This window comes from Pseudomonas sp. efr-133-TYG-103a (genome assembly GCF_030209235.1).
Classification (GTDB): domain Bacteria; phylum Pseudomonadota; class Gammaproteobacteria; order Pseudomonadales; family Pseudomonadaceae; genus Aquipseudomonas.
Map to the genome: position 1 here is coordinate 1 of NZ_JARVSK010000032.1, position 102,618 is coordinate 102,618.

The 102,618-nt window shown below is 59.9% G+C and carries 95 protein-coding genes and 5 tRNA genes; 50 read left to right on the plus strand and 50 right to left on the minus strand.

The features are described 5' to 3' along the window. Positions 1-298 precede the first annotated feature (298 nt). Together QRN36_RS23195 and QRN36_RS23200 are read right to left on the minus strand one after the other, a co-directional pair. Positions 299-1,066 (minus strand): response regulator transcription factor, encoded by a 768-nt coding sequence (locus tag QRN36_RS23195; protein ID WP_285426200.1) that lies wholly within the window; start codon positions 1,064-1,066, stop codon positions 299-301. A 150-nt stretch (positions 1,067-1,216) separates the two neighbouring features. Then, on the minus strand, positions 1,217-1,687 hold the full coding sequence (locus QRN36_RS23200) for a prepilin peptidase (protein ID WP_285426201.1): 471 nt from the start codon (positions 1,685-1,687) through the stop codon (positions 1,217-1,219). Between the two features lie 75 nt (positions 1,688-1,762). On the opposite strand from QRN36_RS23200, the gene QRN36_RS23205 reads away from it, so the two are divergent. Together QRN36_RS23205 and QRN36_RS23210 are read left to right on the plus strand one after the other, a co-directional pair. Next, positions 1,763-2,221 carry a TadE family protein gene (locus tag QRN36_RS23205; protein WP_285426202.1) on the plus strand — a complete coding sequence of 153 codons (459 nt, stop codon included), beginning with the start codon at positions 1,763-1,765 and terminating at the stop codon, positions 2,219-2,221. Next, a complete protein-coding gene (locus tag QRN36_RS23210; RefSeq protein ID WP_285426203.1) occupies positions 2,211-4,964 on the plus strand; it encodes a PAS domain-containing sensor histidine kinase in 2,754 nt (917 codons plus the stop codon). Before QRN36_RS23205 ends, QRN36_RS23210 begins: the two co-directional genes overlap by 11 nt. 33 nt (positions 4,965-4,997) lie before the next feature. Here the strand turns inward: QRN36_RS23210 and QRN36_RS23215 are convergent, their stop codons facing one another. The 7 genes from QRN36_RS23215 to QRN36_RS23245 all read right to left on the minus strand — a co-directional run bounded on the left by QRN36_RS23215 (position 4,998) and on the right by QRN36_RS23245 (position 11,844). Then, positions 4,998-6,860 (minus strand): pilus assembly protein TadG-related protein, encoded by a 1,863-nt coding sequence (locus QRN36_RS23215; protein WP_285426204.1) that lies wholly within the window; start codon positions 6,858-6,860, stop codon positions 4,998-5,000. A 158-nt stretch (positions 6,861-7,018) separates the two neighbouring features. Then, entirely contained in the window at positions 7,019-7,585 is a 567-nt protein-coding gene (locus QRN36_RS23220) for a DUF4136 domain-containing protein (RefSeq protein ID WP_285426205.1), read from the minus strand. Between the two features lie 43 nt (positions 7,586-7,628). Beyond that, positions 7,629-8,252, minus strand: coding sequence for a DUF4136 domain-containing protein (locus QRN36_RS23225; protein ID WP_093464794.1), 624 nt, complete (start codon positions 8,250-8,252; stop codon positions 7,629-7,631). 20 nt (positions 8,253-8,272) lie between these two features. After that, complete coding sequence (locus QRN36_RS23230) at positions 8,273-9,022, minus strand: methyltransferase (RefSeq protein WP_285426206.1); 750 nt, start codon at positions 9,020-9,022, stop codon at positions 8,273-8,275. Continuing rightward, a complete protein-coding gene (locus QRN36_RS23235; protein WP_285426207.1) occupies positions 9,019-9,324 on the minus strand; it encodes a nucleotide pyrophosphohydrolase in 306 nt (101 codons plus the stop codon). The genes QRN36_RS23230 and QRN36_RS23235 overlap by 4 nt, the downstream gene beginning before the upstream one ends. Positions 9,325-9,567: 243 nt before the next feature. Then, positions 9,568-10,425, minus strand: a complete 858-nt coding sequence (locus QRN36_RS23240; protein ID WP_285426208.1) for a MaoC/PaaZ C-terminal domain-containing protein — start codon at positions 10,423-10,425, stop codon at positions 9,568-9,570. 63 nt (positions 10,426-10,488) lie between these two features. Further along, positions 10,489-11,844: a 3-oxoacyl-ACP reductase gene (locus QRN36_RS23245; RefSeq protein ID WP_285426209.1), complete on the minus strand. Its 1,356-nt coding sequence runs from the start codon at positions 11,842-11,844 to the stop codon at positions 10,489-10,491. A 469-nt stretch (positions 11,845-12,313) separates the two neighbouring features. Here QRN36_RS23245 and QRN36_RS23250 point away from each other — a divergent pair, with 469 nt between their 5' ends. After that, the gene (locus QRN36_RS23250; RefSeq protein ID WP_285426210.1) at positions 12,314-13,591 is read left to right on the plus strand and encodes an acetyl-CoA C-acetyltransferase; all 1,278 of its coding nucleotides are present in this window, start codon (positions 12,314-12,316) and stop codon (positions 13,589-13,591) included. 529 nt (positions 13,592-14,120) lie between these two features. Here QRN36_RS23250 and QRN36_RS23255 read toward each other — a convergent pair. Continuing rightward, complete coding sequence (locus QRN36_RS23255; RefSeq protein ID WP_285426211.1) at positions 14,121-14,738, minus strand: hypothetical protein; 618 nt, start codon at positions 14,736-14,738, stop codon at positions 14,121-14,123. A gap of 368 nt (positions 14,739-15,106) precedes the next feature. On the opposite strand from QRN36_RS23255, the gene QRN36_RS23260 reads away from it, so the two are divergent. Then, the gene (locus QRN36_RS23260; RefSeq protein ID WP_285426212.1) at positions 15,107-15,913 is read left to right on the plus strand and encodes a helix-turn-helix domain-containing protein; all 807 of its coding nucleotides are present in this window, start codon (positions 15,107-15,109) and stop codon (positions 15,911-15,913) included. Between the two features lie 238 nt (positions 15,914-16,151). Beyond that, complete coding sequence (locus tag QRN36_RS23265; protein WP_285426213.1) at positions 16,152-17,045, plus strand: PA4780 family RIO1-like protein kinase; 894 nt, start codon at positions 16,152-16,154, stop codon at positions 17,043-17,045. 218 nt (positions 17,046-17,263) lie between these two features. Here QRN36_RS23265 and cueR read toward each other — a convergent pair whose 3' ends face one another. From cueR to QRN36_RS23280, 3 genes are all read right to left on the minus strand, one after another. Next, the gene (gene cueR / locus QRN36_RS23270; protein WP_285426214.1) at positions 17,264-17,671 is read right to left on the minus strand and encodes a Cu(I)-responsive transcriptional regulator; all 408 of its coding nucleotides are present in this window, start codon (positions 17,669-17,671) and stop codon (positions 17,264-17,266) included. After that, complete coding sequence (locus tag QRN36_RS23275) at positions 17,668-19,878, minus strand: cation-translocating P-type ATPase (RefSeq protein WP_285426215.1); 2,211 nt, start codon at positions 19,876-19,878, stop codon at positions 17,668-17,670. The genes cueR and QRN36_RS23275 overlap by 4 nt, the downstream gene beginning before the upstream one ends. Positions 19,879-19,988: 110 nt before the next feature. After that, positions 19,989-20,369, minus strand: a complete 381-nt coding sequence (locus tag QRN36_RS23280; RefSeq protein WP_093464765.1) for a hypothetical protein — start codon at positions 20,367-20,369, stop codon at positions 19,989-19,991. A gap of 153 nt (positions 20,370-20,522) precedes the next feature. Here QRN36_RS23280 and QRN36_RS23285 point away from each other — a divergent pair, with 153 nt between their 5' ends. After that, positions 20,523-20,732, plus strand: coding sequence for a heavy-metal-associated domain-containing protein (locus tag QRN36_RS23285; protein WP_285426216.1), 210 nt, complete (start codon positions 20,523-20,525; stop codon positions 20,730-20,732). A 375-nt stretch (positions 20,733-21,107) separates the two neighbouring features. On the opposite strand, the gene QRN36_RS23290 is transcribed toward QRN36_RS23285, so the two are convergent. Both QRN36_RS23290 and QRN36_RS23295 read right to left on the minus strand, forming a co-directional pair. Beyond that, entirely contained in the window at positions 21,108-22,967 is a 1,860-nt protein-coding gene (locus tag QRN36_RS23290) for a DUF4105 domain-containing protein (protein WP_285426217.1), read from the minus strand. Positions 22,968-23,041: 74 nt separating this feature from the next. Continuing rightward, a complete protein-coding gene (locus tag QRN36_RS23295) occupies positions 23,042-23,530 on the minus strand; it encodes a DUF3015 domain-containing protein (RefSeq protein WP_093464757.1) in 489 nt (162 codons plus the stop codon). Positions 23,531-23,804: 274 nt separating this feature from the next. On the opposite strand from QRN36_RS23295, the gene QRN36_RS23300 reads away from it, so the two are divergent. The 4 genes from QRN36_RS23300 to QRN36_RS23315 all read left to right on the plus strand — a co-directional run bounded on the left by QRN36_RS23300 (position 23,805) and on the right by QRN36_RS23315 (position 28,163). Beyond that, positions 23,805-26,237 carry a Lon protease family protein gene (locus QRN36_RS23300; RefSeq protein WP_285426218.1) on the plus strand — a complete coding sequence of 811 codons (2,433 nt, stop codon included), beginning with the start codon at positions 23,805-23,807 and terminating at the stop codon, positions 26,235-26,237. Between the two features lie 184 nt (positions 26,238-26,421). Then, positions 26,422-26,754, plus strand: a complete 333-nt coding sequence (locus QRN36_RS23305) for a hypothetical protein (protein WP_093464750.1) — start codon at positions 26,422-26,424, stop codon at positions 26,752-26,754. A 170-nt stretch (positions 26,755-26,924) separates the two neighbouring features. Further along, a complete protein-coding gene (locus QRN36_RS23310) occupies positions 26,925-27,413 on the plus strand; it encodes a TIGR00645 family protein (RefSeq protein ID WP_093464747.1) in 489 nt (162 codons plus the stop codon). A 132-nt stretch (positions 27,414-27,545) separates the two neighbouring features. Then, positions 27,546-28,163, plus strand: a complete 618-nt coding sequence (locus QRN36_RS23315) for an FKBP-type peptidyl-prolyl cis-trans isomerase (RefSeq protein ID WP_093464743.1) — start codon at positions 27,546-27,548, stop codon at positions 28,161-28,163. Between the two features lie 96 nt (positions 28,164-28,259). On the opposite strand, the gene QRN36_RS23320 is transcribed toward QRN36_RS23315, so the two are convergent. Both QRN36_RS23320 and QRN36_RS23325 read right to left on the minus strand, forming a co-directional pair. Further along, entirely contained in the window at positions 28,260-28,502 is a 243-nt protein-coding gene (locus tag QRN36_RS23320) for a hypothetical protein (protein WP_093464740.1), read from the minus strand. A 198-nt stretch (positions 28,503-28,700) separates the two neighbouring features. Then, positions 28,701-29,669, minus strand: a complete 969-nt coding sequence (locus tag QRN36_RS23325; protein WP_093464737.1) for a polyprenyl synthetase family protein — start codon at positions 29,667-29,669, stop codon at positions 28,701-28,703. Positions 29,670-29,910: 241 nt separating this feature from the next. Between QRN36_RS23325 and rplU the strand changes: the two genes are divergently transcribed. From rplU to QRN36_RS23350, 5 genes are all read left to right on the plus strand, one after another. After that, entirely contained in the window at positions 29,911-30,225 is a 315-nt protein-coding gene (gene rplU, locus QRN36_RS23330) for a 50S ribosomal protein L21 (RefSeq protein WP_093464734.1), read from the plus strand. 37 nt (positions 30,226-30,262) lie between these two features. Further along, entirely contained in the window at positions 30,263-30,535 is a 273-nt protein-coding gene (gene rpmA / locus QRN36_RS23335) for a 50S ribosomal protein L27 (RefSeq protein ID WP_093464730.1), read from the plus strand. 213 nt (positions 30,536-30,748) lie between these two features. Next, positions 30,749-31,972, plus strand: a complete 1,224-nt coding sequence (gene cgtA, locus QRN36_RS23340) for an Obg family GTPase CgtA (RefSeq protein ID WP_285426219.1) — start codon at positions 30,749-30,751, stop codon at positions 31,970-31,972. Between the two features lie 85 nt (positions 31,973-32,057). After that, positions 32,058-33,176, plus strand: coding sequence for a glutamate 5-kinase (proB, locus tag QRN36_RS23345; protein ID WP_285426220.1), 1,119 nt, complete (start codon positions 32,058-32,060; stop codon positions 33,174-33,176). A gap of 28 nt (positions 33,177-33,204) precedes the next feature. Then, a complete protein-coding gene (locus tag QRN36_RS23350) occupies positions 33,205-33,675 on the plus strand; it encodes a CreA family protein (RefSeq protein WP_285426221.1) in 471 nt (156 codons plus the stop codon). Between the two features lie 175 nt (positions 33,676-33,850). Here the strand turns inward: QRN36_RS23350 and rpsT are convergent, their stop codons facing one another. Further along, positions 33,851-34,129, minus strand: a complete 279-nt coding sequence (gene rpsT / locus QRN36_RS23355; protein WP_007924739.1) for a 30S ribosomal protein S20 — start codon at positions 34,127-34,129, stop codon at positions 33,851-33,853. A gap of 250 nt (positions 34,130-34,379) precedes the next feature. On the opposite strand from rpsT, the gene murJ reads away from it, so the two are divergent. The 6 genes from murJ (at position 34,380) to ispH (ending at position 41,818) form a co-directional block, all read left to right on the plus strand. Next, positions 34,380-35,924 carry a murein biosynthesis integral membrane protein MurJ gene (gene murJ, locus QRN36_RS23360; RefSeq protein ID WP_285426222.1) on the plus strand — a complete coding sequence of 515 codons (1,545 nt, stop codon included), beginning with the start codon at positions 34,380-34,382 and terminating at the stop codon, positions 35,922-35,924. Positions 35,925-36,042: 118 nt separating this feature from the next. Next, the gene (ribF, locus tag QRN36_RS23365; protein WP_093464716.1) at positions 36,043-36,978 is read left to right on the plus strand and encodes a bifunctional riboflavin kinase/FAD synthetase; all 936 of its coding nucleotides are present in this window, start codon (positions 36,043-36,045) and stop codon (positions 36,976-36,978) included. Between the two features lie 13 nt (positions 36,979-36,991). Beyond that, the gene (gene ileS, locus QRN36_RS23370) at positions 36,992-39,823 is read left to right on the plus strand and encodes an isoleucine--tRNA ligase (RefSeq protein ID WP_285426223.1); all 2,832 of its coding nucleotides are present in this window, start codon (positions 36,992-36,994) and stop codon (positions 39,821-39,823) included. Next, the gene (gene lspA / locus QRN36_RS23375; protein ID WP_285426224.1) at positions 39,816-40,328 is read left to right on the plus strand and encodes a signal peptidase II; all 513 of its coding nucleotides are present in this window, start codon (positions 39,816-39,818) and stop codon (positions 40,326-40,328) included. Before ileS ends, lspA begins: the two co-directional genes overlap by 8 nt. Next, positions 40,321-40,788 (plus strand): FKBP-type peptidyl-prolyl cis-trans isomerase, encoded by a 468-nt coding sequence (gene fkpB, locus QRN36_RS23380; protein WP_285426225.1) that lies wholly within the window; start codon positions 40,321-40,323, stop codon positions 40,786-40,788. Before lspA ends, fkpB begins: the two co-directional genes overlap by 8 nt. An 82-nt stretch (positions 40,789-40,870) precedes the next feature. Then, positions 40,871-41,818, plus strand: coding sequence for a 4-hydroxy-3-methylbut-2-enyl diphosphate reductase (gene ispH / locus QRN36_RS23385; protein WP_093464704.1), 948 nt, complete (start codon positions 40,871-40,873; stop codon positions 41,816-41,818). 6 nt (positions 41,819-41,824) lie between these two features. Here ispH and QRN36_RS23390 read toward each other — a convergent pair whose 3' ends face one another. Then, on the minus strand, positions 41,825-42,328 hold the full coding sequence (locus tag QRN36_RS23390; protein WP_285426226.1) for a GspH/FimT family pseudopilin: 504 nt from the start codon (positions 42,326-42,328) through the stop codon (positions 41,825-41,827). A 168-nt stretch (positions 42,329-42,496) separates the two neighbouring features. Between QRN36_RS23390 and pilV (QRN36_RS23395) the strand changes: the two genes are divergently transcribed. The 4 genes from pilV (QRN36_RS23395) to QRN36_RS23410 are packed head-to-tail and all read left to right on the plus strand — an operon-like array spanning position 42,497 to position 44,584. Further along, positions 42,497-42,952 (plus strand): type IV pilus modification protein PilV, encoded by a 456-nt coding sequence (gene pilV, locus QRN36_RS23395; RefSeq protein WP_285426227.1) that lies wholly within the window; start codon positions 42,497-42,499, stop codon positions 42,950-42,952. Further along, complete coding sequence (locus QRN36_RS23400; RefSeq protein ID WP_285426228.1) at positions 42,949-43,650, plus strand: PilW family protein; 702 nt, start codon at positions 42,949-42,951, stop codon at positions 43,648-43,650. The genes pilV (QRN36_RS23395) and QRN36_RS23400 overlap by 4 nt, the downstream gene beginning before the upstream one ends. A gap of 11 nt (positions 43,651-43,661) precedes the next feature. After that, entirely contained in the window at positions 43,662-44,150 is a 489-nt protein-coding gene (locus QRN36_RS23405) for a PilX N-terminal domain-containing pilus assembly protein (protein WP_285426229.1), read from the plus strand. Positions 44,151-44,161: 11 nt separating this feature from the next. Further along, positions 44,162-44,584 carry a type IV pilin protein gene (locus QRN36_RS23410; protein WP_093464692.1) on the plus strand — a complete coding sequence of 141 codons (423 nt, stop codon included), beginning with the start codon at positions 44,162-44,164 and terminating at the stop codon, positions 44,582-44,584. Between the two features lie 8 nt (positions 44,585-44,592). Here QRN36_RS23410 and QRN36_RS23415 read toward each other — a convergent pair whose 3' ends face one another. Genes QRN36_RS23415 through QRN36_RS23440 form a run of 6 tightly spaced genes read right to left on the minus strand, consistent with a single transcriptional unit; the run spans position 44,593 to position 51,842 of the window. Then, positions 44,593-45,021: a type IV pilin protein gene (locus QRN36_RS23415; RefSeq protein ID WP_306470555.1), complete on the minus strand. Its 429-nt coding sequence runs from the start codon at positions 45,019-45,021 to the stop codon at positions 44,593-44,595. After that, on the minus strand, positions 45,018-49,349 hold the full coding sequence (locus QRN36_RS23420) for a pilus assembly protein (RefSeq protein WP_285426231.1): 4,332 nt from the start codon (positions 49,347-49,349) through the stop codon (positions 45,018-45,020). Before QRN36_RS23420 ends, QRN36_RS23415 begins: the two co-directional genes overlap by 4 nt. A gap of 24 nt (positions 49,350-49,373) precedes the next feature. After that, positions 49,374-49,949 (minus strand): PilX N-terminal domain-containing pilus assembly protein, encoded by a 576-nt coding sequence (locus QRN36_RS23425; protein ID WP_285426232.1) that lies wholly within the window; start codon positions 49,947-49,949, stop codon positions 49,374-49,376. Next, positions 49,946-50,755 (minus strand): PilW family protein, encoded by an 810-nt coding sequence (locus tag QRN36_RS23430; RefSeq protein WP_285426233.1) that lies wholly within the window; start codon positions 50,753-50,755, stop codon positions 49,946-49,948. The genes QRN36_RS23425 and QRN36_RS23430 overlap by 4 nt, the downstream gene beginning before the upstream one ends. Next, complete coding sequence (pilV, locus tag QRN36_RS23435) at positions 50,752-51,309, minus strand: type IV pilus modification protein PilV (RefSeq protein WP_373568789.1); 558 nt, start codon at positions 51,307-51,309, stop codon at positions 50,752-50,754. The genes QRN36_RS23430 and pilV (QRN36_RS23435) overlap by 4 nt, the downstream gene beginning before the upstream one ends. Next, the gene (locus tag QRN36_RS23440) at positions 51,309-51,842 is read right to left on the minus strand and encodes a GspH/FimT family pseudopilin (RefSeq protein ID WP_285426235.1); all 534 of its coding nucleotides are present in this window, start codon (positions 51,840-51,842) and stop codon (positions 51,309-51,311) included. Before QRN36_RS23440 ends, pilV (QRN36_RS23435) begins: the two co-directional genes overlap by 1 nt. A 189-nt stretch (positions 51,843-52,031) precedes the next feature. On the opposite strand from QRN36_RS23440, the gene thiO reads away from it, so the two are divergent. After that, positions 52,032-53,135 carry a glycine oxidase ThiO gene (gene thiO, locus QRN36_RS23445; RefSeq protein WP_285426236.1) on the plus strand — a complete coding sequence of 368 codons (1,104 nt, stop codon included), beginning with the start codon at positions 52,032-52,034 and terminating at the stop codon, positions 53,133-53,135. On the opposite strand, the gene QRN36_RS23450 is transcribed toward thiO, so the two are convergent. The 6 genes from QRN36_RS23450 to QRN36_RS23475 form a co-directional block, all read right to left on the minus strand. Beyond that, positions 53,132-53,554, minus strand: coding sequence for a hypothetical protein (locus QRN36_RS23450; RefSeq protein WP_285426237.1), 423 nt, complete (start codon positions 53,552-53,554; stop codon positions 53,132-53,134). The two genes, thiO and QRN36_RS23450, sit on opposite strands and share 4 nt — an antisense overlap. Before the next feature lie 14 nt (positions 53,555-53,568). Continuing rightward, the gene (locus tag QRN36_RS23455; protein WP_285426238.1) at positions 53,569-54,138 is read right to left on the minus strand and encodes a nucleotidyltransferase domain-containing protein; all 570 of its coding nucleotides are present in this window, start codon (positions 54,136-54,138) and stop codon (positions 53,569-53,571) included. An 83-nt stretch (positions 54,139-54,221) separates the two neighbouring features. Then, positions 54,222-55,562 carry a sigma-54 dependent transcriptional regulator gene (locus QRN36_RS23460; RefSeq protein WP_285426239.1) on the minus strand — a complete coding sequence of 447 codons (1,341 nt, stop codon included), beginning with the start codon at positions 55,560-55,562 and terminating at the stop codon, positions 54,222-54,224. Positions 55,563-55,564: 2 nt separating this feature from the next. Then, positions 55,565-57,157, minus strand: a complete 1,593-nt coding sequence (locus QRN36_RS23465) for an ATP-binding protein (protein WP_285426240.1) — start codon at positions 57,155-57,157, stop codon at positions 55,565-55,567. Further along, a complete protein-coding gene (locus QRN36_RS23470; protein ID WP_285426241.1) occupies positions 57,147-57,386 on the minus strand; it encodes a PP0621 family protein in 240 nt (79 codons plus the stop codon). Before QRN36_RS23470 ends, QRN36_RS23465 begins: the two co-directional genes overlap by 11 nt. Positions 57,387-57,529: 143 nt before the next feature. Then, positions 57,530-58,552, minus strand: a complete 1,023-nt coding sequence (locus QRN36_RS23475; RefSeq protein WP_093464669.1) for an outer membrane protein assembly factor BamD — start codon at positions 58,550-58,552, stop codon at positions 57,530-57,532. A 151-nt stretch (positions 58,553-58,703) separates the two neighbouring features. Between QRN36_RS23475 and rluD the strand changes: the two genes are divergently transcribed. The 7 genes from rluD to QRN36_RS23510 all read left to right on the plus strand — a co-directional run bounded on the left by rluD (position 58,704) and on the right by QRN36_RS23510 (position 64,052). Then, positions 58,704-59,666: a 23S rRNA pseudouridine(1911/1915/1917) synthase RluD gene (rluD, locus tag QRN36_RS23480; protein ID WP_093464666.1), complete on the plus strand. Its 963-nt coding sequence runs from the start codon at positions 58,704-58,706 to the stop codon at positions 59,664-59,666. Between the two features lie 8 nt (positions 59,667-59,674). Next, the gene (gene pgeF / locus QRN36_RS23485; protein WP_285426269.1) at positions 59,675-60,400 is read left to right on the plus strand and encodes a peptidoglycan editing factor PgeF; all 726 of its coding nucleotides are present in this window, start codon (positions 59,675-59,677) and stop codon (positions 60,398-60,400) included. A 319-nt stretch (positions 60,401-60,719) separates the two neighbouring features. Further along, positions 60,720-63,284: an ATP-dependent chaperone ClpB gene (gene clpB, locus QRN36_RS23490; protein WP_093464663.1), complete on the plus strand. Its 2,565-nt coding sequence runs from the start codon at positions 60,720-60,722 to the stop codon at positions 63,282-63,284. A gap of 341 nt (positions 63,285-63,625) precedes the next feature. Further along, a tRNA-Asn gene (locus QRN36_RS23495) sits at positions 63,626-63,701 on the plus strand. Positions 63,702-63,721: 20 nt separating this feature from the next. Further along, positions 63,722-63,798: transfer RNA gene (locus QRN36_RS23500), tRNA-Pro, on the plus strand. 6 nt (positions 63,799-63,804) lie between these two features. Next, positions 63,805-63,880 (plus strand) — tRNA-Lys (locus QRN36_RS23505). 95 nt (positions 63,881-63,975) lie between these two features. After that, positions 63,976-64,052, plus strand: a tRNA-Pro gene (locus QRN36_RS23510). A gap of 225 nt (positions 64,053-64,277) precedes the next feature. Here QRN36_RS23510 and pstS read toward each other — a convergent pair. The 4 genes from pstS to QRN36_RS23530 form a co-directional block, all read right to left on the minus strand. Beyond that, the gene (gene pstS / locus QRN36_RS23515; protein WP_285426242.1) at positions 64,278-65,312 is read right to left on the minus strand and encodes a phosphate ABC transporter substrate-binding protein PstS; all 1,035 of its coding nucleotides are present in this window, start codon (positions 65,310-65,312) and stop codon (positions 64,278-64,280) included. A 257-nt stretch (positions 65,313-65,569) separates the two neighbouring features. After that, complete coding sequence (locus QRN36_RS23520; RefSeq protein ID WP_285426243.1) at positions 65,570-66,370, minus strand: HpcH/HpaI aldolase/citrate lyase family protein; 801 nt, start codon at positions 66,368-66,370, stop codon at positions 65,570-65,572. A gap of 12 nt (positions 66,371-66,382) precedes the next feature. Continuing rightward, positions 66,383-67,567 (minus strand): L-rhamnonate dehydratase, encoded by a 1,185-nt coding sequence (gene rhmD, locus QRN36_RS23525; RefSeq protein ID WP_285426244.1) that lies wholly within the window; start codon positions 67,565-67,567, stop codon positions 66,383-66,385. 31 nt (positions 67,568-67,598) lie between these two features. Further along, positions 67,599-68,897 carry an MFS transporter gene (locus QRN36_RS23530; protein WP_285426245.1) on the minus strand — a complete coding sequence of 433 codons (1,299 nt, stop codon included), beginning with the start codon at positions 68,895-68,897 and terminating at the stop codon, positions 67,599-67,601. Positions 68,898-69,059: 162 nt separating this feature from the next. On the opposite strand from QRN36_RS23530, the gene QRN36_RS23535 reads away from it, so the two are divergent. Continuing rightward, positions 69,060-70,016 (plus strand): LysR family transcriptional regulator, encoded by a 957-nt coding sequence (locus QRN36_RS23535; protein ID WP_285426246.1) that lies wholly within the window; start codon positions 69,060-69,062, stop codon positions 70,014-70,016. Between the two features lie 79 nt (positions 70,017-70,095). After that, positions 70,096-71,496: a diguanylate cyclase domain-containing protein gene (locus QRN36_RS23540; protein ID WP_285426247.1), complete on the plus strand. Its 1,401-nt coding sequence runs from the start codon at positions 70,096-70,098 to the stop codon at positions 71,494-71,496. A gap of 307 nt (positions 71,497-71,803) precedes the next feature. Here QRN36_RS23540 and QRN36_RS23545 read toward each other — a convergent pair whose 3' ends face one another. From QRN36_RS23545 to QRN36_RS23565, 5 genes are all read right to left on the minus strand, one after another. Continuing rightward, positions 71,804-73,102, minus strand: a complete 1,299-nt coding sequence (locus tag QRN36_RS23545; RefSeq protein ID WP_285426248.1) for an NAD(P)/FAD-dependent oxidoreductase — start codon at positions 73,100-73,102, stop codon at positions 71,804-71,806. Positions 73,103-73,165: 63 nt separating this feature from the next. Beyond that, on the minus strand, positions 73,166-73,339 hold the full coding sequence (locus tag QRN36_RS23550; protein ID WP_093465580.1) for a DUF3094 family protein: 174 nt from the start codon (positions 73,337-73,339) through the stop codon (positions 73,166-73,168). Positions 73,340-73,371: 32 nt separating this feature from the next. Further along, on the minus strand, positions 73,372-73,905 hold the full coding sequence (locus tag QRN36_RS23555) for an MOSC domain-containing protein (RefSeq protein ID WP_285426249.1): 534 nt from the start codon (positions 73,903-73,905) through the stop codon (positions 73,372-73,374). Further along, positions 73,902-74,531 carry a DUF1780 domain-containing protein gene (locus tag QRN36_RS23560; protein ID WP_120127636.1) on the minus strand — a complete coding sequence of 210 codons (630 nt, stop codon included), beginning with the start codon at positions 74,529-74,531 and terminating at the stop codon, positions 73,902-73,904. Before QRN36_RS23560 ends, QRN36_RS23555 begins: the two co-directional genes overlap by 4 nt. A gap of 90 nt (positions 74,532-74,621) precedes the next feature. Next, entirely contained in the window at positions 74,622-75,524 is a 903-nt protein-coding gene (locus QRN36_RS23565) for an AraC family transcriptional regulator (RefSeq protein WP_093464638.1), read from the minus strand. A 375-nt stretch (positions 75,525-75,899) separates the two neighbouring features. Here QRN36_RS23565 and QRN36_RS23570 point away from each other — a divergent pair, with 375 nt between their 5' ends. The 4 genes from QRN36_RS23570 (at position 75,900) to QRN36_RS23585 (ending at position 79,919) form a co-directional block, all read left to right on the plus strand. Then, positions 75,900-77,192, plus strand: a complete 1,293-nt coding sequence (locus tag QRN36_RS23570) for an MFS transporter (protein WP_373568790.1) — start codon at positions 75,900-75,902, stop codon at positions 77,190-77,192. 218 nt (positions 77,193-77,410) lie between these two features. Beyond that, positions 77,411-78,112, plus strand: coding sequence for a fumarylacetoacetate hydrolase family protein (locus QRN36_RS23575; protein ID WP_285426270.1), 702 nt, complete (start codon positions 77,411-77,413; stop codon positions 78,110-78,112). Positions 78,113-78,169: 57 nt separating this feature from the next. Beyond that, positions 78,170-78,934: an SDR family oxidoreductase gene (locus QRN36_RS23580; RefSeq protein ID WP_285426251.1), complete on the plus strand. Its 765-nt coding sequence runs from the start codon at positions 78,170-78,172 to the stop codon at positions 78,932-78,934. Between the two features lie 31 nt (positions 78,935-78,965). Then, positions 78,966-79,919, plus strand: a complete 954-nt coding sequence (locus QRN36_RS23585; protein WP_285426252.1) for a 2-hydroxyacid dehydrogenase — start codon at positions 78,966-78,968, stop codon at positions 79,917-79,919. A 175-nt stretch (positions 79,920-80,094) separates the two neighbouring features. On the opposite strand, the gene QRN36_RS23590 is transcribed toward QRN36_RS23585, so the two are convergent. Beyond that, on the minus strand, positions 80,095-80,994 hold the full coding sequence (locus QRN36_RS23590) for a LysR family transcriptional regulator (RefSeq protein WP_285426253.1): 900 nt from the start codon (positions 80,992-80,994) through the stop codon (positions 80,095-80,097). A gap of 158 nt (positions 80,995-81,152) precedes the next feature. On the opposite strand from QRN36_RS23590, the gene QRN36_RS23595 reads away from it, so the two are divergent. Both QRN36_RS23595 and QRN36_RS23600 read left to right on the plus strand, forming a co-directional pair. Next, entirely contained in the window at positions 81,153-81,797 is a 645-nt protein-coding gene (locus QRN36_RS23595) for a hydrolase (protein ID WP_285426254.1), read from the plus strand. A gap of 161 nt (positions 81,798-81,958) precedes the next feature. Continuing rightward, on the plus strand, positions 81,959-82,645 hold the full coding sequence (locus tag QRN36_RS23600) for an energy-coupling factor ABC transporter permease (protein WP_285426255.1): 687 nt from the start codon (positions 81,959-81,961) through the stop codon (positions 82,643-82,645). Between the two features lie 70 nt (positions 82,646-82,715). Here the strand turns inward: QRN36_RS23600 and yacG are convergent, their stop codons facing one another. Genes yacG through pilB form a run of 5 tightly spaced genes read right to left on the minus strand, consistent with a single transcriptional unit; the run spans position 82,716 to position 87,336 of the window. Beyond that, entirely contained in the window at positions 82,716-82,919 is a 204-nt protein-coding gene (yacG, locus tag QRN36_RS23605; RefSeq protein ID WP_062378727.1) for a DNA gyrase inhibitor YacG, read from the minus strand. Beyond that, the gene (coaE, locus tag QRN36_RS23610) at positions 82,919-83,548 is read right to left on the minus strand and encodes a dephospho-CoA kinase (RefSeq protein WP_285426256.1); all 630 of its coding nucleotides are present in this window, start codon (positions 83,546-83,548) and stop codon (positions 82,919-82,921) included. Before coaE ends, yacG begins: the two co-directional genes overlap by 1 nt. After that, entirely contained in the window at positions 83,548-84,420 is an 873-nt protein-coding gene (locus QRN36_RS23615) for an A24 family peptidase (RefSeq protein WP_285426257.1), read from the minus strand. The genes coaE and QRN36_RS23615 overlap by 1 nt, the downstream gene beginning before the upstream one ends. Position 84,421: 1 nt before the next feature. Further along, positions 84,422-85,639 (minus strand): type II secretion system F family protein, encoded by a 1,218-nt coding sequence (locus tag QRN36_RS23620; RefSeq protein WP_285426258.1) that lies wholly within the window; start codon positions 85,637-85,639, stop codon positions 84,422-84,424. 2 nt (positions 85,640-85,641) lie between these two features. Beyond that, on the minus strand, positions 85,642-87,336 hold the full coding sequence (gene pilB / locus QRN36_RS23625; protein ID WP_285426259.1) for a type IV-A pilus assembly ATPase PilB: 1,695 nt from the start codon (positions 87,334-87,336) through the stop codon (positions 85,642-85,644). A gap of 226 nt (positions 87,337-87,562) precedes the next feature. On the opposite strand from pilB, the gene QRN36_RS23630 reads away from it, so the two are divergent. From QRN36_RS23630 to QRN36_RS23640, 3 genes are all read left to right on the plus strand, one after another. Further along, a complete protein-coding gene (locus QRN36_RS23630) occupies positions 87,563-87,949 on the plus strand; it encodes a pilin (RefSeq protein WP_285426260.1) in 387 nt (128 codons plus the stop codon). 64 nt (positions 87,950-88,013) lie between these two features. After that, positions 88,014-89,474, plus strand: a complete 1,461-nt coding sequence (locus QRN36_RS23635; RefSeq protein WP_285426261.1) for an O-antigen ligase — start codon at positions 88,014-88,016, stop codon at positions 89,472-89,474. After that, positions 89,465-89,540 (plus strand) — tRNA-Thr (locus tag QRN36_RS23640). Before QRN36_RS23635 ends, QRN36_RS23640 begins: the two co-directional genes overlap by 10 nt. Before the next feature lie 67 nt (positions 89,541-89,607). On the opposite strand, the gene QRN36_RS23645 is transcribed toward QRN36_RS23640, so the two are convergent. The 4 genes from QRN36_RS23645 to nadC form a co-directional block, all read right to left on the minus strand. Further along, positions 89,608-90,261, minus strand: coding sequence for a polysaccharide lyase family 7 protein (locus QRN36_RS23645; protein WP_093464600.1), 654 nt, complete (start codon positions 90,259-90,261; stop codon positions 89,608-89,610). A 345-nt stretch (positions 90,262-90,606) separates the two neighbouring features. Next, positions 90,607-90,795 (minus strand): hypothetical protein, encoded by a 189-nt coding sequence (locus QRN36_RS23650; RefSeq protein ID WP_285426262.1) that lies wholly within the window; start codon positions 90,793-90,795, stop codon positions 90,607-90,609. 120 nt (positions 90,796-90,915) lie between these two features. Further along, entirely contained in the window at positions 90,916-92,064 is a 1,149-nt protein-coding gene (locus tag QRN36_RS23655; RefSeq protein WP_285426263.1) for a hypothetical protein, read from the minus strand. A gap of 714 nt (positions 92,065-92,778) precedes the next feature. Continuing rightward, a complete protein-coding gene (nadC, locus tag QRN36_RS23660; protein WP_093464594.1) occupies positions 92,779-93,627 on the minus strand; it encodes a carboxylating nicotinate-nucleotide diphosphorylase in 849 nt (282 codons plus the stop codon). A gap of 384 nt (positions 93,628-94,011) precedes the next feature. Between nadC and QRN36_RS23665 the strand changes: the two genes are divergently transcribed. The 6 genes from QRN36_RS23665 to QRN36_RS23690 all read left to right on the plus strand — a co-directional run bounded on the left by QRN36_RS23665 (position 94,012) and on the right by QRN36_RS23690 (position 102,525). Beyond that, positions 94,012-96,255: a DUF1631 domain-containing protein gene (locus QRN36_RS23665; RefSeq protein WP_285426264.1), complete on the plus strand. Its 2,244-nt coding sequence runs from the start codon at positions 94,012-94,014 to the stop codon at positions 96,253-96,255. Between the two features lie 88 nt (positions 96,256-96,343). Beyond that, positions 96,344-96,892, plus strand: coding sequence for a 1,6-anhydro-N-acetylmuramyl-L-alanine amidase AmpD (ampD, locus tag QRN36_RS23670; RefSeq protein ID WP_285426265.1), 549 nt, complete (start codon positions 96,344-96,346; stop codon positions 96,890-96,892). 15 nt (positions 96,893-96,907) lie between these two features. Next, on the plus strand, positions 96,908-97,744 hold the full coding sequence (ampE, locus tag QRN36_RS23675) for a regulatory signaling modulator protein AmpE (RefSeq protein ID WP_285426266.1): 837 nt from the start codon (positions 96,908-96,910) through the stop codon (positions 97,742-97,744). A gap of 68 nt (positions 97,745-97,812) precedes the next feature. Continuing rightward, positions 97,813-98,586: a 5'/3'-nucleotidase SurE gene (surE, locus tag QRN36_RS23680; RefSeq protein WP_093464582.1), complete on the plus strand. Its 774-nt coding sequence runs from the start codon at positions 97,813-97,815 to the stop codon at positions 98,584-98,586. Between the two features lie 232 nt (positions 98,587-98,818). Next, positions 98,819-100,243 carry a putrescine-ornithine antiporter gene (gene potE / locus QRN36_RS23685; protein ID WP_285426267.1) on the plus strand — a complete coding sequence of 475 codons (1,425 nt, stop codon included), beginning with the start codon at positions 98,819-98,821 and terminating at the stop codon, positions 100,241-100,243. After that, entirely contained in the window at positions 100,240-102,525 is a 2,286-nt protein-coding gene (locus QRN36_RS23690) for an Orn/Lys/Arg decarboxylase N-terminal domain-containing protein (protein WP_285426268.1), read from the plus strand. The genes potE and QRN36_RS23690 overlap by 4 nt, the downstream gene beginning before the upstream one ends. Positions 102,526-102,618 lie beyond the last annotated feature (93 nt).

A 102,618-nucleotide genomic window follows, 5' to 3' on the forward strand; every position in this document is an offset into this window, starting at 1 on the left:
AGCCAACAGTCTTTAACGCCCCTTCGATCTACGGCGTACCACCCGACGCTTTCCCAGCTGAAGCCGGTCCTACAGACGCTGCGGGCTTTCGTAGGACCGCCTTCAGCCGGGAAGAGGCCGGTATAGGCTGTGGAGATGCAGCAGGCGTGAATCTTCGCGAGCAAGCTCACTCCTACAGGGTTGTGCGTCACGTCAGACACCCTCAACTTACCCGTTGCACTCGCCCGAAAGCTGCTCCTTTTGTCAGCGGCAGAACGTGCCGTTCAGTAGCAGCTTGGCGGGAGGCCGTCAGAGGTGTTCAGTGCGCCGTCACGCGCCCGCGGGCCAAGGCGTTGTTGGGCGACATGGCCAGCGCCAGTTGCGTGCGGTTGTGCATGTGAGTCAGCCGCAAGACCTGCGACACATACAATTTGACGGTGTTTTCGGTGATGCCCAGCTCACAGGCAATCTGGTAGTTGGTCTGGCCTTTGCCGACCAGTTTGGCGACGTCCAGCTGACGCGGTGACAGCTGCTCGAAGATGGCGGGCATTTCGAATTCGCTGTCGCTTTCGGTCAGCACGGGTTGGGCGAATCGCCGGGTTCTGTCCAGGTCCTGGCAGAGGTCGTCGATCGACGCGGCCAGAAATTGCAGCTTGTCGTTGAGGTGACCCAGGTGCTGGACGTTTTTGCCCCTTTCCGCCAGCGACTCTTCCTGCCGCTGCACGCCCACCAGCAGCTCATTGAGGTCGACCGGCTTCTGGTAGTAATCAGCGATGCCCGCCCGCAACGCCTTGATCACGTCCTGCTTCTCGGCCTGGCCGGTGAGCATGATCGACTCGAAGATCCGCGTCTTGCCCGCCAGCAGCTTCATCGCTTCGACCAGTTCGATGCCGTTGAGGCCTGGCATGTCCAGGTCGCACAGCACGATGGCGATCTCGGCGTCGTCGCGGAACCGCTCAAGCGCTTCGCGACTTGAATAGCAGGAGACACAGCGATAGCCGCTGCCTTCCAGAAACTCACTGATTTCGTCGACGATGAGTGGCTGGTCGTCGACCACCAGCACTTTTACAGCCGAAAACTTGTTCACTCGCTACTCCCTGCTGCGGCTACAACTGACCGAAACCCGGTGCCATGTTGTCCATCATCACGGCCATCCAGAAGGACTTCACTGTCCGGGCGTACGGATAAACCTAGCCGCACTTACCGACGATGTACATAGAGTGAACCGGCCACACGACTAGTGGATAAAGGCCACGGTCATGGCGAAACCCAGGAACAGGAACGGCACGAATGGGTGCTTGTTTGACGTTGTCAACAAAAGACCGGGATAACGCCGTGTAAGTCGTTGACCCATAACGGGCGCGATTTTTTGACGCGTCAGCAGCCAGATCACATTCGTCACGCCAGCGCCGATAAACGTCCCGAGAATGTGCAGGCTGTCGCTGGCCAGGGCGACGGCCATCAGAACCTTTACATCGCCTGCGCCCAATCGGCTCAGGGCATAACCGGGCAAGGTCATGGCCAGTGTCAGTAACAACGCCCAACCCGCCTGATCCATCGGCGCGCCGAGCCAGCCGTGGCCGTTTATCAGCAGGTAGACCAGCGCGATCAGCCCTCCCGCAAAGCTCAGTCCATTGGAAACCCGTCTGGCGCGGGCGTCCTGGTCCGCGCACAGGGCGAACCAGAGCAGTAGGAAAAGTAAATTCATTGAGTAAAAAACGTCCTGTTTTCTGGAAAGAATCTATGCTCTTTGCAAGGTAGCACTGTCAGGGCAGACGTCGGCATGCGCAGGATTTCCCGCAACTTTTCTCCATCCAGGCAAAACGGTGCCGCTGCCATCGAGTTTGCGCTGGTCTTCGTGATTTTCTTCGCTGTTTTCTATGGGCTGGTCGCGTACAGCCTGCCGCTGCTGATGATGCAATCGTTCAACAATGCCGCCGCCGAAGCGGTGCGCCAGAGCGTTGCCATCAGCCCCAGCGTCGCTGGATACAAGGGACTGGTGACCAGCCAGGCCAACGATGCGCTGAACAAGCAGTTGGCCTGGATTCCCTCCGCCTTCGGGTTCAGCGTCGGCACGAATACCGCTGTCACGTTCGACGGCAAACTGCTGAAGGTCAGGATTGAATACCCCAAGAGCAAGCTGACTCAAGTCATGCCGGTGCTGACGCTTCCGTTGATCGGCGACGTGCCCAATCTGCCCCCTTCTCTCACTGCTGAAGCGAGCCTGCAACTTGCCCCTTAAAAACGACATCAACCGCTGGCTCGGTCGCGCCGACGCGCCACCGCAGCCTTTGCCCGCGCAAGTGGAGCCTGCTTCGGTCAGTGCAGACTGGCACATGCAGCTGGACGAGGAAGGGCGCGTCACGGGTATCAGCAAACCGATGCGTGCCGCGTTGGGGATTGCCGCAGCGCCGGTGCCTGCGCAGCGTCTGCTGGGCTACCTGATGCCCAGCAGCGCATTGGTGGTCGAAGGCGTTCCGCAGGACTGGCTGGGCCACATGCTCGATCTGGATTTCAAGCGGCCCAACGGTCAGATTCTGCACACGCGGGGCTGGGTTCAGGCTCAGGGACAGCACTGGCTGCTGCAGTTGCTCGACATCGGCGATTTGATGGAAGAGGCGAACATTGCTCAGAGCCGTCAGCAGTGTCTGCGTCTGGCGGGGCAGTTGGCGGAGAAGGTTCGCGGCTGTCATCTGGACCGGTTGCAAACGGTCGCCGCCGAGCAGCTCGAAGAGCTGGCGCAAAGTTACCGCGTGCCTTGCCTGGCGCTCGCGTTGCCCGAGCCCGGCGCCACCGGGTGGCGCATCTACGCGCATTACAACGCGCACACCGCGCCGCAGTTATGGCAGGACGGGCAGCGGCTGGGAACCGATCTGGACTCGCTCGCCGGCACGGTGGTTCATCAGATCGATTTCGAGCGTGAGAGCCCTCTGGCGCATCTGCAAAATGACTTCGGCAATACCGAAGGTTTTCTGGTCCCGCACCACAAGGAAGGCATTGCCAAGGCCTGGCTGTTGTTTGGTTTCTACAACGCCGCTGGGCAGGCGCCCGACCTGGGCGATCGTGAATGGATGAACCTGTGTTCGGCGCTTGCCGGCCCCATTCTGTATCGCCAGGCCGATCAGGCGCACCGGCATCAACTGGAGCGTCTGGCGGTCTTGCAGGACTTGCTGGGAACGGGCTGGTGGGAATTACTGCCGGACAGCGGCGAGGTGCAGTTGGCGCCACAGCTGGCGCGAACCCTGGCCCTGCCTGAGCAAAGCGATGTCCTGTCCCTCGAACAATGGCTGCAGCTCATCCATCCCGCCGATCGACATGAATTCGAGAGCCGCCTGACCCTGCTCAGCGACCACGGCACGCCGATGCTGGCGTGCGTCAGGCTGCAACAGCAGGACGGCGACGCACCGGTCTGGTTGCGCATTCAGGGGCAAGCGCTGGGCAGCGGGCAAACGCGTCGGGTGTTGGGCTTCATGCTTGACGTCAGTGACATCAAGAATCAGGAAACCGAAGCGGCCGCCGCCCATGCGCGACTGGATAACCTGATCGCCAGCTCACCTGCGGTGATTTACGTGCTGGAGTACGACCAGGGCAGCCTCGAGCCCACCTTTTTCAGCGCCAGCCTGACGCCATTGCTGGGTTGGACTCAGGCCGAATGCGGCGACGGCCTGCTCACGCAATACATTCACCCCGAAGACCGGGACATCTGGTTCCAGCGCACGCGCCAGTTGCTGCGCGAAGGCGTTGTCAGTTGTCGATACCGGTTGCGCGACAAGAAGGGCGAATATCACTGGCTGCTCGACGAGGCGCGTTTGCTGCGCGACGATCTGGGCATGCCGGTCGAAGCCGTGGGTTTGTGGCTGGACGTTACCGAGGCCACGCAGGCGACTGAGCGGGTGCGCGAGAGCGAGGAGCGTTATCGGATTCTGGTCGAGGACTCTCCCGCGATGATCTGCCGCTACACGCCGGATCTGGTGCTCAGCTTCGGCAACCGCCCGCTGGCGGACTATCTGGAGTGCACCCCGCAGCAATTGCCCGGGGTGAATCTGGGAGAGTGGTTTTCCGCCGAGCAAAAGGCCGCTTTCCTCAAACGCATCGCCGAGCTGACCCCCGAGTCGCCGATGGGCAACGCCGAAGTCTGCCTTGAGCTGCCTGGCCGCGAGCATGCCTGGTGGGTGTGGGCTGATCGCGGCGTCTTTGATGAAAGCGGCAAGCTGATCGAGATTCAGGCGGTGGCGCGGGACAACACTGAAATTCGCCGTACCCGCATGCAGCTCAACCAGAGCGCCAAGATGGCGACGCTGGGCGAGATGGCAACCGGTCTTGCGCACGAGATCAACCAGCCACTCAACGTTATGCGCATGGCGGTCGTGAACGTGCTCAAACGGCTGAGCAATGGTGAGGTGGAAATCGACTATCTGACCGACAAACTCAACCGCATCGACACCCAGGTCCAGCGCGCGGCGCGGGTGGTCAATCACATGCGCGTGTTCGGTCGGCGGTCGGAGATCGAGCAGCAGCTTTTTGACCCGATCGACGCGGTGGAAGGCACGCTGAACATGCTCGCCGAGGGCATGAAGGGCAAAGGCGTGGAACTGCGGGTCGGTGATGCGGGACCTCGCGTGCAGGTGCGTGGGCATGTCGATCAACTGGAGCAGGTGTTGATCAACCTGATGGTCAACGCTCGTGACGCGCTGCTGTCCAGACAGGAGAAAGACCGCAGCTTCGAGCCGTGGATCGCCCTGACCGTGGAGCAGGATGCGCAGACGCTCTGGCTGGTCGTGGAGGACAACGGCGGCGGCATCGACCCGCGCCTGCTGGAACGTATCTTCGAGCCGTTTTTCACCACCAAACCTGTCGGCGTCGGCACCGGGCTGGGATTGTCGGTGAGCTACGGCATCGTCGAGCAAATGGGCGGACGGCTGAGCGTCAGTAACTCCAGCGAGGGTGCGTGCTTCCGGATCGCCTTGCCGATCGTGCGCGAGTGAGCGCCATTCACCTGCGCCGCCGTACCTCGTCTTTCAGATCACCAGCACTGCCTGTGCGGGGTGGCAACTGAGGTTCGCGCCCACGTTGACGTTGGCGATGTTCACGCCGAGATTCTTCAGGACGATGTTCAGCAGCGGATCGAGCAGCGGGCCGATCAGTGTGCCAAGCAATCCGGTCACGGTGCTGACGAGCACATTGATTGCCCCAGTCACCAGATTGAGCACGGCCCCGAGCAGGCCGCTGTTGCTCGCTGTGTGCAACACCAGTGGATTGTTCAGGCCGGTCCCCAGTTTAGTCACGATATTGGGGTCGCCGTTCAGCGCCAGTACGGGCGAGGGCGGTGCTCCGATTTGTGCCGGCGCGGTGAAGTTCAGCGTGGTCCGGTTTGCCGCAACGGGGAGATTGACCAACAGCCCGGCGCCTCCGCCGCCGAAATCCACTCGCGGCGTTCCGGTGCGCACGTTCAACAACACCAGTTCCTGAGGTGACGGCAGGTCCTTGAGCGACGAACTCCAGACGCTGCCATCGATCTTGCCGATCTTGAGTTTGATCAGCGCCGTGTTGGTGTCCGCAGCCAGGGTCTTGGTCGCATCGGAAGCACAGGTAAAACCCGTCACGTGGCTGTTCGAGCTGGCGGCTTCCAGGCTGATGTCGAGCGTCAACGGGGCGGGCGCGATCTGAACATCGGCGTTCAGCAGCGCCAGCAAAAGGCTGATCGTGCTGTTCGCCAGATTGAGCGCCGGGCCCAGCGAACTCAGGTCCACAGTGGTCAGCGTCCGCACTTGCGCGGTGCGCACGTAGATCTGGTTCGGGTCGTTGCTGTTGGCGGTCGCCAGTCGCGGATCCCCGGCGGCAGAGAGCTGTGACGCTTCGACGATCTTCACTTTGGTGCTCACTCCCACCAGCCCCAGTACGTTGGCAGGCACTGTGGCATAAAGCGCGCTGTTGCTGTTGGCGACCTGCACGAAGCCCTGAACCAGACCGAAGACGTTCAGGTTGGTGTTGAGGCCCGCGGAGGGCAGGCCGGTTTGCAGGTTCAGCAGGTTCTGAAGCTTGATGGTGGTGCCGCTGGCGATGGTATTCACCGCGCCCAGGCCATTGAGCGCGACCTGCACGGCGGAGTCGTTCTGCGGCAGAACCGTCGCTGCCGTGCTGAGCAGCTGTTTGATGGAGATGTTGGTCGCCAGCAGCGAGGTGTAATCGCCCGCTTTGGCATTGATATCGAGGGCCAGACGGTCCAGGTAGTTGAGCAGGTTGATGTTGGCGTTCGCCAGGCCATTCCAACCCGCTGCGCTGATATTGAGCGTGCCGCCGAGCAGTCCACCCCACAGCGTGTTGAGCAGGCCGGCCTGGGTGCTGTCGACGGTGGCCAGGGTGCTATTGATCGTCAGTTGCGCCAGCGGTGGCAAAGGCGGCGTTGCCACTGCGACGGCGCTGAGCTGGATGTCCGCCGGGGTCGGCTCGCTGTCGAACAGGGCACCGATACCGGCGGCGATGCTGCGCGCCACCGTGTGGCTGACGATCACCTGAATCGCGTCCGCTTTGCTCGCATCGGCGGTGAAAACCCGTCGGCTGTTGGCATCGCTGGTCAGCGTTCCGCAGCGGGTGGTCATGCTGCGCGTGTTGTCGCTGACGGTGAAGCCATTGCGCGTTGCGCTTTGCGTGGCGTAGCCGGTGGCTGTATTGCCGCCGCTGCAAGCGCCGAACAGGCTCGCCGCTTCGAGCGCGGCCATATCGGCGACGCGCTGCAGATTGCGCTTCTCCAGAAACAGACGGCCGCTGTCGATCACCACCAGCATGAACATCAGTGCGAGCGCCATGGTCAGCGCCGCGAGCAGTCCGATCGCGCCCCGCTGCCGATCCCGCCGGGGGCCACAGTACATCAGGGGAGACATCCAGCACTCCTTCGGCAAAGCCGTCGCTACTCACCCGAGTTTGAAGGGAGTGTAGTTGGCGTGCAGGCAGTTACAAGCGGCACGCTACAGGCTTCAAGCAGGTTCGGTGCTTGAGTCTGCAGCGTGCGGTGCAGGGAATGCGGCGACTATTTGGGCGACTATCGGGGCGGGTATTGCTGGAGGATTTTCTGCACGGTCTGGCGCAACGCCAGCTCACGCGCTGCCGGGTTGGCGGTGCCGTCATTGACGACCTGTTCGGTGCTGCCGCGCCAGACCAGCTTGCCGTCCTTGCCATCGAGCATGTCGATCTGCAGCGTCGACACCTTGTAATCGACGTTACGCGTCTCGGAACCGATTGGCCCACCCCAGTAACCGCCCCACGGATTGCCCCAATAGCCGCCACCGCCATAGTTGGTGGTGACCATTTGCTGGCGATTCTCGACGATCAGCCACGCCTGCACCTGCACATCGGCACGGGCGCCGGGTGCCGCCATGCGCAGCCCGCGCTGGTCGAGCTGTTCGCCGACCGACTGGCGAATGCGCTGTTCGGTCAGGTCGCTTTTGATGCGGGGATCGTCAGGTTGATATTGCAGGCCGGGTTCTTTCCAGGCCCAGGTTCGATAGCCACCGAAATCCCGCTGCGCGTCGAAGTCACGGTTGACCCGATCGGTCTGGCAGGCGCTGAGCAGCAGGGCGACACACACGACAGCGATACAGCGGAACATGATGATTCTCCAGAAGCACTGACTGATGAGAAAACAGCGTGGATCAGGACGGCGGGTAGGCGGTCAAGGCGCGTTGCACCGCTTGGCGCAGCGCCTTGGCGCGGTCTGACTGATCGCCGCCGCTGCTGGTCTCGGCGCTGGCGCTCCAGACCGGCTGGCCGCTGCGCGCGTCGAACATGCTGATGCTCACGACAACGACCTGCTCCTGATACGTGCGCACGATCGGCACGCTGGCGTAGCCGCCGTAACCACGCCGATAGCCATCGTAATAGCCCACCCCGGCGCCGCCGTAGTAAGGATCGTAATAATCGTCGCGTACCTGACGCAGCCGGGTTTCCATCCGCGTATTGGCCGTCACGCGCAGGTCTGCGCCTTGCGGGTTCTGCGAAGGGCGCAGGCCGCGCTGATCAAGGCCATTGCTGATGGCCTCGGCCACCTGAGAGGAATCGGCCCACATCGTGCCGGGCGGCAATTGCCCGTTCAGCCAGGTCCAGTTGCGATAGCGCCCGAAATCCCGGGGCGCTGCGGGGTACGCCGTCATGTCGATGGCATTGGCAGCTTGCGGCGGCGCCGGTGGAATGGCGGCAGAAACGGCGGTGTAAGGATTCTGGCTCTGACAGGCAGCCAGGCCAAGACAGGCAGTGAGCAAAGCGAGGCAGCGTTTCATGATGGTCTCCGCAGATAGCCTCAAACAGGTCGGCACATCCAGTGCAGATAACGTCCCAGTCCGGCAAAACTTGGGTGACGCCGATGCGCGAGCTCCATTTCCAGCAAATCTGCGAGTTCGGCCCTGGCCTGAAACTCAACTGGCATGTAATCGTGAAAAACCCGAACGCCACTCTGGGTTTCGACTCGCCACATGCCTCCAAGTTGCGCCGCTAATTCGCGCGGATCAAGAGGTTGTTGCGGGGTCAGGCTCTGTTTTTCACCGGCCAGGGTATTGCGGCGCATTTTCTTGAAATGGCCCTTGAGCAGATTGCGGTAAACCAGCGCGTCGCGGTTGTAGAACGCCAGCGACAACCAGCCATCGTTTCGGGTCAGTTGACGCAGCACCGGCAGGATCGTGAACGGCTCGGCCAGCCATTCCAGCACGGCGTGGCAGATCACCAGGTCGTAAGGCTCGCTCAGTTGCGACGGCAGATCCTGCCAGGGCGCCTGGATGAATGTGGCCTTCTGGCCCGCGTCGGCGAAACGCTGACGGGCGCCCTCGAGCATGGGTTCTGCGGGTTCGGCGAGGGTGACCTCATGCCCGCGCTCTGCCAGCCACAACGACATATGGCCCAGCCCGGCGCCGATATCCAGTACGCGAAGCGGGCGGTCCGGCAGGCTTTCCGTCAGGTCCGCCTGCAACACGGCCAACCGGATCGCGCCTTTGGCGCCGCCGTAGATTTTTTCGGCGAAGCGCGTCGCCAACTGATCGAAGTGCCGGTCACTCATTTGCTGAACCGCTGTTCGCTGTGGGCCAGCTTGGCGCGAACGACTTCGTTCATGTCCAATCCCAGCTCGCTGCACATCAGCAGCAGGTACAACACGATATCGCCCACCTCCTGACCTGCATGCGCCAGTTCATCGGCTGGCAACTGACGCGACTGGTCTTCGGTTTTCCACTGAAAGATCTCGACCAGCTCGGCCATTTCCACGCTGGCCGCCATCGCCAGGTTCTTCGGGCTGTGAAATTGTCGCCAGTCGTTGGTATCGCGGATGCGATGCAGGCGTTGAGTGAGTTCGTCGAGGTTCATGGGCAGGTCTCCTGAAGGTGCGTAGCTTCAGGGGGATGAGGGATAGACGCAAGAGGCCCGTGAGCGCAGTCGCCCGGTGTGCGGCGGGATTCGAGGTGTAGGAGCGTGGCTTGTCCCGCGATCGGCTGCACAGCAGCCGCAAAACTGGCGAATAGATTTTGCCTGATGCCACGCGACCGACAGATCTGCTGCCGCTTCGCGCCAGATCGCGGGACAAGCCACGCTCCTACGCAAGCATGACTCTTACTCCGACGCTGGCTGCCAACTCCCCGTCATGTGCACGATCCCTTCCTTGCCTTCAACCTTCAACTGACCATGAGATCCGGCCGCGCTGGCCGACAGGGTCACTTCGCTGGGCAGACGCACGGGCTTCTGGAATTCGACCGAAATGTCCACATTCGAAGCGGGCAGGTGATCATCCAATGCGGCCAGTGCCCGGCTTTTTATCCACAGGCCGTGAGCGATGGCCTTGGGGAAACCGAACAGTTTCGCGCTGGCATCGCTCAGGTGGATCGGGTTGTAGTCGCCGCTCACCTTGGCGTACTGGCGCCCGATGTCGGAAGGCGCGAACCACGTCGCCAACTCCGTCATCGGCAGTGGCTCGGGCTCACGCACCGCTTCGGGTTCACCCTCGACATGCACGCCGCGACACAACATCGTGCTCTCTTCCTCCCAAAGCAGGCCCAGCGCGTCTTCGATCTGCGTGATCAGGCTGAACGTCGCCCCCTTGGCATGGGGTTTGAGATGGGCCACCCGCACGCTGACCTGCGCCTTGATCACGCTCCCCAGCGGGCGGCGGATACTGATGCGGTTATGCAGGTGCACAAGCCCCAGCAAAGGAAACGGGAATTCCTTGTCCGTCAGCAGTTTCATCTGTAACGGGAACGCCAGCACATGGGGATACGTCGGCGGCAGGAGGCTGCCGGGCACGTAATCGCAGACCTTGGAAAAGGCCCGGACCTTCTCCGGATCCACCGACACCCAGCATCTGAGGCCCTGATCGGGCAGTTGCGTGCCGCTGACCTTGCGGCGCAGCGCGGCCTGCATGAACAGCCCGGGCAATGCCGGTGGGGCGTCCAGATAGCGCCAATGTGCACTCATCGAGTTTCTCCCGTTCTACAGACTCGTTATCAGCGGCTGCGCTGCAGTTGCAGCATAGAAGGTTCAGGCGCCGATGACGCTCTGGCCGCAGACGCGGAGCACTTGCCCGCTGACTGAGGCTGAACCCGGCTGGCTCAACCACGCCACAGCCTCGGCGACGTCCTGCGGCAAGCCGCCTTGACCCAACGAACTCATGCGCCGCCCGGCCTCGCGCAGGGCAAATGGCATGTGCGCCGTCATGCTGGTCTCGATAAAGCCCGGCGCCACCGCGTTGATGCTGATGCCGCGGGCCTTGAGCGATGGCGCCAATGCACGTGCAAGCCCGATCAGTCCGGCTTTGCTGGTGGTGTAGTTGGTCTGCCCGCGATTGCCCGCCAGCCCGCTGATCGACGCCATGAGAATTACGCTGCCGTTGTCATGCAATGCACCCGCATCAATCAGCGCCTGAGTCAGCACCTGTGGGGCGTTCAGATTGACATTGAGGACCGAATCCCAGAGGTCGCTCGTCATGTTCGCCAGCGTCTTGTCCCGCGTGATGCCGGCGTTGTGCACGACGATGTCAATGCCGCCGGGAATGTGTTCGATCAACTGGGTGGCGGCGTCCGGCGCACAGATATCCAGCACCAACGCCTGACCGCCAAGACGTGCGGCGAGGGCTTCCAGGTCCGACTTGGCCTGTGGAACATCCAGCAACACAATATCGGCGCCATCTCGGGCAAGGGTCTCGGCAATCGCGGCGCCGATGCCTCGTGCGGCGCCGGTCACCAGCGCCTTGCGCCCGGCCAGCGGGCGACTCCAGTCCTGCACCTGATGAGAACAGGTGCTCAGGCGGATCACCTGCCCGGATATGAACGCGCTTTTAGGCGAAAGGAAAAAGCGCAGTGCCCCTTCGAGCTGATCTTCGGCGCCGTCTTCCACTTGCAACAGCTGAACCGTGCTGCCGTTGCGCATCTCCTTGGCCAGCGAGCGACTGAAGCCTTCGATGGCTTGCTGAGTGCTGGCTGCCAAGGGATCGCTCTGCGTATCAGGCGCGCGGGCGAGAATCACGATGTGCGCGCTGCTCTCCAGCTTGCGCAGGATCGGTTGAAAGAACTCCCGCAGCTGTGACAGTTGTGAGGCGTGGCGCAGTTCACTCGCGTCGAAGACCACGGCCTTGACCTTGGATCCTTGCTCCGCAGACCAAGGATGAGCGCCCGTCACCGCGCCGCCAAAGCTGAGCAGTACGTCGGTCATGCGCGGCGCAAAGCTGCTCACGCGCTCGGCCAGCGGGCCACCACTCAACAGCAAGGCGCCTTCCACCGGCCGCAGACGCCCGGCCTGCCAGCGTTCCAGACGTGCAGGGGCGGGCAGCCCGACAGCTCCGACCAGCTTGCGACCGATGTCCGAGTTGACGAAGTCAATGTAGCGATCGGATGCCATGGAACACTCTCCTTGAGTCTGGGTTCAAACCAGTGGACCACATTGATATGTAATAGGTCCTACGCTGTTAGCTGCTAAAGCTTGTAGGGTGAGCCAGCTGTCTTTAACGCCCCCTAAGAGCTACGGCGTAACAGCCGGCCGGTCCTATGGGAAGCTTGCAGCGTCTGTAGGACCGGCTTTAGCCGGGAAGGCTGCGCAGCAGTCGCAAAATCAACCACCGCGTTATGCCTGACACACCGCGTTCTTCGGTTTTGCTGCCGGTCCCCGGCAGATCGCGGGCAAGCGCGCTCCTACGGTAAGTGCAACAACTCGGGGTTCTGGGAAAAATTGGACCTTCAACCAACTGATATCCGGTGGGCGTGAGCTTGCTCGCGATCGCTCTTGGACAGGCTGCACAGCGTCTGGCCCGATACGGCCGTGTTTGCGTCACCGATGCCTGCAATATCCAGAAAAGAAAAAGGAGATTTCAATGAGTCAGACACGTCGCGTGGCCATCGTCGGGGGCAATCGCATCCCGTTCGCCCGTTCCAATGGCGCGTACGCCACCGCCAGTAATCAGGACATGCTGACCGCCGCGCTGGAGGGCCTGATCGAACGCTTCAACCTGCACGGCTCGCGCATCGGGGAGGTGGTGGCGGGCGCAGTGCTCAAGCATTCCCGCGATTTCAACCTGACCCGCGAATGCGTGCTCGGCTCACGCCTGTCCCCGCAAACGCCGGCCTATGACCTTCAGCAGGCCTGCGGCACGGGCCTGGAAGCAGCGCTGTTGGTGGCCAACAAGATTGCCCTCGGCCAGATCGAGTGCGGCATCGCCGGTGGCGTTGATACGACCTCAGATGCGCCGATTGGCGTGAATGAAGACCTTCGGCAAATACTGCTGCAGGTCAACCGCAGCAAGACCACGGCAGACAAGCTCAAGGCGCTGAGCCAGTTGCGCCTGCATAACCTCAAGCCCGAACTCCCACGCAACGGCGAACCGCGCACCGGTTTGTCCATGGGCCAGCACTGCGAGCTGATGGCTCAGACCTGGCACATTCCGCGGGATGCACAGGATCAACTGGCGCTGGAGAGCCATCAGAAAATGGCCGCCGCTTACGCGGAAGGCTGGCAGGACGATCTGCTCACGCCCTTTCGCGGCCTGACACGGGATAACAACCTGCGCACCGACGCCTCGCTGGACAAGCTTGCCTCCCTCAAGCCTGCCTACGAGCGCAGCGCGAAAGGCACGTTGACGGCCGGCAACTCGACGCCTCTGACCGATGGCGCCTCGCTCGTCCTGTTGGCAAGCGAAGACTGGGCGCGCGAACGCGGCTTGCCTGTTCTGGCTTATTGGCGGGACGGCGAAGCGGCGGCAGTGGATTTCGTGCGCGGCGAAGAGGGCTTGCTGATGGCGCCGGTCTACGCCGTTCCGCGCTTGCTGGCGCGCAACGGCCTGACGCTGCAGGATTTCGATTATTACGAAATCCACGAGGCCTTCGCCGCTCAAGTACTGTGCACCTTGAAGGCCTGGGAAGACCCGGAGTACTGCAAGACCCGGCTAGGCCTCGACGCGCCGTTGGGGTCGATTGATCGCAGCAAACTGAACGTGAAAGGCAGCTCGCTTGCCGCCGGCCACCCCTTCGCCGCCACCGGCGGCCGCATCGTCGCCAACCTCGCCAAGTTACTGAGCGTGGCAGGGCAGGGACGCGGGCTGATTTCGATCTGTGCGGCGGGCGGGCAGGGGGTGACGGCGATACTTGAGCGTTGAATTCAGAACGTTAGGTGTTTCTGAGATCAGGGTGCGAATTCATACAGAGGGGGCGGTTCGCTCGCAAAAGGATCGGTGGCTGATCTCATGGTCGCGAGCGCACCGTTTGATTGTCCACCGATATGAATTTTGCTGCTTCTCTCTGACGGATCGGTGCGCCCTCCCGGGCTTTGTAGCTGGCAGGGTGTGGGCACAGAACATTTAGGAAGTCCAAACGCTGGGAAATCTAGATAAATTCGAAATTGTCGGTGTATTCATAAGCACGTAAATACGTGCTGCCCTTCATTACGTGCCGAAGTTTGGTGGGAGCAGTAACCGTCGTCCGCGACCTTTACACAGCTGATGACTTTGCCATTGTTCAGAATCTCTAGAATCGGCCGCTGGCTCACTCAATAATCCATCGACGTCAAGCCGCGGAATCATCAAGTCTGCATCATCAACATGGACTTCTAGCGGCGACATGAGATGTTCCTCACGACACAACGCCCGCTAGCGCTTTATATACAAGCGTCACAATTGCTACCCGCCTTTAGATGGAGTCAACCGTCATCAAGCATTTGTGGATGTGCATCGCCAGACCAGTTCTAGGGATTAGGGTAGCCGATACGATATTTGGATGGGTGAACGTAATGGTTGTCCAGCCGCGACTGCCTTGAATAATTTGTTCATCAACTGCTTCAATTCCCTCTTCAGTTTTATAGCGACATTGCCAAGTGTGTCCGAGAGTCCCTTCATCACTATAGGCTATCGTTATGGACTGGGTAGTATTCTTCATCGTCAATACCGAATCTAGCGTGACACTTAGGCTCCGCGGAGGGGTCTCACCCGCTGGATACTTAGGCACAAGTTCGAGGAACTGATTGTCACTTATTCCTGTAAATATAATGTATTTTGTATCCAGGCCCGATGGGTAGGGCCCATTAGCGTAAATCTCAAAATCTTGTACCACATCCTTATGGACAGTGCGCGAGATCGTCCAAGGTGTCGAATGCTCGGTGCCAGTACTCGCCAAAATTTTGTGGCTTCCACTGTCGGCGAGAATGAGTTTAAAAGTGAAATTTCCTTCGGAATCAGTGTTTGTGTATCCCGCTTCCTTTTCGTTATCGATAATCTGTACGGGCACGCTGCTTCGGCTGCTATGAGTCATTTTTAAGTCCTTTTGTTGTCAGGTTGCCGTTGTCTGATAAGTGTAGGCCAGCGGGTGCATCGCGACAGTTGCTGCTGATATTGTTTGGCGATAACCGGTCCGGTCCGCTATCGCGATTCCGTTGCACCCATTTAGATTTTTTGAATGCTTGACGATAGAGTCGGCCAGCCGCGTTGAACCTGTTATCACCCTACGCGCCCTCTGCCGTTACTGAAGTCGCTACTCATCTTCAAACGCCTTGATTGAGTTGCCGGTCTGAGTAGCGTCAATCATCGATCCGCTCCTCTTGGCCGATGCACTTAACCGCACGGCTGGCAAACGTTTCAAGCAGCGACATAAACTGTCACCTCACGACACAAGGCCCGCTCATGTCGCATAACCCACACCGCCCATTACGCCACGCAGACACCCAGCGTTTGATTCCTGAGCTGGCTGATCTGCCGCGCCCGCTTTACGCCAGGGCCGAAAGCCTGAGCGCTGGTTCGTGGACGCCGACTCATCGTCATGAATGGGTGCAGTTTTCCTACGCCATCAGTGGCGTCTTGGGTGTACATACCGAACAAGGCAGCTTTTTCGCGCCGCCGCAATGGGGAGTGTGGATTCCGGCCGGACTGGATCATGAGGTGGTGACGTCGACGCGTGCCGAGATGCGTAGCCTGTACGTGCGCAAGCAGGACTGCCTTTGGGCGAAGTCGCGCTGTCGAGTGTTGGAAGTCACGCCCCTTGCACGGGAATTGATCAAGGCGTTCTGCCAATTGCCGGCTGATTATCCTGAGGCTGGCAGCAGTGAGTCTCGGCTTGTTCGAGTATTGCTCGACCAGCTTGCTGTTCTACCCGAGGTAGGGTTTTCGCTGCCGTTGCCTCGTCACTCGCATTTGTTGAAGCTGTGTGACGAATTGATCAAGACACCCGATCTATCGTCCTCGCTCTCCAGCTGGGCGGTACGGTTAAACATGTCGGAAAAAACCGTGACGCGATTGTTTCAACGTGAAACCGGACTTAGCTTTCGCAGTTGGCGCCAGAGAGCTCGGCTTTTGTCGTCGCTCAATCCGTTGCAGGCGGGTGAGAGTGTGACAAACACGGCGCTGATGTGCGGATATGATTCAACCTCTGCTTTCATTGCCGCTTTCAAGGGCTTTTTTGGTACGACACCAGGGGAGCTCTTCAGCATCTGAACCATACAGTGCCCGTGTGGCCGAAAAACTACCGCTGTCTGTCGATCGTCGAAATTTGGCGTTTCAATTCGGCCGATATCGATCTGCGGGCATGAAAGCTGCTTGCCAAGGAGTAGGTCATGTCTTGGGACCAACCGAACGGATTCAATCGGCCTGACCCCCTACTCGCTGGCAAAGGATTGCCGTATAACGAGCAGCAATCGCGTGTTTGGCAACGAAGGACCCAGAATAAAAGCTGATGAAGACTCCAAAACGCATTGAACCCCTGATCGAGGACGGTCTGGTAGACGAGGTGCTGCGCCCACTGATGAGTGGCAAAGAGGCAGCTGTTTATGTGGTGCGCTGTGGCAAAGAGCTGCGCTGCGCGAAGGTTTACAAGGAGGCGAACAAACGTAGTTTCCGTCAGGCTGCGGAGTATCAGGAGGGCCGTAAGGTCCGCAACAGCCGTGATGCTCGAGCCATGGCCAAAGGGTCGAAATTCGGCCGCAAGGAGGCCGAGGACGCGTGGCAAAATGCCGAAGTGGCCGCGCTGTTCAGGCTCGCCAACGCCGGTGTGAGAGTCCCCAAACCGTACGACTTCCTTGAGGGCGTGCTGCTCATGGAAATGGTCAGTGACGAGTATGGCGATGCGGCGCCGCGTCTGAACGACGTGACCCTCGAGCCCGATCAAGCGCGCGAGTATCACGCCTTTCTGATTCAGCAGATCGTCCTCATGCTGTGTACCGGACTGGTGCACGGTGACCTTTCCGAGTTCAACGTGCTGCTTTCTCCGGACGGCCCGGTGATCATAGATCTGCCTCAGGCGGTCGACGCCGCAGGCAACAACCACGCCTTCAGCATGCTGGAGCGCGACGTCGGCAACATGGCTTCGTACTTCGGTCGCTTTGCGCCTGAATTGAAGCAAACCCGTTTCGCTCGGGAAATGTGGTCCTATTACGAGGCAGGCACGCTGTCCCCGGCCACGGTGTTGACCGGTGTGTTCGCAGATCCCGATGACGTCGCCGACGTCAACAGCGTGCTGCGCGAGATCGAAGCGGCACAACGTGACGAAGCGCGCCGCCAGGCCGCCCGCAATGCCGATGACGCCCCGGCCGATAAAGCCGAAGAACCGCCTCCGCCGTGGATGCAGTAAACCGAAAACGCCAAGTCATCACTGCTTGGCGTTTTTTCATATCAAGACCTTAATCCAGTTTGGAACGACGGTTATATAGCCCTCACCGCCTGGAGTCGATGTCAGTTTTGCTCCCTGAGTTAAAGGGATAGACCAGCATGAGCGTTATTGCGCCCGCGCTTCATATTGATTGGCGATAGTGGTTATCGCGAAGTGTTTTAACGCTCGGTATATTCCGCTCACTTTGGAGCGCAACACCCACCCGACTCCAGATCCTTCAATATTGGGCAGTCCGGTCGGTCATTGCCCTGACAATGCTCCACAAGGTCCTGCAGCGTGTCCCGCAGTCCCGCGAGCTCTTCGATCTTCTGGTTCAACTCGACGATATGTTTGTGCGCCAATGCTTTAACGTCGGCGCTCGCTCGGCCACGGTCTTGCCACAGGGTGAGCAGCTTGCCGACCTCTTCCAGAGAAAACCCGAGATCGCGCGAGCGTTTGAAGAAGGCCAGGGTGTGCAGGTCGTTGGCGCCATACAGGCGATAGCCGCTGTCGGTGCGGGTGGCGGCCTGCAAAAGGCCGATGGATTCGTAGTAGCGAATCATCTTGGTGCTCAGGCCGCTGTGCTTTGCTGCTTGGCCGATGTTCATGGCGCGTCTCCCTGATCGGACGTGTGCCCGGTCATTTTCCAGGTTTTGAGCAGCAAGGCATTGCTGACGACGCTGACGCTGGACAGGGCCATTGCGGCGCCCGCCAGCACCGGGTTGAGCAGACCGAACGCCGCGAGCGGGATGCCGATGAGGTTGTAGACGAATGCCCAGAACAGGTTCTGACGGATCTTCGCGTAGGTCCTGCGGCTGATGTCCAGCGCCGCCGGAATCAGCCTTGGATCGCCGCGCATCAAGGTGATACCCGATGCGTGCATGGCAACGTCGGTGCCGCCGCCCATGGCGATGCCGATGTCCGCCGCAGCCAGGGCCGGTGCGTCATTGATGCCGTCGCCGACCATGGCCACCACGCCGGTTTTTCTCAGTGCGACGACGGCCGCAGCTTTATCGGCGGGCAGGACTTCTGCGTGGACGTCGGTGATCCCCAGTGCTTGTGCAACGACGTTCGCGCTGCCGCGATTATCACCCGTCAGCAGATGACTGCTGATGTTGCGACTGGTCAGTTGTTCGATGGCCTGAGCGGCGCCAGGCTTCAGGGTATCCCCGAACGCGAACAGGCCCAGCACCCGGCGCGCGGGTTTCAGTTCGATCAGCCACGATAACGTGCGGCCTTCGGCTTCCCACTGTTGTGCGGCGTCTGCAAGCGCGCCCATGCCGAGGTCGCTTTCTTCCAGCAGGCGCCTGTTACCCAGTGCTAGATCGCGGCCATCCAGCGTGCCTGCGATGCCTCGTCCGGCCAGCGAGCGGCTGTTCTCGACTTGCTCAGGCTTGAGCCCACGCGCACTGCACGCATCCAGCACAGCGTTGGCGAGTGGGTGCTCGCTGCCGCGCTGCAATGCGCCCGCCTGTTGCAACAGCATGTCGTCGTTCCCGTCGACAGCCGTCATGTGGGCGATGCGCGGCGTGCCGGAAGTGAGTGTGCCGGTCTTGTCGAAGACCACCGCGGTGACGCTGTGAGCGCGCTCCAGGGCCTCGGCGTCCTTGATCAGAATCCCGTAGCGTGCCGCGACGCCGGTGCCAGCCATGATGGCGGTCGGCGTGGCCAGGCCCAGTGCGCAAGGGCAGGCGATGACCAACACCGCGACGGCGTTGATCAGCGCAGCTTCCAGCGAAGCGCCTGCCAGCAACCAGCCGATCAATGTGATTGCGGCGATCAGCAACACGACCGGTACGAACACCTGACTGACTTTGTCCACAAGCTTCTGGATGGGCGCTTTGGCGGACTGTGCGTCTTCGACCAACCGAATGATGCGCGCCAGCGCTGTTTCTGCGCCCAGAGCGCGAGTTTGCACCAGCAGCCGACCTTCGCCATTGATCGCGCCGCCGGTGACTTTGTCGCCGGGCTGCTTGGCAATGGGCAGGCTTTCGCCGCTGATCAGCGCTTCGTCAGCGTGGCTTTGACCTTCGATGACCTCGCCGTCCACCGGAAATCGCTCGCCGGGTTTGACCAGCACCTGATCGCCGACCTTCAACGCGCTGATCGCCACTTCACGCTCCTGGCCGTCGATGACTTGAATCGCCCGCTCAGGCCGCAGAGCCTCCAGCGCTCGAATTGCACTGGCGGTCTGGCGTTTGGCGCTGCTTTCCAGGTATTTGCCGAGCAGTACCAGCGCGATGACCACCGCCGACGCTTCGAAGTACAGATGCGGCATGCTGCCGGGCGTCGCGGCCCACCATTGATAAAGGCTCAAGCCGTAACCGGCGCTGGTGCCCAGTGCAACGAGCAGGTCCATGTTGCCGGCGGCCGCCCGAACGGCCTTGTAAGCCGCGACGTAGAAACGCGCGCCGAGAAAAAACTGCACGGGTGTTGCCAGTAGAAACTGAATCCACGGCGGCAGCATCCAGTGCACGCCAAGAGATTGCACCAGCATCGGCAGCACCAGCGGGAGCGCCAGCGCAATGGCCAGCAAAAGATGCCAGCGCTCATTGTCGTGACGTATTTGCTGTTCAACAGCCTGAGTTGCAGGATCCTGCGCCAGGCTGGCGCCGTAGCCCGCCTTGTCGACGGCGGCAATGAGGCTGGCAGGGTCGACCTGCTCGAGCACTTCGACGTGAGCGCGTTCGTTGGCCAGGTTGACGGTGGCGCTCTGCACGCCGGGGACTTTGCGCAACGCGCGTTCGACACGACCCGCGCAACTGGCGCAGGTCATGCCGGTGATCGGCAGATCGAAGGTGACGGGACTGGACATGGAGATCACTCCTTGAGGCTGTTGCCACAAGGATCAACCTTGCCACGTTGGTAAGGTCAAGTCCCGATTTTTCACAGAGCTGGCGGCAGGGCGGCGTGTGCCCCAAGCCCTCAATAATTCAGATCGGCCTTCTTGAGATACATGCCCTGTGGCCCGGACGCGATGCGGTATTTGAGGACGTCGCCGGCATTGATATGCAGGCGCGTATTGTTCTGCGCCTCGATGCCTGGCGAACAGCCGGGCATCTGGCCGGGCAGTACGCGCAGGCGAACGGACAGGTCGCCCGCCGGCAGGTTGAATGAGCGGGATTCTTCCTGGAACAGGCGACCGACCAGTTGGTCTTGCATGTAGATGCCGATCTCGCAGGACGTTGCGACTTCCAGCCGCTCACGGGAAATGATGAGCACGCCGTAGTCCTGATCGGCCTGAGCCCAGGAAGCGGAAGCCAGCAGGCCGATGAAACCTGCGATGCGGAAGGCTGACCAGCGCATGGCCGATTCTCCTGATATTCGTGGATGAAACACTTTGGCTCAGGGCATCGCGGAATACCAGCCCGGCAGATTGACCAGAAACTTGACCTTCCTATGATGGGAAGGTCGAAGATGCCGTCATTCACTGTTTTTCACTGGAATGAGGAGTCACCCATGCAGGTATTCAACGTTCAAGGCATGACCTGCGCGCATTGCGTGCGTGCCGTTACCGATGCCATTCAGGGTCAAGACCCGTCGGCGCAGGTGCAGATCGATCTGGCGAAGGGAGAAGTGAAGGTGCAAAGCCAGCTGGCGGCGGAGCAGGTGGTCGGACTGATCGAGGAGGAAGGCTATAGCGCGATGCATACTCAGCAGGAGCTTTGACTTGGCACGCACTCAGGGTGGCCGGGTTTGGCCTCTTCCCGGCTGAAGCCGGTCCTACTAAGGGTCGGCTACAACCTCGCGTACACCTGCGAAACCGGCTTGGGCTTTCCCGGCTAAAGCCGGTCCTACTGGGGGCGGCTAAAACACCGCGTACACTGCGTGGCCAGTTTGGCCTCTTCCCGGCTGAAGCCGGTCCTACCAAGGGTCGGCTACAACCTCGCGTACACCTGCGAAACCGGCTTGGGCTCTTCCCGGCTAAAGCCGGTCCTACTAGGATCGGCTGAAACCGACCCTACTGAACGCCGCTTACATTCGTAGGACCGGCTTCAGCCGGGAAGGCGTCGGTCGTTGCGCTGAAAATCAGAAACCTGCCACTCAATAGTGATACCACTTCAATTCCAGCATGACCTCGTTCACCGGCGAGCTCAATTGACTGAATTCGCGTTGCGCACTCAGGCGCAGCCCAAGGTTACGGGACAGTTCCCACTGCTGATTCAGACTGATCGTGCGTCGCACTTCGCCGTTGGTGAAATAGTCGCCCTTGGTCTCCAGGCTCAGGTTGCCCAGCCCGTTGCGCCACAGAACGCCGGTGTCGAAACCGGCGGCGGGTGAGACCAGCGCGTCGAAGTCATTGTTGTGCTCGATCCGCACGGTGCCCAGCGCGAAGCCCAGCACGTCGTCACCCAGTTTCCAGGTTCCGCCAGCACCGCCGTTGACATGGCTTACCAGATTCTCGTCGCCGTGCTTGCCCAGCACGCGCTCCAGGCCGCCCGCGACCTGCCATGACCACGGCTGCAACAAGTCATTGCGCGGTGTGAGCGAGCGAATCGTCGCCAGGTCCAGTTGCTGCACCTGCCAGCGGCTGTCCTCGTACTGACGCAACTTCAGTTGGAGGATCTCGATCTGAGCGCCCAACGGAAATCCGTAAGCGTTGTCGTTCAAGTCGTGATAGGCCATGCGCAGGCCGTACTCGGCGAAAGCCTCGTTGTCACGCGTGCCTGCGCCCAGTTGCCAGGTTCGCGATTCGTGACCGTCCTCAGGCAATCCGGGGCGCTCGATTTCCAGCGCCGGGGGCGGGTTGGTGCTGATGGCCCGCAACAAGTCATAACTGCGCTGCGCTCGCGCCGAATCCCGCTCCTGGCCGTTGGCGCGGTAGCGCTCCAGTCGATACGCCGCGTCCTGAATCAACGCGCGTCGGTCCTTGGGCAGGGCCAGATAATCAGCGCTCTGCATTTGTTGCTGGTCGGCGCTGACCTTGAGCACCCACTGTTGCTCGTCATGGTTCAAGGGCTCGGCACGGCTGAGCAGCTCGCGCTCCTTGGAGGGCCGATAGTCGATTTTTTCTACCAGCCCTGCGTCCTTGACGGCGCGAACGGTGTCGGTCGGAATCGCGGTCAGACGAAATTGCGGCGTCAGGTTCAGGCTCGGACGGGCCACCTGCAGCAACTCCAGCAGGCGATACGAACAGTTTTCGTCGAAGAAGAAATAGCCGAAGCGAATCTGTTTGAGTTCCCACACATGCTCGACCATGCGCCGGGTTTCTTCTGGCGTCAGGTTAAGGCGGTATTCCCACAGGTCGCGGTTTTCCAGACTGCGATACTCGGAGAGTTTTTCCTGATACGGGACCAGCGCGAACAGCCCGGGATAGCCGCCCATCAGGCCTTTCCAGGCGTACAGGATGCTGTTGTCCGAACCTTCGATGTAGGCGCCGAAGTTGATCGCATAACTGAGCAGCGCGGTTTTGTTGGCCTGCACGTCAGCCTGATCGATGCGCAACAGCGTATGGCCGAACATCGAAGACGGGCTGTTGAGATACGCAGCCGGAAAGATCAATACCGTGCTGTCCGGGGCCACGTCGGAGAACCATTTGTTGAACTCCTTGCAATCGACGGCGGGCAGATCGGCAAGCTTCAATTCGTCGCGCAGAAAACGCGTGCGCGAGGGGTAAACACATTGCGGATGCAGGTCTTCCTTGCCTGGCACCACGGGGCGATAAATCGCCTCCAGGGTCGCGGCCAGCTCGGCCTTCGGGTCGTGAGCACCGTTGGCAGCGAGGAAAAATTTCGGGTCATCAACGTAGCTTCGCCAGCCACCGAGCTTGCCGGCTTCGTAATGGCCGATGGAAATCCAGAATCTGGATTGGGCCAGTTGCTGCAAACGATCATTGTCGACATGAGGCGCGGCATACAGCGGGGCGCAGACACAGAGCGCCAGCCAGGCAAGGCGTTTGAGCATAGATTGGCAACTAATCAGAAGTGGGCAATGACAGTGAAATCCTGCCTTCCGGGAGGAAGGCAGGTGGCACGACTTTAGGCCTGGCTTGCGTATTTAGCCAGAGTCGGATCGTTCTTCAGTACGTCGAGGGTGTTGCTGTGGACATCTTCAGCGGTGGCGTCTGCCTTGTTGAAGATTTGCTGATAGTGCTCGTGGGTGACTGCGGCGAAATGCGCACGGTCTTCCGGTGCAACGCCCAGTACGACCGCGTAGGTCGTCAGTGCTTCGCCCTGGCCCATCGCCATGTCTTTGGAAAGCTCGTCCATCATGCCGTTCATGGCAAACCAGGATTTACCGCCATAAGTCAGCGCGCTGTTGGTGGAGCAGCCGTTGGTGCCCGAGGTCATGCCGAATGTGGCGTTACCCGAGGTGCCGTTGGTGGTGGAAGCGAGGAAGTGAGCCGGAGTGCCGCGTTGCCCTTCAAACAGCATGTTGCCCCAACCGCAGTCCGGACCGCCAGGCGCTTGAGCCATGGCGTTGATGGACACAGCGGCGAAGAGAGTACCAAGAAGAATCCGTTTCATAGCTTTAGTCTCTGTTGTTTCAACCAAGGGTCGGATCCTGGCAAGCGCCAGGGCGGGTCGGTTATTCGATTTGTACCGACCGCGCAGGTTGGAGTTTAGGCACGTTCTGAACGTTCCGTGGTTTATTGCAGATTGTTGCATGTAGTCCAGCGCCGTTGGGGAGAGTAGGCGGGTTCGTCAGGTAGAAAAACATTCCGCCGTCTCTTGCCTTGCCAGTCTGGTGCGGCGAGCGCCAGAATGCCCCCATCTGCCCCGCCTGATGTAAGGATGTCCGATGCCCGATCCTGTTGCTGCCAGCCTGCGACTCGCGCCCGAAGCGCTTACCCGTCCCTTTTCCGCTGAACAGTTCAGCTTCACGACAACCAACGATCTGGAACCCTTTCGCGGCGTGCTCGGCCAGGAACGAGCGGTCGAGGCGCTTCAGTTCGGGGTCGCCATGCCGCGCCCTGGCTACAACGTATTCGTCATGGGCGAGCCCGGCACGGGCCGCTTCTCCTTCGTCAAGCGCTACCTCAAAGCTGAAGGCAAGCGCATGCAGACCCCGTCGGACTGGGTCTACGTCAACAATTTCGATGAGCCGCGCGAGCCCCGCGCACTGGAACTCCCGCCGGGCAGCGCCAGTTCGTTCATCGCCGACATCAATGGTTTGATCGACAACTTGCTGTCGACTTTTCCTGCCGTGTTCGAGCATCCGTCCTACCAGCAAAAGAAAAGCTCGATCGATCGCGCCTTCAATCAGCGTTACGACCGCGCACTGGACGTCATCGAGCGTCTGGCGCTGGAAAAAGACATCGCCCTGTACCGCGACAGCAGCAACATCGCCTTCACCCCGATGCTGGATGGCAAAGCGCTGGATGAAGCCGAGTTTTCACAGCTCCCGGAAGCCGAGCGCGAGCGTTTCCACAGCGACATCTCGGCACTCGAAGAACGCCTGAATGAAGAGCTCGCCAGCCTTCCACAATGGAAGCGCGAGTCCAACAATCAGATGCGCCAGTTGAATGAAGAGACCATCATTCTGGCCTTGCAGCCGCTGCTGGCGCCGTTGTCCGAGCAGTACGCCGAGAACGCCGCGGTCTGCGCTTACCTGCAGGCCGTGCAGGTCAATCTGCTGAAAACCGTGGTCGAGCAACTGGTCGACGACAGCAAAGCCGACGCTCAGGCGCGCAAGCTGCTCGAAGAGCAATACTGCCCAAGCCTTGTCGTCGGTCATTCGGCGAGTGGTGGTGCGCCGGTGGTCTTCGAGCCGCACCCGACCTACGACAACCTGTTCGGCCGCATCGAATACAGCACCGATCAAGGCGCGCTCTACACCACTTACCGGCAGCTGCGCCCGGGCGCGTTCCATCGCGCGAATGGCGGTTTCCTCGTGCTCGAAGCCGAGAAGATGCTCAGCGAGCCCTTCGTCTGGGACGCTCTGAAACGCGCCCTGCAATCGCGCAAGCTGAAGATGGAGTCGCCGCTGGGCGAGCTGGGTCGCCTCGCCACCGTGACCCTGACCCCGCAGATGATTCCGCTGCAGGTCAAAGTCATCATCATCGGCGCGCGGTCGCTGTATTACACGCTGCAAGACCTGGATCCTGACTTCCAGGAGATGTTCCGCGTGCTGGTGGACTTCGATGAAGACATCCCGATGGTCGATGAGAGCCTGGAGCAGTTCGCCCAGTTGCTGAAAACCCGGACTTCGGAGGAGGGCATGGCGCCGCTGACTGCCGACGCTGTCGCTCGTCTGGCCACTTACAGTGCCCGGCTTGCCGAGCATCAGGGTCGATTGTCGGCGCGTATCGGTGACCTCTTTCAGCTTGTCAGCGAGGCGGATTTCATTCGCAGCCTGGCCAACGATGAGCGCACCGATGCAGGCCATATCGAGCGCGCGCTCAAAGCCAAGGCCACGCGTACCGGGCGGGTGTCGGCACGGATTCTCGACGACATGCTCGCCGGCATCATTCTGATCGACACCGATGGCGCTGCCGTCGGCAAGTGCAACGGCCTGACGGTGCTTGAGGTCGGCGACTCGGCGTTCGGTGTGCCGGCGCGGATTTCCGCGACGGTTTACCCGGGCGGCAGCGGGATTGTCGACATCGAGCGTGAGGTCAACCTCGGCCAGCCGATCCACTCCAAAGGCGTGATGATCCTCACCGGTTATCTGGGCAGCCGTTACGCGCAGGAATTCCCGCTGGCGATTTCCGCCAGCATCGCGCTGGAGCAATCCTATGGCTATGTTGACGGCGACAGCGCTTCTCTGGGCGAGGTCTGCACGCTGATTTCGGCATTGTCCAAGACCCCGCTGAAACAGTGTTTCGCGATCACCGGCTCGATCAACCAGTTTGGCGAAGTGCAGGCGGTGGGCGGGGTCAACGAAAAAATCGAAGGCTTCTTCCGACTCTGTGAGGCGCGGGGTCTGACCGGCGATCAGGGCGCGATCATCCCGCAGGCGAACGTCGCCACGTTGATGCTCGATGAGCGTGTGCTGCAGGCGGTTCGTGCCGGGCAGTTCCACGTCTACGCGGTGCGCCAGGTGGACGAGGCCTTGAGCCTGCTGGTGGGCGAGCCTGTGGGCGAAGCGGACGAAGACGGCCAGTTCCCGGAAAACTCGGTCAACGGCCGCGTGGTGGATCGACTGCGCGATATCGCCGAAATGCTCAGCGAAGAGGACCTCAAGGAGCTCGAAAAAGAGGCGCCACAGTTACAGCCAGAGCTGAAAAGTTGACTGTTTGACGTCAACTAACAGGGGCGCCTAGTGGCAAAATGACCATTCGGCGCCCTTTTTATTTTCACGCTTTTCTTACGGGGCATTTCTTCGATATTGTCGTGTTACAGCAGTTGTCAAAGGGACTGACGCGCTCTCTTCGCCGTTCAAGGGAGTGAATACTGCAATCAATGAGGAGCTCGCCATGCCGCGCAGCCTCTGTCTTACTCGCCAATGCCTGGGTCTGGTGACCCGAATCGAATGTGTCGTACGCCCGCTGTCTGGCGATAATGGTATGTGGACCTTGCTCTTCGCAGCGGGAATGTCAGGAGAGCAGCCTTCGGCGCTGAAGGCTCAGGGACCGTTTCATGGTCCTGTCGCTGCCGAGTCGGTGCTCGATGCGATTGCCGAAAGCCTTGCTCTTCATGGCTATCAGACGGCTGAGGAAATCCCGATCTGGAGCCTGCATCTGCAGGGCGAACTCCGACGAATCAACGGCGATGCCTCTCAGCAACAGCGCAGTACTCCCGTCAATTGAGGTGTGCCGGCAGCACGATGAATGCGCCGGTTATGGTCCTGCGCGTGCAGGGCACCACGGCGCTTTCGGCGAGCGTTATGTCGGCTAATTGTTTCGAGTGTTGTCAGGGCGGCTTGTAGCGCGCGGCGATCGCCCTATACTCGGCAGCTTTCAATCAACTGTGAGTTTCAATGGAACGCTTTATCGAAAATGCCATGTACGCCTCGCGCTGGCTGCTGGCCCCCATCTACTTCGGTTTGTCGCTGGGACTTCTGGCGCTGGCGCTGAAGTTCTTTCAGGAAATCTTCCACGTCATCCCCAACGTCTTCTCGCTGGCCGAGTCAGACCTGATTCTGGTGCTGCTGTCGCTGATCGACATGGCGCTGGTCGGGGGACTGCTGGTGATGGTGATGATTTCCGGCTACGAGAACTTCGTTTCTCAGCTGGATATCGACGAGGACAAGGAAAAACTCAACTGGCTGGGCAAGATGGATTCTTCTTCCCTGAAGATGAAAGTCGCCGCGTCTATCGTCGCTATCTCCTCCATCCACCTGTTGCGGGTGTTCATGGATGCCAAGAACATCGAGCCTCAGTACCTGATGTGGTACGTGATCATCCACATGACGTTTGTGGTCTCGGCGTTTGCAATGGGCTATCTGGATAAAGTCACCAAGCACTGACGGCCCGGCCTGTGCGCGGCGTGATGCCGTGCGCAGCGCGGGTTGACCATTACCGCTCCGGCCTCCTTGTGCTAGGCTGCTCGGCCTTTTGGTTCGGGGCACCTGCGGGTGCTCCATAAGCGGAGCAGTGTCATGTCCGAAGTCAATCTGTCCACCGACGAAACTCGCGTCAGCTACGGCATCGGCCGTCAGCTGGGTGACCAGCTGCGCGACAACCCGCCACCGGGTGTCAGCCTTGACGCCATTCTCGCGGGCCTGACCGATGCATTCGGTGGCAAGCCGAGCCGCGTCAGCCAGGAAGAAATGGCTGCAAGCTTCAAAGTCATTCGCGACATCATGCAAGCCGAAGCGGCTGCCAAGGCTGAAGCCGCCGCCGGCGCTGGCAAGGCTTACCTGGCCGACAACGCCAAGCGTGAAGGCGTGACCACCCTGGAATCCGGTCTGCAATTCGAAGTCATCACCCAAGGCGACGGCGCTCAGCCGACGCGCGAAAGCAACGTGCGCACCCACTACCACGGCATGCTGATCGATGGCACCGTCTTCGACAGCTCCTACGATCGTGGCGAGCCAGCTGAATTTCCGGTCGGTGGCGTGATCGCTGGCTGGACCGAAGCCCTGCAACTGATGAAGGCCGGCAGCAAGTGGCGCCTGTACGTTCCGAGCGAGCTGGCATACGGCGCGCAGGGCGTGGGCAGCATCCCTCCACACAGCGTTCTGGTATTCGACGTCGAGCTGCTGGACGTTCTGTAAGGCTGTACAGCTGAGCCGTACGGCTCAAGCGTCAGGCTGAATGGTTGCCGAGCAGGCTGCAGGGCTCGCTCGGCAATGTTGGCGCCGTCGTCATGATCAATGCAGTTCCAGCGTCGGGCGCAACGCCCGGGCGTAGCAGAACAGAAACAGATTGCGCACCATTTCCTTCTGAATGCCAGGTTCGCACGAACTCAGGCTGATCACATCCAGGTCACCCTGATCCCGCAATTCATCCAGCGCGTCCTCATGCAATACCGCACACACTTCACCCGTTTCGCGATGCAGGATTCGCAGGTAAGGGTGTGGACGATCCAGCCAGGCGTCTATCAAATAAGTCATGTTCGTTCTCCTTGAGGTTTCAATGAGAATAATTCTTATCTGAAGAATAGCAAGGATCTATTTGAGATTAATTCGCATCTTTGCGCCGGTGTTGATGTGGGTCAGCTGTTCGCTGCTGCGGCGTGCCGCAGGTCGATGATCCGTGCGGGTACAAAAAAGCCCGTCGCTTGGACGGGCTTCTTTAGGTGCCGAGCGGGATTAGTGAGTGCGGGCGACGGCGAACTCGCTCAGCTCGATCAGCGCATCGCGGTACTCGCTGGCTGGCAGGACATCCAGGCAGGCGATGGCGCGGGCGACATAATCACGAGCCAGTTGCGCGGTGTAATCCAGCGAGCCTGATTGCTCGACCGCTTCGCGAATGCTTTCCAGATCTTCCAGGCCGCCTTTCTGAATCGCCTTGCGTACCAGAGCCGCCTGCTCCGGCGTGCCTTCGCGCATGGTGTAGATCAGAGGCAGCGTCGGTTTGCCTTCTGCAAGGTCGTCGCCGATGTTCTTGCCCAGGGTCTCGGCGTCGCCACGGTAGTCGAGCAGATCGTCGACCAACTGGAATGCAACGCCCAGATGATCACCGAACGTGCGCAGCGCTTCGCTTTGTTCGGCGCTGGCGTTGGCCAGTGCAGCGGCGCTGTGAGTCGAGGCCTCGAACAGCATGGCTGTCTTGCCGCGAATCACTTCCATGTAGGTTTCTTCGGTGGTGCTGGCATCGCGCACCTTGGACAGCTGCAGGACTTCGCCTTCAGCGATGACGCGCGTTGCCTTGGACAGGATCTGCATCACGGGCATCGAACCCAGTTCGACCATCATTTCGAACGAGCGCGAGTAGAGGAAATCACCGACCAGCACGCTTGGCGCGTTGCCCCACATCGCATTGGCGGTCGAGCGGCCACGGCGCATCCCGGACATGTCGACGACGTCGTCGTGCAGCAGGGTCGCGGTGTGCAGGAATTCGATGGTTGCCGCCAGCAGGCGCAGATGGTCACCGCCGCTTCCCAGTGCCTTGCCGCACAGCAGAACGAGCAGCGGGCGCAGGCGCTTGCCGCCAGCGGAAGTGATGTAGTCGCCGATTTTCGAGACCAGCGGCACGCGCGACGTCAGCTGCTTCTTGATAATGTGGTCGACGGCTGTAAAGTCGTCCGCCACAGCGCGGTAGAAGGCTTGGGGTTGCATCAGCGAGGCGTGCTCCAGAAGGGTTGCGCGGCATGCTAGGTTGCAGGCCCCACCCTGTCAAGGCGTGACGTAACGCAGCTTGCAAGGCGTTCGCGGCTTGCGTACAATCGCGCACCCTAACTTTCCTGGGCAGCACCTGCCTTACGCAATTGCATGACGAGCCTTTCCAGCCCCATGCAGCCATGCCAGCCGATACTCTTCTTATAAAGAGCTGGGTGAGCAGGATTTTCGGAGATATACCATGTCGTACGCAGTAATCGTTACTGGTGGCAAGCAGTACAAAGTCGCCCCAGGTGAATACCTGAAAATTGAAAAACTGGAAGTCGCTACTGGCGAAACCGTTACCTTCGACCGCGTTCTGCTGGTTGCCAATGGTGACGACGTCAATATCGGCGCTCCAGTCGTTGCCGGTGCTACCGTTGTGGCTGAAGTGATCTCCCAGGGTCGTCACGATAAAGTCCGCATCATCAAGTTCCGTCGCCGTAAGCACCACATGAAGCGTATGGGCCACCGCCAGTGGTTCACCGAGATCAAAATCACCGGTATCCAGGCCTGATTTTTCAGCCTGATACCCTAATAGGAGTATTGAACTCATGGCACACAAAAAAGCTGGTGGTAGTACCCGTAACGGTCGCGACTCAGAAGCCAAACGCCTTGGCGTGAAGATGTATGGCGGCCAGGTAATCGTTCCGGGCAACATCATCGTGCGTCAGCGCGGCACCCAATTCCACGCTGGCTACGGCGTTGGTATGGGCAAGGATCACACCCTGTTCGCTAAAGTCGAAGGCGTGATCAAGTTCGAAGTTAAAGGCGCCTTCGGTCGCCGCTACGTAAGCATCGTGCCAAAGGCTCAAGCCGCGGCATAATCTTGCGTTAGCAGATCAAGCCCTGTCTCGCGACAGGGCTTTTTCGTTTGTAGGGACTGTGCAAAATTGGTTGGGTGAGTCTCTTGCAAAGCTGTTTGTGTGGGCCGTTGTGGTGTGAAGCGCTGGTTTTTGATCGGTACCGCAACGCTCATCTTTGCAAGAGCCTTATGAATTTATGTTGTTTGCTCGTCTTTGTGACGGGAGGCGTGCGTTATGAAATTTGTTGATGAAGTATCCATTCGGGTGAAAGCCGGTGACGGCGGCAACGGTTGCATGAGCTTCCGTCGCGAAAAATTCATCGAAAACGGTGGCCCGAACGGCGGTGATGGTGGTGACGGCGGCTCGATCTACATGGTCGCCGATGAGAACCTCAACACGTTGGTTGATTATCGCTACACCCGTCACTTCGATGCGGAGCGTGGCTCCAATGGTGGCAGCACCGATTGCACCGGTCGCAAAGGTGAAGACCTGATCCTGCGCGTGCCGGTCGGCACGACCGTGATCGATGCCAGCACCCAGGAAATCATCGGTGACCTGACCAAAGCCGGTCAGCGTCTGCTGGTGGTGCAGGGCGGTTGGCACGGCCTGGGTAACACCCGCTTCAAATCCAGTACCAATCGCGCGCCGCGTCAGACCACGCCGGGCAAGCCGGGCGAGCAGCGTGACCTGAAACTGGAAATGAAAGTGCTGGCGGACGTCGGCCTGCTGGGCTTGCCGAACGCAGGCAAAAGTACTTTCATTCGTTCGGTCTCGGCCGCCAAGCCGAAGGTTGCCGACTATCCGTTCACCACGCTGGTGCCGAACCTGGGTGTGGTCAGTGTCGATCGCTGGAAAAGCTTCGTGATCGCCGACATTCCGGGGCTGATCGAGGGTGCGTCCGATGGCGCAGGCCTGGGTATTCGCTTCCTCAAGCACCTGGCGCGTACTCGCCTGTTGCTGCACCTCGTCGACATGGCGCCGCTGGACGAGTCCGATCCGGCCGATGCTGCCGAGGTCATCGTCAACGAGCTGGTCAAGTTCAGCCCGGGGCTGTCGGATCGCGATCGCTGGCTGGTGCTGAACAAGTGCGACATGCTGCCGGAAGATCAGCATGAAGCGGTCAAGGCGCAGATTGTCGAGCGTCTGCAATGGACTGGCCCGGTGTACATGATTTCGGCAATTGCCAAACAGGGTACCGAGCGTCTGAGCCACGACATCATGCGTTACCTCGAAGATCGCGCCGACCGTCTGGCCAATGATCCGGCCTACGCCGAAGAGCTGGCCGAACTGGATCAGCGTATCGAAGACGAGGCTCGTGCTCAGCTGCAAGCGCTGGACGACAAGCGTGCACTGCGCCGCAGTGGCGTGAAGAGCGTGCACGACATGGGCGATGACGATTGGGATGATGATTTCGAGGACGATGAAGATGGTCCGGAAATCATTTACGTCCGTGAATGATCGAGTGAAGTAAACTACAACGCCGCTTTGATAGCGGCGTTTTAGTATGTCGAATTCGGATTCTCTGGCTTAAGGTTGAAAGATCATGCGGAGCAAGGTGACAGGTGCCCAGCGTTGGGTTGTCAAGATCGGAAGTGCGCTGCTGACGGCGGACGGCAAGGGTCTGGACCGCAACGCGATGGGTGTTTGGGTCGAGCAGATGGTGGCGCTGCACGAGGCGGGCGTCGAACTGGTTCTGGTCTCCTCCGGCGCGGTGGCTGCCGGCATGAGTCGTCTGGGCTGGGCTGCACGACCGAGTGCCATGCATGAGCTTCAGGCGGCTGCGGCTATCGGTCAGATGGGCTTGGTGCAGGCGTGGGAGTCCAGCTTTGCGGAATACCAGCGCCATACGGCGCAGATTCTCCTGACCCATGACGATCTTTCCGACCGCAAGCGCTACCTCAACGCACGCAGCACGCTGCGCACGCTGGTCGAGCTGGGTGTCGTGCCCGTGATCAACGAGAACGACACTGTCGTCACTGACGAGATTCGTTTCGGCGACAACGACACCTTGGCTGCGCTGGTCGCCAACCTGGTCGAGGCTGATCTGTTGGTCATTCTGACTGACCGCGACGGCATGTTCGACGCCGATCCTCGCAACAATCCCGAGGCACAACTGATCTACGAGGCGCGTGCCGATGATCCTGCGCTGGACGCCGTTGCCGGTGGCACTGGCGGGGCGCTGGGGCGTGGTGGCATGCAGACCAAGCTGCGTGCGGCGCGGCTGGCAGCGCGGTCAGGCGCGCACACGGTCATCGTTGGTGGCCGCATCGAGCGGGTGCTGGCGCGTCTGAAGGCTGGGGAGCGTCTGGGTACGTTGTTGTCTCCGGAGCGCGGCATGCTCGCCGCTCGTAAGCAATGGCTGGCAGGGCACCTGCAGACCCGAGGCACGCTGGTGCTCGACGATGGCGCCGTCAAGGCCCTCACCGAGAGCAATAAGAGTTTGTTGCCTGTGGGTGTGAAGATTGTGCAGGGCAGTTTCCGCCGCGGTGAAATGGTGGTGTGCGTGGCGGCCGATGGGCGAGAAATTGCGCGTGGCCTGAGCAATTACAGTGCGCTGGAAGCGCAAAAGATCATCGGTCTGCCGTCCGATGCGATCGTCAAGGAGCTGGGCTACATGGCCGAGCCGGAGCTGGTTCATCGCGACAACCTGATTCTGGTCTGAATCCGGTCACTGATAGAAGGAAGTTGTGATGCGAGCGCTGAAAGGGATGGTGGGTGCATTGTTGATGCTGCCCTTGCTGGCATCGGCCGAAGAGATCGGTCAGGTGTCGACGGTTTTCAAGTTTGTCGGGCCGAATGACCGGATCGTCGTCGAGGCATTCGACGATCCCAAGGTGGACGGGGTGACGTGCTACCTGTCCCGCGCCAAGACCGGCGGGCTCAAAGGTGGCCTGGGTCTGGCGGAAGATCGGGCCGAGGCGTCCATCGCCTGTCGCCAGGTTGGGCCGATTCACTTCAGGGAAGAGCTCAAGGATGGCGATGAGGTCTTCAAAGAGCGCACATCGCTGGTCTTCAAGACCATGCAGGTGGTGCGTTTCCTGGACAAGAAGCGCAATACGCTGGTGTACCTCGTTTACAGCGATCGTGTGATCGAGGGTAGTCCACAGAATGCCGTGACGGCAATTCCGATTCTTCCGTGGTCCCCAGCGCCCGCGCCTTGATGGCGTGCTCGAATGGAGGCCGCGGCTTGCATCAACAGCTGGCTGGGGCCTTCGGGCCTGGCGCAGGCAAGTCGCGTTTCTCCATGTGTTGCAACAAGTCATGAGCTGAACAGACGCAAGAATCGCAGGCAATAAAAAACCGACCCTGAGGTCGGTTTTTTAACAAGCGGGTCGCTTAGGCTGCAGCAGCAAGGTTCAGAGCCTTGATGTGGCCATTCAGGCGGCCTTTATGGCGAGCAGCTTTGTTCTTGTGGATGATGCCTTTATCGGCCATACGGTCGATAACTGGCACGGCCAGAACATAAGCAGCTTGCGCTTTTTCAGCGTCTTTTGCGTCGATGGCTTTGACTACGTTCTTGATGTAGGTACGAACCATGGAACGCAGGCTGGCGTTGTGGCTGCGACGCTTCTCAGCCTGTTTTGCACGTTTTTTGGCGGAAGGTGAGTTGGCCACCGTCGAGCTCCTCGAAAGACTTGGGAAATAGCTAACAAAATAGGCCGCGAATCATGCCGATGAGTTTGATGCTTGTCAAGGGCAGTTGATGCGTTCCGCTGAGTGGTCGCAGTGTGATGCCGAGGTGATTTCTTTCCGGCGTACGACCTGTAAACTCGCGGTTTTTGGCTCAGTGCTGTTTTGCGGCGCGGAGTATCGCATAAATGGATCGCGCTTTGGCGCTTCCTTTGGTCGGGCGCACAACCTTTAGATGAACCTACTCAAATCGCTAGCCGCCGTCAGCTCCATCACAATGCTTTCGCGGGTGCTGGGCTTTGTCCGCGACACGATCATCGCCCGGGCGTTTGGCGCCGGAATGGCGACCGATGCCTTCTTCATCGCCTTCAAACTGCCCAACCTGTTGCGCCGGATTTTCGCCGAAGGCGCCTTCTCGCAGGCGTTCGTGCCCATTCTGGCGGAATATAAAAGCCAGCAGGGCGAGGAGGCCACTCGCACCTTTGTCGCGTACGTCACGGGGATGCTGACCCTGGCGCTGGCGCTGGTCACGGTGTTGGGCATCATTTTCGCACCGTGGGTCATCTGGGCGACTGCGCCCGGCTTTGCCGACACCCCCGAAAAGTTTCAGCTGACGTCCGACCTGCTGCGCGTGACGTTTCCTTATATATTGCTGATTTCGCTGTCCTCGCTGGCCGGCGCCATCCTGAATACCTGGAATCGCTTCTCGGTCCCTGCGTTCGTGCCGACGCTGCTGAACTTGGCGATGATCTTCTTTGCGCTGTTCCTGACCCCGTATTTCAATCCGCCGGTCATGACCCTGGGCTGGGCCGTGCTGGCGGGCGGATTGCTTCAACTGCTTTATCAACTGCCGCATTTGAAGAAAATCGGAATGCTCGTTCTGCCGCGCATCAACCTGCGCGATACCGGCGTGTGGCGGGTGATGAAGCAGATGCTGCCGGCGATGCTCGGCGTGTCAGTCAGTCAGATATCGTTGATCATCAATACGATTTTCGCGTCGTTTCTCGTGGCCGGTTCCGTGTCGTGGATGTATTACGCCGACCGTTTGATGGAGCTGCCATCGGGCGTGCTGGGTGTTGCGCTAGGTACGATTCTGCTGCCGATTCTTTCCAAGACCTACGCCAGCAAGGATCGCCATGAATACTCGCGGATTCTGGACTGGGGGCTGCGCCTGTGCTTCCTGCTGGTGCTGCCGTGTACGCTGGCGTTGGGCCTGCTCGCCGAGCCGCTGACCGTTTCGCTGTTTCAGTACGGCAAATTCGATGGCGAAGACGCGGCGATGACTCAGCGGGCGCTGGTGGCTTATTCGGTCGGCTTGCTCGGTATCATCGTGATCAAAGTCCTCGCGCCGGGCTTTTATGCGCAGCAGAATATTCGCACGCCCGTGAAGATCGCGATCTTCACCCTCATCGTGACCCAGTTGTTCAACGTGCTGTTCGTCTACGTCATTCACCTGGCCCACGCCGGTCTGGCGCTGGCGATCAGCATGGGGGCCTGCCTCAATGCAGCGCTGTTGTTCTGGCAATTGCGTCGGCAGGATCTGTTCCAGCCGCAGCCAGGCTGGGCGATTTTCCTGACCAAACTGGTCGTTGCGGTGTCGGTGATGTCTGCCGTGCTGCTGGGGCTGATGCAGGTGATGCCTTCCTGGTCAGACGGGCAGATGCTCCAGCGCTTCCTGCGGCTGGGCGCGCTGGTGGCCGCCGGGATCGGTGCGTATTTCGGAACATTGCTGCTGTTGGGTTTCCGTCTCAGGCATTTCGCCCGCAAGGCGATCTTCTAGGATCAGTCGTCGGTTTTTGCCGGTTAACGTCGATTGTTGCGGTTTGCCCGGATCTGTCGCCTGTCGTTGACGACGGTGTGTGGTTATAATCGGCCACTTTATGAGCAAGAAGCGCGTTATGCAGCTGGTTCGAGGCCTTCACAATCTGCGCCCCCAGCATCGGGGCTGCGTCGCCACCATTGGCAATTTCGACGGTGTTCACCGTGGTCACCAGGCTATTCTGGCGCGACTGCGTGAGCGTGCCGTGGAGTTGGGCCTGCCCAGTTGCGTGGTGATCTTCGAACCGCAGCCGCGTGAGTTCTTCGCGCCCGAGACCGCTCCTGCGCGTCTGGCCCGGCTGCGTGACAAGCTCGATCTGCTCGCCGCCGAGGGCGTCGATCTGGTGCTGTGTCTGGCATTCAACCAGCGCCTGAGCAAGCTCAGCGCCGCCGAGTTCGTCGACACGGTGCTGATAGACGGCCTGGGCGTGAAACACCTGGAAGTGGGTGACGACTTCCGATTTGGCTGTGATCGGGTCGGCGATTTCGACTTTCTGATGAAGGTCGGCGCGCAAAAGGGATTCACCGTCGAAGCGGCGCAGACCGTGGAGATCGACGGCGGCCGTGTCAGCAGCACTCAGGTCCGCAACGCCCTGGCTGCCGCCGATTTCGCGTTGGCCGCGCGTCTGTTGGGCCGACCGTTCGAGATTTCCGGACGTGTGCTGCATGGGCAGAAACTGGCGCGCCAGTTGGGCACGCCTACAGCCAACGTGCAATTGAAGCGTCGTCGCGTGCCGTTGACCGGTGTGTATCTGGTCAGTGCCGAAATCGACGGCAAGGTATGGCCCGGCGTCGCCAACATCGGCGTGCGCCCGACCGTGGCAGGGGACGGACGTCCTCACCTTGAGATTCACCTTCTGGATTTTGCCGGCGATATCTATGGCCGGCGTTTGACGGTGGTATTCCACCAAAAGCTGCGTGATGAGCAGCGTTTCGCCTCCCTTGAGGCGCTGAAGACGGCGATCGATGCGGATGTCGCTGCCGCCCGTGCCCATTGGGGCATGGTCAACCGCTAACTTAGAGCTTGAAATGACCGACTACAAAGCCACGCTTAATCTTCCGGACACCGCCTTCCCGATGAAGGCCGGCCTGCCCCAGCGCGAGCCGCAAACTCTGCAGCGCTGGGACAGCATTGGCCTGTACCAGAAGCTGCGTGAAATTGGCAAGGATCGTCCAAAGTTCGTCTTGCACGACGGCCCTCCGTACGCCAACGGCAATATCCACATCGGTCATGCGGTCAACAAGATTCTCAAGGACATGATCGTCCGTTCGAAGACCCTTTCGGGCTTCGACGCGCCTTATGTTCCGGGTTGGGACTGCCACGGTCTGCCGATCGAGCACAAGGTCGAGGTCACCCACGGCAAGAACCTGCCTGCGGACAAGACCCGCGAGCTGTGCCGTGCTTACGCGGCCGAACAGATCGAAGGCCAGAAGTCCGAGTTCATCCGTCTGGGTGTGCTGGGCGACTGGGCCAATCCGTACCGCACCATGGACTTCGCCAACGAAGCCGGAGAAATCCGTGCGCTGGCGGAAATGGTCAAGCACGGTTTCGTGTTCAAGGGCCTGAAGCCCGTCAACTGGTGCTTCGACTGCGCGTCGGCACTGGCCGAAGCCGAAGTCGAATATCAGGACAAGAAGTCGTCGACCATCGACGTTGCCTTCCCGATTGCAGACGCCGACAAGCTCGCCGCCGCGTTCGGCCTGCCGAGCCTGAGCAAACCTGCCGCTATCGTGATCTGGACCACCACCCCGTGGACCATCCCGGCGAACCAGGCGCTCAACGTCCATCCCGAGTTCAGCTACGCGCTGGTCGACATCGGTGAGCGCCTGCTGGTGCTGGCCGAAGAGCTGGTCGAAGCCTGCCTCAAGCGCTGGAACCTCGAAGGCACGGTGCTGGCCACCGCTGCGGGTTCGGCCCTGGAACTGATCAATTTCCGCCACCCGTTCTACGATCGTCTGTCGCCGGTGTATCTGGCTGAATACGTCGAACTGGGCGCCGGCACAGGCGTGGTGCATTCCGCGCCCGCCTACGGCGAAGACGACTTCGTGACCTGCAAGCGCTACGGCATGGTCAACGACGACATCCTGACCCCGGTTCAGAGCAATGGCGTCTACGCGCAATCGCTCGAGTTCTTCGGCGGCCAGTTCATCTGGAAAGCCAACCCGGCCATCATCGAAAAACTGCAGGAAGTCGGTTCGCTGCTGCATACCGAAACCATTTCCCACAGTTACATGCATTGCTGGCGCCACAAAACTCCGCTGATCTACCGCGCCACTGCGCAGTGGTTCGTGGGCATGGACAAACAGCCGACTTCGGGCGACACGCTGCGCAACCGCGCAGTCAAGGCCATCGAGGAAACCAGGTTCGTGCCGGCCTGGGGCCAGGCGCGTCTGCATTCGATGATCGCCAACCGTCCGGACTGGTGCATCTCCCGTCAGCGCAACTGGGGCGTGCCGATCCCGTTCTTCCTGAACAAGGAGAGCGGCGAGCTGCACCCACGCACCGTCGAGCTGATGGAAGAAGTCGCCAAGCGCGTCGAGAACGAAGGCATCGAAGCCTGGTTCAAGATGGACGCCGCTGAACTGCTGGGCGACGAAGCCTCGCAGTACGACAAGATTTCCGACACCCTGGACGTCTGGTTCGATTCGGGCACCACGCACTGGCACGTTCTGCGCGGTTCGCACCCGATGGGCCATGAGACCGGTCCTCGCGCCGACCTGTATCTGGAAGGTTCGGACCAGCATCGCGGCTGGTTCCACTCTTCGCTGCTGACCGGCAGTGCGATCGACGGGCATGCACCGTATCGCGAACTGCTCACCCACGGCTTCACGGTCGACGAGAACGGCCGCAAGATGTCCAAATCGCTGGGCAACGTCATTGCGCCGCAAAAGGTCAACGACACGCTGGGCGCCGACATCATGCGTCTGTGGGTATCGGCCACCGATTACTCGGGCGAAATGGCCGTGTCGGAAACCATCCTGCAGCGCAGCGCCGATGCATACCGTCGTATCCGCAACACTGCACGTTTCCTGCTCTCGAACCTGACCGGTTTCAATCCGGCCACCGACCTGCTGCCTGCCGATGAGATGCTGGCGCTGGATCGCTGGGCGGTGGATCGCACCCTGTTGCTGCAGCGTGAGCTGGAAGAGCATTACAGCGAATACCGCTTCTGGAACGTCTATTCCAAAGTGCACAACTTCTGCGTGCAGGAGCTGGGCGGCTTTTATCTGGACATCATCAAGGACCGCCAGTACACCACCGGCGCCGACAGCAAGGCGCGTCGTTCCTGCCAGACCGCGCTGTTCCATATCTCCGAAGCGCTGGTGCGCTGGATCGCGCCGATCCTGGCATTCACTGCGGACGAGCTGTGGCAATACATGCCGGGCGAGCGCAACGAGTCGGTCATGCTCAACACCTGGTATGAAGGCCTGAGCGAGCTGCCGGAAGGCTTCGAGCTGGACCGCGCCTACTGGGATCGGATCATGGCAATCAAGACCGCGGTCAACAAGGAACTGGAAAACCAGCGGGCGGCGAAAGCCATCGGTGGCAATCTGCAGGCTGAAGTGACCCTTTACGCCGAAGATGACCTGACCGCCGATCTGGGCAAACTCGGTGACGAACTGCGTTTCGTGCTGATCACCTCCAAGGCCAGCGTTGCTCCGTTCGTCAGCGCACCGGCCGATGCCGTGGTCACAGAAGTGGCCGGCTTGAAGCTCAAAGTGGTCAAGTCCGGTTACACCAAGTGCGCACGTTGCTGGCACTTCCGCGAGGACGTCGGCGTTCACGCCGAGCATCCGGAAATCTGCGGTCGTTGTGTCGACAACATCAGCGGCGCTGGCGAGGTCCGTCACTATGCCTAACGCGTCGGCTGGCCGTATGGGCCGCTTGAGCTGGCTGTGGTTGAGCGTGCTGGTCGTGGTCATTGACCAGGCCAGTAAGTTCTACTTCGAGAACCGCCTGGAGCTGTATGAGCAGATCGTCATCCTTCCTGATTACTTCAGCTGGATGCTGGCTTACAACACGGGCGCTGCGTTCAGTTTTCTGGCCGACAGTTCCGGCTGGCAGCGCTGGCTGTTTGCGCTGATCGCCGTGGTGGTGAGCATTGTGCTGGTCGTCTGGCTCAAGCGCCTGGGGCGTCACGAGACCTGGCTTGCGATTGCCCTTGCCCTCGTACTGGGCGGAGCGCTCGGCAATCTTTACGACCGGATCTTCATCGGCCACGTCATAGACTTCATCTTCGTGCATTGGAAAGAACACGGCTTCCCGGCCTTCAATGTCGCGGACAGCGCCATCACCGTCGGCGCGATCATGCTTGCTCTGGACATGTTCAAGAGCAAGAAAACTGGAGAAACCGTCAATGACTGAACAGTCGATGACCGACAACGCTGCACAGGAAACACGCATCGGTCAGAACACGGAAGTCACCCTGCATTTCGCGCTGCACCTAGAGAATGGCGACACGGTCGACAGTACGTTCGACAAGGCGCCGGCCACCTTCAAAGTCGGCGATGGCAGCCTGCTGCCTGGCTTCGAGGCGCTCATCTTCGGCTTCAAGGCCGGCGACAAGCGCACCCTCCAGGTCCAGCCGGAAAACGCCTTCGGTCAGCCCAACCCGCAGAACGTGCAGATCATGCCTCGCTCGCAGTTCCAGAACATGGAGCTGGCCGAAGGGCTGCTGGTTATCTTCAACGATGCGGCCAATACTGAATTGCCAGGTGTGGTGAAAACGTTCGACGATGAGCAGGTCACCGTCGATTTCAACCATCCGCTGTCCGGCAAAACGTTGACCTTCGAAGTGGAAATCTTCGAGGTGAGGGCGCTCTGAGACATCAGGGAGTCTGTGGCCCCGACATGGCTCGGGGCCTTTTCGTTTTTATGTTTCATTGCGCGTAGATACGAGGCACATCATGCAAATCAAGCTCGCCAACCCACGTGGATTCTGTGCCGGGGTGGACCGTGCGATCGAAATCGTCAATCGCGCGCTGGAAGTGTTTGGCCCGCCGATCTACGTGCGTCATGAAGTGGTTCATAACAAATTCGTCGTCGAAGACCTGCGCAGCCGTGGCGCGGTGTTCGTCGAAGAGCTGGATCAGGTGCCTGACGACGTCATCGTCATCTTCAGTGCCCACGGCGTGTCCCAGGCGGTGCGCAGTGAAGCCGCCGGCCGTGGCTTGAAGGTGTTCGACGCCACATGTCCACTGGTCACCAAGGTTCACATCGAGGTCGCACGCTACAGCCGTGACGGGCGCGAATGCATCCTGATCGGGCACGAAGGCCATCCTGAAGTCGAAGGCACGATGGGGCAGTACGACGCCAGCAATGGCGGTGCGATCTATCTGGTCGAGGACGAGGACGACGTCGCCAGGCTCAATGTGCGCAACCCCGAGAAACTGGCGTTCGTGACCCAGACGACGCTGTCCATGGACGACACCAGTCGGGTCATCGACGCCCTTCGGTCGCGTTTCCCGGCGATCGGCGGTCCTCGCAAGGACGACATCTGTTACGCCACCCAGAACCGTCAGGACGCGGTCAAACAACTGGCTGACGAGTGCGACGTCGTGCTGGTGGTCGGCAGTCCGAACAGCTCCAACTCCAACCGTCTTCGCGAACTGGCCGAGCGCATGGCGACTCCGGCCTATCTGATCGATGGCGCCGAAGACATGCAGCGCAGCTGGTTCGACGGTGTCGAGCGCATCGGCATCACCGCAGGTGCTTCGGCTCCGGAAGTGCTTGTGCGCGGCGTGATCCAGCAGCTGCACGAGTGGGGTGCGACAGGGGCGGACGAGCTGGCGGGACGTGAAGAAAACATCACGTTCTCCATGCCCAAGGAACTGCGCGTCAAGCAGGTTCAGTAACCAGCGTCATGCGCACGGGTCACGGGTGAAACCCTCTTTGCGCAGGTTGACCCGCCCGGTAACGGCGATCGCTACCTGATAATGGCTGGCGGCTGATTCTTTCAAGCACACCGCCAGCGTGCCGTTAGCGTTATTGAGCAAGCGCCCGGTGTTGTCGAAACCGATGCGCGTCATCACCTTGCTGTTGCCCACCACCCTTACGTTGCGCTGGCCTGCTTTCTCGGCCAGCAACGTTTCATCATCGTCGCGAAACTGATTCTGATTGTTATCCACGAAAACCTGCCAGCCTCGGCTCCAGTCATTCTCCAGTGCCTGCATGATCACCGGCTGACTGCGCACGATGGCTTCGGAGCGCGCCATTCGCAGTCCGCTCGCCAACTGATGGGCAGTGTCCTGCCGTCGCTGTGAATCGACCAGCGCGCCGAATGCGGGAACGGCAAGCGTCGCCAGAATCCCGAGCATGAGCAGTCCTGCAAGCAGCTCGATGAGCGTCAGACCTCGTTGCTTCATGTGACCGATCTCCCTGACCGTGGCGCGCCCAAGCAGACGTCACTGCCGTTGCCCTGGCAACCCTGAGGGTGTCAGCCGATATGTCCGCAAGCCGCCGTTACACATCCATCGGGCAAGTTTCCGTGTGTCGACTTCACTGGGGGCTGCACAGGGAATTGGAGGTGTTGAATGCAGGCAGCATCGAGTCAGACAGGGATGACGTTGATTGAGGTTCTGGTCGCACTGTTGGTCCTCAGCCTCGGCGTACTGGGGGGCGCGATGCTGCAGCTCGGCGCGCTCAAATATACCGACAGCTCGGCGCGCAGCCTGCAGGTCAGCTTCATTGCCCATGATTTATTCGAGCGCATCCGCGCCAACCCTGAGGGCAATTACGCGCTGGCCTCGCTGGACCAGGCCCCCGTCACCGAAAATCCTGATGTGCCTCGCGATCAGGACCTGTTCGATTTCGCCACCCAGTTGCGGCAAAGGCTCGGCGACGATGCTCAAGCCAGCATTGCGCAGCAAGGCTCGTCGGTGCGCATGACGCTGACCTGGAACGACTCCCGAGCCGGGCAGGACATGGCCGACACGCAGACCTGGACGCTGAGCAGCAGGGTTTCCGCAGAGCCGGGAGCGCGACCATGAAGGCGCGGTTGAAAGGATTCGGGCTGGTGGAAATCCTCCTGGCGCTGGTGCTGGGGCTGGTCATGTCGCTGGCCCTGATGCAGGTATTCGTCAGCGCCAAAAGCACCTACTTGAATCAGACGTCTTCGGCGGCCATGCAGGAAGATGCCCGTTTCATCCTCAGCAAAATCGTGCGGGAAATCAGCCTTGCCGGCATGTTCGGCTGCCTGTCGAACGTGACGGATGCCAGCAGCGGCGGCAGTTTTTCAGAGGCGTTTGACGAGCCGGTCAGATGGGACGCTAACCGACGTTCGCTGACGCTGGTGACTGCTGCGGTTGAAGGTGGCGGAGCCTGGCACACCTGGGTGGTGCACACGGACTGCGTGTCGGCTGCGACGGCGTATTCCAGTGGCAGGGCGCCCGGGGTGGCGGCGGGTGAGCTGGCGCTGCCAATCCGTCGACAGGTCTATCAGTTCAACAAGGCGCGTGGCGAACTGGCGCTGAACGGGCAACCCTTGATCAGTCACGTTCGTGCGTTCAGCGTGCTCTTCGGCGTGGCCCACTCCCGCGATCAGCAAAGCGTTGTGCGCTATGTGGCCGACGCCGACAGCGCCTTGATACGCAGCGTACGCCTGACGCTCACGCTGTTCGACCCCGACGCCCGGATGCCGGAGCAGACCTTCAGCGTGGTTGCGGCTGTTCGCAACCGGCTTGGGTGAGCGGCTTGAAGATGCGTGCCCAACGGGGCGTCGTGTTGATCGTCAGTCTGGTGTTTCTGCTGATGCTGACGCTGTTGGCGACGTCGTCGATGCAGAACGCCACGCTTCAGGAGAAGGTCGCGGGCAGCCTCAGACTGAACATCGCCTCGTTCCAGTCCGCCGAAGCAATCCTGCGGATTGCCGAGGCCACGGTCACCCGACCCGGTTTCAAGCGTGAGCAATGCTCGACTGCCGCCAGCTGTCTGCCGCCGCCAGAGGCATTGACGCTGGTCAGTGGCGGTTCTGCCGGCGGGTCCGGCGTGGAGTGGATCGCGGCGAACGGCGGCTACTATGGCATTCAGCACTTAGGCAAAACTGACATTCCGGCGGGCGTGGCGCCAGGAGAAGGGCCGTGGACGTTGTACCGCGTCACCGCCGTGGGCCTTCAGGGCTCGTCGCGAACCGTGCTGGAGAGCGTGCACACCGAGCAGCGGCGCATCATGTGGCGGCAACGGCGATGAGGGGAGGCACAATGTCTGTGTGCAGCAGAGGCTTCACGTTGATCGAGCTGCTGGTGGTGGTCGCCATCATCGGAATTCTCGCCGTGGTGGCTTATCCGCAGTACAGCGAGTACAGCAAGAAGGCGCGTCGCACCGAGATCGCCGCCTTGCTGGTGGACGAAGCGCAGAAGCTTGAGCGATTTCACTCACGGGCAGGGCAGTATTCCGATGTCACGGGGCCGCCGGCTTTCAGCCACCAGCCCTCCGTGGGCAACCGGTTTTACGCCATCGAGACAGAGCGCTCCGAGCGCGCTTTCGTCCTTACGGCCCGACCGATTGCGGGCACGCCGATGGCTGGCGACCGCTGCGCGAGCTTCGTGCTGGATAACACGGGCAGGCGCGATAATGAGGGGATGTCGGGCGGTGCCAGTGTGCAGGGTTGTTGGGGGCGATGAACGACGGCTTATTTGAAGCAGTCTGAGCCGCCTGCTGCGGTTTTCGTACCGTCCTGGATGATGGTCAGTGAACCGCATGCATCACTGGCCTGTTGACCCTGCGGCTGTACTTGAAACGCATACGTTGTGGACGTCGCGGTGGTCATTTTCAACAGGTATCGGCCAGTCTGTGATGTTGGTGCTGCACTGGTGAACCCCAGCGCAGTGAGGTCTGCCGGTGCATAGTTATTGTTTTGCGCGTAATAGCGCTCCATCCGGGCCACCGCGTCGTTGAGCATCGCAATCCCTTCCGATCTGTAACCGCGCTGCAGATATTTCGTATATGCCGGATACGCGATGGTCGCCAGAATCGCGACGATGGCGACGGTGATCATCAGCTCGATCAGGGTGAAACCGCGTTGCGAGTGTTTTGAACGATGCATTGAATACTGCCTCATTGCGCAGGATAAGGAATGACGCGCCAGTTCTGACGACCGACGTAGCCCGTACCAGTGTTGACGATGATCGAATCGCCGTCCGAAGGCGTCGATGTTTTCTGATCACCCGTGGAACTGATAGCCACGCCGCCAGCTGCCATGCTGATGCCACTCACCACGTTGTCGTTGTAATTGTCGGCCGTCGAAATGGTGCCGTTACGACGCAGGTTGAACACAGTGAAAGTGGTCCTGCCACCGGTGGTCGGGTCCAGACCGTACTCCCAACCACTGACGCCAGGGCTGCAGACGTCGGTGCTTGGCGTGCGGGTCGAGGCGAAGAGAACACTGCCGCTGATGCTTAGCGGGTCCACCATGCGTTCGCCCAACAAGGCGTTGTTGACGGTCAGGTTCAGGTACCAGCCGGACTTGGTTGTCCAATCCACCGCGTTGGTACTCACGAGGCGGATGTTGTTGGTCGCCGAGCCGAAAACCGCGTTATTGACCTGTGAGGTAATCGTCTGTTGTTGCAGGCTTGATCTGGCCAGGACCGGCGTGGACGCAGCGGCTGCGCCAGCCGTCTGTTTGTCCCAGATGCCGTAAAGCGTTTGCAGATCCGTACTGGTTTTATCCGCCGAGGCGAAATATCTACCTGTGCCGAAGATGACGATGGTGCCGGCAGAGGACGGGTGAGCGACCACGGCCGGTGCCGCCGTGATCGACTGCACCGCTGCGCCTGAAGCATCGCTTACGGTGGCGGTGTACAGCGGTTTGTTACCGAATGCGATCTTGAAGTTGGCCGCTGTCGCGTTGGCGACCAGCGACGAACCGATTAGATCAAAGCGCCACAGGTTGCCCAGAAGATCACCGGCGTAAACGTAGTCGGCGATACCGTCCGCGTTGGCGTCGAGTACCACCGGCGATGACAGACCATTGTTGCCCACTACCGAAGTGGTCAGTTTGCTGACGACCCCGCCCGTGGCCGCGTTGAGTACGAACAGCGAGGCGTTGCCATTGTTGCCGTTATAGCCGTTGCCAACGATGACGCCCCATTCTCCAGTGTGCAGGCGAGAAATCACGGGGGTCGAAAAGGTCGAGCCGAGGTCGACATCGTTCTCCGATGTGAACTCCCACAGCAGGCTGATGCTGTCTGGATTGGTGATATCCAGCGCGAAGATTTCACGTCCGCCACCGCCTAGCGTGCCGACCAGAATGGTGCGCCAGGCGCCAGAGATGTAAACATCTGCGACCACCGGGGTGCCGTCCACGTAGTAGCGGTGCAGTGCGGAGTTGGTGTTGTAGTCCTTGTTCGTCAGAGCGCTCAGATTCTGGATGACGGCCGATGGAATGAACGCAAACTTCTCAACGCCTGTCGCGGTGTCAAACGCATGGAGCATCCCGTCGTTTGCGCCGACATAGATCTGACCCCGACGATCATTCTGACTGGTCTTGAATGCGGTGTAGCTGCTGGTGGTGCCAACGGTGCCATTCAGGGTGTCTGCGACGGATGCATCGTACAGCGCGCCGGTGACCACCACCGGCGAAGAGTTCACCAGGTCGCCGATCAACGAGGCGCGCCGACGATACGTCGACGTGGCTTTACTGACATCGCCCTTGATGAAGTCGACCTGATCGGACGTCAGGGTCGATTGCAGTGCAATGCCGGCGTAGGTCCGGTTACCCAGGTTGGTGTACGTGAATGGCTGCAGGGCATTGCCTGCCTGATTGGCCATCTGGATGTTGCGCTGATTCCAGGCCGGAACCTGCTGCGAAGCGACCCAGTTCTGGACGGTGCTGCCAGTGGGATTGGTCGTGGTGTAAGTGATCGTGGTCTTGATCAGGTCTCCGCTCCAGGTCGCGACGTTGAGGCTGTTCAGGTACCGCGATGAAGAGTTATCGGTGCCCAGCGTAGGCAGAACGGCGGGTGTTGCAACCGAACTGTTCTTCTGCAGAATCTGGTTGAATGCAGACGAAAGCTGGTCTTTCAACGTCGCAGCGTTGCTTACCAGGAAATAATTGTCCGGCGTTCCGCTGGTGTTGGAATCCCATTGGCCGCTGACCGGCAGGCTACTGCTGGTGTTGTTGGCGTCTCCAAAGCCGCCCCATTTCGCTGCGTACCACAGCGGGTCTTTCAGGTTGGTGACAGCGCGGGAAGAGGACGCTGTGAATCGGCGGGTGTGGGTATCGCTGCGCGTCGGGTTGAAAAGGCTACCGTTCGAGCCGTTGCGTCCCGGGAGCAGGTCACTCGTTCCTGTACAGGCCGTACTGGGCGCACAGTCCCCCGGCAATCGGGTGCCTGGCGTATCCAGCGAGTAGTGCTGGTTGCCGTTACCACCGCCGGTGACTTCAAGGTAGATGCCGTCGTTGGTCGTGCCCGAAATGGTGTAGCCCATGTGCGACTCGGCGGCTGACACCGAGTAAGCGGTCTGCAGCGTCACATCGACACTGCCCAATGCGTTGACGGCCACCGTGTACAGGACGATAGCGTCCATGTCGTAGTCGCAACCCTGACCGCAATCGTCGAACACGACCCGAAACACAGCTTGGGCACGGCCGCCGTTGATAGTCGTATCGGTCGGCTGGCCTGGCATGTTGTACATCGAGTCGATGTAGAAACCGGTGATCTGCTCGGTGACACCGTTGGTCACCTTGCCGAAAGGTACCAGCGTGATGGTGCCGGTACCGACCGGCATCTGAATGCGCGGCAGTGTCGAGGACAGTGCGATGGAGAAGGTCTGCACCTTCTGGTTGCCCAGCGAGGTGATCGGATTGGTGTTGGCATAGTAGGCGACCGCACCGGCGTTGAACGTACCCTGTTTGGTCGGCTCTTCCGGCAGGCCGCGAATGTTACCCAGGCTTGCAGCGGCTTTCGCAGTGGGCGCCGTGTCATTGATGCCGACGGTCTCACCGATGTTGACGTTCTTGCTACCCGAGCCTACATCGTTGTTCCAGATCGTCTGGCCCAGCGTCTGCACGTTCAGCTTGTTCAGGGCCGTCGTCGCGCTTGGGGAGGCGGTCGAGCTGAATGCACTGCCGGGCAAATCGGAGTCATACGTCGGGTTCACGTCACTGAACAGCGTCTCGAACGGTTTGGAGCAGCTTGGGTAGGTTGGCGTCGTGGCGTCGGCACTGGGCGTGGCCGAGTATGGGTTAGTCCAGGAAGTCAGGCCGCTGAGACCGAGCAACGTGTCCGCAGCGCCGGACAAGTAACCGCTGGTCGGTGTCGTCGCGCCGCTGAAATAGCGCATGGTCTCGAACATCATCTCTGCCAGCGGGTTACCCCAGTTCGGGCAGTTCGAGTTAGTGATGGTGTTGCCGGACGTGCTGCAACCGGATGAGAACGTCAGGTCATCGAGCGTGCCGACAATACCGGTGTCGTTGAAGATGCCGGTGGAAGCGTCGATTTCGTTGGAGAAACTGCTGATGGGCTTGCGAATCGCGCCGCCCTGGATGTTGTTCTGATAAGTCCCCGTCATCAGACCGAAGTACATCTGATTGCCTTCACCGAAGTCATGAAGGATGCCGGTAGGCTTGTATTTGCCGTTCGGGTACAGCTTGCAGTTGCTCTCGATAAAACCGGTCTTGCACACCTCGACGCGAACCCGATAGTCCGTCGGCGAAACGAAAACGTCTTGGAAACTGGTGTTGGTGGCGTAGGAACCGCCTTGGGTCACTTCCCGAGAAACCCATCCAAAAATGCGGATGTTCGAGACATTGGACAGCACGCGCAGCAGCGGGACGCTGGATTGGGTGTTGTTGGCGAATAGCGTGTAGTTGCTGCCGGTCGGGTTGGACAGAGGCGTGTAGTCAGACAGGTTGTAACCGTCCACTGTGGGGCTGCGATATTCCTTGCCCCAGGTGTGGGCGTCGGTGGGAATGTACGCGCGCTGCAGGATCGTCTGGCTTGTACTGTCCGTGCTGCGATAGCCGCCATAGAGCACTTTGCGCAGAGCATCGACGCGGGAAGTCGTCAGGTAGTTGAGGTAATCACCGCTCCAGCTTCCTGGGCATTTTTTGAGGTTGGCGACTGTCGTTTTAGACGAGGCAGTGAAATAGTTGTTGCTGTAGGTGTAGCAGGTCAGCGAATCGAAATAGCCCAGATAAGTGATCGATGGCTTGTACCGTATATCGATCGAGCCATCACCATCCAGGTCCGACGCATCGTTGTACGCCGGGAAAAACAGTTTGTGATCGCGCCCGACCACCAGCATGTTCAGCGGCGGCACCGAGTTGTTGACGAACAGCGGCAGCTGCGCCGGCACCTGACTGACGGCGGCTCGGGCTGCGGTCGGCAAAAGCAGGAGGCAGGCCAGGGCAACGATGAAACTGCTGAGCGGATTTGGCTTATTCATGGTTGTTCGCTATCAGGTGTGCACTCATGAGTCGGACACGGCAAAAACGGATCGCAGGATGACGCGCTGGGTCGAGGTGTCGCTGGAGCAGCGTACGGTCGATGCGCAGGCGGTGACTTCGTAATAATGTCGGCCGCAGTCCTTGGTCAGCAACGCGCAGTTGTTCTGGGCCTGCCCGTCGAGCAGTTTCAAGTCCGTGACATACCATTCCACTTCGACGTTGGCGCCGGTGTATTCGTTGTTCTGGTAGGTGGTCACCAGATTGATATTCGCCGTATTCGCCGCCGTAAAGGCGGGCGCATAGTCGCCATTGACCAGCGTGGTCGGAATGGCCATGCAGGGTTTATTGGTGTTGCCTGCAATCACCGAACATTGCCACTGGTTGATGCTCTGCTCACCGATCCGCAGCCCCGCTTCGGCAGCGTTGGTCAGGGTTTTCTGCAGCCTGAGATTGCCCGTGATCCGGGACTCGAGCGACACCCCACGCATGCTCGAAAGTGCCAGCAGCGTGATGATCAGCAGCATCATGATTGCCACCAGCAGCGTCGCGCCGGTCTGGCTGCGGTTCGACTGCATGACGAAGCGGATCGAGCGCCTCATTGCATCTGGTTCCTGATCATGATGGTTCCCTGCACGATCTGATAAATGCTGTTCACATCGGCGTAGGTGGTGCCGTATCGGCCATTCCAGTCTTTGAGCGCGGGCGAGACAGCGCTGGTGTTGTCCCGGATCATCGAGGTGCCGGGGCTTTGCATGAGCACGCTGTAGCGCACCGCTGCGATCGTGCCGGTCGGTGTGGTACTGAAGGTGCTGACGGTTTTTGAATCCGCGGCGCCGGAACCGTATTCGAAACGCAGGTCCTTGACCCCGCTGACCAGTTGCTGGGTCGTGGTTCCGCTGGTGCAGGTGATGGCACCGGTATCGGTACCCGTTCCGGCGACGAAAGCGATCTTCTCGACGATTTTTGGACGCGTCGTCGAGGGCACTGTTTTGGCGGAGTAAGGGCTGGTGATGCTGTCCTTGTCGGCGTTCGCCAACACGCCACCCTGGCAGGTCACGTCCAGCTTGTTGGTCGCCTGATACTGAATGCACAGCGATGTTTCCGACAGCGCAACCACCGCAGCGCCCGCCGGGAATGTGCAGCCGCTCAGCGTGGCGTCTGCGGGAATGCCGGCGCCGAGATTACTGCGATAGCCGGCTTTCAACAGCTCCTGGCTCAGGATCGCGAGTGCGAAACGGCCGTTTTCCTGGTTGCCCATCTGGCCTTGCTGAAACAGGTAGGCTCGCTGGTTGGAAATGAAGATCTGCGTGACGCCCAGAATCAGGAACATCCCGATGAGCATGGCCACCATCAACTCGATCAGCGACAGACCCTTCTGCCGGCTGCGCAGGACTGCTGAGATCATCGGATGCGCGTCCTCAGTCGGTAAGTACAGGTGCCAGTGGCCGCCAATGTGCTGCCGGACATGCATTCAGCCTCGTTCTTCACGGTCCAGGCCACCTGGATCTGAAGCTCGGTGTTGGTCGCGCTGGAGGTCGTGCAGGCGTCGACATTGTCGGCGTTATCTTTTGTAGGGGTTTTGCAGATATAAAAGCTCGATGCCAGTAAGGTATCGGCACCGGGCAGTGTGGCTCCAGCCCGGATGGCCCAACAGCCAATCTGTTCTGAGAGGGTGGCCGGGGTCGGAATGCACTTGGTCGCGGGAGCCGGGAACGGTGAGCCCGGAGCCTTGAGACATGAGTTCGCGTCCGTGCAGTCCGCCGGCGCGCTGCGAATGATTTCGAGCAGATCGTCCACCAGCATGATCGCGGCGTTGCGTTGTACCGAATCTTGCGTGTATGGAATGGCTTTGCTCTGCAGCGCGACCATGCCCAGTACGCCGATGACGATGATGATCAGGCTGACCAGCACTTCAATCATGCTGAAGCCGGCGTTGCGGCTCGGTGCTGAGATCATCATCAGCAGCCACTCGGTTTGGTGGCGGTGGGAGGCGAAATCCGGCCGCTGGTGAGCAACGTGACGTACTGAGAAGTAGTGGATGAATCGGTGGGGTAGTTGATCTGGAAGCAGGCGTTCGTTGATGCGGTTCCGGTGGTCGTGAAGTCCACGCTGTTCACTGCGGAACTGATCGCGACACCCGTCTGCAGGCCGCCGCTAGCGACTTTTCTGAGCGTCACGGTGCCGGTGACCACACTGATTTCCGTGGTGTTGACCGGCGCGCTCACAGTTACTCTCGCCCCGCGCGTCACTGCCTCGGACCGCGCGTACTGGAGCAAGTCGTAAAGCTCGTCAGACGCCGCCCGAACGTTCATGCGATGCAGCAGGCTCGAAAAGCTCGGCATTGCCATCCCCGCAAAAATGGCCACGATCACGACCACCACGATCAACTCGATCAGGGTGAATCCGTGGCTACTGCCCTTGTCAGGACCTTGCCAGCTGCGACGCAAATTCAGGCGCGTGGGTGGACCCGAGAGCCCGGAGCTGAAATCCATCAAGGAAATTCCGTTTTTCGTTCGAAATATGGTGATACTACTCAGGTTGGAAGTCGCTATGTAGTGGATGTCCGGAGTTATTCGCCAGACCAGTGGCATAGCGTCCGTTTTTCGCATTTCATGAGTCATGTCGACGACTATTCGACAGACGATAACAGCGCTCACTTTCTTTTGATGATCGAGTTCAGCATGTCCAGGCAACACGTGATTATCGTCGGCGGCGGCGTCATCGGTCTGTTGACCGCCTTCAATCTGGCTTCCCGGGTCGCGAGCGTCACCTTGCTCGAGCGCAGCGGGGTAGGGCAGGAGTCCTCATGGGCGGGCGGCGGCATCGTTTCGCCGCTCTATCCGTGGCGATACAGCCCGGCGGTTACGGCACTGGCGCACTGGTCGCAGGACTTTTACCCGCAGCTCGCCGAGCGACTGGCGGATTCGACCGGCATCGATCCCGAAGTGCACAAGACCGGGCTGTACTGGCTCGATCTGGATGACGAGGCAGAAGCGCTGGCCTGGGCAGCCCGGCAGAACCGGCCGTTGAGCGCGGTGGACATCTCGGCGGTGTATGACGCCGTTCCGGTGATGGGTGGCGGCTATTCGCGCGCCGTCCACATGGCCGACGTTGCCAATGTGCGTAACCCGCGGCTGGTCAAATCCCTGAAGGCCGCATTGCTGGCGCTGCCCAATGTCGTGGTGCATGAGCAATGTGAAGTCCGTGATTTTGTCCGCGACGGCACGCGGGTCATCGGCGTGAGCACCGCCGCAGGCGATCTCCTCGCCGACAGCGTGGTGCTGGCAGCGGGCGCCTGGAGCGGCGATCTGCTTACCAGGCTCAATCTCGCGTTGCCGGTCGAACCCGTGAAGGGCCAGATGATTCTGTACAAATGCGCGTCTGATTTTCTGCCGAGCATGATCCTCGCCAAGGGCCGCTACGCCATTCCGCGTCGCGACGGTCATATCCTCATAGGCAGCACCCTCGAGCATGAGGGATACGACAAGACGCCCACCGAAAATGCCCTGCACAGCCTCAAGGCTTCAGCCATTGAATTGCTCCCCGCGCTGGCCGACGCCGAAGTGGTGGGGCATTGGGCAGGGCTGCGGCCCGGCTCGCCAGACGGCATTCCCTTCATCGGGCCGGTGCCGGGCCATCAAGGCCTGTGGCTGAACTGCGGCCATTACCGCAATGGCCTCGTCCTCGCCCCCGCCTCATGCCAACTGCTTACCGACCTGCTGCTGGACGACACACCGATCATCGACCCATCACCCTACGCGCCGGCAGAGCGGCTGCAGGGTTAGGTGCGCATAGCCGCGTCGAGCAGTTGCCAGAGACTGTCGGCACTGACGAGCAGCTCTGCCAGCAGAGCCTCGTCAACATCCATATAACCTTCGTATTCGGCAAGGTTTCTGCGTTCATGGCAGAGGGCAAAAAGCCGTACTTGAACCTTGTCCATATTGATCGTGTGGGGCAAACACTGAAACACCAGATAGCGCCGATCTGATCGATAGCCCTGCAAACGCATCGCAGCAAGCGCCAGCGCATGGGCGCAGTTATAAGCCAGATCAAAACGGCTGGCGTAGGAGAGAGTGGGATTACGCGCATCCCGAAGACGATCAAGTGCAGAGCGAATCAGGCCAAGGCATTCGGTTCTATCGGTAGGTTCGGCCTTCAAACCGCCCGTGCGTACGATGTTTTCCAGACTTTCATGACTGCCCATTCCGTGGGATTCCTTTAGTCACTTCCAATGATGTCGATTTTTTCCTGCTGCGAAACCCTGACCACGAAACTGTTCCCGGCGTCGAACTTGGCTTGCCAGTCGGCTGGCGTGTAAAGCGTCGGGTTAATCGTCCTGCCCAGTATTTCTTCGAGCGGCATCATACGCTCCATCACCTCGCTGTAGCGGAGGCCTTCGCCAATCAACATCAAGTCTATGTCGCTGGATGTGTTTGCGGTCCCCTTGGCGATGGAGCCATAGATAAAGGCTCGCTGGAGGCGATCCGCGAACGGCAGCAGCTCCAGTCGCAGATGATCGGCAATGCCGAACGTCTTGCGCACGATGGCGAGCAATTCTTCATAGACCGGATTGGCGGGATTGGCCTGGTAGTGAACCTGATTGCCCTGACGCGTCGCCGTGAGCAGGCCTGCCGCCTGTAATCTGGCGAGTTCTCGGGCCATGCTGCCGGTGCCGACCTGCGCCCATCGTCTGATTTCGTTGGTGTAGAAGCTGCGCTCGGGATGGCCGTAGAGCAGCCCGAGCAATCGCTGTTGGGTGATGGTGAAAAGCGCGTCGGCAATGCTCATGATGATCCGGTTACATCGTTCCCAAAAAGGGTACGATAGTTCCCTTTTTGGGAACGATCAAATCCCCGTCGTGAAAGGCCGGTTCACTCGAGACCAAGCTTCTTCAGGCGATACCTCATCGATCGGAACGTGAGGTTCAGGCGCTGCGCGGCGGCGGTACGGTTCCAGCGGGTTTCTTCGAGGGCTTGCAGGATGAGTTTGCGCTCGACGCTTTCGAGGTAATCTTCCAGGTTGTTGATGTCCGACAAGTTCGGGCCGGGCTGGGCCTGGGTGCTGGCGGGTTCGGCCAGGCGCAGGTCTTCGGTGTTGATCTGGTCGTCTTCGCAGAGTGTATAAGCGCGTTCGAGCATGTTTTCCAGCTCGCGCACGTTACCGGGGAAGCGATAGCCTTTCAGTGCCGCCAGTGCGTGGGGCGGCAGGCGGGCGGGGGCATCGCCTGCGGTTTCGGCCAGACGCCGAAGAACGTTGTTGGCGATCTCTTCGATGTCCTCGCGACGCTCACGCAGTGGCGGAACCCGCAGTTCGATCACGTTGAGCCGATAGTACAGATCCTGCCGGAAGCGACCGGCCGCCACCTCCAGACTCAAGTCCTTGTGCGTGGCGCAGAGGACGCGAACGTCGATCACCTGTTCCTGTTGCTCGCCCAGGGCGCGGACGGATTTCTCCTGAATCGCGCGCAGCAGTTTTACCTGCATCGCCAATGGCAGATCGGCAACTTCGTCAAGAAACAGCGTGCCGCCGCTGGCTGCCTGGAACAGACCGGGTTTGTCTTCGTGGGCGCCGGTGAAGCTGCCTTTGCGGTGCCCGAAGAACTCACTTTCCATCAGATCGGTCGGGATCGCTCCGCAATTGACCGGCACAAATGCTTGCTCGACCCGAGGGCCCTGCTCATGGATAAGGCGCGCAACCAGTTCCTTGCCGCTGCCAGACTCGCCGCTGATGTAAATCGGTGCCTGACTGCGCGCCAGTTTGCCGATTTGCTTGCGCAGCGCTTGCATCGGTGGCGAATTGCCGAGCAGACGATGGTCGAGGCGCGTGTCATTCGACGGTGCCTTGGGCAAGCGCAGCGCGCTGCTGACCAGCTCGCGCAAGCGGCCCAGGTCCACCGGCTTGGTCAGAAAATCGAAGGCACCAGCCTTGAGGGCCTGAATCGCGGTGTCGACGCTGCCGTGGGCGGTGATCATCGCCACCGGGACCTGCGTATGGCGCTTCTGGATGTGTTGCACCAGCTCCAGGCCGTTGCCGTCCGGCAAGCGCATGTCCGTCAGGCACAGATCGAATGCCTCGCGCGCCAGCCAGTCCTGCGCTTCCTTGACGTTGCGGGCGCTGCGCGTGTCCAGTTTCATCCGCCCCAGAGTGATCTCCAGCAGTTCGCGAATGTCCGGCTCATCGTCGACGATCAGGATCTTTTGCCGTGGGCTCATGCTCAACTCAATTTGAACGGATGGGCGAAGGTGATCCGCATGCAGCTTCCGCCACCTTGCCGGGGTGTGTAATTCAGGCTCGCCTGATTGCTTTCGCACAGCTCGCGCGAAAGGTACAGGCCAAGGCCGGTCCCTTTGCTCTCGGTGGTGAAAAAGGGTTCGAAGATCTTCGTCAGATGCTCTTCGGCGACGCCGGGGCCGTCGTCCATCACATCCAGGCTCGGCAACTCGCTGTAGGGCGCATGGAAAAGCCGCAGCCAGACTTGAGCGTTCTGATGCAGCTGGCCGCTGTAACGCAACCCGTTCTGCACCAGATTGGCCATCACTTGCTGCAGTTGCTCGGCATCCATGCGCGTCGTCAGCGTGCCGGGGCTGATGTCCAGGTGCACGGCCTGGTCGGCTGGCAGGCTGCCGCGCAACTCTTCGACGTAGTGTTCGAGCCACTGCTTGAGATCGAGCAGATGAGGTTCGGTCTGACGTCGACGAGACAACTGCAGAACGTTCTCGATCACCAGATTCATCCGTCGTGATTGATCTTGAATGATTTGACTGAGACGTTGGTCCGCGCCGCTCAGTTCCTCGGACTCGCCCAGCAGCTGCGCGGCATGGCTGATCGCGCCCAGCGGATTGCGGATCTCGTGGGCGATACCGGCCGTCAGCCTGCCCAGCGCGGCGAGCTTGAGTTGCTGAGCCTGCTGGGAAATCTGCGACAGGTCGTCGAGAAACACCAGCGTGTGTCGGTGGCTGCCACGGGTCAGCGCAACGAACCCGGGACGCAGCACCGGGCCGATGGCAGACGTGGTAATGCTGCGCGGGACCATCGATGGGTTGATCAGCCACTGGCGCAGCCGCTCGACCAGTTGTGGGGAATAGGCGTCGATGATTTCGCCCAGCAAATGCTCATGCCCTAACAGGTTCAACGCGCTCTGATTGGCGAGCAGTACTTCGCGGCTGGAGTCCAGCACCAGAATCCCGGTGCGCATGCGCTGAAGGATCAGTCCGTTGAGCTCTTCCAGATTGTCGACGTCGGCGGCGCGGCGCTCGGCAATGTCCTCGCTGACCTGCAGGCGACTGGCGAGCGTCTGCACCAGCAGCGCAGCGGCAAAGCACAGTGCGCCCAGCGAGCCTGCCTGAACGAAGTGATTGGACGCGGCCGGCTTGTGGTAGCTGATATAGAACGTCAGGTAAATGATGCCGATCGCCGACAACGCAGCGATCAACAGGCCGGTATGCCTGCGAAGCAGCACGTTGCTGATGGCCACCGACGCGACGATGAGGTTACCGATGCCGCTCGGCGCGCCGCCGCCGGCATAGAACAGCGCAGCGAGCATCAGCGTGTCGGTCATGGCGAGCGTGAACAGCTGGCCCTGACGGCTGGGCCGTTCTAGCAGCACAACGACTAGAATGTTGAACACCAGATACAGCCAGCAACCGGTGCGGAACAGCTCGATGTCCGCCAGCTCCAGCAGTTCGGCGTCCAGGCTGCTGGAGATGAGCAGCACCAGCAGGATGCCGATGCTGAGCCGGTAGAGGTGGTACAGCCGCAGAATGCGCTGGGCTTGCGGGGTTGCCAGCGACAGGCTTTCAGCGGTCACGGGCGGCGGGGCCCTGTAGCCGGTGCGCTTCGGTGCAATACCACTGCTGGTTCTGGCTCAAGGCGCGGTCGCGCGGGACATGCACACCGCATTGCGCGCAACGCACCATCGGCGCGGCGTCGAGTTCAGGCGATGCGGCCTTGGGCCTGGCGGCAGGCCTTTTCGTGGCACGTTTGAAGAACCAGATGATCGCCATGACCAAGGCAATCCACATAATCAAGCGAATCATGTCTACCAGCTTATGAAGTGAAGATGCCGCAGTGTAGCCAAGGCGTTGTCGGGCGCACAGTGATCTGCATCGCTCAAGATTGCCGGAAATGAAAAAGAGGCCCCGCAGGGCCTCTTTTTGTCTGACGCTTTGCCAGGACTGGATCAGTCGAACAGGCCGAAGGTCATGTAGCTGAAGATCGAGCGGCTTTTCGGCGTGCCGTCGTCGTCATCGTTCTTCTTTTCTTCTTCGGCTGGCTGGTTCTCAGGCAGCAGATCGGCAGGAATCGCTTCCTTGGCGTCCTGGTACTGCTTGATCACGTCCTGGTTGGCGCGGGTTTCTCCCGGCGGCAGCGGTGGACGGCTCTCGATCAGGCCCAGTGTCGCTTTCGACAGCCACGAGCGGTTGTCCGGGTCTGGCGTGCGAGGTTCGAACTTGCCGTCGGCCAGTTGCGGATGATCCGGGTAGTTGGCTTTCAACACTTGCAGGCTGGTATCGGCCAGATCGTCCAGTTGCAGACGCTGATACGCCTCGACCATCACCGCCAGGCCGTCGGCGACCGATGGGGTTTCCTGGAAGTTTTCCACCACATAACGGCCGCGGTTGGCGGCAGCGACATACGCCTGACGGGTCAGGTAGTAGTCAGCCACGTGGATTTCGTACGCCGCCAGCAGGTTGCGCAGGTAGATCATGCGCTGCTTGGCGTCAGGGGCGTAGCGACTGTTCGGGTAGCGGCTGGTCAGTTGGGCGAACTCGTTATAAGAGTCGCGCGCGGCGCCCGGGTCACGCTTGGTCTGGTCCAGCGGCAGGAAGCGGGCGATGATGCCGACGTCCTGGTCGAACGATGTCAGGCCTTTCAGGTAATAGGCGTAGTCGACGTTCGGATGCTGAGGGTGCAGACGAATGAAGCGCTCGGCGGCGGATTTCGCGGCTTCAGGTTCGCCATTCTTGTAGTTGGCGTAGATCAGTTCCAGCTGTGCCTGGTCGGCATAGCGACCAAACGGGTAGCGCGATTCCAGCGCCTTGAGCTTTTCAGTGGCGCTGTTGTAGCTGTTGTTGTCCAGATCGGCCTGCGCCTGCTGGTACAGCTCGACTTCGCTGAGGTTTTCGTCGATGACTTCTTTCTTCGAAGAACAGGCAGCGGTAAGTCCGAGGATGGCTATCAGCAGCAGGTGTTTCACTTGCATGGCGGCTTGCGTCCCTATAACGGCCTGCTGTCTTGCGCAGGACCGTCCTGTTATGATGGGCGCCCCGTGGAACCCCCGGGACAAAAGACGCCGTATTTAACCACAAGCGCACAGCCGAAACCAAAGGCCAGTGCCACCTCCTAGTTTGAGCATGTCTGAGATCATAGAACTCCGCGCAGAGGTGCCGTCCGAATTGGGCGGTCAACGCCTCGACCAAGTCGCCGCCCAATTATTCGCAGAGCACTCGCGCTCGCGCCTTTCCGCCTGGATCAAAGACGGCCGCCTGACAGTGGACGGTGGCGTTCTGCGCCCGCGTGACATCGTGCACGGCGGCGCTGTGCTGGTGCTGCAGGCCGAGCAAGAGGCGCAGGGCGAGTGGGTGGCTCAGGACATCGAACTGGACATCGTCTACGAAGACGACCAGATTCTGGTGATCAACAAACCGGCCGGCCTCGTCGTGCACCCGGCTGCCGGCCATGCCGACGGCACGTTGCTCAACGCATTGCTGCACCACGTGCCGGACATCATCAATGTCCCGCGTGCCGGCATCGTGCACCGTCTGGACAAGGACACGACCGGCTTGATGGTCGTGGCAAAAACCATCCAGGCGCAGACTCAACTGGTCGCGCAGCTGCAGAAGCGGACTGTCAGCCGCATCTATGAATGCATCGTCATCGGCGTGGTGACGGCCGGCGGCAAGATCAACGCACCGATCGGTCGTCACGGTCAGCAGCGTCAGCGCATGGCGGTGATGGAAGGCGGCAAGCCTGCCGTCAGCCACTACCGCGTTCTGGAACGTTTTCGCTCGCACACCCACGTGCGCGTCAAGCTGGAAACCGGCCGCACGCACCAGATTCGCGTGCACATGGCCCACATCAATTTCCCGCTGGTGGGCGATCCTGCCTACGGCGGCCGCTTCCGCATTCCGCCAGCAGCGAGCGCCACGATGGTCGAGTCGCTCAAGCATTTCCCGCGTCAGGCCCTGCACGCGCGCTTCCTGGAGCTCGACCATCCGACGACCGGTCAGCGCATGAGCTGGGAATCGCCGCTGCCGGATGACTTCGTCTGGCTGCTGTCCCTGCTCAAGCAGGACCGTGAGGCGTTCATCGGATGAGTGAGCTCGTGACGGACTGGCTGACACCTGACTGGCCTGCGCCTGCAGGCATCAAGGCCTGCGTCACGACGCGTGCGGGCGGTGTCAGCGCTGCGCCGTTCGACAGTTTCAATCTCGGCGATCACGTCGACGATGATCCATTTGCCGTCGCCCGGAACCGATCGACGCTGACCTCGCGGCTGCAGGTCGAGCCCGCATGGCTGAAGCAGGTTCACGGCATTGACGTCGTCGAAGCGACGCCGGCTGAGGTCATGCAGGCTGACGCCAGCTGGAGCAGGACGCCTGGCATTGCCTGCACCATCATGACCGCCGATTGCCTGCCGGCCTTGTTCTGCAATCGTCAGGGCACGCAGGTCGCCGCTGCCCATGCCGGCTGGCGCGGGTTGGCGGCAGGTGTTCTGGAGGCGGCTGTCGACAGCTTCGATGATGCGCCTTCCGAGATTCTGGTATGGCTGGGTCCGGCGATCGGCCCGCAGGCTTTCGAAGTCGGCCCCGAAGTGCGCGAAGCCTTCATGGCCACTCACCCGCAAACTGCAAATGCGTTCGTGCCTGGTGCCAATCCGGGCAAATTCATGGCCGACATCTATCAGCTGGCCCGCGCGCGTCTGGCGGCCCACGGCGTAACGGCGGTGTATGGCGGCGGTCTTTCGACCTATAACGACGAACGCTTTTTCTCCTACCGCCGAGGTGCGCGCACCGGACGGTTTGCGTCGTTGGTGTGGATCGAGCAATAGTCTTTACGGCGATATCTGTAGGAGCGTGGCTTGTCCCGCGATCGGCTGCGAAGCAGTCGCGTCCATGGTTATTGGCAATGGTAGATGTATCGTGAGCTCTGGACTTACGGCGACTTCGTCGCCGATCGCGGGGACAAGCCACGCTCCTACAATTTCCGTGTTTATTCCTCATATCCCTCCCCGACAAGCTAACGTTGATCTGTGTCAAGCGCCCGCCGCTTGAATCCTGCGTAATCGGCCACATCTAAGGGCTATCTGGCAGGTTTTCTTCATTAAGGTGTGTTCATTGCTCCGGCCTGCCCATTTAGGAAGGTGACCAATGCGTATTGACCGTTTAACCAGCAAGTTACAGCTCGCTTTATCCGATTCTCAGTCTCTGGCGGTGGGCATGGACCATCCCGCCATTGAGCCTGCGCACCTCATGCAGGCCTTGCTCGATCAGCAGGGTGGTTCGATCAAACCCCTGCTGCTGCAAGTCGGCTTCGACATCAACAGCCTGCGCAAAGCGTTGAGCAAAGAACTCGACCAGCTTCCCAAGATTCAAAACCCGACCGGCGACGTGAACATGTCGCAGGACCTCGCGCGCCTGCTCAATCAGGCCGATCGTCTGGCTCAGCAAAAAGGTGATCAGTTCATTTCCAGCGAACTGGTTCTGCTCGCCGCAATGGACGAAAACAGCAAGCTGGGCAAGCTTCTGCTTGGCCAGGGCGTGAGCAAAAAGGCGCTGGAAAACGCCATCAGCAACCTGCGAGGCGGCGATGCGGTCAACGACCCGAACGCCGAAGAGTCGCGTCAAGCGCTGGACAAATACACCGTCGACCTGACCAAGCGCGCCGAAGACGGCAAGCTCGACCCGGTCATCGGCCGTGACGATGAAATTCGTCGGACCATCCAGGTGTTGCAACGGCGAACCAAGAACAACCCGGTTCTGATCGGTGAGCCTGGCGTGGGTAAAACCGCGATTGCCGAAGGTCTGGCCCAGCGCATCATCAACGGCGAAGTGCCGGATGGCCTGCGCGGCAAGCGTTTGTTGTCGCTGGACATGGGGGCGCTCATTGCCGGGGCCAAGTTCCGCGGCGAGTTCGAGGAGCGCCTGAAAGCCGTGCTCAACGAGCTGTCCAAACAGGAAGGCCAGATCATTCTGTTCATCGACGAGCTGCACACGATGGTCGGCGCGGGCAAGGCCGAAGGCTCGATGGACGCGGGCAACATGCTCAAGCCCGCACTGGCGCGTGGCGAGTTGCACTGCGTTGGCGCCACCACGCTCAACGAATACCGTCAATATATAGAGAAGGACGCGGCGCTTGAACGACGCTTCCAGAAAGTCCTGGTGGACGAGCCGAGCGAAGAAGACACCATCGCCATCCTGCGTGGCTTGAAAGAGCGTTACGAGGTTCACCACAAAGTCGCGATCACTGACGGCGCAATCATCGCAGCCGCCAAGCTCAGTCATCGTTACATCACGGACCGTCAGTTGCCGGACAAGGCCATCGATCTGATCGACGAGGCCGCCAGCCGCATCCGCATGGAAATCGACTCCAAGCCGGAAGTGCTCGATCGCCTTGAACGTCGCTTGATTCAGCTGAAGGTGGAGTCTCAGGCGCTCAAGAAAGAAGACGACGAAGCCGCGAAAAAACGCCTGGAAAAACTTCAGGAAGAAATCGAGCGTCTGGAACGCGAATACGCCGACCTGGAAGAAATCTGGACGTCCGAGAAGGCTGAGGTCACCGGTTCCGCGCAGATCCAGCAAAAGATCGAGCAGTCCCGTCAGGAACTGGAAGCGGCTCGCCGCAAGGGTGATCTCAACCGCATGGCCGAGTTGCAGTACGGCGTGATTCCGGATCTGGAGCGCAGCCTGCAAATGGTCGATCAGCACGGCAAGCCTGAAAATCAGCTGCTGCGCAGTAAAGTGACCGAGGAGGAGATCGCCGAGGTCGTGTCCAAATGGACCGGCATCCCGGTGTCGAAGATGCTCGAAGGCGAGCGCGACAAGCTGCTGAAGATGGAAAGCCTGCTGCACGAGCGTGTGATCGGTCAGAACGAGGCGGTGGTGGCGGTGGCCAACGCAGTGCGTCGTTCGCGAGCGGGGCTGTCTGACCCGAATCGTCCAAGCGGTTCGTTCATGTTCCTCGGTCCGACCGGTGTGGGTAAGACTGAGCTGTGCAAGGCGTTGGCCGAATTTCTGTTCGACACCGAAGAGGCCATGGTGCGGATCGACATGTCTGAGTTCATGGAGAAGCATTCCGTGGCTCGTCTGATCGGTGCGCCGCCAGGCTATGTCGGTTACGAGGAAGGCGGCTACCTGACCGAAGCGGTGCGTCGCAAGCCGTACTCGGTGATTCTGCTGGACGAGGTCGAGAAGGCGCATCCGGATGTCTTCAACATTCTGCTGCAGGTGCTCGAAGACGGGCGTCTGACCGACAGCCATGGTCGCACGGTGGACTTCCGCAATACGGTGATCGTCATGACCTCCAACCTGGGCTCGGCACGCATCCAGGAATTGGTCGGTGATCGCGAGGCGCAGCGCGCTGCGGTGATGGATGCACTGGGCTCGCACTTCCGCCCGGAATTCATCAACCGGGTCGACGAAGTGGTGATTTTCGAACCGCTGGCTCGTGATCAGATTGCCGGTATCACTGAAATCCAGCTTGGTCGTCTGCGTCAGCGTCTGGCTGAGCGTGACCTGAAACTGGAGCTGACGCCTGAGGCAATGGACAAGCTGATCGCTGTCGGTTACGACCCGGTCTATGGCGCACGGCCACTCAAGCGTGCGATCCAGCGCTGGATCGAGAACCCGCTGGCTCAGTTGATCCTGTCCGGTGGCTTCATGCCCGGCACCAGTATCAAGGGCTCGGTGGCAGACGACGAGATCGTGTTCGGCTGATCCGCTGCTTCTATATAGAAGCGCAAAAGGGGCTCCTATCAGGAGCCCCTTTTTTATGCGCGTCGAGTTTTGCTCGCGAAAGCAGGTTTTTCGCGGCTTGCGGGCCTTCTCGAAAAAAAGTCGCAAATCATTGTCTTAAAAGCAATTTAGAGGGTTGACAGGTGTTTCTGGGAATGTAGAATAGCGCGCCTCAGAGACGTGAACGCAGCGATGCAGACAGGTCGAAGAGGCTGAAAATGCAGTAGATTCAGGGTCGTAAGTGCAGGACTCGTCTTGCAAAGATGTACTGAATTTGTTGTGTCGAAGCGCGTCAAACGCTACATCTGAAATTGATAGATCGTTCCGTGATAGCTCAGTCGGTAGAGCAAATGACTGTTAATCATTGGGTCCCAGGTTCGAGTCCTGGTCACGGAGCCAATTTCAAGACGTAGTACCGTCGGGGTATAGCGCAGTCCGGTAGCGCGCCTGCTTTGGGAGCAGGATGTCAGGAGTTCGAATCCCCTTACCCCGACCATTATTTGGGTCGTTAGCTCAGTTGGTAGAGCAGTTGGCTTTTAACCAATTGGTCGTAGGTTCGAATCCTACACGACCCACCATTTTTGACCTGGCTTCATCGGGTTGAATCTTAGGGAGTGACGCCAGTTGCGTCACCCGCTTAAGGAACGCCTTACGAGGTGTTTCTCTGTTTCATCGGGGTATAGCGCAGTCCGGTAGCGCGCCTGCTTTGGGAGCAGGATGTCAGGAGTTCGAATCCCCTTACCCCGACCATTTTCGCCCCAGCAGTACCCGGGCAGAAAATCCGGCTCCGACGCCACTCGTGTCGAAGCCCACAAAAAGGCGTCCTTCGGGACGCCTTTTTCGTTTCCGCCACTCTTCCGGCCTTTCCTAATTCCTCCGGTGCTGCACGGTTTTCGCATGAGTCTTTATTCATTGCGACTGTACGGCTCTGGCAATCGGCCGTCATTCGCCCAGCGCCGCGGGGCTGCAACAGATTCACTGCGCCTTGGGCGTATCGCCCCAATAGCGCTCGATCTGGTTCTTCAGATCGTCAGGAATCGGCGCGAAGTCCAGCGAGCGCGCAAGCTCCTGGCCGCTTTCCAGTGTCCAGCGAAAGAAATCCTGAACGGTCTTCTGACGATCTGCTTCTTTGGGTTGTTTGTACATCACGATAAAGGTCGCCGCGGTGATTGGATAAGCGTTGTCGCCCGGCGCATTGAGCAACGACAAGTCGAAGTCCTTGGCGGTTTTCCAGTCAGCCGTTGCGGCAGCGGCCTGAAATGTTTCAGCGCTGGGCACGACGAAACGTCCGGCAGCGTTTTGCAACAGGCCGAAGTTGAGTTTCTGCTGCTTGATGTAGGCGTACTCGACGTAGCCGATGGAATTGGGCATCTGCTTCACGTAGGACGCTACGCCTTCGCTCCCTTTACTGCCAATACCGACGGGCCATTTCACAGAAGTGCCTGCGCCAACCTTGCTTTGCCACTCAGGGCTCAGGCGAGACAGATAACTGACCCAGTTGTACGTCGTGCCTGAATCTTCCGAGCGGTAGACCACGTTGATTCTGGCGTCCGGCAGTTTGAGCTCGGGGTTCAGCGCCACCAGCGCGGGGTCGTTCCAGCGCGCGATTTTGCCCAGGTAGATGTCGGCCAGCACGCTGCCGGTGAATTTCATGCTGCCGGGCTTGATCGATGCCACGTTGATCACCGGCACGACGCCGCCGATCACCGACGGAAATTGCTGCAGGCCGAGTGTCTGCAATTCGGCCGGGCTCATCGGTACGTCAGTGGCACCGAAATCCACAGCGCCGTCTTTGATCTGCGCCACACCGGCACCGGAACCGATGCTCTGATAATTCACCCTGACGCCGGTCTTCTGGTTGTAATCGGTCGCCCATTTGTAGAGCACCGGATAAATGAATGTGGAGCCGGCGCCGGTCACCTCCTGCGCCGCGCCAGCGCTGCTCGGCAAAGACAGGTTGAGCGCAATGCCAAGGCCTGCGGCCAGCATCATTCGGGAAAATTGAAACATGGGTGACTTCCTGTAATCGGGCGACATCGGGGTGTGATGTCTTAATGGGATCACAGTAATCAGCACGTTTTTATGACAGAAAATGTCGGAAAGCAGGAGCGCTGAATTTAGGGGTGTGCCTGTTCCCGGCTGAAGCCGGTCCTACAGACGCCGCGAGTTTTCGTAGGACCGGCTTCAGCCGGGAAGGTGTCGAGTGTGACGCCCTTGATCGATGGGAGGCTTCAAAGCCCGTTGACGGACTCCCACAGTTCGGTAGATCAGTACGTCCGCGAGGGCGCGGCGAAGTCCTGAGGTTCGCGGTAGCGTGCCAGGTTTTCCTTCGCCGCCTGACGCAGCAGGCTGATATCGATGCCCACGGCCACGAACTGGCAACCCCAGCCCATGTAGCGCCGGGCATCTTCCTCGGCGGGCGCAAGGATGCCGCAGATTTTGCCCGCCGCGAGAGTGGCATCCACCGCACGGCGAATGCTGGCCTGGACGTCGGGATGCGACGGATTGCCGATATGGCCCATGCCGGTCGACAGATCCGCCGGGCCGATGAACACGGCGTCGACGCCTTCAACCGCCGCGATCGCTTCCACGTTTTCGACGCCTTTGCGCGATTCCACCTGCACGATCAGGCACAGCTCCTCGTGAGCCGTGTTGAGGTAATCCGGCACGGCATCCCAGCGCGTGGCGCGGGTCAGGCCGCCGCCGACGCCGCGAATGCCGTGCGGCGGATAACGCATTGCCTGCACCAGCGCTCGGGCCTGCTCGGCGGATTCCACCATCGGCACCATCAACGTCTGCACGCCGACATCCAGCAATTGCTTGATCAGCACGGCATCGCCGGTCACGGCGCGCACGACGGGCGCGGTGCTGTAGGGCATTACCGCCTGCAATTGCGCGAGGATGCTCGGTACGGTGTTCGGCGCATGCTCGCCATCGATCAGCATCCAGTCATATCCCAGCCCGGCGACGATTTCAGTCGCATAGCCCGTGGCGAAACCGGCCCAGATTCCATACTGCGGCTCGCGTCTGGCCAAAGCGGCCTTGAACGCGTTGTGAGGCATTTTCATAACCATTTCCTGTCAGTGCGTGTACGGACGATGAAGCTGACATTCAGGGTTGAGCGTGACGCCAAACCCCGGCTGATCAAGCCTGGACAGTCGCATGCGCCCGTTTTCCGGTACCGGCTCGCCGAGCAGTTGTGGATGGAACATCGGCACGACTTCATCAGCCTTGGGCGCCATCATCAGAAACTCGGCGAACGGGCTGTTGGTGCGCGTTGCGACGAAATGATAGCTGTAGACTGAAGATCCGTGCGGCACGACCAGCGTGTTATGGGCATCGGCCAGCGCAGAAATCTTGATCAGCTCGGTGATGCCGCCGCACCAGCCGACATCCGGCTGGATGATGTCGCAGCAGCCCATTTCCAGCAGCATGCGGAACCCCCAGCGCGTGGCTTCGTGCTCACCGGTGGTGACCAGCATGCCTTTGGGCACGTTCTTGCGCAGCTCGGCGTAACCCCAGTAATCCTCAGGCGAAAGCGCCTCCTCGATCCATTTCAGTCCGAACGCTTGCGCGCCGTGGGCCAACCTGGTTGCGTAGTTGAGGTCCAGGCTCATCCAGCAATCGAGCATCAACCAGAAATCCTTGCCCACGCGCTCGCGCATTACGGCGAGCGCCTCGAGGTTTTTGCGCAGGCCTTCTTCGCCTTCCGCCGGGCCGTGGTGCAGGGGCAGCTTTCCACCGATGAAACCCATTTTCTGGGCAAGGTCAGGGCGGGCGCCGGTGGCGTAGAACTGCAGCTCATCGCGCACCGCACCGCCCAGCAATTGATGAACCGGCTCCTGACGCACTTTGCCGAGCAGGTCCCACAACGCCAGGTCGACGCCGGAAATGGTATTGATCACCAGCCCTTTGCGGCCGTAGTACTGCGACGACAGGTACATCTGATCCCAGATTTTCTCGATGTCGGTGACCTTCGCGCCTTCGACAAAACGCGCCAGATGTTTCTCGACGATGTACGCCGCGGGTTCGCCGCCGGTGGTCACGGCGAAGCCGACGTTGCCTGCCGAATCTTCGATTTCCACCACCAGGGTGCCGAGCACATTGATCCCGAAGCTGCGGCGGCTTTGACGGTATTCCGGGTATTTGCTCATTGGCGTGGCGATGTGGTCGTCGATCCAGTGGCCGTCGCCCTGGTCGTGATAATCGGCACCGCCGCCCCGCAGAACGAAAGCGCGGACGTGTTTGATGATGGGCGTGCTCATGGAGGACTCCTGTGATCCGAGAGAATGGCGATCAGTGTTGAAAGGTCGGTACCGTGTGGGGTGTCCCGGTTCTGGGTGAGCGAATGCCCATCACCAGCGCCGCAGCGATCAGCGTGGTCACTGACAGTAGATAAAGCCCCGCCGTCGGCGTCTGGAACGCGCCTTCGGCCCAGTTCTTGATGATCGGCGCGATGAATCCGCCCAGCGCGCCGAACGAATTGATCAGAGCGATGGCGCCTGCGGCGGCGCTGCCCGCCAGGAAACTTCCCGGGAAGGTCCAGAACACCGGTTGCACGGCGATGAACCCCGATGCAGCAAAGCACAGCGCCAGGATGCCCAGCAGCGGGTTGGCGAACGTCACCGACGCGGCGATGCCCAGACCTGACACCACCAGCGTCAGCGCCGCGACCGTCCGACGCTGGCCTGTGCGGTCGGCAATCGCAGGGACGCGCCAGGCGGCAATCAGCGCGCAGACCCACGGAATGGCGCTGACGAGGCCGACCATGAGGCCGACTTTGCTGCCCATCAGGCCCGCGACCTGGCTGGGCAGATAAAACACCACGCCGTAAACGCTGGCCTGAATCAGCAGGTAAATCACGCACAGGTACAGCACCGCTGGTTGGCACATGGCCTTGAGCACGCTGCCGTGGCGCTGTTTTTCGCTGTCTTCGGCATCGAGCACGGCCTGCAATTGCTGACGCTCATCAGCGCTCAGCCACTTGGCATCGGCCGGGCGGTTGTCCAGATAGAAGTAGGCCCACACGCCGACGGCAGTCGCCATCAGCCCCTCGACTGCGAAGAGCCATTGCCAGCCATGGCTGCCCAGCACGCCATCGAGTTCAAGCAACAGACCGGACAGCGGGCTGCCGAAGATGAACGCCAGCGGCGCGCCGAAGTAGAAAAAGCCCATCGCCCGGCCTCGCGCGGCATTGGGGAACCAGTAGGTCAGGTAGAGGATGACGCCGGGGAAGAATCCGGCCTCGGCCACGCCCAGCAGGAAGCGCAGCACATAAAACGTCGTTTCGGTGTGGGCAAAGACCATCGCCGCAGACACCAGGCCCCACGTCACCATGATCCGGCACATCCACAGCTTGGCGCCGATCCTGTGCATCATCAGGTTGCTGGGGACCTCGAGCAGCGCGTAACCGGCGAAGAATACGCCAGCGCCGAAGGCGAACGCGGCGTCGCTGATACCGGTATCAGCCTGAAAAGCCTGCTTGGCGAAGCCGACATTGGCGCGATCGAGAAACGCCATGATGTACATCAGCAACAGAAAGGGCAGAAGACGCCATGAGAGCTTGGCCAGCAAGGACGCGGGGAGTGTGTTCACGACAGTTTCCTTTTTTGGAATTATTTGACTGCGTAAGCCGGCGTGTCGCCGTTCCGGTCAGGCCGGAATGAGAAGGACTCTACTGCTGCGAAGCGATGCGTGACTAATCGTTTTTAGCTTAAGATCGATACCTTCAAGGTATCGGTCCACAGAGGTCAGTCAATGGCTGAAAACGTCTCCTCGCAGCAGCTGTTCAGCCGTCTGCGCTACAAGCATCTGCAGATGCTGGTCGTGCTTGGGTCCAGCCTCAACCTGCACCGCGCTTCGTTGAACATGCACATGTCGCAGCCCGCCGCGACGCGCATGCTTCACGAAATCGAGGACATGTTCGGCTGCGAACTGTTCGAGCGCCTGCCGCGTGGCATGCGCCCGACGGCCTTGGGCATGGAGCTTCTGCGCTTTGCCGAATCCGCGCTCAGTGGGCTCGATCGTTGTGCCGCCGACATGCAGGCTCGGCTTCACGGTGGCTACGGTTATCTGGCGATCGGGACGATCATGGGAGCGGCGCCTGATCTGGTCATGAATGCCGTGGCCGAGATCAAGACGCTCAACCCTCAGTTGCGCATCCGCATCATGGGCGATACCAGCGATCAGGTGATTCAGTTGCTCGAGCAGGGCCGCATCGATCTGGCCATCGCGCGTCGCAATGCCTCCACCGACCGCGAGCACTACGCGTTCGAGCCCTTGGGCAACGAGCAGCTCATGGTCGTCGTGCACCAGGGCCATCCGCTTGCCAGGCGGCGCAAGCTCGACTGGGCCGAGTTGGTCAGCGACTGGCCCTGGATTCTGCAACCCGAGAGCAGCCCGGCGCGCATGGCGTTCGATCAGGCGCTGGAGAGGCTCGCACTGCCCGCGCCTGCCGACATCATCGAATGCAGTTCGGTGTATTCGATGCAGCAACTGGTTCAGCTCACTGATGCAATCATGGTGCTGTCCGAGTCGGCGCTGCGCGATTACCTGAAAATGGGGCTGGTCAAGGCGCTGCCCGTGAGGATCGAAGAGCGGATGGCGCCGTTCGGTCTGTTGACGCGCCGGGGCGAGGCGGCGAGTCGCGAGTTGATGCAATTCATCGAGTTGCTGCGGCGCCGGGCCGCTGCGCAGCCGATCGCGTCGGATTAATGACTGATTTCTGTCCGTGGGTGCGCATTCAAGGTGTGGGGTATAGACTCCAGACAGTCTTTTCAGGATCGGCCGGTATATGAAAGCGCCAATTCCTCTGTATGAAAACGAGCGCCTCGAAGCGCTGCATCAACTGGAAATTCTCGACACCCCGGCCGAAGCGTCACTCGACCGGATCACCCGTCTGGTGGCACGTGTGCTCGATGTGCCGATCGCACTGGTTTCGCTGGTCGATGAGGACCGGCAATGGTTCAAGTCCCGCACGGGGCTCGATGCGCCGGAAACGCCCAGAGAAATGGCCTTCTGCGCCCACGCCATCCTGCAGAGCACACCCCTTGTCGTCCCCGACGCCGCCGAAGATGAGCGCTTTCGCGACAACCTGTTAGTGACCGGCGCGCCCCATATCCGTTTTTACGCCGGCGTGCCCATTCGCACCAGCAGAGGCTTCGCTGTAGGCACCTTGTGTGCCATTGACGAGCGCCCGCGTGAACTGACTCAGGAGGAGCTGGACATCCTTCGCGATCTGGCCGACATCGTCAGTCGTGAAGTGCAGCTGCGGGAAAACCTGATGCTGGCGCGCTTGCAGAAAAGCCGCTCTGACGCCCTGTTCAAAGCCAGCGAAGCGGGCTATCGGTCGATGTTCGAACTGGCTTCAGTGGGCATCGCGCTGGTGGCGCCGGACGGTGGCTGGATCAGCGTCAACACGGCGTTATGCGAAATCCTTGGCTACACGCCGGAGGAGCTCAAACACCTGACCTTCCAGGACATCACCCACCCGGATGACCTGCACACGGACATGGAATTGCTCAATCAACTGGTCGGTAACGAGATCGACCGGTATCAGTTGGAAAAGCGTTATCTGCGCAAGGGCGGCGCGTCGGTGTGGGTCAGCCTGAGCGTGACCAAGAAGCTGTCCGAGAACGGCGATCTGGATTACTTCATCTCCATCATTCAGGACATTCAGGCGCGCAAAGAACTGGAACAAGAAGCGCGGCACGACGCGCTCACCGGTCTGCACAATCGACGCGCGCTGGATGCGTTACTGCCGATCGCGCAGGCGCGGGCGGACCGCTCCAGGTTGCAGCTGGCGCTGATGTTCATCGATCTGGATGGCTTCAAGGGCATCAACGACACCTACGGGCACGATGCGGGCGACGATCTGCTGCGTACCATTTCCGCTCGCCTGCAAACCTGCGTGCGAAGGACTGACAGCCTGGTGCGGCTGGCGGGTGACGAATTCATCGTGGTGCTGGAAGGCATTGTCCCGGGCGCCGACGAAGCGCGGGAAGTGGCGAAAAAGCTGCTGGCGGCGATTGCCGAGCCGATCATCATCAAAGGCGACGTCATCCGCAGCAACGCCAGCGTCGGGTTCTCCATGTACGAGCCAGGCTCGGGCAAAGCGCCTGACGAACTCATGCGCGAAGCCGATCGCTGGATGTACAAAGCCAAGCACTCGGGCAAAGGGCGGGTGATGCCGTAGTCGGCATGGAACGGTATAAAACCTGTGGGGCGAGCTTGCTGGCGAAGGCTGATTTCCAACCTCTGCATCTGCACCGGCTTCTTCCCGGCTGAAGCCGGTCCTACTGACGGCGCAAGGTGTCTTCCCGGCTAAAGCCGGTCCTACTGACGCCGCAAGGCCTTTTCCCGGCTGAAGCCGGTCCTACTGACGCTGCGACCTCTTCGTAGGACCGGCTTTAGCCGGGAAGGCTTCGAGTGTTACGCCGCTGATGGAAAGGGCGTTAAAGCCAACGTTGAGAACCTGCCATATGCACGGCAGGCCGTCGCCTTTAGTGCAGCTTCATTCTCGGTTCGGTTCCGCGACCGATCCGGCTGCCGAGCATCAGCATCAGCGTGCGGAACGTGCCGTACAGCGCCATTTGGTGCATGCGGTACAGCGAGACGTAAAACATCCGCGCCAGCCAGCCTTCGAGCATGACACTGCCGGTCAGGTTGCCCATCAGATTGCCGACCGCCGAGAACTTCGACAGCGAAATCAGCGAGCCGTAATCCTTGTATTTGTATTCCGGCAGGTCGCCGCCTTCGATCCGCAGCTTGAGCGATTTGACCAGCAGCGAGGCTTGCTGGTGCGCCGCTTGCGCGCGTGGCGGGACATTGCGGTCGGTGCCTTTTTGCGGACAGGCCGCGCAGTCGCCGAACGCGAAAATGTTGTCGTCACGGGTGGTCTGCAGGGTCGGGCGCACTTGCAGCTGATTGATGCGGTTGGTCTCCAGCCCAGCAATGCCTTCCAGAAACGCCGGTGCGCGAATGCCTGCTGCCCAGACCTTCAGGGTCGCCGGAATCACCTGGCCTGTCGCCGTCACCAGACTGTCGGCAGTCACTTCACTGACCGCCGAGTTGGTCAGCACGGTCACGCCGAGCTTCTCCAGCGTCTTATGCACCGGCCCGCCGATCCGTTCAGGCAAGGCAGGCAACACCCGAGGACCGGCCTCGATGACCGTGATCCGCAGGTTTTCCGGTTTGATCTGGCCCAGGCCATAGGCCGCCAGTTCGTGGGCGGCATTGTGCAGTTCTGCCGCGAGCTCGACGCCTGTCGCACCGGCGCCGACGATCGCCACGTTGATTTCTTCGGTGGCCGCCAGCTCGCTGGCATGCGCACGCAGGTAACGATTGAGCAACTGCTGATGGAAGCGTTCGGCCTGTTTGCGCGTGTCGAGGAACAGGCAGTGCTCCGCCGCGCCCTTGGTACCGAAATCATTGGTGGTGCTGCCGACGGAAATCACCAGCGAGTCGTAACTCAGGCTGCGCGCCGGGACCAGCTCCTGACCGTTTTCATCCTGCGTTGCCGCCAGGTGAATCTGCTTGTTTTCGCGGTCCAGCCCGGTCATGCGGCCGAGTTGAAACTGGAAGTGATTCCACTTGGCTTGCGCGACATAGTTCAGCTCATCCTCGTAGGAGTTGAGCGAGCCTGCGGCGACCTCGTGCAGCAAGGGTTTCCAGATGTGCGTCAGATTGGCGTCTACCAGCGTGACGCTGGCGGTGCCTTTCTTGCCCAGCGTTTTACCCAGGCGGGTAGCCAGCTCCAGACCACCAGCGCCTCCGCCGACGATCACGATACGATGAGTCATGGGGATATCTCATAAGGCTTAAGGAATTCTCTTCAGGCTCTATCCGAGCGAGCGCCAGGCAGCTCATAGCGTCAGATAGCTCAGTAAACGGCTCAACAGGCCCAGTCCGATCACCACGACCAGCACCACCACAAGGAGCAGCCAGGGCTTGAATGGCCGGCGCTCGACTTGGTGCTGAGGTGCTCGAAGGTACTCTTCGACACGCTTTTGGTCGTCAGGGTTCAGGCGGCTGGTCATTCAAGCCTCGGCATGAACATTGATCGGCGTCATCAACCGATGGCCACCGATGCATTAGATTCGTTGACGTCGTCCAGCGGTTCGATACGCAGGACATCGTCCAGACGGATAATGCCGCTTTGTAACACTCGCGCGGTAATTCCGCCATGTCCGCGTACCGCCTGAAAGGTCCCGTGGCCCAGCCGTTGCTCCAGTCTGGCGCACGGCTGGCACCAGCCGGTGGTCTCGAACACCGCCTGGCCTATGCGGAAGCGACGGTTTTTCAGGCTGAACAGGTTGATGCCGCTGACTGCGATGTTACGTCGCAGGTCCCGAGGCAGGACGGGATTGTCTTCCCCGCGCCCCATCAGAGCACTGACCACCGCCAGATGCTCCCATTGAATCAGCGTAACCTGGCGGGCATTGCGCGGACCGGGACGGGCATGATCGCCCGTCAGGCCGGCCTCGCGGCGCGCCTCGACCGCTTCCAGTTCGATCATCTCTTCTCGCGACTGCGGACGTACGCCTATCCAGCGCACGCGACCGCGCTGCGGCACATCGGCGATCAGGGCTTGCAACGGACTCATAGGCTGATTCCCACGTCGAACACCACGCTGCGGCCCAGATTGGTCCGCAGAAAATCCGGGGCGTCCGGATGGGCGAACAATACCCGCGCAAACGTCGGCCCTACCAGCGAAAGCGAGCGCCAGCCCTGGCGCAGGTACTCGGTGGGCGGCGGGAAGTGGCTGTTCAGGTCCAGCACTTCGCGCTTGAGGCTGGCGAACGCGATGATGTCCAGTTCGCTGAGATCCAGGCCGCGCTCCTTGTAGTTGTGGGCTTTCTTGCGCAAGGTCGGCGCCAGGCGTCTGAGCAGTTCAGCGGCCGGGATGCGCTTGGGTTTGGCTTCGCGGCGCACCAACTGACTGAGGGAAAAGGCGCTGCGCCGACGCTGTAACTCTTCGCGCCACTCATCGTTGAGCCGACGGCCTTCATCGAGCACGAAGAACACTTCGAAACACGCATCGCGAAAGAGTACGTCCGGCGGCTCTTGCCCTGCGGGCAGAAAATCGTCGGTGCGGTGAGGAATGTTCAAGCCTTGCAGCAACCGTTGGCACACCCAACGCTCGCGCTCCCACTTGCGCGCATTGGACAGAAACGCATTGGCTTGCTCGGCCTGGATCGTCAACAGACGCAGGTAGTCGGAGTCATCCATGACGGCAAGCTTAGCGCTCTGGCGTGAAGATGAAACGCCGACAGGGACATAAAGTTGATCCAGAGGAACGCCCCAGTGCGCGACGGCGGCCTATAAATCCCGCTGCTTGCGAAATTGCCCGGGCGGCATGCCGTGGGCGTGACGGAAGCGTCGTGAAAAGTAGGCCTCATCGGCAAAGCCGCACAGCCGCGCGACTTCTCCGACCGGTTTGCTGCCGTTGAGCAGCAGCGTGCGCGCCAGGTGCATGCGCCGTTCGAGCACCAGCTCGCTGAAGGTTTTACCGACTTCCTTGCGCAGCCAGTGGGTCAGGTAATTGGGTGACAGGAAGGCCGCGGACGCCGCCTTTTTCAGGCTCAGGTCGGGGTCGCTGAGGTTCTTGCGCACGTACTCCGACATCCTCGCCAGCGCATCGCGGCGGCTGCGTTCGGCGGCGTTGTCATCGGCCAGCAGCTTGATCGGTTCGGCGTACAGCTGGCAGATGGTGCCGATCAATTGCAGCAGATAGCCCTTGAGAATCTCGCGCGTGCCGAACTGACGATCCTTGTCCAGATCGCGCATGCGGTCGAGCAAACGCTGGACCTCGGCAAAGTCTTCGGCACCGAGCGTGAAATCCAGATGCTCCTGGAACCGGAACGGCGACAGCTCGGGTGCCAGCGCGATGGCGACGTCTTCAAGGTCCAGCGGATCGCACTGCAACTGCGGCAGCAGGAAGGTCTGGGCGAAGTTGATCAGCAGGAAATTGCCTTCCGGCGGATGCGGGATCAGATGCAATTTGTGCGGCAGGATGAACGCCAGCGTGTTGCGCGGGAAGGGCCGCACGACGCCGCCGATGTGCTGCACGGTGTCACCGCCGAGGTTGATCTGGATCTGAAAATATTCGTGACGATGGGGCGCGGTTTCAGGCTTGCCCTCGGTTTTGCCACGGATGTAGAAGTCTGGCCGCTCACTGCGTTGCTGCATTCCATAAGTGGGTACGCGGTTGGCAGATTCCATGATGCGGTTCCTCACTGCGGTGTTTCTTATTGTCGGTTGTCATATGACCTGATTCAAAACTTTTCCGCTGTCGCTCGCCAGTCTTTTTGTCCAAAAACTTTGCGGAAGGTTCGAAATGAAAGAGCCGCTCTACTACGCCTATTTCCACACAAAAAAGTCAGACAAGGAGGGTTGCCGACGCTCGGGAATTTCTTGGACAAATAATTACGGGCCTGTTCCGAAATCCCGAAACGTTCTAAGCAGCGGGTTGTTTAAAACCGGTCGTACGATAACTTAGGGCTGCGCTTCATCACTCGATTCCAATAAAAACAACGAGGAATTCACATGTCGAGCAATCCCGATATTCGGGCTATCGATGCCGTCTCCGCCGCACCCATGGCGGCAGCACCGGCCCGCCCAACCTCCCATCGTCGCTGGTTCATGCTCTCACTGTTGCTGATCGCCACGATCATCAACTACGTGGACCGGGTGAACATCTCTATCGCCGCGCCGTTCATGGCCAAAGACCTGGGGCTGGACAAGGTCCAGATGGGCCTGATCTTCTCCGCGTTTGCCTGGACGTACGCCTTCGCGCTGGTGCCCGCCGGTTTCATCGCCGACCGTTTCGGTTCGCGACTGACCTATGGCGCCTCGCTGATTTCCTGGTCGGCCGTGACCGTCTGCCAGGGGCTGGCGGGTGGCTTCGCTTCGTTGTTCGGGCTGCGTCTGGCCATCGGCGCCATGGAAGCGCCGGCATTTCCGGCCAACAGCCGCGCGGTCACGGTCTGGTTTCCGGCAAGAGAGCGCGGCATGGCGAGCAGCATTTACGTCTGCGGTCAGTACCTAGGCACCGCGCTGTTCACCGGCTTGCTGTTGTGGCTGGCAACGACCTACGACTGGCGCCATGTGTTCTACAGCACCGGCATCGTCGGCATTCTGTTTGGCGTCGCCTGGCTGTACCTGTACCGCGATCCGTTGAACTGCAAGAAGGTCAGCAAGCAGGAGCTGCAGTACATCGAGGACGGTGGTGGCCTGGTGAAAAGCAGCCAGGAAAAGAACAAGTTCAAGTGGGCGCAGATTGCCGAGCTGTTGAAGTACCGCCAGGTGTGGGCGATCTGTCTGGGCAAGTTCGCCAGCACGTCGGCGCTGTATTTCTTTCTGACCTGGTTCCCGACTTACCTGATCGAAGAGCGCCACCTGACGATGGTCAAAGTGGGCATCTTCGCCGTGTTGCCGTTCATTGGCGCGACCGTGGGCGTCTTGCTGGCGGGCATTGTGTCGGACTGGATGATTCGGCGCGGTACGTCGCTGTCTTTCGCCCGCAAGTTGCCGCTGGTTGTCGGCTCTGCGCTGGGCATGTCGATCATGCTGGTCAACTTCACCGATTCCAACGAAGTCTGCATCGCGTTGTTGACCATCGCCTTCTTCGCTCAGGGCATTGCGTCGGCTTCATGGGCCGCCGTGTCGGAAATCGCGCCCAAGGAGCTGATTGGCCTGACTGGCGGCATCACCAGCCTGGCAGCCAACATTGGCGGCATTGTCACGCCCATCGTGATCGGACAGATCCTTCATGTGACCGGCAGTTTTGCCTGGGCCTTCTGGTTCATCGGGGGGGTGGCGTGCATCGGAACCCTGTCGTATTCGCTGCTGCTGGGCCGAATCTACCGGATCGAGCTCAAGGCGAAGTAAGCGCAAGCATGTGTGTGTGACCTTCTGCCGGACTAGGCAAAGGCGTACGCGAGTACGCCTTTTTTATGGGCGACAGGATTGAGTTTTTTAGTCCAGCGCGAACACGGTTTTGTCCAACTTTCGGGCGAGTTGATCCCGTAGTCTCAGGATCAAACGGCCACCTTCTGCAGCGCGATGCCTGTCACGGTGATGAGTAGCAAGCGCTGCAGGCCTGAGGAATTTCCATGAGTGAGTTTGTTATCGATCCCCCGCGCGTCCCGAGTCTGCCGGTCAGCGGCAGTGCCGGACGCTTCCCGGTCGGCAGGGTGTTCTGCCTGGGCCGCAACTATTACTGGGGCGACACCCTTAACGCGGTTCGCGAAGTGCCGGCGTTTTTCATGAAGCCCGCGACCTCGGTCATCGATGCCTCCGGCGAGCTGGATTTCCCGACCCAGACCGAGCAGTTCTGCCATGAGATCGAGCTGGTTGTGGCCATCGGCAAGGACGGCTTTCAGATCACCGAGCAAGAGGCGCTGGATCACGTCTGGGGTTATGCCGCAGGGCTCGACCTGACGCGCCGCGACCTGCAAATGGCGGCCAAGGCCGTGGGCAATCCCTGGGAGCCGGCCAAGGCATTCGATGGCTCGGCGCCCATCACGCCCATTCTGCCCGCCAGCCGCAACGGTCACCCGCGCCAAGGCGCGATCTGGCTGAGCGTCAATGGCGTCGAGCGGCAGCGCTCGGATCTGGAAAGCCAGATCTGGTCGGTCAGTGAGGTCATCAGCCAGTTGTCACATTCGGTCAGCCTGCGGGCTGGCGATCTGATCATGACCGGCACGCCGCCAGGCGTCGCTGCCCTGGACGCGGGCGACGTGATCACCGGTGGCGTCGCCGGCATCGGCGAGTTCGAAGTGCGCATCGGCAGCCGCCGCGCCGATTGAACCCCGCTAAGCGATTTCGCAAGCACTGCATTCAGACAGGAAACAAGGAGAACAATAATGACTGATCAATCCCTTTCCAAAATTGCCTTGGTCACAGGCGCTGGCAGCGGCATCGGTCGCTTGGTCGCGCTGGGCCTGCTGGAAGATGGCTACAAAGTGGTGGTGACCGGGCGCCGGCTGGAGCCGCTTGAAGAGCTGGTCAGCCTGGCGCGAGAGCAGGGCGGGGAAGCCCTGGCGGTGTCGTGCGATGTTCGCGATCCGGCCAGTGTCGACCACCTCTTTGCCACGGTCGAGGAGGTTTACGGTCGCCTCGATGTGGTGTTCAACAACGCGGGCGTCAACGCCCCGGCCGTGCCGATGGACGAGCTGCCCATCGAGAAGTGGCTGAGTGTGATCGACACCAACGTCACCGGGGTTTTCCTGTGCAGCCGCGGCGCTTTCGGGCTGATGCGCAAGCAGTCGCCGCAAGGTGGGCGCATCATCAACAACGGCTCGATCTCCGCCCATGTGCCCCGTCCGTTCACCGCGCCTTACACCGCCAGCAAACACGCCGTGTTGGGCCTGACCAAAAGCCTGGCGCTCGACGGTCGTGAATTCAACATCGCCTGCAGCCAGATCGACATCGGCAATGCCTTGACCGAACTGTCGGTGCGCATGACCAAGGGCGTGCGCCAGGCCAACGGCTCGATTGCCGTGGAGCCGATGATCGACGTCAAGCACATCGCCGATGCCGTGCGCTACATCGCGGCACTGCCGCTGTCGGCCAACGTGCTGAACATGACCGTCATGGCGACCAACATGCCTTTCGTGGGCCGTGGTTGATCCTGTCCGATTCGATATGAGCGAGATTCCGATGAAACCTGAAATTCTCCAGCTGAGCCCGATCCTCATCCCGGAAATCAATGCGCGCCTCAACGAGCTGTACACCGTGCGGCCTTATTTTCAGCAGTCCGACAAGGCGGCTTACCTGCGCGAGCACGGCGCCGCTATTCGCGGTGTGGTCACCGGCGGACACACCGGCATCACTCGCGAAGTGATGGAGCAACTGCCGAAAGTGGAAGTCATCGCGGTCAATGGCGTCGGCACGGATGCGGTGGACCTGGCCTATGCGCGGGATCGCGGTATCCGCGTGACGGCGACCATTGGCGCACTGACCGAAGACGTCGCTGACCTTGCCATTGGTCTGCTGATCTCGGCCTGTCGCGGGCTGGGCACTGCCGACCGCTATGTGCGTTCCGGCGAGTGGGCACGAACTGCCACGCCGCTGGTGCCATTGCCACTGGCGCGGCAGTTCAGTGGCATGCGCGTCGGTATCGTCGGACTGGGCCGGGTAGGGCGAGCGGTCGCTACGCGTGCAGCGGCCTTCGGCTGCCCGATCAGCTACACCGACCTGCAGCCGATGAGTGACGTGCCGTACACGTTCGTCAGCGATCTGGTGGAACTGGCCGGGCAAAGTGACGCCCTGATCGTTGCGGCCGCAGCCGACAAGGCCAAAGGCATCATCAATGCCGCCGTGCTGGAGGCGCTGGGCGCGCAGGGCTATCTGATCAATGTCGCGCGCGGCAGCCTGGTCAACGAACCTGACCTGATCGCCGCGCTGCAAGCCGGCACCCTGGCAGGCGCGGGACTGGATGTCTTCGTCGACGAACCTCACGTGCCAGACGTCCTGTTCGGCCTGGAAACCGTCGTGCTGCAACCACACCGCGCCAGCGCCACCGTCCAGACCCGCACGCGCATGGGCGAAATGGTGCTGGCCAGCCTCGCCGCCGTGTTGGCAGGTCAAGAACCGGTCGGCGCCGTGGCGTGAGCCGAACCCGTCAACGCCGCACCATCTTGTAGGAGTGTGGCTTGCCCTGGGCCGCACTCGGACGATCGGCTGCGCAGCAGTCGTAAAACCGGCCGCCTCGAAACATCAGACAAACCGCGTGCACCGGCTTTGCGGTTCGATGTCGGATTCTGCTCTGAAGGCTGTGGCAACAACCTCAAAACCCTGCAGAGCCCAACGCCAGTTCGGTGACCAGAAAATCGATGAAGGCCCGCGTCTTCATCGGCACTCGTCGGGCGGAGGGGTAGACCGCGTTCACAGAAATCGCCGGGGCTTGCCACTCGCACAGGACGGGGACCAGACGACCATCGGCGACGGCGCGTTCGATGATGAAGTTGGGCAGCAAGGCGATACCCATTCCCGCCACAGCTGCCTGCGCCAGGATGTCGCCGTTATTGGCGTGGAGCGGGCCGCTGACGGTCACGCGTTGGGTTTCCTTGCCGTTGCACAGCTGCAGGCTCACGCCGCTTTGCAGATAGCCATAACTCAGAAACTTATGGTTGCCGAGATCCTTGGGCGATTGCGGCGTGCCCTCGCGCGCCAGGTACGCCGGGGACGCCACCATGATCCGCGGCGCCGGGGCCAGCGAGCGGGCGACCATTGAGGAGTCCGGCAGGCTGGCGATACGAATCGTCACGTCGAACCCACCTTTCACCGGATCAACCTGCTCGTCGCTGAGCACCACCTGTAACTCGACGTTCGGGTGCTGCTCGTTGAAGTGCGGAATCAGCGGCCCCAGACGGCTCAGACCAAACGACATCGGCGCGTTGACCCGCAGCACGCCACGTATCTCGCCCATGCCGGTGCGTGCGCGCTGTTCGGCTTCGTCCAGCGCGGCGATGACATCTCGACACGAGTCGTAGTATTCGGCGCCTGCTTCCGTCAGATGCAAGCTGCGAGTGGTGCGTTGCAGCAACTGCACGCCGATGGCTTCCTCCAGCGCCTGAATCTGCTTACTGACTTTTGAGCGTGGTACGTCCAGCGCGCGCGCCGCGGCGGCAAAACCGTTAGCGCCCACCGTCGCGACGAAAGCGCGCATGCATTCGATCCGGTCCATAGCCGTCCCTGAATTGGAAACAATGAGTCTCAATTCTATGGGATTGTTCCAATGCCGCCTAGTCCGTAAATTCACTTCCAAGCCAGCCAACAAGCGCAACACAGCGCAGCGGCTAACCCCATTTCTCACTCTGTTTTCGACATCTAAAGGAACATGCCATGTCTATCCGCGAACTGCTGAACCCAACCAACTCCGCTCTGATCCTGATCGACCACCAGCCACAGATGGCATTCGGCGTTCAGTCGATCGACCGCCAGACGCTGAAGAACAACACCGTGGGCCTGGCCAAGGCCGCCAAGATCTTCAACGTGCCGACTATCTACACCTCGGTCGAAACCAAGAGCTTCAGCGGCTTCATCTGGCCGGAACTGCTGGCAGTGAACCCGGATAGTCAGCCGATCGAGCGCACCTCGATGAACTCCTGGGAAGACAAGAAGCTGGTCGAAGCGGTGAAGGCCACCGGTCGCAAAAAGCTTATCATCGCAGCGCTCTGGACCGAGGTCTGCCTGAACTTCCCGACGCTGGATGCACTGGCCGAAGGCTACGAGGTTTACATCGTGACCGACGCTTCCGGCGGCACGACCAAAGAAGCTCACGACATGTCGGTGCAACGCATGATTCAGGCAGGCGCAGTGCCGGTGACCTGGCAACAGGTTCTGCTCGAATTCCAGCGCGACTGGGCTCACAAAGAGACCTACGAAGCTGTGATGGAACTGGTTCTGGAGCACAGCGGTGCCTACGGCATGGGCGTCGATTACGCGTACACCATGGTGCATGGCGCACCGCAACGTAAGCTCGGTTAACAAGCCACACACACTGATATCGCCTGTGCAGCACCGCTTGCCCCAAAGCCGTGTTGCACAGGCGTTCGTGCGTCTGGATGTCCCGTCAGCGCGACGGGTGACCTTCGCTGACGCGGTGAAGGACTAGACTCATCCTGTCTCCTCTCCCCAAGCCTGCCATCATGATCGGCGCCCAGGTTCTCACTCCCCAGACCATGACCCTCGCCTGGTTGCTGTACGCGCCGATGGTGTTGTGGGCGGCATGGCGTTGCCCGTGGGTCGAGCTGTTCACCGACACACGGCGCCAGCACCTGCTGTTCGGGACGGTCTTCGCCCTGTTTCTGCTGTGGTTGATGCGGCGGGATTTCGACAGCGGTGTCTCTTACCATTTTCTCGGCATGACCGCCGTGACGTTACTGCTGGACTGGCCGCTGGCTATCGTCGGCGGGCTGATTGCGCAATTGGGCATGCTGGCGATGGGCAGGCAGGATCTGGCCGCGATGGGTGTCAATGGGCTGCTGTTGATCGTGCTGCCGGTCTTGATCACCGAAGGCTGTGCGTTGGTCGTCGAGCGCGCGCAACCCAAGAACCCTTTCACCTACATCTTCTGCTCCGGATTTTTCGCCGCCGGGCTGGCTGCATTGATGTGCCTGCTTTTAGCGATGGGCGTGCTGTGGCATGACGGCCTTTTCGCGATGCCGGAATGGCTGGGGGATTTCATCGGGTATCTGTGGCTGATCATCTTTCCCGAAGCCTTCATCAACGGGATGATCGTGACGGCGCTGGTGGTGTTCTGCCCCGAGTGGCTTGAGACGTTCAATCGCACGCGCTACCTGTCAGCGCCGTGGAGGGACGAAGACGACACTTGATGGGCCGCCTTCTGTCTTCACGAACAAGCCCGCTGTCACCGACTGGACTCGACTCCGCAGCTGTGCTTAATCAATGCTGGCGCGGGTCGAAATCCCCTGAAAACAATTCGTCTTCGGCATCGGGCGCCACCGGGATGGCATGTTCTTCCGACGCCCATGCTCCCAGATCGATCAGTTTGCAACGGTCTGAGCAGAACGGCCGGAACTTGCTCTCCGGGGTCCATTCCACAGGCGCTCCGCAGGTTGGGCAATCGACGGTCATTGGTTGGCTCATCATTGGCCTCCACGCAAAGTTAGATAAAAGTGATGCAGCCGCTGAACTTCGCTCTTCAGCCACGCCGGGTCGCGGTCGTTGACGATCACGTCATCCGCGCGGCTCAGGCGCTCTTCGCGGCTGGCCTGGACATTGAGAATCGCCCGGACCTGCTCCTCGTTGGTCTTGTCACGCAGCACGGTGCGTTCGATCTGCAAGGCCTGCGGCACGTCGATGACCAACACCCGCTGCACCATCTGATGCTGTGAAGTCTCCAGCAACAAGGGTGAAACCAGAATCGCATAAGGCGATTCGGCTCGCGCCAGGTACTGACGGACTTCCTCGCGAATCAGCGGATGCAGCAACCCTTCCAGCCAAACGCGCTGCGTTGGGTCCTTGAAAATCAGCTCTCGCAGGGCGGCGCGATTCAACGTGCCGTCGGCTTGCAACACGCCAGCCCCGAAATGCTCGGCAATCCGCTCAAGGGCAGGGCGACCGGGCTCGACCACCCAGCGTGCGGCCTGGTCGGCGTCCACCAGGTGCACGCCCAGCTCGACAAAGCATTGCGCAGCCGCACTCTTGCCACTGCCGATGCCGCCGGTCAGGCCAAGAATCCAGGGTTGTGCGGCGGGTTGCGTTTCGGGAGCCATCATCTGAAACCGGCGATCTGCAAATACGAAGTGGTTATTTGATCACCCCAGAGCAATGCGATCCACCCCGCGATGGCCAGATAAGGGCCGAAGGGAATCGGCGTGCTGGTCCCGACGTTGCGCAAACGCAGCAGAATCAGGCCCAACACCGCGCCGACGAGCGAGGACAGCAAGATCGTCAGCGGCAGAATCTGCCAGCCGCCCCAGGCGCCCAGCATGGCCAGCAATTTGAAGTCGCCGTAGCCCATGCCTTCCTTGCCAGTCACCAGCTTGAACAGCCAGAACACCGCCCACAGCACCAGATACCCGAGCACCGCGCCCCACAGCGCATCGGTCAAAGAGGCAAAAAGCCCGAACGCATTGACGATCAGCCCAAGCCACAGCAGCGGCAGCACGATCACGTCCGGCAACAATTGGTGATCGGCGTCGATCAGGCTCATCGACAGCAGGCCCCAGCTCAACACCAGCACGGCCGCAGCCTGCCAGCCGAAGCCGAAATGCCAGGCGACGAACGCCGACAGTAATCCGCACACCAGTTCGACGAGAGGATAACGCTTGCTGATGGGCGCCTTGCAGCTGGAGCATTTGCCGCCCAGAAACAGGTAGCTGACGACCGGCAGATTCTCCCAGGCGCGGATTCGGTGCGCGCAATGCGGGCAGCGAGAATGAGGCAGCAGCAGGTTGAAGGTCTCGGGTTTCGGCTCGGCGGGGAGTTCCAGCACTTCGCGCGCCTGAGCCTTCCAGTCCTGCAACATCATCTTGGGCAGGCGATAAACCACGACGTTGATGAAGCTGCCCACCAGCAGCCCCAAAACCAGCGCGCACAGAACAAAGGCCAGCGGGGAGCTGGCCAGAAGGTCAAGAACAGACATGTTAGACGACGTTTCCGAGCTGGAAGATGGGCAGGTACATGGCGATCACGAGCCCGCCGACGATGATGCCGAGGACGGCCATGATCATTGGCTCCATCAGGCTGGTGAGGCTGTCGACCATGTTGTCGACTTCCTCTTCGTAATACGTCGCGACCTTATCGAGCATCGAATCCAGCGCGCCGGACTCCTCGCCGATGGCGGTCATCTGCACGGCCAGCATCGGGAAGACGCCCGTGCTGCGCATCGAAAAGTTGAGCTGCATGCCGGTGGAAACGTCTTGTTTGACCTTATGCACGGCGTTGCGGAAAACCACGTTGCCGGTCGCGCCGGCAACCGAGTCGAGTGCATCGACCAGCGGCACACCGGCAGCGAAGGTGGTCGAAAGCGTCCGGGCAAAACGGGCGACCGCCGATTTGAACAGAAGCGGGCCGATCACCGGCACCTTCAAGAGCATGCGGTCGATGCGATCCCTGAATTTCTCCGAGGTCTTGTAGGCTTTGCGGAAGGCCATAAATGCGACCAGCATGGCGCCCAGAAGCATGTACCAATAACTCTGAACGATTTCCGAAAGACCAATGACCATCAGCGTAAAAGCGGGCAGCTTCGCGCCGAAGCCGGCGAACACGGACTGAAACTGCGGCACCACTTTGATCAGCAGGATGCCGCTCACGATGATCGCCACGATGACCACGGCAATCGGGTAGGTCATGGCTTTTTTGATCTTGGCTTTGAGGAACTCGGTCTTTTCTTTGTAGGTGGCCACTCGATCGAGCAGCGACTCAAGCGCACCGGCTTGCTCGCCCGCGTCGACAAGGTTGCAAAACAGGTCGTCGAAATACTGAGGCTTCTGTCGCAAGGCCGTGGCAAAACTGTGCCCGGCAGCCACTTCCTGTTTGATGTCGTCAACGAGTTTGCGCATGTTCGGGTTATCGGAGCCTTCGCTGATAATGTCGAACGACTGCAATAAAGGAACGCCGGCTTTCATCATCGTTGCCATCTGGCGGCTGAAGAACGCGATGTCCAGCGGTTTGATCTTCTTGCCGGAGCCGAAGATCGAAACGGCTTTCTTCCGGACTTTCGTCGGGTTGATGCCTTGCTTGCGCAACTGGGCTTTGACCAGCGCGGGGTTGTGGCCGTTGATTTCGCCCTTTTGTTTGACGCCTTTCTTGTCGAGCCCCTCCCAGGTGTAGACGCTGACTTTTACTGCTTTGGTCGCCATGCTTAATCCTTGGTCACCCGGTTGACTTCCTCAAGGCTGGTCACGCCCTGCATGGCCTTCATCAGGCCGGAGGTGCGCAGGTCGTTGAAGCCGTCCTTGCGCATCTGTTCGGAAATCTCGATGGAGTTGCCTTCCTCCATGATGATGCGCTCCAGGGCGGGAGTGCTCTTCACCACTTCGTAAATACCGACACGGCCTTTGTAGCCAGCGTTGCATTGTTCGCAGCCCACTGGAGAGTAAAGCTTGAACGCGCCGATTTTCTCTTCCGGGAAACCTTCGGCAATCAATGTCTCGCGCGGGATGTCGACTTCTTTCTTGCAGTGCGGGCAGAGCTTGCGGGCCAGCCGCTGGGCGATGATCAGATTGATGGCGGTAGCAATGTTGAAAGCCGCCACGCCCATGTGGTGCAGGCGAGTCAGTGTTTCCGCCGCGCTGTTGGTGTGCAGCGTCGACAGCACCATGTGGCCGGTCTGCGAGGCCTTGATCGCGATCTCGGCGGTTTCGAGGTCACGAATCTCACCGACCATGATCACGTCCGGGTCCTGACGCAGAAATGCCCGCAGCGCCTGGGCGAAGTCCATGCCCTGACGCGGGTTGACGTTGACCTGGTTGATGCCTTCCAGGTTGATTTCGACCGGATCCTCGGCGGTGGAGATGTTGATGTCCGTTGTGTTGAGAATATTCAAACCGGTGTAGAGCGAAACGGTTTTACCCGAGCCTGTAGGACCGGTTACCAGAATCATGCCCTGCGGTTTGCTGAGCGCTTCCAGATACAGCGCTTTCTGCTCCGGCTCGTAACCCAGTGCGTCGATGCCCATCTGCGCGCTGGTCGGGTCGAGAATCCGCATCACGATCTTCTCGCCCCACAAGGTCGGCAACGTGTTGACACGAAAGTCGATGGCGCGGTTTTTCGAAATGCGCAGCTTGATGCGACCGTCCTGCGGCTTGCGGCGCTCGGAAATATCCAGACTGGCCATGACCTTCAAGCGCGCAGCGATACGGCCGGCCAGGTGCGTCGGCGGTTTGGCCACTTCATGAAGGATGCCGTCAGTGCGCAGGCGAACCCGGAAGATCTTCTCGTAAGGCTCAAAATGCAGGTCCGAAGAGCCGAGACGGATCGCGTCCATCAGCATCTTGTTCACGAACCGGACCACCGGCGCGTCGTCGGCATCCTGACCGCCAATGGAGGTCTCTTTGCTTTCATCTACCGCTTCGACTTCCAACCCCAGGTCAACATCGGCCAGATCGCCCATGCCACTGTGGGTGTCGAAGAACTTCTCGATGGCGACGGTGAGCTTGTCGTCCTCGACCAGAATCGCTTCTGTGTTCAAGCCGGTGCTGAACTGGATGTCGGTAATGGCCTGGTGATTCGTCGGGTCCGATACACCAATAAACAGCTTGTTACCCCGTCGCCATAAAGGCAGCGCCGAGTGCTGGCGCACGAGCTTCTCGCTGACCAACCCCTTGGGCTGGCTTTCCTTATCGAGGGTATTGAGGTCAAGAAAGGGAATGCCGAACTGGTCGGAAGCTACTTCGGCAAGGGTCAGACTTTTCACCAGCTTGTTCTGTACCAGATAGCTGACCAGCGACACCTTGTCGCGGCGAGCCTGCTGATACGCCTGCTGCGCAGATTTTTCATTCAAGAGCTCAGCCACGACAAGCTGTTTGGCCAAACCCGTAAGCACGACATCAGTCATTACAACCACCAGACACAGACAGTGTGTGGTTTATAGCGCAGTCGGGCTTGGCTGCCAAATGTACGCCGCAGGGGTGACAATAATTGTCACTTTTTGCTGGCGCCGGTCCGGTATTCCTCATCGACGCGACAAGGAAATGCAACAGGAGACTGGATTCGCGAATTGGCACGAGGTATGCGTCTATGCTTGCGGAGCGACACCTAATTGACGATCGGAGAAGTACGTTATGCAAGCACAAAAGGGCTTTACCCTCATCGAACTGATGATCGTGGTAGCGATCATCGGTATCTTGGCGGCGGTGGCTATCCCGGCTTACCAAAACTACACACTGCGCGCGCAGGCCTCCGCACTGCTCGCTGGCTTGGATTCCGCCAAGTTGGGCGTTGCGGAGAATTACGCGAACGCTGCAACCAACACTTGTACCAACATTACCGTTCCTAGCGGCACGTGCTCGGGTGGCACTCTGAGCGCTACCAAGACCAACCCTACTGTTACAGTTTGGCTGCAGCCTACGTTCCCTGCTGCCAACACCGCCACCACTGGTCAGGCGATCACCTGGACCTGCAGGGTAAGTCCAACGGCCGCAGCACCGAGCAGCTGTACTGGTTCTTGATTTGATATGAGGAAGGCGCCAATGGCGCCTTTCTTTATTCCTAGACTTTTTGGGACTGGCTACATTGGTTAAAGATGCAAATGCTTTCAGCGCGTTGCCAATTGCCGGTCTAATATTTATTCCGATATCGATTGCGTCATTTTACGGGCACGACTGGCAACGAGTTGATCAGATATCTATATTTTTTTTATGCGTGCTCGCATTAGGCGTTAAGCTCTACGGTCAAACGCTAAGCGGTTTAACGGTTTGTTTTCCGAACGGTTATTTTTTTCTGGTGTTGCTACTGGGGCTATTCTCAAGCCTACGTGCGCATCAGCCGGAATGGGCTCTGGTAGAGGTAGCTGTATTCGTAGGTTCTTCATCTATCTTCTTTTATTTTGCGAATCTCAGAGCCTCGGGCCAGCCATGCTTTGATCGATATTTTATATCACTCATCACCTTGTTGTGTGCAGTAAAAGCTTTTCAGTTTTTCGTCTCGACGGTCGCTGCATATACCGGGTCAGCGGGTATTATCGACGCCGATCAGTTGATTGAGGGTTTTTCTAACAAGCGGTTTTACGGTCAGTTTCAGACATTCACTTTGCCTCTGCTAGCGCTGCCATTGCTCTGCGCTGGTAAAATCCGACTCAAATCGGCTGTATTTTTTTTACTGAGCTTTTGGTGGTTAATCGCTATCTGTGGTGGTACGCGTGGTACTTGGTTGGGTATTGCAGTCGCTACTGCAGTCGTGTCTTTAAGTTGTGGAGCACGAGGGCGGAGCTGGGCCGTTTGGCAGATAGCATCTTTCGGCGTTGGGCTGTTATTTTTCTGGTTGCTTTTTGTTTTGCTTCCTGATTATCTTCACATAAAAATTGCTAACTTTGCAGGGGAAAGGCTAAGCACGTCACTATCTGCGCGCGATGTTCTGTGGCATCAAGCTTTGGAAATGATTAAGGAAAAGCCGTGGCTTGGTTACGGGCCGATGCATTTCGCGGATTTACATAACGCCGTTGCTGCTCATCCCCACCAAGTCATCTTGCAGTGGGCTTGCGAGTGGGGCATTCCTTCAATGCTCTTAATGATCGTTATCGTGGGACGCGGCTTGTTTGCTACCTTCACACTTATCCGGCAGAAAATATATTCAAGCCATCCTGTCGATGTGCTCCGAGTTTGCCTTTTCGCCAGTCTGACAGCGGCTCTTGTACAGTCGATGATCGACGGTGTGATCGTTATGCCTTACTCCCAATTGTGGCTTGCTCTCGTGGGGGGCTGGCTAATGGGTATTCATGAGCACCGTGCGCATGCTGCCCCGCCCAAACTGCTCCGCTTCGGATGGTTCGTAGTGGTAGCTATGGCGGCCGGGATTCTCATTGGTGTGGTTATACGTGACTTCCCAATTTTGGAGGCACGTGAGGCCCAGTATGGCCACGATTTTGGCGGAAGCTATCAACCCCGCTTTTGGCGCCAGGGAGTTATAGCAACGAGTAGCACGCAGTTGTTTGAAGTTGAGGAAGGTGATAGTTTTCCAAAATCATCGCCGAAATAGCTCAGTCGGTAGAGCAGCGCACTCGTAACGCGAAGGTCGTAGGTTCGATTCCTATTTTCGGCACCAAACCCTCTCCGCGCCATCACTCACGATGGCGCATTTTCAGCTCAAGCGTTTTCTCACAGCCCCCAAATCACAAGTGGCTGACTTCCAACCTTGTATAGGTCACCTTGCCGCCTTCGGTGGGGTAGCCGACGTTGTCCAGCGTGTAGACGCCGGCCTTGAAGTAGAAGGCGTATTTGTACCAGGTCGGCGCCAGTTGGATTTGCGGGCCGGCGTTGTTGATCAGTACGGTCAGTTTGCCTTGCTTGTTCATTTGAATGGCGTACGCGAAAGCTTTGTTGAGCGGCACGTTAGGCACCGTGTAGGCCACGGGACTTTTCACGTCGGCGGGGTTTACGCGGTATTCGAGGTCGATATTGCCTGTGCCGTTGGCGAAGCGGTACACAACCTTGAGCAAGGGCGTGGCGGCATCCTTGGCATGAATTTGCGCCACCACCACTCGCCCGGTGGAGGGCACCTGATTGACCGAAAGCGTGCCTTTGAGCGTGTTCAGGCCGCTGTTGTACAGCCAGTTACGGGCTTTGCCGTTGGTCAAGGTTTCCCGCATTTCGGAGCGTGGGAAATCACTGTGACCGGTGTGGGAACCGGTGACGGGCGCCCAGAAAACAACTTTGTCGCCGGTGTTGGTGAAGTAAGCGGTTTTGAGCTTCGGCAGCGCTGCGGCGGTGGTCAAAGGCGGAGTATCAACAGGAAGGGTAAGGTTCCAGACGGTCAGGTCAATCATGGCCAAGGCTCATGTGGGCTGTTCCCTTGCCCGAGAGTTCAGCCAGTCATACGTAGCACTATTCGCCGTCCCTGACGCTACTGACGGATTAACGACCGATCGACGCAGTCCTTTAACGCATTCAGACAGGTGGCGTAGCGCCGTTTGCTGACGTTCGCTGGCGCGTTATAGAGGGTGCGACAGATGCCCATTACAACGGCGAAAGAAACAGCATTTGCTGATTTCGAACTCGATAAAAAGCCCGCGTTGCGCGGGCTTTTCAGGGGCGAAATATTGATCGTGAATTGACGATGTCAGCGGGGGACCAGAACCGCCGCTCTGAAGGCGAGACATCGCATCGCGCAGTCAGTCTTTCGCCGCTTGCTCCTGGTCTTCCACATGCAGCCTGGTCACGATCGCGGCGGCTTCCTCTTCGGTGTCCACCACAAACACTTCGCCTGCGTCGGATGTCACCTGAAACGCCGTCGTTGTGTTTCTCGCGCGATAGTCGGCGGGTAATTCATCGTGCTCGAGTTTTTTCAGCGAAACGGCCATGGCGCTCTCCTCAAATGATCTGCAGGTGTGACCCCGGCGATTTTCGATTGGTTCGAGCCGATTGAGACGTCCGAACTTATCGGAGCCGGTGCGTGGCCCTGCAGCATCAAATAGCCGGCCTTACCGCCCACATTTTTGCGCCGCGTGGTACCCCAACACGGCGGGCAACAGGAGGTAGGTAAAATACTTGGCGAAGATCAGCAGGATCAGACAGGCCACCAGCGCCGAGATAACAAACGCCTGATCGGCATCGTTTCCTCTGTGACGAATCAGAGCCATTGATGCGGTCGTCAAGGGCACTGCGATTAGACCGCAATAGTAAAGCAGGCCAATTAATCCAAGGTCTTGCCAGACCGACAATATGCCGTGAATGTAATAGCCTTTTTCATAGTCGCCGTAACTCCCCATGAGGACGTTGTCCGATATCTTGGAAAGGCCAGCGTGAAGGATATTGTTTCTTACCTGATAGGAGGTGTCCTCGTTGAGCGTGGTCAGTCTGGCGACACGGTTCTCAGGCAACAATGCTTGCCAGCTTTGTGCCGTTAACCCAATGACGGCCGCAAAGGAAAAAAGCGCAAAAGCCCATGCCAGTTTTTGTTTTGTGCTGAGCACCTCAAACATGCAGATAAAGATCAAAAAGCCTACCAGTTCGCTTCTCGCGCCATTGACATAAAGTGCTACGCATAGACATGGGTAGACGGACAGACGTAAATGTCGTCGCTCGGTTTTGGCAATCGCCAGCATGGCGGTTACAAGGTAATAAAGGGCGAAACCTTGATAAGTCGATACGTTCGGGTTGCCGCCTGACAGTGTCTTGAGAGAGAACGCACCATTACTCATGAAATAGAATATGCAGGTTGTCATGATCATCACGCACAGCCACAAACAGCGAGTATGCCGAGGTGTGATATCTGGCAGACCCTTGAACAGCAAGAACACGCACAGTGCCTGGTAGACCGCGCCGAGGTGCCACCCGAGCAGTCTGTCGTCACCATTGACCAATGCGAAGCTGAGCGCGACGGCTGCAAAGTAGCCAAGAAAGCCAAAATACGCTGCGTCGAAAACCGGCATCCTCATGGTCGTGGTCAAACGCTTGGCGTACCTGCCAGCCAGTACCAGCAGCAGCGCCAGGCAGGCGATGCCGAAATACCCGCCCGCAAACGCAGGGATGGTATTGGTCGCTACACCCACTTGGTAGAGGAATGCGCCAGGAAAGAGGGCGATAAATGCGACGATATTGAATGTACCTGAAGTTCTGTCAGCGAGCATGAACTGAACCCCGCTGAACCCATCCCGAAAAAATGCAATTCCCGCCGGAACGTGTTGGGTGGCACAACGTATTGGCTTGCCAGAAGGTAGCGGGCTTATCCATGTTTACTTTCTTCCTTGAGGGGGCGCACGTTGAAAGACGGCGCTTGGCAGATATGTCAATGAGCAATTGTCGGCAGTGGTCTTTACAGCGAAGCTGGCATCTAAAGTGGTTCAAATTATTCGTGGTGTTTGTTGTCTGGCTTACTTTGCTGAAATTTCCTACAGCCTCTGAGGATTTCGCTGCTTTACTTAGCAGGCTGAATTAAAGGCGAAGAGTTGCGACGGATTGCTGCCATCCGGTAGGCATTAATAGCGTTTAATTAAACATTCTGAAACAGAGTGTGTTTATACAGGGTTCAATAAAATTTGAGGGGCGCAATGGTAGGGGAATAGGGATGTCGGGACAATATGCGTGAGTGTTTGAATACCGACTCTTTGAGTGAATATTGACCCTGATCGATTGGAACGTTTGCGCAGAGTTGGGGGCTGACTAGCGCGTTCGCGACCTATCGATCGGTAACACCTGGAAACAATAAGCCCAGTCCTTGACCGGGCGTGAGATTGTTATCGGGTGTTTTCGCATCAGCGGCATGCCCGTCCGCGAAGGGCAATGCTCCATTCACATCAATACAGCAACCATCCCAAGCAAGCGCACTTGTGCGAGCCGTTGCATCAAACGCTGAGCCGCATCGACAGGTCGACGGCCTTTACGTCTTTGGTCAGGGTGCCGATCGAGATGTAGTCGACGCCGGTTTCGGCGATGGTGCGCAACGTCGCATCGGTGACGCCGCCGCTGGCTTCGAGCTTGGCACGACCGGCCGTGAGGCGCACGGCTTCGCGCATTTCGTCCAGGCTCAGTTCGTCGAGCATGATGATGTCGGCGCCGCCTTCGAGGGCTTGATGGAGTTCGTCCAGGCTTTCGACTTCGACTTCCACCGGTTTGCCAGGCGCGATCTTGTGCGCGGCGGTGATGGCCTCGGCGATGCCACCGCAGGCCGCGATGTGGTTTTCCTTGATCAGGAAGGCGTCGAACAGGCCGATGCGATGGTTATGGCAACCGCCGCAGGTCACGGCGTATTTTTGCGCCAGGCGCAGGCCGGGCAGGGTCTTGCGGGTGTCGAGCAGTTTGACCTGCGTGTCGGCCACCATGTCGGCGTAATGCTGCGAGCGGGTCGCGACACCGGAGAGCATCTGCAGAAAGTTGAGGGCGCTGCGCTCGCCAGTCAGCAATGAACGCGCCGGACCCTCCAGATGGAACAGCACTTGATTGGGCTGCACGCGCTCGCCATCGGCGACCTGCCAGTGCACCGCAACGCGCTGGTCCAGCTGCCGAAACACACTGTCGACCCAGGCGGTGCCGGCGATCACGGCAGCGTCGCGCGAGATCACGGTTGCCTTGGCGAGGCGCTCTGCGGGAATCAGCTGTGCGGTGATGTCGCCAGTGCCGACGTCCTCGAGCAGCGCACGGCGTACGTTGGCTTCGATTTCGGCGGTCAGCGTGGCAAGACGTAGATTCGGCATATCGGGCTCCACTTACTAAGTGCCCCGAGTATAAGGCAGGCAACTGTACCAACCTACCGAGCCTGTACCATCCAGTTGAGTGGATGACCTGCACTTTGTCGGTTTTTTCGCCGTATATGCGACAGATTGTGTTTTTCGCGGTCTATCGCTGCACATGCCGCTTCGTCCGCTCCTATTATTCCAATCAGGGCGAAGAGTCCGCTGGCGGGCGGACACGATTTACAAGATAATTCGCCTAGCTTTTGACGTCATAGCTTTGACGTTTCGCCTGTACACCCCAGGGACAAAAATTCAAGATCCGGTCAAGTGCAGTCTCGGCCTGCGCTTGGGATGAGGTTGTGGCTGTTGAGTAACAGCCGTGTAGTCGGTTGATAGGAGTCCTTGATGCATAACGACGGTAATAAAGTGGTGCCTTTGAGCAAGTCGAGTCCGGATAATCCGGGATCCTCGCCTGTCGCTCGGCTGCCCGTCGTTCTGTTGCAGGTGCGCGACAAAGCCGCGCAGCAGCTCAAGGAAAGCCTGCAAACGCTGTTCGATAACGCCGATGACACGTTGTTCGAGATGGCCGACCGCGCCCACAACAACGCCGAACAGAACATTTTCTTCGAAGCCATGCGCGACCTGCGCCTGAAGCGAAAGAGCATCGAGCGCAATTTCCTCGACAAGTTCTTCGAGGCCTTCCTGCGCCTGGGGCACTACGAAGTTGTCGAGCCGATCCTTTCCGAGCCAGTGTCCTTCGACAAACTCGCGCTGGTTCATAACGACGATCTGGAAAGGACCGTGGCCGTGGATGCCATGGTCACCAAGGTCATGAACCGCGACGGCGTTGCGTTGGGCCAGTTGACGACGCGGCTGAACGAGCTGATCCCTCAGCCCGTGACCGACGAAACCAATCCGCTCGGTCCTACACTGCTTTGCGATTTCTTCCTGCAGGCCGGTCGCAGCCTCGGCGTCGAGATCAAGGTCAAGCTGATCATCCTCAAGCTGTTCGAGAAATACGCGCTGGCCAATGCTGATCAATTGTATGAAGAAGCCAACCAGTTGCTGATTTCGGCGGGTGTCCTGCCGGAATTGAAAGTGCTGCCGTCGCGCCGTTCGACCGATCGTTCGGCCAGCTCGGCGGCTGCGAACGAGGCGCAGCGTGCCGATAACGCGTCGCTGATTCAGGCCACTGAAAAGCTCGACAACAGCGTGCAGGAAGTTTTTTCCGCGCTGCAAGAGCTGCTGGTTCACGTGCGCGGCAACATCACGCCGCGCCCGGACAACGTTGGCGAGGCCCGACCGATTTCGAGTCAGGACCTGCTGCGTCTGCTGTCTCATCTGCAGCAGTACGTGCCAAAGGCCGAAACGCCGGATGACTTCGATCTGCGCACTCAGCTGGAGCAATTGATTGGCCGGGTCAGTGCGCGAAGCGGCAAGTTTCGCGTGGTCGGGCCTATGGATGAGGACGTCATCAACCTCATCTCGATGCTGTTCGAGTTCATTCTCGACGACCGCAACCTGCCAGGTTCCTTGCGCGCGCTGATCGGTCGTCTGCAAATTCCGATGCTGAAAGTCGCTGTCATCGACAAGAGCTTTTTCAGCCGCGGCAGCCACCCGGCGCGTCGGCTGCTCAACGAGATCGCATCGGCGGCGCTTGGCTGGGGCGGACGTGACGACACCCAGCGCGATTCCCTCTACACCCGCATCGATCAGATTGTGCAGCGGCTGTTGCATGATTTCGTCGACGATCCGGCGATTTTCACCGAATTGCTTGTGGATTTCCTGGCGTTCACCAGTGACGAGCGTCGTCGCAGCGAATTGCTCGAACAGCGCACTCGTGACGCCGAAGAAGGGCGCGCGCTGGCTGAGCTGGCGCGTCAGCGTGTGCAACAGGCGCTGAATGATCGTCTGTTGGGCCGGACGTTGCCGGAAGTCGTCGTGCGTCTGCTCCAGGAAGCGTGGAGCAAGGTATTGCTGCTGACCTGCCTCAAGCACGGCGAGGAATCAGTCGAATGGAAATCCGGGCTGCAGGCCATGGATGACCTGATCTGGAGCGTCGAATCCCACGACGAGCCCGAAGCGCGTCAGCGTCTGCTCGAACTGGTGCCAGGCCTGCTCAAGTCCCTGCGCGACGGTCTGAGCAGCGCGGCATTCGATCCGTTTGCGACCAGCGAATTTTTCAGTCAGCTCGAAGCCCTGCACGTTCAGGCCTTCAATCACGTGACGCGTCCGGCGTCCGACGATGCCGAGCAGGTCCAGAGGGAGCCATCCGATGGCACGCCGATGATGGCGGTGGTTGAGGAGATCGTGTTGGTCGCGCCGGGCGAACAAGTGCTCAGCGAGCCTTCGATGCATTTGCCTGCCGACGATGAAGGTCTGATGCAGGTCGATAAGCTGCGCATGGGCAGCTGGGTCGAAATTCAGGAAGACGAAGATCACAAGCTGCGGTGCAAGCTGGCGGCCATCGTCGAGCCGAGCGGCCGCTATGTGTTCGTCAACCGCACAGGCATGAAGGTCCTGGAAAAGACTCGCATGGGCCTGGCGGTCGAGTTTCGTCGCGGCACGATCCGTGTGCTGGACGATGCGCTGTTGTTCGATCGCGCGCTGGAGTCGGTGCTGGGAAATCTGCGCAAGCTCAAGGGCTGATTCGCAGCGTGGCGGCGCATTGGCTGCCACATCCTTTCTCATCGCGGGCATACTGGCTGCTGTCGAATGATGCTTTAAGGACCCCTTCATGCAACTGGACCCCGGCACGGGCTGGTGCCACGGCGCTCAGCATTGCCCTTCGCCCAATTTCAATGCTCGTCCCGAGGGCGAGATCTCGCTGCTGGTGATCCACAACATCAGCTTGCCCCCCGCGCAGTTCAAGACCGGCAAGGTTCAGGCATTTTTTCAGAACCGGCTGGATATCACCGAGCATCCCTATTTCGAAGGCATCGCCGACTTGCGCGTCTCTGCGCATTTTCTGATCGAGCGGGACGGCGCCGTCACGCAGTTTGTCTCCTGCCTCGACCGGGCCTGGCATGCGGGCGTATCGGTGTTCGAAGGCCGCGAGACGTGCAACGATTTTTCCATTGGTATCGAGCTTGAAGGCACTGACGATCAGCCCTTCACCGATGCGCAGTATCAGGCGTTGATCGCGCTGACGCGGCAGTTGCAGTCGTCCTGGCCGGCGATCACCCCGCAGCGCATCTGCGGCCATAGCGACATTGCTCCGGGGCGCAAGACCGATCCCGGCCCGTGCTTTGACTGGGCCCGGTTTCGTTCGGCTTTAGAGATTTGAATTGAGGAGCGGGAGATGAGTTTTCTAGTTTTGCTGCTGGCGGTCTGGATCGAGAAATTCTCGGCCCTGCGCCAGCGTGTTCAGCGCGATGGGCCGTGGCTGCAGCAACTGGCGCGGCTTGAGACCAATCCACGCAGCGCCAGCCGTCCCTGGTGGATTCTGACGCTGACCGTGTTGCTGCCACTGTTGGTGCTGGCGCTGGCGTTGGTGATCGTCGGCTCGGTCGCCTATGGCTGGCTCGCGTTGCCGATTCATCTGTTGGTGCTCATCTACAGCCTGGGGCGTGGCGACATCAAGGCCAACCTGGGTTCCTTCCGCGACGCCTGCCGACGGGGCGATCAGGAGGCCGCAGTGCTGGTCGCCGAGCGCGACCTTGGCGTTCAGGCCGAGAACGAAGAGCAGCTTTTGGGCGGCGCCCAGACCTATCTGTTGTGGCAGGTCTATCAAGGTTTCTTCGCCGTTATCTTCTGGTATTTCGTGCTTGGCCCGGTGGCGGCGCTGGCCTACCGGCTGTTGGCGCTGGCGTCCGAACATGGCCGCACGCCTGCACTGGTGGAGCGCGCGACCCAGCTGCGACACGCCTTCGACTGGGTGCCGGTGCGTCTGCTGGCTGCAAGTTTTGCCTTGGTGGGCAATTTCGTCGCGGTCAGTCGGGTGATGCTCAGCGAGTTGCTCAACTGGAATATCACTGCCTCAGGCCTGATTACCAAAGTGGGTTGCGTCGCCGGTGAAGTGCCTGCTCCCGTGGTGGGCGTCGACGGTGTGAACAGTCTCGACGTGCTGTGGGAACTGCTGATTCGCGCCGCGATTGTCTGGTACGTCGGATTTGCGTTGTTCACCTTGTTCGTCTGAGATCCGGCAGCCATCGCGGCTGCAACCGCTTGAACATTGATGATCAAACCCTTGCGAAGGAGAACTGCATGTCGAACCCGCGAATCGAGCGCATCCTGATCACCAACGACGACGGCATCGACGCGCCGGGGCTGGAAGTTCTGGAAGCCGTTGCCCGCGAGCTGGCGGAAGAAGTCTGGGTTGTCGCCCCCGAGCAGGATCAGAGCGGCATTTCCCACGCGCTCAGCATCCATCACCCCTTGCGAGTCAAGGCGCGCGGCGAGCGGCGTTTTTCGGTGTCCGGAACGCCGGCCGATTGTGTGGCCATTGCCCTTGGTCAATTGATGGAAGAGCGGCCACAGCTGTTGCTTTCAGGCATCAACAAAGGCGCGAATCTGGGCGTGGAAACCATGTTTTCCGGCACCGTCGGCGCCGCGATGGCGGGGCTGTTGATGGGCGTACCTTCAATTGCACTCAGCCAGTTCTTCACACGCCGCGATGCGGTGAAATGGGAAACCGCCAGAGCGCTCGCACCTGATGTCATTCGTCGCGTGATCGGCATGGAATGGGCTGCGGACGTTTGCCTGAACATCAACTTTCCGGATGTCGCCCCCGAACATGCCAGGCCGCTGCAGATCACCCGACAGGGCATCGGACGCATGGATGGCTTGAACATCACTCAGCGCACCGACATGCGCGAACAAGGTTATTACTGGCTGAACATTGATCGTCATGAACGCCCGGATTTCGACGACAGCGAAACCTTCGTCGTGACCCAGGGTGGGATTTCCGTCACACCGTTGCGATTTGAGCGAACGGACCTCGAGGTCATGGAGCGGCTGAAAAGTGGCCTATCCAACTGATTGCGCCTGAGGCTGAAAATGTCGGTTGGCAGCGGCGGTTCTGACCCACCGCTGCCAACTCAACGTCTGTTTCTTAGTTGTCATACGGATGCCCCCAAACGAGTGACTTACCTTCATCTTCTATTGTCAAAGATGGCATTTCGCTAGTTGTCCCGCCCGCTTTCATTTCTTGCTTAGTGAGAATCTTTTGCTATAGCTAAAAGCCTCTCACGTCATCAAATGAGGCAATGGAATGTCAGTCGCAAAGAAAATGAGTGTGGGACAGCTGACGATGTTGACCGCCGTCAACATGTTGGGCTCTGGCATTGTTTTACTGCCGACCAAACTTGCAGAAGTGGGCGGTATTTCAATCCTCTCCTGGCTCATTACCGCAACCGGCTCCCTTGCTCTGGCGTACGCGTTTGCACGATGCGGCATGCTCAGTCGCAAGACGGGCGGCATGGGCGGATACGCTGAATATACGTTCGGCAAGTCCGGCAACTACATCACTAACTACACCTACGGTCTGTCGTTATTGATTGCCAATGTGGCGATCAGTATTACCGCCGTGGGTTATATCCAGACGCTGTTCGACATCAAACTCGACTCGCTGCAAGTTGGCCTGGCGACCATCGCGTTGTTGTGGATTACCACGTTCGCCAACTTCGGCGGCGCGAGCATTACCGGCAAGATCGGTGCGGTGACGGTCTGGGGCGTCATTGCCCCGGTGGTGCTGGTTTCCACCATCGGCTGGTTCTGGTTCGACAGCAGCGTTTATGCCGCAGGCTGGAATCCCCACGATAAATCCTGGTACGAAGCGGCGGGCGCCTCGGTGGCGATCACGCTGTGGGCATTTCTGGGGCTGGAATCGGCTTGCGCCAACGGCGACGCCGTTGAAAACCCCGAGAAGAACGTGCCGATTGCCGTGCTCGGCGGCACGCTGGGCGCAGCGGTGATCTACATCGTTTCCACCAACGTGATCGCCGGCATTGTCGACAACGCCGAACTGGTCTCATCCACCGCGCCGTTCGGCCTGGTGTTCGCCAAGATGTTCACGCCGCTGGTCGGCAACATCGTCATGGGCCTGATGGTGCTGGCCTGCATCGGCTCGTTGCTGGGCTGGCAGTTCACCGTGGCGCAGGTGTTCAAAAGCTCTGCGGACACCGGTTACTTCCTGCCGATCTTCGCCAAAGCCAACAAGCATGGCGTGCCGATCATCAGCATGCTGATCCTGCTGGCGATGCAGACCGCCATGGCGCTGCTGACGATCAGCCCCGATCTGGCCAAGCAGTTCGACACACTGGTGAACCTGGCGGTGGTCACCAACCTGGTGCCGTACATCCTGTCGATGGCCACGCTGATGACGCTGCAGAAAATCTCGAACGTTCCGGCCAACAAGGCACTCATTACCAACATCGTTGCGGGCATCGCTGCGGCCTACAGCTACCTGGCGCTTTACAGCTCGGGCGCTCAGGCGCTGATGCTCGGCGGTGTCGCGACCATCGTCGGCTACACGCTGTTCGGCTTCGTCAACACGCGGTTGATCCGCCTCGAAGCCTTGAACAACAGCGTTCCGACTCAAACCGTCGCGGCGCAGCACATCGTCGGCGAGCCGATCCCGGTCAATGACCTGCCGCCCAGCGCCATGAATCACGCCACCCTGGAGAACCAACCATGACGGAATACAGACACCTGCTTGGCATGCTGGCGCTGCTGGTCAGCAAACAGCCGGACAAACGCAGCGTGTTCGGCCGGGCCCTGATCCAGCTGATCAGCGATGTCGAGGAGCGCTCCATCAGCGTGCTGACGTCTGAAAGCCTGAGCGATGCCAAGTCGATTCTCAGCTCCGATCCTGCCATTCAGTGTGTGCTGCTCAGTTGGGAAATGGACGACAGCGAGGACCATCAGGAATGCATCGACTTGCTCACCGCGCTGCGTGAACGCAACACGCGCGTGCCGGTGTTCCTGATCAGCGACCGCAGCACCGCGTCCAGCGTGCCGTTGATCGTGATGCAGCACGCCGATGACTTCATCTGGTTGCCGGAAGACACCAGCCGATTCTTGAGCGGGCGAATCATGGCGGCCATCGAGCGTTACCGTCAGGCGGTCCTGCCACCGATGTTCGGCGCACTGCTCAAGTTCGCGCGCAGCTACGAATATTCCTGGCACACGCCTGGCCATGCCGGCGGTACGGCGTTTCTGAAGAGCACGGCGGGGCGCGCGTTTTATGAATTCTTTGGTGAAAACCTGCTGCGATCCGATCTGTCGATTTCGGTCGGCGAGCTGGGTTCGTTGCTCGACCACAGCGGCCCCATCGGTCAGGGCGAGCGTTACGCGGCCAAGGTGTTCGGCGCGCATCGCACGTATTACGTGACCAACGGCTCGTCGATGTCCAACCGGGTGATCCTCATGGCCAGCGTCACGCGGGACCAGATCGCCCTGTGTGACCGCAATTGCCACAAGTCGGCCGAGCATGCGATGACGCTGTCGGGCGCCATTCCCACGTATCTGGTGCCGACTCGCAACCGCTTCGGCATCATCGGGCCGATCCTGCCGCAGACGCTGAGCGCCGAGGGCGTCAAGGCGGCGATTGCCAACAACCCGCTGGTCAAGAGCCACATCGACCCGACGCCGGTGCACGCGATCGTCACCAACTCGACCTATGACGGCCTGACCTACAACGTCACCCGCGTCGAGGAGCTGCTCGGGCAGAGCGTCGATCGGCTGCATTTCGACGAGGCCTGGTACGGCTACGCGCGCTTCAATCCGCTGTACAAGGACCGCTTCGCGATGCACGGCAGCCCGGACGATCACGATGAATCCCGGCCCACCGTGTTCGCCACGCAGTCGACCCACAAGCTGCTTGCGGCGTTGTCCCAGGCGTCGATGATCCATGTGCGCAATGGGCGTAATCCGATTCCGCACGGCCGCTTCAACGAGTCGTACATGATGCACGCCTCGACGTCGCCCAACTACGCGATCATGGCCTCGTGCGACGTCAGCTCAGCGATGATGGAGGCCCCGAGCGGGCAAATCCTCACCAACGAATCGATCGAAGAGGCTATCGCCTTCCGCCAGGTCATTTCGCGCATGCGCACTGAAATGCTCGGGCATGACGACTGGTTCTTCTCGTGCTGGCAACCGCCGTCCGTGCAGGTCGACGGCAGTGCATTGGCGTTTCACGAGGTCGATCCGGCGCGGCTGAAAACCGATCCGAGTTGCTGGGTGCTGCACCCGAACGAAGTCTGGCATGGCTTTGGTGACATCGAAGACGGCTATTGCATGCTCGACCCGATCAAGGTGTCGATCCTCAGCCCCGGCATGGGCGACGACGGCAACCTGCTCGACTTCGGGATTCCCGCATGCGTGCTCAGCGCCTACCTCGGCCATCAGGGCATCGTGGTTGAGAAGACCACTGATTTCACCATCCTCTTTCTGTTCTCCATCGGCATCACCAAAGGCAAGTGGGGCACGCTGGTCAATGCGCTGCTGGACTTCAAACGCGACTACGACAGCAACCTTGAGCTGGAACTCTGCCTGCCCGACCTGCTGACCGCCAACCAGTTGCGATACGCCGGCATGGGCCTGAAGGATTTGTCTGAAGAAATCTTCGCAGCGATGAAGCAGACCAGGACAACCGCTGCCATGTCCAAAGCGTTCGGCACGCTGCCCAAAGCGGAATTCAGCCCAGTGGAAGCGTACGAGAAGCTGGTCAAAAATGAGGTGGAGCAGGTGACGCTGGAGGAAGCTGCCGGGCGCATCGCGGCGACGGGCATCGTGCCTTATCCACCCGGCATTCCACTGCTCATGCCGGGTGAGAACGCAGGTCCCGCCGACGGCCCGCTGCTGGCCTATCTGCGCGCGCTGGAAAGCTTCGACAAGTCATTCCCGGGGTTTACCCACGACACCCACGGGATCGAAAACGAGGCGGGGGTTTATCGGTTGCTGGTGTTGAAATAGCTCGGTTGAGTTCAGCCTCGGTAGTGACTGAGACTCACCCTTCGCGAGCAAGCTCGCTTGTATGGTAGGACTCGAAGGGGTGGGTGGGACCTA

Bases quoted from the DNA above. Each gene is read 5' to 3' on its own strand.
- QRN36_RS23200 (WP_285426201.1), bottom strand. From the start codon at position 1,687: ATGAATTTACTTTTCCTACTGCTCTGGTTCGCCCTGTGCGCGGACCAG.
- QRN36_RS23205 (WP_285426202.1), top strand. From the start codon at position 1,763: ATGCGCAGGATTTCCCGCAACTTTTCTCCATCCAGGCAAAACGGTGCC.
- QRN36_RS23215 (WP_285426204.1), bottom strand. From the start codon at position 6,860: ATGTCTCCCCTGATGTACTGTGGCCCCCGGCGGGATCGGCAGCGGGGC.
- QRN36_RS23220 (WP_285426205.1), bottom strand. From the start codon at position 7,585: ATGTTCCGCTGTATCGCTGTCGTGTGTGTCGCCCTGCTGCTCAGCGCC.
- QRN36_RS23225 (WP_093464794.1), bottom strand. From the start codon at position 8,252: ATGAAACGCTGCCTCGCTTTGCTCACTGCCTGTCTTGGCCTGGCTGCC.
- QRN36_RS23230 (WP_285426206.1), bottom strand. From the start codon at position 9,022: ATGAGTGACCGGCACTTCGATCAGTTGGCGACGCGCTTCGCCGAAAAA.
- QRN36_RS23235 (WP_285426207.1), bottom strand. From the start codon at position 9,324: ATGAACCTCGACGAACTCACTCAACGCCTGCATCGCATCCGCGATACC.
- QRN36_RS23240 (WP_285426208.1), bottom strand. From the start codon at position 10,425: ATGAGTGCACATTGGCGCTATCTGGACGCCCCACCGGCATTGCCCGGG.
- QRN36_RS23245 (WP_285426209.1), bottom strand. From the start codon at position 11,844: ATGGCATCCGATCGCTACATTGACTTCGTCAACTCGGACATCGGTCGC.
- QRN36_RS23250 (WP_285426210.1), top strand. From the start codon at position 12,314: ATGAGTCAGACACGTCGCGTGGCCATCGTCGGGGGCAATCGCATCCCG.
- QRN36_RS23255 (WP_285426211.1), bottom strand. From the start codon at position 14,738: ATGACTCATAGCAGCCGAAGCAGCGTGCCCGTACAGATTATCGATAAC.
- QRN36_RS23260 (WP_285426212.1), top strand. From the start codon at position 15,107: ATGTCGCATAACCCACACCGCCCATTACGCCACGCAGACACCCAGCGT.
- QRN36_RS23265 (WP_285426213.1), top strand. From the start codon at position 16,152: ATGAAGACTCCAAAACGCATTGAACCCCTGATCGAGGACGGTCTGGTA.
- cueR (WP_285426214.1), bottom strand. From the start codon at position 17,671: ATGAACATCGGCCAAGCAGCAAAGCACAGCGGCCTGAGCACCAAGATG.
- QRN36_RS23275 (WP_285426215.1), bottom strand. From the start codon at position 19,878: ATGTCCAGTCCCGTCACCTTCGATCTGCCGATCACCGGCATGACCTGC.
- QRN36_RS23280 (WP_093464765.1), bottom strand. From the start codon at position 20,369: ATGCGCTGGTCAGCCTTCCGCATCGCAGGTTTCATCGGCCTGCTGGCT.
- QRN36_RS23285 (WP_285426216.1), top strand. From the start codon at position 20,523: ATGCAGGTATTCAACGTTCAAGGCATGACCTGCGCGCATTGCGTGCGT.
- QRN36_RS23290 (WP_285426217.1), bottom strand. From the start codon at position 22,967: ATGCTCAAACGCCTTGCCTGGCTGGCGCTCTGTGTCTGCGCCCCGCTG.
- QRN36_RS23295 (WP_093464757.1), bottom strand. From the start codon at position 23,530: ATGAAACGGATTCTTCTTGGTACTCTCTTCGCCGCTGTGTCCATCAAC.
- QRN36_RS23300 (WP_285426218.1), top strand. From the start codon at position 23,805: ATGCCCGATCCTGTTGCTGCCAGCCTGCGACTCGCGCCCGAAGCGCTT.
- QRN36_RS23305 (WP_093464750.1), top strand. From the start codon at position 26,422: ATGCCGCGCAGCCTCTGTCTTACTCGCCAATGCCTGGGTCTGGTGACC.
- QRN36_RS23310 (WP_093464747.1), top strand. From the start codon at position 26,925: ATGGAACGCTTTATCGAAAATGCCATGTACGCCTCGCGCTGGCTGCTG.
- QRN36_RS23315 (WP_093464743.1), top strand. From the start codon at position 27,546: ATGTCCGAAGTCAATCTGTCCACCGACGAAACTCGCGTCAGCTACGGC.
- QRN36_RS23320 (WP_093464740.1), bottom strand. From the start codon at position 28,502: ATGACTTATTTGATAGACGCCTGGCTGGATCGTCCACACCCTTACCTG.
- QRN36_RS23325 (WP_093464737.1), bottom strand. From the start codon at position 29,669: ATGCAACCCCAAGCCTTCTACCGCGCTGTGGCGGACGACTTTACAGCC.
- rplU (WP_093464734.1), top strand. From the start codon at position 29,911: ATGTCGTACGCAGTAATCGTTACTGGTGGCAAGCAGTACAAAGTCGCC.
- rpmA (WP_093464730.1), top strand. From the start codon at position 30,263: ATGGCACACAAAAAAGCTGGTGGTAGTACCCGTAACGGTCGCGACTCA.
- cgtA (WP_285426219.1), top strand. From the start codon at position 30,749: ATGAAATTTGTTGATGAAGTATCCATTCGGGTGAAAGCCGGTGACGGC.
- proB (WP_285426220.1), top strand. From the start codon at position 32,058: ATGCGGAGCAAGGTGACAGGTGCCCAGCGTTGGGTTGTCAAGATCGGA.
- QRN36_RS23350 (WP_285426221.1), top strand. From the start codon at position 33,205: ATGCGAGCGCTGAAAGGGATGGTGGGTGCATTGTTGATGCTGCCCTTG.
- murJ (WP_285426222.1), top strand. From the start codon at position 34,380: ATGAACCTACTCAAATCGCTAGCCGCCGTCAGCTCCATCACAATGCTT.
- ribF (WP_093464716.1), top strand. From the start codon at position 36,043: ATGCAGCTGGTTCGAGGCCTTCACAATCTGCGCCCCCAGCATCGGGGC.
- ileS (WP_285426223.1), top strand. From the start codon at position 36,992: ATGACCGACTACAAAGCCACGCTTAATCTTCCGGACACCGCCTTCCCG.
- lspA (WP_285426224.1), top strand. From the start codon at position 39,816: ATGCCTAACGCGTCGGCTGGCCGTATGGGCCGCTTGAGCTGGCTGTGG.
- fkpB (WP_285426225.1), top strand. From the start codon at position 40,321: ATGACTGAACAGTCGATGACCGACAACGCTGCACAGGAAACACGCATC.
- ispH (WP_093464704.1), top strand. From the start codon at position 40,871: ATGCAAATCAAGCTCGCCAACCCACGTGGATTCTGTGCCGGGGTGGAC.
- QRN36_RS23390 (WP_285426226.1), bottom strand. From the start codon at position 42,328: ATGAAGCAACGAGGTCTGACGCTCATCGAGCTGCTTGCAGGACTGCTC.
- pilV (WP_285426227.1), top strand. From the start codon at position 42,497: ATGCAGGCAGCATCGAGTCAGACAGGGATGACGTTGATTGAGGTTCTG.
- QRN36_RS23400 (WP_285426228.1), top strand. From the start codon at position 42,949: ATGAAGGCGCGGTTGAAAGGATTCGGGCTGGTGGAAATCCTCCTGGCG.
- QRN36_RS23405 (WP_285426229.1), top strand. From the start codon at position 43,662: ATGCGTGCCCAACGGGGCGTCGTGTTGATCGTCAGTCTGGTGTTTCTG.
- QRN36_RS23410 (WP_093464692.1), top strand. From the start codon at position 44,162: ATGTCTGTGTGCAGCAGAGGCTTCACGTTGATCGAGCTGCTGGTGGTG.
- QRN36_RS23415 (WP_306470555.1), bottom strand. From the start codon at position 45,021: ATGAGGCAGTATTCAATGCATCGTTCAAAACACTCGCAACGCGGTTTC.
- QRN36_RS23420 (WP_285426231.1), bottom strand. From the start codon at position 49,349: ATGAATAAGCCAAATCCGCTCAGCAGTTTCATCGTTGCCCTGGCCTGC.
- QRN36_RS23425 (WP_285426232.1), bottom strand. From the start codon at position 49,949: ATGAGGCGCTCGATCCGCTTCGTCATGCAGTCGAACCGCAGCCAGACC.
- QRN36_RS23430 (WP_285426233.1), bottom strand. From the start codon at position 50,755: ATGATCTCAGCAGTCCTGCGCAGCCGGCAGAAGGGTCTGTCGCTGATC.
- pilV (WP_373568789.1), bottom strand. From the start codon at position 51,309: ATGATGATCTCAGCACCGAGCCGCAACGCCGGCTTCAGCATGATTGAA.
- QRN36_RS23440 (WP_285426235.1), bottom strand. From the start codon at position 51,842: ATGGATTTCAGCTCCGGGCTCTCGGGTCCACCCACGCGCCTGAATTTG.
- thiO (WP_285426236.1), top strand. From the start codon at position 52,032: ATGTCCAGGCAACACGTGATTATCGTCGGCGGCGGCGTCATCGGTCTG.
- QRN36_RS23450 (WP_285426237.1), bottom strand. From the start codon at position 53,554: ATGGGCAGTCATGAAAGTCTGGAAAACATCGTACGCACGGGCGGTTTG.
- QRN36_RS23455 (WP_285426238.1), bottom strand. From the start codon at position 54,138: ATGAGCATTGCCGACGCGCTTTTCACCATCACCCAACAGCGATTGCTC.
- QRN36_RS23460 (WP_285426239.1), bottom strand. From the start codon at position 55,562: ATGAGCCCACGGCAAAAGATCCTGATCGTCGACGATGAGCCGGACATT.
- QRN36_RS23470 (WP_285426241.1), bottom strand. From the start codon at position 57,386: ATGATTCGCTTGATTATGTGGATTGCCTTGGTCATGGCGATCATCTGG.
- QRN36_RS23475 (WP_093464669.1), bottom strand. From the start codon at position 58,552: ATGCAAGTGAAACACCTGCTGCTGATAGCCATCCTCGGACTTACCGCT.
- rluD (WP_093464666.1), top strand. From the start codon at position 58,704: ATGTCTGAGATCATAGAACTCCGCGCAGAGGTGCCGTCCGAATTGGGC.
- clpB (WP_093464663.1), top strand. From the start codon at position 60,720: ATGCGTATTGACCGTTTAACCAGCAAGTTACAGCTCGCTTTATCCGAT.
- pstS (WP_285426242.1), bottom strand. From the start codon at position 65,312: ATGTTTCAATTTTCCCGAATGATGCTGGCCGCAGGCCTTGGCATTGCG.
- QRN36_RS23520 (WP_285426243.1), bottom strand. From the start codon at position 66,370: ATGAAAATGCCTCACAACGCGTTCAAGGCCGCTTTGGCCAGACGCGAG.
- rhmD (WP_285426244.1), bottom strand. From the start codon at position 67,567: ATGAGCACGCCCATCATCAAACACGTCCGCGCTTTCGTTCTGCGGGGC.
- QRN36_RS23535 (WP_285426246.1), top strand. From the start codon at position 69,060: ATGGCTGAAAACGTCTCCTCGCAGCAGCTGTTCAGCCGTCTGCGCTAC.
- QRN36_RS23540 (WP_285426247.1), top strand. From the start codon at position 70,096: ATGAAAGCGCCAATTCCTCTGTATGAAAACGAGCGCCTCGAAGCGCTG.
- QRN36_RS23545 (WP_285426248.1), bottom strand. From the start codon at position 73,102: ATGACTCATCGTATCGTGATCGTCGGCGGAGGCGCTGGTGGTCTGGAG.
- QRN36_RS23550 (WP_093465580.1), bottom strand. From the start codon at position 73,339: ATGACCAGCCGCCTGAACCCTGACGACCAAAAGCGTGTCGAAGAGTAC.
- QRN36_RS23555 (WP_285426249.1), bottom strand. From the start codon at position 73,905: ATGAGTCCGTTGCAAGCCCTGATCGCCGATGTGCCGCAGCGCGGTCGC.
- QRN36_RS23560 (WP_120127636.1), bottom strand. From the start codon at position 74,531: ATGGATGACTCCGACTACCTGCGTCTGTTGACGATCCAGGCCGAGCAA.
- QRN36_RS23565 (WP_093464638.1), bottom strand. From the start codon at position 75,524: ATGGAATCTGCCAACCGCGTACCCACTTATGGAATGCAGCAACGCAGT.
- QRN36_RS23570 (WP_373568790.1), top strand. From the start codon at position 75,900: ATGGCGGCAGCACCGGCCCGCCCAACCTCCCATCGTCGCTGGTTCATG.
- QRN36_RS23580 (WP_285426251.1), top strand. From the start codon at position 78,170: ATGACTGATCAATCCCTTTCCAAAATTGCCTTGGTCACAGGCGCTGGC.
- QRN36_RS23585 (WP_285426252.1), top strand. From the start codon at position 78,966: ATGAAACCTGAAATTCTCCAGCTGAGCCCGATCCTCATCCCGGAAATC.
- QRN36_RS23590 (WP_285426253.1), bottom strand. From the start codon at position 80,994: ATGGACCGGATCGAATGCATGCGCGCTTTCGTCGCGACGGTGGGCGCT.
- QRN36_RS23595 (WP_285426254.1), top strand. From the start codon at position 81,153: ATGTCTATCCGCGAACTGCTGAACCCAACCAACTCCGCTCTGATCCTG.
- QRN36_RS23600 (WP_285426255.1), top strand. From the start codon at position 81,959: ATGATCGGCGCCCAGGTTCTCACTCCCCAGACCATGACCCTCGCCTGG.
- yacG (WP_062378727.1), bottom strand. From the start codon at position 82,919: ATGAGCCAACCAATGACCGTCGATTGCCCAACCTGCGGAGCGCCTGTG.
- coaE (WP_285426256.1), bottom strand. From the start codon at position 83,548: ATGGCTCCCGAAACGCAACCCGCCGCACAACCCTGGATTCTTGGCCTG.
- QRN36_RS23615 (WP_285426257.1), bottom strand. From the start codon at position 84,420: ATGTCTGTTCTTGACCTTCTGGCCAGCTCCCCGCTGGCCTTTGTTCTG.
- QRN36_RS23620 (WP_285426258.1), bottom strand. From the start codon at position 85,639: ATGGCGACCAAAGCAGTAAAAGTCAGCGTCTACACCTGGGAGGGGCTC.
- pilB (WP_285426259.1), bottom strand. From the start codon at position 87,336: ATGACTGATGTCGTGCTTACGGGTTTGGCCAAACAGCTTGTCGTGGCT.
- QRN36_RS23630 (WP_285426260.1), top strand. From the start codon at position 87,563: ATGCAAGCACAAAAGGGCTTTACCCTCATCGAACTGATGATCGTGGTA.
- QRN36_RS23645 (WP_093464600.1), bottom strand. From the start codon at position 90,261: ATGATTGACCTGACCGTCTGGAACCTTACCCTTCCTGTTGATACTCCG.
- QRN36_RS23650 (WP_285426262.1), bottom strand. From the start codon at position 90,795: ATGGCCGTTTCGCTGAAAAAACTCGAGCACGATGAATTACCCGCCGAC.
- QRN36_RS23655 (WP_285426263.1), bottom strand. From the start codon at position 92,064: ATGCTCGCTGACAGAACTTCAGGTACATTCAATATCGTCGCATTTATC.
- nadC (WP_093464594.1), bottom strand. From the start codon at position 93,627: ATGCCGAATCTACGTCTTGCCACGCTGACCGCCGAAATCGAAGCCAAC.
- QRN36_RS23665 (WP_285426264.1), top strand. From the start codon at position 94,012: ATGCATAACGACGGTAATAAAGTGGTGCCTTTGAGCAAGTCGAGTCCG.
- ampD (WP_285426265.1), top strand. From the start codon at position 96,344: ATGCAACTGGACCCCGGCACGGGCTGGTGCCACGGCGCTCAGCATTGC.
- ampE (WP_285426266.1), top strand. From the start codon at position 96,908: ATGAGTTTTCTAGTTTTGCTGCTGGCGGTCTGGATCGAGAAATTCTCG.
- surE (WP_093464582.1), top strand. From the start codon at position 97,813: ATGTCGAACCCGCGAATCGAGCGCATCCTGATCACCAACGACGACGGC.
- potE (WP_285426267.1), top strand. From the start codon at position 98,819: ATGTCAGTCGCAAAGAAAATGAGTGTGGGACAGCTGACGATGTTGACC.
- QRN36_RS23690 (WP_285426268.1), top strand. From the start codon at position 100,240: ATGACGGAATACAGACACCTGCTTGGCATGCTGGCGCTGCTGGTCAGC.